Consider the following 106,280-nt stretch of genomic DNA (forward strand, 5'->3'; position numbering starts at 1 on the left):
AAGCCAGCACCGCTGCAGCAACCCGAAAGAAGACGGAGAGCGCCCAGGCCTTGACCCAGACATGAACCCATCCGCATAACTGAAGGTGGGTCACTTCTCGATGGAAAACCCGGGTCAGTTCCGGGTGGAAATCAACACTGCAAGCTTTCGCGGGAGGGCGTGAGAGTGCTCGGCATGCGCTACCACTCCGATCCTCTGGCGCGCCTGATGATGGATCCGCAGCGCAAGGCTGATGATCGAGAGTCGGTCATGAACGCCATTCAGGCAATCCGCGATCGCAGCACCGAGGCTACGGCGCTTGCGGGTCTGCTGGTCGATGGCCGGTCGCCCGAGCGGGTCAGGCAGGAAGAGGACCGCCTGTTCGTAGGGTTCAGCCTCAAGGGCGAGACCGACAGCCTGACGCAGCCCATGGCCGCCGACCGGATCGGACGAACGATCGTCGGGCCGGAAAGCACTGATCAGCCTCCGGTGCCGACGATGACCCCCCCTGCCCCGGCCGCTCCGCGCACCGTGCAGGTGGTCACCCCGCCTGCCTCCATCCCCAGCATGCCGGGGACCGCGCCTGACGCGGGCTCCTGAAAGATCACGGAGTAACCCCATGCCCAGCCCCGCTGAAACGGCGCGTATCCTCGACAAAGCTGCACAGCCTCCGCATCGAAACCGACAGGGAGGGAGCGTTCAGCTCCCACTATAACCGGACGCTCGCACGCGACGAGAACGGCGCTCTCCTGCCCGTGCCGCAGCGATTCTCCGACGGCCGCGAAACCCGCGGCATGATGGTGATCGATGGGCCCGGTGGCAGAAAGACCACCCTGGTGTCGCGCGCCCTGAAGCACCATCCCGCCGTCGGGGAGTCGGCGCCCGGCGGGCCGCACTATATCGAAGCCAGCGTGCCCAGCCCGGCCAGCCTGAAAAGCATGGGGAATGTCCTGCTGGAGCGGAGCGGCTATCCGCTGGTCCATGCCAATCACAATGCCAGGAGCACCTGGGAGACGGTTGCGAGGCGGTTCAAGGATCTCGGGATCACCACCCTGTGCATCGACGAGGCGCAGCAAAATGGCCAAGTTCGTAAAAAAAACAGCTAAGGTCTCGAATAAATCTCCATGACCTCAAGCTCTTGAAGTCGCCGCCTCCGGAGCAGTAGTCATTATTTCAGTGGTTCGACACCACGCGCGCTCCATCCCGCCGCGGCGACCCCCTCCCTTGCCCAACCGCCAACCCTTCCATACATCTGGCCCGCAAGGACGACGACGGAGGTGACGGCCATGGCGGTCGAGGCGGAAGATATCGAGGCCCTGATTCGGGAGGAGTTTCCCCAGGCCCGCATCACCATCACCGACCTCGCAGGCGACGGCCGGCACTTCGCTGCCGAAGTCATCGACGAGAGTTTCCGGGGCATGAACCGGGTGCAGCAGCAGCGCGCCGTCTACGCCGCCCTCAAGGGCAGCATGGACGGGCCGGCCGGTGCGCTCCACGCGCTCGCGCTGACGACCAAGGCCCCCGACTGAACCCCCGAACCAGGAGCCATCCATGACCGCGCAGGACCGAATCCGCGAAATCATCGACGAGAACGACGTCGTGCTCTTCATGAAGGGCACGCGCGAGATGCCGCAATGCGGCTTTTCCAGCCGGGTCGCCGGCGTGCTGAACTACATGGGCGTCGCCTATCGCGACGTCAACGTGCTGTCCGACGAGAACCTGCGCCAGGGCATCAAGGACTTTTCCGACTGGCCGACGATCCCGCAGCTCTACGTCAAGGGCGAGTTCGTGGGCGGCTGCGACATCGTGACCGAGATGGTGCTGTCGGGCGAGCTCGACCAGCTCTTCGACAAGGACGGCGTCACTTTCGACAAGGCCGCGGCCGAGAAGATCCGCGAGGCGAACGCCTGAGGCAGTCCCTGCCAGACCGAAAGGCCGCCCCGAGGGGCGGCCTTTGTCACTTGGAGCCTCGTGTCAAACGCGCCGGTGAGGGTCGTCCCAATAACCGTGGTCATCGGCTTCGTCGTCGTCCTCGTCCCAGACCTCGTCCCATTCGCTCTGCTCGCGGAGACGGGCGCCAAGGCGCGAGGCCAGCGTCAGCCCGACCGCGAAGGCGCCGATGACGGTGGCCGCGGGCATGGCGCGCGAGGACTTCGCCCGCTCGGCGAGGTCCTTGGCATCATCCACCAGATCCGGCGTCAACCCCACCTTGCGGGCCGTGTTGTCGACGGTCTGCCGGGTGAAACGCTGCACCTTCGCCTCGGTGTCGTTCACGAAGGCCTCGGCCTTGTAGCGCGCCTGATCGATCAGCGACATGGCCTTGTTTTCGGCCATGTCCACGACCTCTCGCGCCTTCACCTGCGCCTTGTCCATCGCGACCTCGGCCGCCATGGTCGCGCGCGCCTCGACCTCGCGCTTGAGCTCGTCGGTCGAGGGCACGGGATGCTTGACGTTGCTCGACATGCCCCAGAGGATGCCGGCGACGACCAGGAACAGCACGCCGATCGCCAGCGACGCCCAGAGCGGCCCCCAGCCGAAGGTCCGCGCGAGCAGGGTCCACAGCGCCGCCAGCAGGAAACCTGCCGCGATCAGCCCCAAGACCCCTGCCCCGGCCTTCAGCCCCGCCCGCCGCCCCATGTCGGAGACGGCGAGCTGCATCTTGCGGGCATAGTCGAACATCAGCGGCGCGCGAGGATGAGACCGACCAGGAAGCCCACCCCGGCGGCGATCCCGAGGGCGGCCGCAGGCTGGCGGCGGACATAGTCGGACATTTCGTCGTAATAGTCCTCGGCGTGATGCGCCATCTCGCCGGCCCGGCGCTCGCCGGCGCGGTAGAGGCGCTGCGCCTCCGATTTGGCCGTGTCGAGCGCCTCGTGCCCCTTGTCGCGCGCGGTGTTGTAGGCGTCCTGCGCCGCGTGCTTGGCGCTGTCCAAGGCCTCGCCGGCCTTGTTCTTCGCGTCCTCCGCACGCGAGGACGAGGTCGCCTCGTTCCACGCCCCCTTGGCCTCCGACGCCACGTTCCGCGTCGCCTGGCCGACGTCGCGGGCGGTGTCGCGGGCCGCGTCCTTGAGGTCGTTCTTGATGTCCGAGGCGGTCGTGCCGGGGGTGTTGGTGGTCGAGCTGGTCATGGGTTTGTCCTTTCCAGGGCAGTCATCTGCATCGGCTAAGGAACGGCGGCCGCGGCGCTCGGTTCCCGAAGCCGCAACGAAAGGCCGCCAAAGTATTTGACCGCGGCCGGTGCGCCTGTGACTGGCAAGCGGCGCGCGGTGGCGTTAGCCTCGCGGTGATGCTGGACGCCCCTGCCACGCCGACCGCAATCCCCCGCCTGCCCCGGCAGCGCGGCTTCTGGCGGCGCATCGGCGACCGGCTCGCCGCCTTCATGAGCGCTCAGCGTCCCGCCCCGCCCGAGCGTTCGGTCGCCTTCACCATCGCCGTGATCGCGCTTGGCGCGAAGCTCGCCAAGGTGGACGGCGAAGTGCAGCGCTCGGAGGTCGCGGCCTTCCGCCGCATCTTCGTCATCCCCCGCGCGGAGGAGAAGAACGCCGCGCGGGTCTTCGATCTCGCCCGCTCGACCCCGGTGGGCTTCGACGCCTGGGCCGCGCGCATCGCCGCGATGTTTCCGGCGGGCGATCCGGTCCTCGGCGACGTGCTCGAGGGCCTCTGCGTGATCGCGGTGGCCGATGGCGGCCTGCACGAGAGCGAGCGCGCCTTCCTGCACGAGGTCGGGCGCATCTTCGCCCTGCCCGCTTCCGAGGTCGCGGCCACCCTCGCGCGCCATGACCCCAGCGGCTGCGAGCCCTGCGCGATCCTGGGCGTCTCGCCCGCCACGCCCCTGCCCGAGGCCCGCGCCCGCTGGCGCGAACTGGTGCGCGAGGCCCATCCCGACCGCGCTATCGCCCGCGGCCTGCCGCCCGAGGCCGTGCGCCTCGCCGAGGCCCGCACCCGGCGGCTGAATGCGGCCTGGGACCAGTTCCGCGAGCGTTTCGCCGAAAGCGCCACGACGGAACGATCCTCGGCGGCCGGCGGTTGACCGGCAGGCCGGCGCCCTGCCCTGCCGTGAGGGAGACCCGACCATGAGCACCCGTCTTGCCCTCGCCCTCGCCACCGCGCTCCTGCCAGTCACGGCCGTGGCGCAGGCCATCCCGCCGCTCGCGCCGCCGCCCGTCTTCCCGCCGCAGTTGATCCCGCAGCCGATCAAGCCGCTCGAACCCTGGAAGCCGCTGGCCGAACGGCGCGCCGAGCCGTGGTCCCCTCCGGCCCGCGCGCGCAAAGCGCGGCCGCGTCTCCTCACCGGCTCTGAGTTCGCGGTGCGGCCCCTCGCGCCGCCCGATGCCTGGCCCGCGCCGCTGATCCCGCAGCCCATCGACCCCCGGCTGCCCGAGAATTCGCAGGCCGGGGTGAAGCCGCCGCCGGTCCCCGATCTTCATGGCAGCCGCTGGGCGGCCGAGCATTTCGCGGCCCCCTTCACCTGGCCCGCGCAGGCGGTGCCCGCGCCCGTGGCGCCTACGGTCCCAGAGATCGCCCCGTGGTCCCCGCCCGCGGCGGAGCCGCCGGCGGTGCAACCCGAATCGGGCGTCGACCTGATCGAGCGCAGTGTCGGCACGCTGCTCGAAAACCTCATGCGCGAGATGGCCCCCACCTTCGAGAGCATGGCCGAGAGCGTCGACGACCTCGCCGCGCGCTTCGGCCCGACGCTCAAGAACCTCGGCACGCTGATCGACGACATCGCCAACTATCAGGCGCCCGAGCGGCTGCCGAACGGCGACATCCTGATCCGCCGCCTCCCCGGCGCCCCGCCGCCGCCCGCCATCGACCTGATGCCCGATCCCGGACCCGAGCCGGTCCCCGAGCCGCCCCCGATCGACCCGTCGGGCCCATCCTTCGACCTCTGAGCGCATCCGCGGGGCCCGCAAGGCAGCGGGCCACGCGGTCGCAGGAACCGCTCAGGCGCGGTTCATGCGGTTCTCGATCAGTTCCTCCACGACCGAGGGATCGGCCAGCGTCGAGATGTCGCCGAGCGCGCCGAAGTCGTCCTCGGCGATCTTGCGCAGGATGCGACGCATGATCTTGCCGGAGCGGGTCTTCGGCAGGCCGGGCGCCCACTGGATCAGGTCCGGCCGGGCGATCGGGCCGATCTCGGTCCGGACCCAGGTCTCGAGCTCCTTCTTCAGCTCCTCGCTGGGCTCGATGCCGTTCATCAGCGTGACATAGGCATAGATGCCCTGCCCCTTCAGGTCGTGCGGATAGCCCACCACCGCCGCTTCCGCGACCTTGGCATGGGCCACGAGCGCGCTCTCGACCTCGGCGGTGCCCATGCGATGGCCGCTGACGTTGATGACGTCATCGACGCGGCCGGTGATCCAGTAGTAGCCGTCGCCATCCCGGCGGCAGCCGTCGCCCGAGAAGTAGTAGCCCGGATATTGCTGGAAATAGGCCTCCTGGAAGCGCTCGTGGTCGCCCCAGAGGGTGCGCATCTGTCCCGGCCAGCTGTCCGCGATGCACAGCACCCCCTCCACGCCGTTCCCCTCCAGCTCCTCGCCGGTGTTGGGGTCGAGGACCGCGGGCTTCACGCCGAAGAAGGGCAACGTCGCGGCGCCGGGCTTGGCGTCGATGGCATAGGGCAAGGGCGTGATCATGTGGCCGCCGGTTTCGGTCTGCCACCAGGTGTCCACGATCGGGCATTTGCCCTTGCCGATATGCTTGTCGTACCAGTTCCACGCCTCGGGGTTGATCGGCTCGCCGACCGTTCCCAGCACCCGCAGGCTCGTGAGGTCGTGCTTGTCCGGCCATTCCGGCCCCTGCCCGATCAGCGAGCGGATGGCGGTCGGGGCGGTGTAGAACTGCGTGACCTTGTGCTTGGCGCAGACCTCCCAGAAGCGGCCGGCGTCGGGGAAGGTCGGCACCCCCTCGAACATCACCGTGGTGCCGCCATTCGCGAGCGGCCCGTAGACGATGTAGCTGTGCCCCGTGACCCAGCCCACGTCTGCAGTGCACCAGTAGACGTCGCCCTCCTGGTAGTCGAAGACGTATTCATGCGTCATCGAGGCGAAGACGAGATAGCCGCCGGTCGTATGCACCACGCCCTTGGGCTTGCCGGTCGAGCCGGAGGTGTAGAGGATGAATAGCGGGTCCTCCGCCCCCATCGGCCGCGCCGGGCATTCCGGGCTGCACTCCTCCATCAGCTTCAGCACGTCCACGTCGCGGCCCTGGATCCAGGTCGTCTGGTCGCCGGTGTGCTTGACGACGAGGCAGCGCACCTTGTCCGAGCAATGCAGCAGCGCCGCATCCGCGTTTGACTTCAGCGCCGTCCGCCGCCCGCCCCGCGGCGCCGTGTCCGCGGTGATGACCAGCTTCGCGCCCGAGTCGTTGATGCGGTTGGCCAGCGCGTCGGGCGAGAAGCCCGCGAAGACGATCGAGTGCACCGCCCCGATGCGCGCGCAGGCCAGCATCGCATAGGCCGCCTCGGGGATCATCGGCAGGTAGATCACCACCCGGTCGCCGCGCATGACGCCCTGGCTCAGCAGGACATTGGCCATCCGGTTCACCTTCTCCGACAGTTCCCGGTAGGTGATGTGGCGGGCGGGGGTCGCGGGGTCGTCCGGCTCCCAGATGATCGCCGTCTGGTCGCCCCGCGTCTCGAGGTGGCGGTCCACGCAGTTGACGCAGGCGTTCAGCACCCCGTCCTCGAACCACTTGATCGAGACCTGGCCGAGGGTGAAGTCCGTGTTCTTGACGACCGAATAAGGCTTGACCCAGTCGAGCCGCTTGCCCTCGCGGCCCCAGAAGCCGTCGGGATCGGAGATCGACTCGTCATACAGGCGGCGATAGCTCTCGGGGGTGATCTTCGCTGCGGAATAATCGGCTGGCGCCGGAACCATCGCGATTGGCTCAATGGTCATGAGACCCCTCCCCTTGATATGGTCGTCACGGGCGAGTGACCGCCCCTCCTCTCACGCCAGATAATGGATCGGCGCAAACCAAGTAAACACTTGTTGAAGCGCGGACGCTTTCGGAGGAGTGCTGAAACCGTGCCGGGGATGATCGGGGCGAGATGACGATGGCGGGGAACGCGGATGCGCCGGGGGGTCCGGTGTTCGACGCCGATGCGGCGGCGCGGGCTGAGGTCGCCGGGCTGATCGAGGGTATGCGGCACGCGGTGCTGGGCTGCCTCGATCCGGCCACCGGGGCGCCGCACCTGTCGCGCGTGGCGCTGCAGGCCGACCGCGACAAGGTGCCGCTGGCGCTGCTCTCGGGCCTCGCCGCGCATACTCGCGCGCTGATGGCCGATCCACGCGCCGGACTGCTGATCGCGCCGGGCGCCGGAAAGGGCAACCCGATGGCGCAGCCGCGGCTGTCGCTGCAGGTCCGGGCCGAGCCGGCCGAAGCCGATCCCGCGCGGCGCGACCGCTGGCTCGCGGCCTGGCCGAAGGCGAAGCTCTATGTCGACCTGCCCGATTTCCGCTTCTGGCGCCTCGTGCCGGTCAGCGGCCTCTACAATGCCGGGTTCGGACGGGCGGTCCGGTTCGGGCCCGACGACCTGCCGCCGCACAGATGAAAGCCCCGGCCTGAGGGTTTCAGGCCGGGGTCCGGGGGCTCAGGGGGGTGTGACGCCTCGCTATTTCGGATCGTCCATCCGCAACCGGAGCGACACCTCGCCCTTGACCGGCCGCGTCCAGTTCAGCTGCACGCTCTTCTGGTCCGCCCCCTGCCGCAACCGCACCCAGGGCAGTTCCCCCACCCGCGCGTTCCCGCCATCCGTGATCGCCGAGACCGGCACCACCGCATCGACGTTGCGCGTGAACCCGTTCAGCGGCAGCCGCCCCTGGGTGGGCACCTCCCAGACGGCCGCCGCGCTCGCCTGATTATGGCGCAGCTGCAGCGGGTTGGCCACGAAGGTCGAGATGCCGTTGAAGGTGTTCCCCGAGAACTCGATGTTGCGCATGTAGCCGTAATCGAGATCGGCGAAGGTGGTGTCCACGCGCTCGACCCGCTCCATGCGGAAGCTGGCGTCCTTGAAGACGTTGCCGGTCACGGTCAGCCCCTGGACGTAATGCCCGGCACCATAGGGCTTGATGACGATCCACGAGAAATACGCCACCGTATGCGAGGCGAGGAAGGTATTGCCCGTCACCACCAGCCCACCGAACGACAGCTGCGCCCCGGTGAAGGCGGGCCGCGGCTCGTATTCGTTGGTCCACTCGATTCCGGCGTTGTCGATGTAGTTGGCCGTGACCGTCACCTGCACGTTGAGGTTCGCGATCACCAGCCCGGCAAAGCGCAGCCCGTCATTGCTGTCGTCGCCCTGGAACCAGTGGTTGCCGATGATGAGGTGCCCGCTGCCCGCGGCCACCATGAAATGCCCGAAGCGCACAAAGCGGTTGTTGCGGATCTTGGCGTCGTTGGCGTTGACGTTGATGGCGATCGTGGTGCGGGTCTGCGCCGGCGCCTGCATCTCGTTCGAGAGGAACTGGCAGCGGTCGACCAGGATGTCCTGGCAGCCGCGGCCGATCGAGGTGATCCCCCGGTCCTTGGGCCGCACGACATAGCAGTCGCGGACGTGGATCATCTCGCCCTCCGGGGCCAGCATGATCGCGCTCGCGATGCCGTCGCAGATGAAATTGATGTTGGTGAAGTTGAGCCGGTCCACCTTCTCCATGCCCGACATGTCGAAGAGGTAGCGGTCGCGGGTGAAGGTCAGCATCCGCGTGCCGGAGCCGCCGTAAAGCGGCTGGCTCAGCGTCAGCGTCCCGGCGCCGAGGTTCCTGGCACGCACATAGACCTCGCGCCCCACGCCGGGGCCGGTCACGCGGGCGCCGACCTCGACATGGGCGACGTTGACGACGCCCTTCAGCGTCCTGGGATCGGCGATGTCATAGCTCGCCTGCGAGGTGACGCTGGCGCTGGCCCAGGCCGGCCCCGGCACCACGGCGATCTCGCCATTCGCGATCACCCGCCGGTTCGAGAAGGTCGGCCGCCCCGGCACCGCCTCGTGCAGCATCAGGGGCTCGCTGAGGTCCACCCGCCGCCCGCAGAGGTCGAGCGTGCTGTGGTCGGTAAAGCCCAGCAGTGCCTGCACGGCGCGCCGGAACCCCTCGGTCTCGTCGCCGAAGGCCTCGGCATAGGCGGGGAAGTTGAACGAGCCGACCAGCGCCAGCCGCGCCGCCCGGGGCATGGTGACGGTGCCCTGAAACCGCACCGGCGCCTCGATCGTCAGGTCCGAGCCGATGCGGAAGACCCCGCCCGGCACGAGGATCTCGCGCCCCGCCGCCGCGGCATCGGCGGCCGCGAAGGCCGCGCGGTCGTCCGCCACGCCGTCGCCCACAGCGCCGTAGTCGCGCACATCGACCCAGTCCATCATCGTGCGCAGGAAGACCGAGGTCACGTCCTCGATGCGGATCGACTCGATCCTGACCGAGCCGCCATTGGCGCCGAACAGGTCAAGGCCGAAATGCCCGTAAATCGCCTCGCGGCCCCAGGCCATGTGCACGCCCGGCCGCCGCCCGGTGCCGACGATCGCGCTGACCTCGATCACCTGGCCGTAGGCCGTGAACGCCCGCGCCGGCCCGGTCTGGACCACGCCGCCCACGTTCCCGCGCGCGCCATTGCCCGCCCAGCCCGCGATGCGGACCGAGGGCAGGTTCCCCGCCACCGCCTTCAGCCGCGCGCTGATCCGCAGATAGATGCCGGGGATGACCGGCGTCTCGGCCATGAAGCGCAGCCGGGTCAGATCCTGGGTCTTGAGGATCTCGAGGCAGGAGCCGAAGTCCTGATCCGCGGGCACGATGGCGGCATTGGCGACCCCGGTCCAGGTGGCGCTGCCGGGCGTCCCGTTCTCGCGCGACCATGCGGAGAGCCCCGCGGCGAAGCCCGGCGGGTCGAGTTGCAGCCCCTCGGTGATGGCGATGTTCATGCGGGTCCCCCTCCTCACGCGACGGGGAGACTGCACCGAGGGGGTTAACGAAGCCTGAGCGGAGCGCCCGCCGCAACGCCCCGCCGCGCAACGCGAACTTTCGTACGAAAATTCGCCAGGATTGTTCGTACGAACAATCCTCTACGTGGCCGCCAGCTCGCCCGAGAGTGCCCGCCCGATCAACGCCTGCGTCTCCTCGATCCCGTAGAGCGCGATGAAGCCGCCGAAGCGCGGCCCCTGCTCGGCCCCGAGGAGCACCTGGTAGAGCGCCGCGAACCAGTCCTTCATCGGCTCGAACCCGTGGTCGCGCCCGACCGCATAGACCATCTCCTGCAGCCGCTCGCCATCCGCAGGGCCGTCCCAGGCCGCCAGCCGCCCGGCGAGGTCCTCGAGCGCCGCCCGCTCCTTCTCCGAGGCGGCGCGATGGACCCGCGTCGGCGCCACGAAATCCTCGAAATACCGCACCGCATGGCCCGCGGCGGCGTCGAGGTCGGGATGCGTCCCGGGGCTCGCCTCCGGCGCATAGCGGCGGATGAAGCCCCAGAGGGTCTCCCGGTCACGCGCGCCCGACACCGCAGCAAGGTTCAGCAGCATGGCGAAGGGCACGACGAGGTTCGATTCCGGGACATTTCCGCCGTGAATATGCCACACCGGATTGGCCAGCTGCTGCTCGACCGCCTGGCCGGGATAGGCGCGCAATTGCTGGTGGTATTCGTCCACCGCCTTCGGGATGACGTCGAAATACATCCGCTTGGCGGTCTTCGGCTTCTGGTACATGAAATAGCTGAGGCTTTCCGACGCCGCATAGGTCAGCCATTCGTCGATCGAAAGGCCGTTGCCCTTCGACTTGGATATCTTCTGCCCGTGCTGGTCGAGGAACAGCTCATAGGTGAAATGCTCGGGCGCGCGGCCGCCCAGAACCTCGCAGATGCCGTCATAGATCGGCGTGTTCGTCGAATGGTCCTTGCCATACATCTCGAAATCCACGTCGAGCGCGGCCCAGCGGGCGCCGAAATCGGGCTTCCACTGCAGCTTCACATGCCCGCCCGTGACCGGCAGCGTCCATTCGCGGCCGGTGTCGTCGTCGAAGGTGATCTCGCCCCTCGCGGGGTCCACGTTCTTGATCGGGACGTAAAGCACGCGGCCGGTTTCGGGGTGAATCGGCAGGAAGCAGGAATAGGTCTGCTGCCGCTCCTCGCGCAGGGAGGCCAGCATGATCTCCATGATCGCGTCGTAACGCTCGGCCGCCTTCAGCAGCGTTTCATCGAACTGCCCGGACCTGTAGAATTCCGTCGCGCTGATGAACTCATACTCAAACCCGAAGGTATCGAGAAACCGCCGCAGCATGGCGTTGTTGTGGTCCCCGAAGCTCTCGTATTCGCCGAACGGGTCCGGCACGCTGGTCAGCGGCAATTGCAGATGCTCGCGCAGCATTTCGGTCTGCGGCACGTTCTCGGGCACCTTCCGCATGCCGTCGAGATCGTCCGAGAAACAGAACAGCCGCGTCGGGATGTCGCTGATGATCTCGAAGGCGCGGCGGATCATGGTCGTGCGCGCCACCTCGCCGAAGGTGCCGATATGCGGCAGGCCCGAGGGGCCGTAGCCGGTCTCGAACAGCACATAGCCCTTTTCCGGGTCGCGCTTTTCGTAGCGCTTCAGCACCCGGCGCGCTTCCTCGAAGGGCCAGGCCTTGCTGGTCATGGCGGCATCGCGCAGGCTCGACATGGACGGTCCTTTCGGAAACGGGCGGGGCAAGTCCCGGCCCTTATTGAAGGGGCGCGCGTTGGTCAATAATCTGGCGCCCGGCGCTGTCCCGGCGCCCGGAGCAAACCATGACCCTCGAGCTGCCCTCCCTCTCGCCCTGCGACGCGCTCGTCGCGGCGATGGTTGCGGTCTCGGCCTCGGATGCCGGCCTGCGGACGTCGGAACTCGTGGCGATCGAACGGATCGTCGATCACGCCCCGGTGTTTGCCGATTACGACGTGGGCCGCATCCGCGCGGTGTCGCAGACGGTGCTGACCCTCTTCGAGCACGAGGACGGCCTCGACGCCCTTTTCGGCCTGATCCGGGACGCGCTGCCGCAGCCGCTCCACGACACCGCCTATGCGCTTGCCTGCGACGTGGCGGCGGCGGACACCCGCATCGGCGAGACCGAGGGCGAACTGCTGGCCGAGATGCGCCACCAGCTCGACATCGACCGCCTCCATGCCGCGGCGATCGAGCTCTCGGCGCGGGCGCGGCACCGGACCCTCTGACGTCACCCCCATTCGGCGGTCCAGCCCTCGATCAGCCGCGACTGCAAATGCTTGGCGCGCGTGACCCAGGCGGCGCTGCCTTCGGGCGACTCCCGCCCCTGGCTCGCGGCGCGGCGAGCCTCGTCGGCGCAGAGGATGGCGAAGGCAAGTTCGCGCGCCGGCGCATCGGTGCGGGCGGCAAGCCCCGCGAGATTCGAGACGAAGTTCAGCGTCCCGGTCTTGGCCAGCAGGCTGACCGGCGCGTCCAGGGTCTTTCCGGTGGCGTCCCGCAACGGCTCCTGCGGCAGCAGCGCCCGCAGGTGCCGCCCCGGCCCAGCCATGACCCCGGCCAGGGCCGCCGCGCTGATACGGCTCGCCGCCGAAAGCCCCGAGTGGTCGGCGAAGCGGAACGGCCGCCGCACCCCCTGTCCGGCCAGCCACCCCTCCATCGCCCGTGCGGAGGCTACGAGACTGCCCTCGCCGCTCGCCGCCAGCCCGACCGCCTCGGCCGTGAGGTTGGTCGAATAGTCCAGCATTCCGCGCAGGATCTCGCTCAGCGGCGGGCTCTCGGTCCGGGCGATCTCCCTGGCGGCGGGCGGCAATTCGTCCAGCACCTCGGCGGGTTCGAGCGCCAGCCCCTCGGCCCGCAGCAGCGTGCGGAACACGTCGCCGGCGTAGAGTTCGGGGTGGCGCACCGGCAGCCAGCGGCTGCCCGGCCGCCGGACCGCATCGCGGGCCACGTGCCAGCCCTCGACGGTGCCGTCCGTCTCCCAGTCGAACAGCGCCGCCGTCCTCTCGGCCGCCGCGATCGAGACGCTGCCGACCGGCGGGCTCAGCCGCGCGGCCCGCGCCTCGAGGCTGAATTGCGGCCCTCCCGGACCGCTGCGCCAGCCGAGATGCACGCGGTTGAAGTTCAGCATCATGCCCGAAAGCGCGGGGTTGTAGGACAGGTGGTCGTCCTGCTCCGGCGCGATCTCCGCCAGCCGAGGCAGCGCGCCGCCCCAGACCGCCAGCCGCGTGGCGCCGGTGGCCACGGACGCCCGCTGCGCCAGCTCCGCCAGCCGGTCGGTATCCAGCACCGGATCGCCGCCGCCCGCGAGGATCAGCCGGTCGCCATCGGTCAGAACCCGCGTCACGAAGCGGTGCCGCGGCCCCAGCCGGTCGAGCGCATAGAGCGCCGTGACCGCCTTCAGCGTGCTCGCCGGGGGCAGCGGAAGATCGGCGTTCATCCCGCCCAGCGGCAGCCCCGTCGCCGCGTCGAGGACGGCGAAGCCGACGCTTCCGCCGAGGCCTGCCTGCGCGATCAGATCGGCGGCGGCGGGCTGCGGCTGCGGCGGCTTCGGGGGCGGGCGGACGCCGTAGACGTCGCCCCGGACCGGCCGCGCGACGCCCGCCGCCATCGCCCCGAGAAGGAAGCCGCGCCGCTTCATGCCGTGACCTTCGCCGGAACGCCCTCGCGCACCGCCCGGAGAGCGCTCGACGAGGCCGGATGCATCGGCAGGTTCACAAGCGCCCAGGCCGGCGGCGCGGCCGTGGCGAGGCGATGCGACTCGGACTCCGGCAGCCGGTACCGCGCCAGCACCCGCGCCGCGACCGAGGTCCGCGCCGCCAGCCGCGAGCCGGGCCGCGCCAGAACGCCGATCGGCACGCGCGCCGCGATCTCGCGCCACCGCTGCCACCGCGCGAACTGCACCATGTTGTCGCTGCCCATCAGCCAGACGAATCGCACCCCGGGATAGCGCGCCTGAAGCGCCGCGATCGTGTCGGCCGTGAGCCGGGTGCCAAGCCGCGCCTCGATATCCGTCACGACGATCCGCGGGTCGCGGACCAGCGCCCGCGCCGCCGCCACGCGCGCGGCCAGCGGCGCCGGCCCATGCGGCTTCAGCGGGTTGCCGGGCGAAACCAGCCACCACACCCGGTCCAGACCGAATCGGGCCAGCGCCTGCCGGCTCACATGCAGATGCCCGCCATGCGGCGGGTCGAAGGAGCCGCCGAAGAGGCCGACGCGCTGTCCCGGCAGCGCGAGGGGGTGGAGGGAAACCATGCGCCCCGTCTAGGTGCCCGGGCGCGCGGCCTGCAAGAGCGATCACGGGAAGCTCAACGGCGCCGAGACCTCGCCCTCGCGCGGTCCCAGCGGCCCGCCGAGGCAGCAGCGGCCGCGCCCGCTGCGCTTGGCGGCATAGAGCGCGGCGTCCGCCTCGGCCGCCAGCATCCCGAGGTCGGGCGGCGCGGCAGAGGTCGCGACCGCGATGCCGATGCTGGCCGAGACCGAGAGCCTCGTCCCGCCGATCGCCACCGGCTCCTCGATCCGGGCGATGATCCGCCGGGCCAGCCGCTCTAGCGGCTGCGGCGCCGCGAGGCCCCGCAGCAGCAGCACGAACTCGTCGCCGCCGGGCCGCGCCACGGTGTCGCCGGCCCGCGTCTCCTCGGTCAGGATGCGCGCGACATGGGCAAGCAGCGCATCGCCCGCGGCATGGCCGTGATGGTCGTTCACCGCCTTGAAGCCGTCGAGGTCGAGATGCAGCACCGCGAAGCCCGCGCCCCCCTCGCCCCGCCGCTCGAGCCGCAGCGCCCCCGCCGCGCGCTGCAGCGCGAGGTCGAGGCCGCGGCGATTGGCCAGCCGCGTCAGCGGATCGGTGAGCGATTCCGTCTCGGCGGTCTGGCGCGCGTCATCGAGCGCGCTGTTGTGCCGTGCCAGCGCCGCGACCGCGGTCCGCGTCGCCTCGTAGAGAAAGAGGAGCTCCATCGCCAGCTCGCTCGGTGCGAAGTCGGCATCGGTCAGGTCGAATTGCCGCACCGCCTGCGGCAGGCCGATGCCGAAGCCGAGATTGAGGATCAGCCGCCCCCCGGCGCCCGCGACCGCATGGCCGCGCAGCAGCGCCTGCGGCGCCGGCTTCTGGCGCAGGAACAGACGCCGCCCCTCCCCCGCGGCGGCCCGCAGCCCCTCCATCGCGCCGCCCGCATGATGCGGCCGCTCGATCACGAAGGCCTCCTCGAGGTGCCGCGCCGGACCGATCAGCTTGCGCAGCGTCGGCCCGGCGGACAGCAGATGCCCCTCCTCGTCGAGGACGAGGTGCATCGGCAGGAGCCGCGCGAGGTCGGCGCAGCGCAGCGCGCCGGCCGTCACGCAACCGCCCCCCGCAGGGCCGGTCCCGCCGCGAGATCGAAGTCCCGCGCGGCCGAGAAGGCCTCGTCCGAGACGTCCACCGCGATCGCCGCGCCCTCGTCGACGATCAGCGCGAGGGCGCCGTAATCATCCGACATCGCGCGCAGGAGCCCGGCGAGCACGCTCTGCCATTCCACCGCGCCGCGGCTGACGCCCACGCGGAAGCGCCCCCGCCCGCTCACCGTGACGCTGAATCGCGGCATCTCGAGGTCGGGCAGCACCAGATGCGCCCTGCCCTGCAACTCCTCGAGCGAGAGGACGAACTCGCCGAAATCCGCGCCCGAGAACCGCAGCAGACGCCGCGCCGGCTCCATCCGCGCGAGCCAGGCGCCGAGGTCCTCCAGCATCTCCTCGGCAGGCTTGCCGAGGGTTGCCGCCGACGCCGCGATCAGTTGCAGGGTCAGGCGGTCGGGATAATGCCGGAACGGCGCGAACCCTTCCGGGCAGTCGATCCGCGCCGCCACCTGCGCCCAGGCGGCCTCGCCGTAGCTGTCGCAGACAAATTCCTGGATGGTGTGGTTCACGAGGCCGTGCATCGCTGTCCCGTCCCTGCCGACGGGACCCTGCTAGCACTCGGGGGTTAAAAAAACCTTCAAGCCGCTCAGAGACCGGCCTCGAGCCGGGCGCGGGCGTGCATGATGGCCTCCGGCGCCAGCCCCTCGGCCGCGGCGAAATCGAGCAGGCGGCGGTCGTCGGCGAGCAGGAAATCGAGGACGAAGCCGCCGAATTCCGGCTGCCCGGCCATGCGCCGCAGGCTTGCGGGGTCGGCCCCGCTCGCCTCCAGCAGCGCCGCGGTGAGGTCCGGGCGGCCGGCGATGAATGCGAGCCCGCGCGCGCCCAGCTCGGCCACCTCCGCCGCTGCCGGCGAATTTTCGCTCATCCCGTTCCTGCCTCCGCCCGGAAATCCTTTGTTAACGTCTTGGCGCGATTATGGCGGCGAAGGCAACCGCGGGTAGGAAGATGAGCGGCACCATCCTGATCGCCGACGCCGTGGCCACGAGCCGGATCACGCTGAAGGCGCGGCTGGCCTCGGCCTGCCACGACACCGCGCTCGCCCGCGATGTCGAGGAAGCGGCGCGGGTCGTCGCCGGGGGCGGCGTCGACGTGGTCGTGGCCTCCGATTCGCTGCCGGGCGGCGGCATCGCGGGGCTGCGGGACCGGGTCGCGGTGCCGATCCTCGCAATCTGCGCGCCCGAGGGGCGGCTCGCGGCGATTCGCGATGGCGCCAGCGCGGTGCTGGAGCGGCCGCTGGATGAGTTCATGGTGCTCGCCCGTCTGCGGAGCCTGCGGACCGGCGCCGCCGACTGGCCGGTTGAGGCGACGGCCGCGCGGGCGCCGGGCCTCGCCGAGGCGCCGGCCGCATGGGAACCGGCGGCGGTCAGCCCGGCCCGCCTGGCCCTGGTGCCGCCCGATCCCGCCACCGGCATGGCCTGGAAACGCGCCCTCGCCCGCCATGGCGGCTTCACCGCCGAGACCCTGACGGCCGAGCAGGCCCTCGCCGCGGCGGCGGCGGGGCGGGCGGCCGACCTCTACCTCATCGCCGCCGATCTCGCGCAGCCGGGCGACGGGCTGCGGCTGCTCTCGGAGCTTCGCGCGCGTCCCGGCTCGGGCGCCGCGGGCTTCGTGATCGCGCTCGGGCCGGGGCAGCAATCGCTGGCGCCGGTGGCGCTCGACCTCGGGGCCGGGGATGTGCTGCCGATGGCCCTGGGCGAGCGCATGGCCGAAGAGGCCGTGCTGCGCCTCGCCGGGCTCCTGAACGGCAAGCGCGCCGCCGACCGCCGCCGCGACGCGGCCGAGCGCGAGCGGCGGCTCGCGCGGACCGATCCGCTGACCGGGCTGGCGAACCGCCGCGATGCGATGCCGCGGCTCGATGCGCTCTGCGCCGATGCCGGCACGGGCCGCGCGGTGATGCTGGTCGATCTCGACCGCTTCAAGGCGGTCAATGACGGCTTCGGCCATGCCGCGGGCGACGCGGTGCTGGTCGAGGTCGCGCGGCGGCTGCAGGCGACCTGCCCGGCGGATGCCCTCACCGCCCGCCTCGGGGGTGAGGAGTTCCTCGTCGCCGCGCACCTTCCCGGCCCCGCCGCCGCGGCAGCCCTCGCCGAGGCGCTGCGCGGCGCCATCGCCGCTTCGCCGGTCGCGCTGCCCGCGCGCGTTGGCGGCGGCGCCATTCGCGTCACCGGCTCCGTCGGCCTCGCCTTCGCCGCCCGCGGCGGCGCGCCGACGACCGCCGAGGCGATGCTGCACGGGGCCGACTGCGCGCTCCTCGACGCCAAGGCCGCCGGCCGCAACCGGGTGCGCTGCGGCAGACACGACTGCGCGGCGTGATCCATGCGGCGAGGGAACGCAGTTGGCCGGCACCCAGGGTAGTCTTTCGGGACAGAAATCCCTATCTGGAGGGCAAGCGAACCGAAGCAGGTGCCGATCATGTCCGAGACCATCACCACGGCCTTCCCGTCGCCACTGCCCAGCCACGCCCTCGCGGGCGAGCGGCCGACCGGCCAGGCCATGCGCCGCGGCGCCGCCAGCCGCTGCCCCGCCTGCGGCGAGGGCCGCCTCTTCAGCCGCTTCCTCAAGGTCGCCGACCACTGCCCCTCCTGCAACGAGGCGCTGCATCATCATCGCGCCGACGACGGCCCGGCCTATGTCACGATCGTGATCGTGTCGCACCTGCTGTCGCCGATCCTGATGATCGTGTTCCTCGCATGGCGGCCGTCCACGGCCTCGATGGTGGTGGGCTTCCTCGGCGCCGCCGTGGTCATGTCGCTGCTGCTGCTGCCGCCGATCAAGGGCGCCTTCGTCGGGCTGCAATGGGCGCGGCGGATGCATGGCTTCGGCCGGGGCGAGGCATCGACCGAATGAGCGCCGCCGCCGCCGCGCCCGAGGTGCCGATCCGAGACGCTGCGACCGTGATCCTGCTGCGGCGCGACCGGGGCGAGGCGCCGAGCGTGCTGATGGGGATGCGCGGCGCGGCGGCGGCCTTCATGGCCTCGAAATACGTCTTTCCCGGCGGCGCGGTCGATGACGGCGACGATGCCGCCGACGACGGCATGGCCGACCCGCGCCTGATGCTGGAGGCGCGCGACGGCTCGCGCGTCACGCCGGCGGGCCTTCTCGGCTGCGCCCGCCGCGAGCTGGAGGAGGAGACCGGCCTGCGCCTGCTGCCCGACGCGGCGGTCCAGTTCGTCTTCCGCGCCATCACCCCGCCCGGCCGCCCGCGCCGCTTCGACGCGCGCTTCTTCGTCGTGGATGCGGCCGATGTCACGGGCGACCCGGACGACTTCTCGGCCGCCGAGGATGAGCTGTCGCATCTCCACTGGGTGCCCCTGACCGAAGCGCGGCGGCTCGATCTGCCCTTCATCACCGAGGTGGTGCTGGCCGAGGTGGCGGCGCTGGCCGAGGCCGCGGGCGACGGTCCGCTGCCGCGTCCGGCGACGGTGCCGTTCTTCGACAACCGCACGGACGAGCCGCGCTTCTGCCAGATCGGCGCCGAGGCGCCGTCAGTCAGTCCCCGGCCATGATGCGGTCGAGCCGCGCCTGCTCCTCCTTCGAGAGCGGCGGCGCCGGTTCAGCCTCGGGCATCCGGCGGCGGCTGCGGATATAGGCGAAGGCAAGGCCGAGGCCCGCCAGCCCCATCGCCGGCGCGGCAAGATAGAGGATCAGGTTGCTGCCGGTCGCCCGCGGCTCGAACAGCACGAACTCGCCATAGCGCGCAGTCACGGCGTCGATCACCTCGGCATTGCTGTCGCCCTCGACCAGCCGCTCGCGCACATAGAGGCGCAGGTCGCGGCTGATCCCGGCATTGCTGTCGTCGATGGTCTCGCCCTGGCAGATCGGGCAGCGCAGCACCCTGGAAATCTCGCGCGCCCGCGCCTCGAGGGCCGGGTCGGCGAGGATCTCGTCCGGCTGGACCGCGAGGACCGGCCCCGCCGCGATCAGCGCGAGGACCAGCAGGGCCCGGCGCAGCAGCCCCCTCATTCCGCCGCCACCGGCTTCGGCCGCCGCGTGGCGGGGGCCCGCGCCGCACCCGCCGCGACCCGGATGCGCCGGTCGCTGAGCGACAGCAGCCCGCCCAGCGCCATCAGCGCCGCGCCGGCCCAGATCCAGTTGACGAACGGCTTGATGTAGCTGCGCACCGCCCAGCCGCCGCCCGCCTGCGCGTCGCCGATCACCAGATACACGTCGCGGAAGATGCCGTTATGCATCGCGGCCTCGGTCGTGGGCATCGCCTGGACCGGATAGACCCGCTTTTCGGGGCGCAGCGTGCCAACCTCGCGGCCGCCCTGCGTGACCCGCATCGTGGCGGTGGTCGAGATGTAGTTCGGCCCCGGCACCTCATCGACGGCCTCGAGCGTGATCTCGTAGCGGCCGACCGGGAAGGTCTGGCCGACCTGCGCCACGCGGATGTCCTCGGTCTGCCAGGCCGTCAGCAGCGCGATGCCAATAAACGTGACGCCGAGGCCGCCATGCGCGACCGCCTTGCCCCAGTCGGCGCGCGGCAGGCGCATCAGGCGCGCGACGCCGCCCTTGTTGGCGCGGAACCACAACTCGACCACGGCCCCGGCGATCAGCCAGGAGCCAAGGCCCGCGCCGATCACCGCAAGCCCGCTGCGCCCGGTCGAGACGGCGAAGACCAGCACCATGACCGCGCCCGCGAAAGTCGCCGCCGGCATCATCACCCGCACCGCCCGGCCGATCTGGCCGCGCTTCCAAGGCAGGATCGCGCCGATGGGCAGCGCGAGGGCGAGGACCACCATGAAGGGCGTGAAGGCCTGTTCGAAGAAGGGCGGGCCGACAGAGAGGGTGCGGCCCCAGGTCTCGGCCAGCAGCGGCCAGATGGTGCCGATGAAGACCACGAAGGCGGCGACGGCCAGCAGCACGTTGTTGAGCAGCAGCGCGCTTTCCCGCGAGACGGTGCTGAACACGCCGCGCGCGGTCATGGCGCCGGCGCGGGCGGCAAACAGCGTCAAGGCGCCGCCGACGAAGACGCCGAGGATCACGAGGATGAACACCCCCCGCGTCGGGTCGGAGGCGAAGCTGTGGACCGAGGTCAGCACGCCCGAGCGCACGATGAAGGTGCCGATCAGCGAGAAGGCGAAGGCGAGGATCGCGAGCAGGATGGTCCAGCTCTTCAGCACCTCGCGCTTTTCGACCACGATCGCCGAATGCAGCAGCGCCGCGGCCAGCAGCCAGGGCATGAAGCTGGCGTTCTCGACCGGGTCCCAGAACCAGAAGCCGCCCCAGCCGAGCTCGTAATAGGCCCACCACGAGCCGAGCGCGATGCCGATGGTCAGGAACACCCAGGCGGCCAGCGTCCAGGGCCGCACCCAGCGCGCCCAGGCGGCGTCCACCCGGCCCTCGATCAGCGCCGCGACGGCGAAGCTGAAGGTCATGCTGAGGCCGACATAGCCGAGGTAGAGGAACGGCGGGTGCAGCGCCAGGCCGGGGTCCTGAAGCAGCGGGTTCAGGTCGCGGCCGTCGAAGGGCGGGCTCTCCATCCGCAGGAAGGGGTTCGAGGTGAAGAGGATGAAGGCGAGGAAGGTGGCCCCGATGGCGCCCTGCACCGCGAGGGCGCGGGCGCGTAGCGTCGGCGGCATGTTGTGGTCGAAGCTCGCCGCCGCCGCGCCAAAGAGCGCCAGGATCAGCACCCAGAGCAGCATCGAGCCCTCGTGGTTGCCCCAGACGCCGCTGATCTTGTAGATCATCGGCTTCAGCGTGTGACTGTTCTCGTAGACCAGCCGGACCGAGAAATCCGAGGTCACGAAGGCCACGGTCAGCGCCGCGAAGGCGATCCCGACCAGCCCGAACTGCGCCAGCGCCGCGGGCCGCGCGCTCTCCATCGCCGCGGCATGGCCGCGATGCGCGCCCACGAGCGGCACGACCGTCTGCCAGAGCGCGACGGCGAAGGCGAGGACGAGGGCGAAATGGCCGAGTTCGGCGATCATGGGCAGGCCTCCGGTCGCGCGTGGTGGCGCAGAGACTAACGCCTCGGGCCGCCCGGTGCCAGCACTGCCGGGGCGTTTCGCATGCACGAGTGCGGGACCGCGGCCATGCGCCGCGGGCCCCGCGAGCGGTGTCAGCGCCGCTCGGACGCCCATTCGGCGAGGGCGGGGTTGTCGTCGAAGATGCCCGTGGGAACCGCCGGCAGCCGCGCCTCGACCGAGGTCGCAACCGCCCCCGCCTCGTCCGCCGTGACCGAGGTCTGCCGCACCGTGGCTTGCGGCCAGACGCGGTGGCGGAAGTAATGCGCCTCCCGCGCGCCGAAATAGAAGCTGACGATCGCGCCCATCAGCCACCACAGCGGCTCGGGGACCAGCGCCAGCCCCTCCATCCGCATGCTGAAGCCGCCGGGATCAGCCATCGCATAGCCGAAGAGGCTGAGCGTGCCGACCGTCAACATCGGCCGCGGCAGGCGGTTCAGCCCGTTGACGAAGCCGTCGAACCACCCCGCGCGCGGCATTTGGAACTCGGCCCCGTGCTCGGCCATGGCGCGCGCATAGGCCTCCTCGTCGAGTTCCATGCGCCGGGTGGCGTTCTCGCGGAACACCTCGGCCACCGAGGTCGCGGCGTTGCCCACGGCCGTGGCGGTCGGCCCGAGGCCGAGCAGGCGGTCGATCATGCCCATCGCGCGGTCCTCGCCTTGTGCTGCGCCTCGGTGAGATGGAAGCGCGGATGCATGAAGGCCTCGGCCCGGGTGATCCAGCCGCCCTTGCCGCCGTCCTTGCGGCGGGCGAACTTGCGGCTGGCGGGGCGCGCGTCGCCGAGGGCGTAATAGTAGTTGCGCCGCGCGATGCCGTAGGCGTCCGCCAGATGCCGGGGCGCGGCGAGGGCCGCCTCGCGCGCCGCGCGGATCGTCTGCTGGCCAACGATACCGTCGTCCTGTGCCGCAAACCCCATGCGCGTCAGCAACCGCTGCAGGATCTTCACCGCATTCGCGCCCGCGTTCACATACATGTCGAAGACCGAGGGCTGCACCGCCAGCGGCAGTTCGGCGATGCGCGGCTGGCGGAAGTAGTGCTCGACGAAGATGCGCTGCGCATCCGAGCGCGTCAGCGCCTTCACGTCGGCCAGGTCCACCCGCCCGTCGCCGGTCTTGTCGAGGCCGAGCCGCTTCAGCGTCGCCAGCGTCACCCCGTATTTCGTCGGCCCGCCCGGATCGTCGCGGTCGTTGACGTATCCGCCCTCGCGCGCCACGATCTCGGCGGCGATCTCCTCCACCGTCGGCATGTCCATCCCCCTCCAATTGCGAGGGGAGAGGCTGCGCCTTGATGGTTAACGAGGGCTTGAGGGGCCGTGCGTTGCGTCAGCTGCTTGGCAGCGCCGCCGGGTTCACATGCACGCCCTGGGCCTCGAGCGTGTCGATGACCTCCTTGGGCATGTAGTTCTCGTCATGCTTGGCGAGGATCTCGCTGGCCACGAACACCCCGTCCTGCAGCGTGCCGGTGCCGATCATCCCCTGCCCCTCGGCGAAGAGGTCGGGCAGGATGCCCTCGAAATGGACCGGGATGGTGGCGGCGGTGTCGGTGACGGCGAAGGTGACGGTGGTGCCTTCGCCGCGGCGGATGCTGCCCTCCTCGACAAGACCGCCGAGCTTGAAGACCTCGCCCGCATCCGGCGGCTCGGCGGCGACCTGGGCGGGCGAGCGGTAGAAGTTGATCCCGTCGCGGAAGCCGTAGCCGATCAGCCCGGTCGCGATGACGAGCGCCACGGCAGCGGCGCTCAGGACCTGGATGCGGCGCTTCTTCTTCAGTGATCTCATCGCTCTGCTGCCCTTTCTTCAGGCTGCCTCGAAGGCCGTGGCCTGGCGCAGGAATTGGGTCGCCTTGCCCGAGACGCGGGCCGGATCGCCGGTGGTCAGGAACCGGCTTTGCGTCCCCGCGCCGCGGAACTCGGGCCTGCGGGTGAGGTAGTCCTCGAGGCTCGCCGCGACAAGCGCGGGCTGCGACAGGACCCGGACGCCGGGGCCGAGGGCCGATTGGAACGCGGCCTCCATCAGCGGGAAATGCGTGCAGCCGAGGACCGCGGCCTCCGGGTGCGGCATCCGGCGCAGCAGCGCCTCGACATGGCTGCGGACAAGGGCTTCGGCCAGGATCTCGTCGCCCTGCTCGATCGCGTCCACGACGCCGCCGCAGGGCTGGCCCTCGACATCGACGCCGACGGCGCGGAAGGCGAGCTCCCGCTGGAAGGCGCGGCTGGCGACGGTGGCGGGCGTGGCGAAGAGCGCGACGTGCTTCACCGCGACCTCGACCGGCGGCGAATTGTCGCCCCACTGGCGTTCCGTCAACGCCTCGATAAGCGGCACGAACACGCCGAGGACGCGCTTGTCATGCGGCACCCAGGTCTCCTGCATGCGCTTCAGCGCCACCGCCGAGGCGGTGTTGCAGGCCAGCACGACGAGGTCGCAGCCCTCTCCCCAGAGCCGCTCGACCGCGGCGCAGGTGAGGGCGAAGATGTCGTCGGCGGTGCGGGTGCCGTAGGGCGCATGGGCGTTGTCGCCGAGATAGACGAGCGGCAGGTGCGGCATCCGCTGACGGATCGCACCGAGAACGGTGAGGCCGCCGAGGCCCGAGTCGAAGATGCCGACGGCCATGCGCGCACGTCCCTCCGTGGTGGTGTGGGTGGGTTTAGGGCGGTGAGGGCGGAAAGGGAATGATTTTGGTCATGCGGCGGGTGCGTGGTTTCCACGCACCGTCACCGTCGCAACGTGGTGCGTTCATGGAACGCACCCTACGCGGCCCGCCTCTCGGGCTCCCTGCCTCCTGCCCGGAACTCCGCCAGCAACGCCTGCCGCCGGACCTCAGCCTTCTGCGCCGCCGCCTCGCGGATGAAGCCGTAGCCGCGCACCTCCATCGGCAGCGCCGCCAGTTCGCGCGCGGTCTCCATCGTCGCGGGGTTGAGCCCGCCAAGCACCTCGCGCATGTCGGCCTCGAAGCTGCGGATCGCGGCGCGTTCGGCGCGGCGGTCGGCGGACCAGCCGAAGGGGTCGAGCGGCGTGCCGCGCAGACCCTTCATCGCCGCAAGCACCCGGAAGCCGCGCAGCATCCAGGGGCCGAACTCGCGCTTCTTCGGCCGCCCGTCCCCGTCGCGCCCCGGCAGGACCGGCGGGGCGAGGTGGAAGCCGAGGCGGATGTCGCCCTCGAACTGCTCCTCGACCCGCCGCAAGGTGTCGAGATGCAGCCGCGCGACCTCGTATTCGTCCTTGTATGCCAATAGCTTGTAGTAGCTTGCTGCGACGGTTTCGCGCAGCTCCGGCGGCGCCGTGTCGACCAGCTTGCGGAAGCGGCGGGCGAGGCGCGCGTTCTGGTAGCCGACCAGCCGTTGCTCGCGATAGGCGATCGGGTCGGCGGGCTCGGCCGCCGCCTCCGGCCCGGCATGGACGATGGCCGCGGCCTCGCCCGGATGCAGCACCGCCCAGCGGCCGAGCTGGAAGGCGCGGCTGTTCTCGGCCACTTTGGCCCCGTTCATCTCGATCGCCTTGAGGATCGCGGGCTCGGAGAGCGGGATCAGCCCCCGCTGCCAGGCAGCGCCGCAGACCATCATGTTGGAATAGATCGAATCGCCCAGCAGCTTCAGCGCCAGTTCGGTCGCGTCGAAGAAGTCCACGCGGTCGCGCAGCCGCCGCTCGAGCGAGAGCTTCAGCCCCGCGGCGGGCAGGCGGAAGTCGCGGTTGCGGGTGAACTCGCCGGTGACGATCTCGTGGTCGTTGACGACCGCGCCGGTGCGGCCCTCGGTCATCATCCCCAAGGTCCTGGCCCCGGCGGTGACCACCAGATCGCCGCCGATCACCGCATCCGCCTCGCCCACGGCCACGCGGATGGCGCTGATGTCCTCCGGTCGGTCGGCCAGCCGCAGGTGGATCTGGACCGCGCCACCCTTCTGGGCGAGGCCCGCCATCTCCATCATCCCCGCGCCCTTGCCGTCGATATGCGCCGCCTGCGCCAGCACCGCGCCGATGGTCACGACCCCGGTGCCGCCGACGCCGGTGATGACGATGTTGTGGGTGCCTTCGATGGCAGGCAGCACCGGCTGCGGCATCTCGGGCAGGTCGAGCGCCTGCGCCTCGGGCTTGCGGGGCCTGCCGCCATAGACGCTGACGAAGCTGGGGCAGAAGCCCTTCACGCAGGAGTAGTCCTTGTTGCAGCTCGACTGGTCGATCTCGCGCTTGCGCCCGAGCGCCGTGTCGAGCGGCACCACCGAGACGCAGTTCGACTGCACCGAGCAGTCGCCGCAGGCCTCGCAGACCTCGGGGTTGATGAAGATGCGCCGGTCGGGGTCGGGGAAGGCGCCCTTCTTGCGGCGGCGGCGCTTTTCGGCCGCGCAGGTCTGGATGTAGAGGATCGCGCTGACGCCAGGCGCTTCGGTCAGGTCGCGCTGCACCCCCATCAGGTTCTCGCGCGGCTCGATCCTGAGGCCGGGGAAGTCGGCGGCGGGCGCGTCCTCCTTCTCGTCATGGACGACCACAACCGGGTCCACACCCATCGCCACCAGTTCGCGCGCGATGCGGGGTGCGCTGAGGCCGCCCTCGTTCGGCTGGCCGCCGGTCATCGCGACGGCGTCGTTGAAGAGCACCTTGTAGGTGATGTTCGTCCCCGCTGCGAGCGCGGCGCGGATAGCGAGGATCCCCGAATGGTTGTAGGTTCCGTCGCCAAGGTTCTGGAAAACATGCTTGCGGGTTCTGAACGGCGCCTCGCCGATCCAGTTCGCGCCCTCGCCGCCCATCTGCGTCACGCCGTTGGTGTCGCGGTCCATCCAGATCGCCATGTAGTGGCAGCCGATCCCGGCATAGGCGCGGCTGCCCTCGGGCAGGCGGGTCGAGGTGTTGTGCGGGCAACCCGAGCAGAACCAGGGGGTTCGCCGGGCAAGTTCGGGTGCGTTGTCGGCCCGGCGCGCCTCGCGGATGCGGTCGAGGCCGGCGTGTATGCGGTCGGTCCCGCGGCCTTCCTCGACCAGGATGTCGCCCAGCCGCTCGGCGATCAGCACCGGGTCGAGCGCGTAGCGGGTCGGGAACAGCTCCACCTTGCGGCCATGCTCCCAGGTGTCGCCCTTGTGCCAGCCATAGACGCGGCGGCCGCGGCGGTCGTCGAAGATCGCCTCCTTGACCTGCACCTCGATCAGCTTGCGCTTCTCCTCGACCACCACGATCAGGTCCAGCCCCTCGGCCCATTCGTGGAAGCTGGTCATGTCCAGCGGGAAGGTCTGCGCGATCTTGTAGGTGGTGACGCCCAGCCGCTCGGCCTCGGCCCCGTCGATCCCGAGCAGCGACAGCGCGTGGACCACGTCGAGCCAGTTCTTGCCCGCGGCGCAGATGCCGATCCTGGCGCCGGGCTTGCCCCAGACGCGGCGGTCGATGCGGTTCGCGCGGGCGAAGGCCTCGGCGGCGAAGCGCTTGTAGTCGATCATGCGCGCTTCCTGCACGACCGGCGTGTCGCCCAGGCGGATGGTCAGCCCGCCCTCGGGCATGAGGAAATCCTCCGGCGTGACGAAGCTCAGCCGGTGCGGGTCTCCGTTGACCACGGCGGTCGCCTCGACAGTGTCCTTCATCGTCTTGAGGCCACACCAGAGGCCGGAATATCGCGACAAGGCAAAGCCGTAGAGGCCGAGATCGAGAATCTCCTGCACCCCGGCCGGCGACAAAACCGGCATGTAGGCATCGACCATGGCGAAGTCGGACTGGTGCAGCAGGGTCGAGCTTTCGGCCGTGTGGTCGTCGCCCATCGCCATGAGGACGCCGCCGTGCTTCGAGGTGCCCGCGAGGTTCGCGTGGCGCATCACGTCGCCCGAGCGGTCCACGCCCGGCCCCTTGCCGTACCAGAGTGCAAAGACCCCGTCGTATTTCCCCTCGCCGCGCATCTCGGCCTGCTGGCTGCCCCAGACGGCGGTGGCGGCGAGATCCTCGTTCAGCCCCGGCTGGAAGGTGACGTTCATCGCCTCAAGCTCGCGCTTGTGACGCATCATCTGCAGGTCGACATTGCCCAGCGGACTGCCGCGATAGCCGCTGACATAGCCGGCGGTGTTCAACCCCGCGGCGCGGTCGCGGTCGGCCTGCATCAGCATCAGACGCACGAGGGCCTGGGTGCCGTTCAGAAGCACCGTCTGCTTCGCGAGGTCAAAGCGGTCGGCAAGCGAGAACTCGGCGTGTTTGCTCATGGCGCCCTCCCCGGCGTCTGCCTCCTTCCAATATAGGTCAGACAGCCTGACGCACAAAGGGAAACTTGCCGCTTCCCCGAAGCTTCCGCCGCGTGTAACGACCTGCAAGGAGTGCAGAGCCGATTTGCAAGGAATGCAAAGCCGTGGACTGGGACAAGCTGCGAATCTTTCACGCGGTCGCTGAGGCCGGTTCGCTGACCCATGCCGGCGACGTGTTGCAGCTGTCGCAGTCGGCCGTGAGCCGCCAGATTCGCGGCCTCGAGGAGATGCTCGCCACCACCCTTTTCCACCGCCACGCCCGCGGGCTGATCCTGACCGAGCAGGGCGAGCTGCTGTTCGAGGCCACGAAGCTGATGTCGACCAAGCTCGACAAGACGGCCGCGCGCATCCGCGACAGCGAGGAGCATGTCTTCGGCGAGCTGCGCGTCACCACCGCCACCGGCTTCGGCACCATGTGGCTGGTGCCGCGCCTGCCCCGCCTCTTTGCGCGCTATCCCGATCTGAAGATCGACCTCCTGCTGGAGGAGCGGGTGCTGGATCTGCCCATGCGCGAGGCCGACGTTGCCATCCGCATGAAGGAGCCGTCGCAGTCCGACCTGATCCGGCGGCGGCTGCTGAACATCCGCATGCGGCTTTATGCCACGCCCGGCTACCTCGCCGATGCGGGCGCGCCGCGGAAGCTTGAGGATCTGGCCGCGCACCGGCTGATCTTCCAGCACCCGACCACGCCCCAGGTCTCGGCCGGGGCGCGGCTGGCGCAGACGCTGCTGGCCCAGAACCCGCGCTCGACGCTGATGGTGAACAATTATTTCGGCGTGCTGCAGGGGGTGCTGTCGAATGTCGGCATCGGCTTGCTGCCCGACTACCTGACGCATGATTTTCCAGCCACCCTCGTGCGGGTGCTCGACGAGATCGAGTCGGTCGAAGTGCCGGTGTTCCTCGCCTATCCCGAGGAGCTGCGCGGCTCGCGCCGGGTCTCCGCCTTCCGCGACTTCGTTCTCGAGGAAATCCAGGCCTACCGCCGCCTGGAACAGCAGCTGCCTGCCGAGGGCGTCGCCGCCGAGGCCGAGGGGTATTCGGGTCACGCATAGCGGGTATTCTGCAACTGCAGCGCGCCCGGACTTGCGGCCGCCGCCGCCTAAACCTATCTGGCTCCGTGAAGGCGTTGCCCTCGGGCACTCCTTCAACCTCCCTGTTGGACTCAGGCCGGGCCTCGTGCCCGGCTTTTTTTTTTCGCCGTCGTGGGGTTCCGCGATAGGGCGGCGACAACCCGCCTTCCTGTCGCTCGGCCCCTTCGGCTATACGCCCCGCAATCGCCGCGCCCGGAGGGATGACGCCATGCAGGAACCGCAGATCACGCCCGAACTGGTGGCCGCGCATGGGCTGAAGCCCGACGAATACGAGCGCATCCTCGCGATCATCGGCCGCGAGCCGAGCTTCACCGAACTCGGCATCTTCTCGGCCATGTGGAACGAGCACTGCTCCTACAAGTCGTCGAAGCGGTGGCTCCGCACCCTGCCGACCACCGGGCCGCAGGTGATCTGCGGGCCGGGCGAGAACGCGGGCGTGGTGGATATCGGCGACGGGCTGGCCTGCGTCTTCAAGATGGAGAGCCACAACCACCCCTCCTACATCGAGCCGCATCAGGGCGCGGCGACCGGGGTCGGCGGCATCCTGCGCGACGTGTTCACCATGGGCGCGCGGCCGATGGCGGCGATGAATGCGCTGAGCTTCGGGCGGCCCGCGCATCCCAAGACCGCCCATCTGGTGCGCGGCGTGGTCGAGGGGATCGGCGCCTACGGCAACGCCTTCGGCGTGCCAACCATCGGCGGCGAGGTCCGCTTTCACGAGAGCTACGACGGCAACTGCCTCGTCAACGCCTTCGCCGCGGGCATCGCGCGGGCCGACCGCATCTTCTACTCGGCCGCCTCGGGCGTCGGCATGCCGGTCGTCTATCTCGGCGCCAAGACCGGCCGCGACGGCGTCGGCGGCGCGACGATGGCCTCCGCGGAGTTCGACGACAGCATCGAGGAGAAGCGCCCGACCGTGCAGGTGGGCGACCCCTTCACCGAGAAGCGGCTGCTGGAAGCCTGCCTCGAACTGATGGAGACCGACGCGGTCATCTCGATCCAGGACATGGGCGCGGCGGGGCTGACCTGCTCGGCGGTCGAGATGGGCGACAAGGGGGGGCTGGGCATCCGCCTGGATCTCGACCGCGTGCCGGTGCGCGAGCGCGCCATGACGGCCTACGAGATGATGCTGAGCGAGAGCCAGGAGCGGATGCTCATGGTGCTGCGGCCCGAGAAGGAGGCCGAGGCGCGGGCGATCTTCGAGAAATGGGACCTCGACTTCGCCATCGTCGGCCAGACCATCGCTGAGGACCGCTTCCTCATCCTGCACGGCAACGCGGTGAAGGCCGACCTGCCGCTGTCCAAGCTGTCTTCCTCGGCCCCGGAATACGACCGGCCCTGGGTCGAGAGCGGTTCCCCCGCGCCCCTGCCCGCCCTGCCCCCGATCCGCCCCGTCGAGGCGCTGCGGGCGTTGATCGGCAACCCGAACCACGCCCGCAAGCAATGGGTCTGGGAGCAATACGACAGCCAGGTCGGTGGCGACACGGTGCGGCGGCCGGGCCTCGGCGCCGGGATCGTGCGGGTCCACGGGACGGCCAAGGCGCTCGCCTTCACCTCGGACGTGACGCCGCGCTATGTCCGGGCGAACTCGGTCGAGGGCGGTCGGCAGGCGGTCGCGGAGGCGTGGCGCAACCTCGTGGCAGTCGGCGCGCGGCCGCTCGCCGCCACCGACAACCTCAACTTCGGCAACCCGGAAAAGCCCGAGATCATGGGCCAGCTCGTCGGCGCGATCCGCGGCATCGGCGAGGCCTGCCGCGCGCTCGACATGCCGATCGTCTCGGGCAATGTCAGCCTCTACAACGAGACCGACGGCCGCGCGATCCTGCCCACGCCGACCATCGGTGCTGTCGGGCTGCTGGAGAGCCTCGACGAGATCATTGGCGGGCTGCCGGAGGAGGGCCATGTCGCCCTGCTGATCGGCCACCCCGGCAGCCATCTCGGGCAGTCCGCCCTCGCGGCCGAAGCCTTCGCGGTCGAGGCTGGCGACGCGCCGCCCGTGGACCTCGAAGCCGAGCGGCGGCATGGCGCGTTCCTCCTCTCCCACCGCAACCTGATCCGCGCGGCGACCGACCTCTCCGACGGCGGCCTCGCTCTCGCCGCCTTCGAGATGGCCGAGGCCGCGGGCATCGGCATCCGCCTCGACAGCGAGGACATCGCGGAACTCTTCGGCGAGGACCAGGCCCGCTACCTTGTCGCCTGCGACCCGGCTGAGGCCGAGGCGCTGATGCGGGCGGGCGAGGACGCAGGCGTGCCCGTGGCGCAGGTCGGCCTCTTCGGTGGCCTCACGGTGCAGATGGGCGAGGACGCGGCGGACCTCGCCGATCTGTCGGACCTCTATCGCAGCGCGTTTGCAGCCAGGGTCTTCAGCGGCTCGGGCGAGGCGGAACTCGGCATCGAGCACTGACATCCATCAAGCCGTGGCAACCGATCCCGCCTGACGCCGTTCTCCCCGGCAAGCCGGAGGAGGTTTCATGCGCGCGATCACCTTTCAGGGCACCGGCAAGGTGCAGGTGGACAATGTCGACGACCCGACCATCGAGGAGCCGGGCGATATCGTCCTGAAGGTCAGCTCCACCGCCATCTGCGGCTCGGACCTGCACCTCTACGACGGCTTCATCCCCGAGATGCGCAAGGGCGACATCCTCGGGCACGAATTCATGGGCGAGATCGTCGCGGTGGGAAGCGGTGTGACCGGCTTCCGCCAGGGCGACCGGGTCCTCGTGCCGTTCAACATCGCCTGCGGTCAGTGCGACTTCTGCCGCCTGGACGCCTTCGCGCTCTGCGACACCACCAACCGCGACAAGGAGAAGGTCGAGGCCATGTATGGCCAGTCGCCGGGCGGCATGTTCGGCTATTCGCATCTCTTCGGGGGCTATGCCGGCGGTCAGGCGGAATATGTCCGTGTGCCCCATGCCGATGTCGGGCTGGTGAAGGTGCCCGAGGGCGTGCCCGACGAGAGGGTGCTGTTCCTGACCGACATCTTCCCCACCGGCTACCAGGCTGCCGAGCAGATCGGCGTTGGCCCCGGCGACACCGTCGCCGTCTGGGGCTGCGGACCGGTCGGGCAGTTCGCGATCCTGTCGGCCTTCCTGCTCGGGGCCGAGCGCGTCTTCGCCCTGGACTTCGAGCCTGAGCGGCTCGCCAAGGCGCGTGAGGCCGGCGCCGAGACCATCGACCAGTCCAGCGAGGACAGCTTCGACCGCCTTTCGGAACTCACCGGGGGCAAGCTGCCCAACCGCTGCATCGATGCGGTCGGCATGGAGGCGCATGGCGCCTCGACCATCGGCGCGATCTACGACCGGGCAAAGACCGCGCTGATGCAGGAGACCGACCGCCCGAACGCGCTGCGCGACGCGATCATGTGCTGCCGCAAGGGCGGATCGGTGTCGATTCCGGGTGTCTACGCGGGTGTCGTCGACAAGTTCCCGATCGGCGCGGCCTTCGGCAAGGGTCTGACCCTGCGCGGCGGCCAGACCCACACCCGCGCCTACATGGAGCGGCTTCTCGCCCATATCGAGGCCGGCAGGATCGACCCCAGCTTCATCATCACCCATCGCGGCACGCTGGAGGACGGCCCCGGCTTCTACCGCACCTTCCGCGACAAGAAGGACGACTGCATCAAATGCGTCATGACGCCCTGACTTCTTCTGTCTGAAAATATCCGCGGGGTCCGGGGCGGCAGCCCCGGTACCTACCGCTCCGCCGACGCGGGCAGGATGACGGTGAACCGGCTGCCCTTCCCACGCTCGCTCTCGATCTTCAGCCGCCCGCGGTGGCGGTTGACGATATGCTTGACGATCGCCAGCCCGAGCCCCGTCCCCCCCTGCGCGCGCGAGCGGTGGGTGTCCACGCGGTAGAAGCGCTCGGTCAGCCGGGGCAGATGCAGCGGGTCGATGCCGGGGCCCGAATCGGCCACCTCCACCGCCCAACCGGGGCCGCGCAGGACCGGCTCATGGGCGACCGGGCGCAGGGTGACGCGGACCTCGCCGCCGCCGTATTTCACCGCGTTCTCGATCAGGTTGTGGAGGACCTGCACCAGCTGGTCGCCGTCTCCCGGCACCATGACCGGCGCCTCGGCCCCGAAGCTCGTCAGCTGCACATCCTTCGCCGCCGCGGTCGGCCCGAGCGTGGCGACGGTGCTGCGGATCAGCCCCGCCAGATCGACGCTGGCCGAGGGGCGGCGCCGCTCCTCGCCCTCGACCCGGCTGAGCGAGAGCAGGTCCGACACGAGGCGGTTCATGCGCCGGGTCTCGCGCTCCATGATGTCGAGAAAGCGCGCCTGCGCCGCCTGATCGTTCTTCGCCGGGCCGCGCAGGGTCTCGATGAAGCCCATGAGCGCGGTCAGGGGGGTGCGCAGCTCGTGGCTGACATTGGCCACGAAGTCGCGGCGCATCTGCTCGGCCTGCTCGATCGCGGTCAGGTCCTGCAGCGCGATCACTGCCCCCCGCCCTCGGTCGAGGTCGAGGGGTGAGACCGCGATCTCGCAGGCATGGTCCTGCCCGTCGGACGAGATGATGGCACGCAGGGTCCTCGGGCCCGTGCCCGCCCCGGCCAGCACCTGATCGAGCGCGTGGTTCACGAGCGGGTGGCGGATCACGGTCACGAAGGGCCGCCCCTCCAGCCGCTCGCCCAGCAGCGCCTCGGCCGCCGGGCTGGCGCCGATCACGCGCCCCTCGCGGTCCGCCGCCAGCACCGCGACCGGCATGGCGCGCATCAGGCGGGCTGTGGCGCGATGGTCCAAGCGGGTCAGCCCGCGGCGGCCTTGAGGCCCGCGCGGAAGCGGGCGGCGTTGCGGCGGTAGCGGCGCGCGCCCTCGCGCAGCTCCGCCTGCGCCGCAGCGTCGAGGATGCGGATCACCTTGCCGGGGCTGCCCATCACGAGCGCGCCGGGCGGGATCTCCTTGCCCTCCGGGATCAGCGCGCCGGCGCCGATCAGCGCGCCGGCGCCGATCACCGCGCGGTTCAGCACGATCGCGCCCATGCCGATCAGCGCGCCGTCATGGATGGTGCAGCCGTGCAGGATCGCGCGGTGGCCGACCGTCACCTCGCGGCCGATGGACAGCGGGCAGCCGGGGTCGGTGTGGCAGGCGCAGAGGTCCTGCATGTTCGACCCCTCGCCCAGCCGGATCTCCTCGTTGTCGCCGCGCAGGACGGCGCCGAACCAGACGCTCGCGCCCGCCTCCAGCACGACGCGGCCCATGAGCTGCGCGTCGGGTGCCGCCCAGGCGTCGGCGGCGAGTTGCGGGGTCACCCCGTCGAGGGTCCAGATCATGCGTCCTCCTCCTCCATCAGCCGTTTCACGAAGCCGCCGAGGCCGGTCTGGCGGTTGCGCCGCAGCCGCTCGGCGGTGACGATGGCGCGCAGCCGCTGCTCGGTCGCGTCGAGGTCGTCGTTGACGAGGACGTAGTCGTATTCGGCCCAGTGGCTGATCTCGTCGCGCGAATGGCGCATCCGCATGTCGACCACCTCGGCCGCGTCCTGCCCGCGGGCGACGAGGCGGCGGCGCAGCTCGCCCAGCGCGGGCGGCAGCAGGAAGATCGACACCGCCTGCTGGCCCAGCGGCGAGTTGCGGATCTGCTGGCCGCCCTGCCAGTCCACGTCGAAGAGCGTGTCGCGCCCCTCGCGGATCGCGGCCTCGATCGGACCGCGGGGCGAGCCGTAGAGGTTGCCGAAGACCTCGGCGTGTTCCAGCATCTCGCCCGCCTCGATCATGGCGGCGAAGTCCTTGCGGGTGCGGAAGTAGTATTCGCGGCCGTCGACCTCGCCCGGACGCGGCGCGCGGGTGGTTGCGGAGACGGAGAAGGCGAGGTTCCGGTCCCACTCCATCAGCCGCCGCGCCAGCGTGGATTTTCCGGCCCCCGAGGGCGATGACAGGATGATGAGAAGCCCGGTGCGCTGCATGCGCCGCAATCCCTCGCGTCAGCCCGGACGGCGCGGCCCGGCCGGGGCTTCCATGCCCGCATGGCCCCCGGGGGTCAAGGTCGCGCTCCGCCGGAGAGCAGCCGTGAAAATGCTAAGAAACCCTTAACAACACGGCCCCTTGCAAGACCCGCGTCAGCGGCGGCAGTTTCATGCAAAGACCCTGACGACGGGTGGGAGATGCAGGACGACGACGGGATGAACTGCCCTCCCCGGCCGGCGGGTGCCGCGCCGCCGCGCGGGGCCGAACTGGTGCGGCTCTCGGAGGCGGGTCCGCTCCATGCCGGGCGGACGCTGGGCGAGCTGCGCGCCTACTGGGACGGGTTGCGCCGCGGCCGCGCGGTGCCCGAGCGTGGCGATATCGAGCCGCGCGGGCTGCGCGGCGCCATCGCCCATGCCTTCATCCTCGAGCGCATCGCCCCCGGCGCGGCCCGCTTCCGCCTCGCCGGGCGGCACCTGATCGACCTGATGGGGATGGAGGTGCGGGGGATGCCGTTCTGCGCGCTGTTCAACCCGGCCTCGCGCGGGCATCTGTCGGACGTGCTGGAGACGGTCTTCGCCGCGCCGCAGATCGCGGAGCTCACGATGCTCTCGCCCCTGGCCTACGGCCGCCCGGCGCTGCCAGCGCGGATGCTGGTGCTGCCGCTGAGTTCCGACCTGGGCGACGTCACCCGCGCCCTGGGCGCGATCGTGGCCGAGGGCGGCATCGGCCGCCCGCCGCGTCGGTTCGATCTGGTCTCCGAGGCGCTGACCCCGGTGATCGAGGGCGCGCGGACGCTGCTGCCGACCCCCTCCCGCCCCGGCTTTGCCGAGCCGCCGGAGGTCTGGCGTCCGCCCGCGGTGCCCTTTCCGTCGCCGCGGCGGGGTGCCGCGAAGCCTGACCCGCCGGAGCCCGCGCCCACCGGAAGCAGCGGGGCGGCGGCGCGGCGGGCGGGGTTCCGGGTCATACCTGGCGGGCGCTGACGCCCGCGGGTTTCACACTGCGGCGCGGGCCGTGGCCGGCGCGGCCCGGCGGCGGGCGCGCAGTTCCTCGGCCACCAGGAAGGCCAGTTCCAGCGACTGGCTGGCGTTCAGGCGCGGGTCGCAGGCGGTGTGGTAGCGGGAGGACAGGTCCTCGTCCGTGACCGCCCGGACGCCGCCGGTGCATTCGGTCACGTCCTGCCCGGTCATCTCGAAATGCACCCCGCCGGGGATCGAGCCCTCGGCCGCGTGGACGGCGAAGAACTCGCGCACCTCGCGCAGCACCGAATCGAAGGGCCGGGTCTTGTAGCCCGAGGCGCTCTTGATGGTGTTGCCGTGCATCGGGTCGCAGGTCCAGACGACCTCGGCCCCCTCCTCCGCCACCACGCGGATCAGCCGCGGCAGGTGGTCGCCCACATTGCCCGCGCCGAAACGCGCGATCAGCGTCAGCCGCCCCGGCTCGTTGCCGGGGTTCAACTTCGCCAGCAGCCGCTTGAAGTCGTCGGTGGTCAGCGTCGGCCCGCATTTCAGGCCGATCGGGTTCTGCACGCCGCGGCAGAACTCGACATGCGCGCCGTCCGGCTGCCGGGTGCGGTCGCCGATCCAGATCATGTGCCCCGAGCCGGCCACCGGCAGTCCGGTGGTCGAGTCGATCCGGGCCAGCGCCTCCTCGTATTCCAGCAGGAGCGCCTCGTGGCTGGTGTAGAACTCCACCGTGCCAAGCTGATGCGAAGTCTCGGCGGTCATGCCGGCGGCCTGCATGAAGGCCATCGCGTCCGAGAGGCGGTCGGCGATGCCGCGGTAGCGCTCGGCCTCCGGCCCCTCGGCGAAGCCCGCGATCCAGCTGGAGACGCGGTGGATATCGGCATAGCCGCCGGTCGAGAAGGCGCGCAGCAGGTTCAGCGACGCCGCCGCCTGCGTGTAGGCCTGCAGCATCCGCGCCGGGTCTGGGATGCGGGCCTCGGGGGTGAAGTCGAAGCCGTTGATGATGTCGCCGCGGTAGCTGGGCAGCTCCTGGCCGCCGACCACCTCGGTCGGGGCCGAGCGAGGCTTGGCGAACTGCCCCGCCATGCGCCCGAGCTTGACCACCGGCAGCTGCGCGCCCCAGGTCAGGACCACGGCCATCTGCAGCAGCACCTTGAAGGTGTCGCGGATGTTGTCGGCCGAGAACTCGGCGAAGCTCTCCGCGCAGTCGCCGCCTTGCAGGAGGAACGCCTGCCCCGCGCCGACCCGGGCAAGCTCGGCCTTCAGGCGGCGGACCTCGCCCGCGAAGACCAGCGGCGGATAGCGGCCAAGCTGCGCCTCGACGGCGGCGACGGCGGCCGGGTCGGGATAGTCGGGCATCTGCACGCGCGGGCAGGCACGCCAGCCGGCCTTGTCCCAGGCCGGGCGGGCGGGGGTCGGGGCGGTGCGGGCATCCTGGGCCATGACGGCTCCTCCATCGGGTGCGAGTGCCGTTACATAGGCCCGGCCGCGCGCAAGGGAAAGCCTTGCGGCCCCCCGCGTTCCCTGATGATCTGCCGCGCGACATTCCGACCGGAGCCCCGACATGCCCGCCGCCCCGCCGCCGAGACCGCCGGCCCCATCGGGAGACGCGAAGGCGCGGCGTTTCTGCTTCCTGCTGCTGCCCCGCTTCACCATGATGAGCTTCGCAGGCGCGATCGAGCCGTTGCGGCTGGCCAATTACGCCGCCGGGCGCAGCCTCTACGAATGGCGGCTGCTGGGCGAGGGTTACACCGGCGAGGGGGCGGCCTCGGCCACCTGCTCGAACGGCGCGCGGATCGCGCTCGACGGCGGCCTCGAGGAACTGCGCGCGGGCGACACCATCCTCGTCTGCGGCGGCCTCGACATCACCCGCGCCGCCAGCCGCCCGGTGCTGAACTGGCTGCGGCGCGAAGGGCGGCGCGGGGTCGCGGTCGGCGGCCTCTGCACCGGGGCCTGGGTGGTGGCGGCGGCCGGGCTGCTCGACGGGCGGAAGGCGACGATCCACTGGGAGAACCATGACGGTTTCGCGGAGGCGTTCCCCGAGGTGGACCTCGTGCGCGCGATCTTCGTGCAGGAAGGCAGCCGGCTGACGGCGGCGGGCGGGACGTCGTCCATCGACCTGATGCTGGGGATCATCGCCGCCGAGCATGGCGACGCGCTTGCCGCGACGGTGGCCGACCAGCTGATCTACACCAACATCCGCACCGGCCGCGACAGCCAGAGGCTCTCGATCCCGGCGCGGATCGGCGTGCGGCACCCGCGCCTCGCGCAGGTGATCGCGCGGATGGAGGAAACGGTGGAGGAGCCGGTCAGCCCCGCCGACCTCGCCGAGGAAACGGGCATGTCCACCCGCCAGCTCGAGCGGCTGTTCCGCCGCTATCTCGGCCGCAGCCCGAAGAAATACTACATGGAGACGCGGCTTGCCCGCGCGCGCAACCTGCTGATGCAGACGCCTATGAGCGTGATCGAGGTGGCCCTCGCCTGCGGGTTCTCGAGCCCATCGCATTTCTCGAAATGCTACCGGGCGCAATATGGCGCGACGCCCTATCGCGAGCGCGGGACGGGCGGTCAGGCGGAGGATGCGACGCGCTGAAGGCGGGTCACTCGGCGGGGGCTGTCTCAGCCTCGGCCGGGGTCGCGCCCTCGCCCGCAGGCTCGTCCGCGGGAGCCGCCCCGGCTCCGGCCGGGGGCGGGGGCGACGGAGCCGCCGGGTTGGCGGTCTCGTCTCCGGGCGACGTGACCCCTTCCCCCTCCCAGCCGGCCGCCGTTGCGGACGGGGCAATGCCGATCGTCTCGGGCGACACCGCCGCGATCTCGGGCTGCGCCGACAGGTCCGCCACGATCGCCCGCGCCTCCTCCAGATGACGGAGGATCACGGGGAGCGTCTCGGAAGCGAAGCCCTGCAACCCGGCCTCCTGACCGTCAGCGATCTCCCACACCATCAGGGTCGCGGCCTTCTGGTGATCCACGACCTGTCCGCGCATGTAGGCGATGTCGAAGGCCGCGCCCTCGAGCCCCTCGAGCGTCCCCCGGATCGCCTTGTGCTCGGCGTTCAGCGCCTCGGGCAGCGGGATGTCAGCCGCCTCGGCAAGCCCGGCCAGGCGCTCGTTGGCCGCCGTGTGGTCCTCGATCATGCGCGCGGCGAAGGCTGTCACCGCCTCGGCCTGGGCCCGCCCCTCGGCCAGTTCGCTCAGGGCCACCTCCGCCATGCCGCCCTCGGCCGCGAGTTGTGCAAAGAGGATGTCATTGGGGTTCGTCTGCCCCGGCTCCGGCATCCCCTGCGCGTCGAAGCGCGTGTCGGGGGCCATGAAGCCGGGATTGCCCATCTGGGCGAGGCCGGGCGCGGGTGCGGCGGCGAGGGCAAGGGCGAGGGCAGCGGCGCGCATCGGCGGCCTCCGGGTCAGAGGGTGAGCATGTAGGCGACGAGGGCGTCCTTCTCGTCCTGCGTCAGCTGCGTGTGCAGGACGAGGTTGAAGAACTCCACCGTGTCCGCCAGCGTCATCAGCCGCCCGTCATGCAGGTAGGGCGGCGTGTCCTTGATGCCGCGCAGCGTGAAGGTCTTGACCGGACCGTCCGGCAGCAGGACGAAGTCGTTGACCACCTCGCCCGGCGCGTAGAACCGCTCGAGCTTCAGGTCGTGCATCTGCTGGTCCATGAAGGCCGTCTGCGGGATGTGGCACACCGCGCACTGGCCCTTGCCGTTGAACACCTGCTCCCCCAGCAGCTCCTGCTCGGTGGCGAGGTCCGCGTCGAGCCGGCCGAGCGGGTCCAGCTTCGGCGCCGGCGGAAAGTCGATGATGTTCTGCATCTGCGCCATGAAGGCGACCTTGTGCGAGCGGTCGGGGACGTGCTCGCCCTTGCGCGCCGCGCTCACGTGGTCGCCGTTGAAATAGGCGGTGTGCTGCTCGAATTCGGTGAAATCCTCGATCGAGCGCAGCGACCGCTTCGAGCCGTGGATCTGCTGGTTGAACATGCCGCGCAGTGCCGGGCTGTCGAGCCGGAAGCGCGCCGCCTGCGGCCGCACATCGGGGGTGTGATGGAAGCCCGCATTGGTGCTGAAGTTCGAGTGGCAGTCGAGGCAGGCGATGCCGCGATGCTGCTCGGCCGTCTTGCGGTCCTCGGTCTGGTTGAACTCCTCCTGCGGGAAGGGCGTGAGCAGGATGCGCAGGCCCTCCATCTGCACCGGCGTCAGCAACCCGTTCATGATCTCGTAGTGATTGGCCAGCGTCAGCAGCTGCCCGCGCGAGACATCGCCCAGATGCGGCTGCGTGGTCAGGAAGATCGGCGGCGGAAACTCGGGCAGCAGATGTGCAGGCAGGTCGAAGTCGACGTCGAAGCGGGTGAGATCGCGCCCCTCCTGCCGGTCGATCTCGTCGATGACGAACTGGGGGAAGACCTGTCCGCTGTTGGCCTGCTTGACATGCGGCAGCGGCTTGAAGCCGTCGGGCAGCAGGTCGGCGTCGCGGATCTCCGCGGGAGTCATGGCTGCTAGGCTGTCCCAGGTCTGGCCCTCGGGCAGGCGGACGCGGACGCCGTCCTGCACCGCGCGAAGGCCGCCGGTCATCATCACGCCGTCCATCGGCCGGTCGGCGAGGTCGTAGCGCGCCTCCAGCATGTCGAGCTGGCGCTGCATCACCGCGGGCTTCTGCGCCGCGTCCAGCTCCATCACCCGCGAGAAGGGCATGGTCGGAAGCTGGCGGAAGTTCGTGGTGGGCGGCAGCGGGTCCGAGGCGAGCGGCGTTGCGGTGGCGAGGGCCAAGGCAGAGCTGAGCGCTGCGGTCACGACGCGGGACATGGGCGGCCTCCGGCGGTGATGGCCGCTTGGGGCGCGGCGTCCGGGGGGCAACGATCACGCCGCCGCGAGGTTCCGTGAGCAGCGGTATTTGTTGCGCCCGTCAGGCAGGCTGACCCGGCGACACGAACCCCGCGTGGCGCTTTCTTTTTTCGCGCGGCCTCTCTAGTTTGCCGCCCAGGACAACGGTCCAACTCAGGGAGTGAGACATGAAGAAACTGCTGCTGGCGACCGCCGCCACCGCGCTCGTCGCCGGTGCCGCGGGCGCCGAGGAGATCAAGGTCGGCATCTCGATGGGCTATACCGGCCCGCTGGAGTCGATGGCGCCTGACATCGAGAACGGCGCCGTCCTCGCCATGGACGAGGTGAATGCCTCGGGCCTGCTGCTCGACGGCTCGACGCTGGTTCCGGTGCCCGCCGACAACACCTGCGCCGACGCCTCAGCCTCGGTCGCCGCAGTCGAGCGGCTGGCCTCCGAAGGCGTCAAGGGCATCGTGGGCGGCATGTGCTCGGGCGAGACGATCGCCAGCCTCGAGGCCGTCGGCGTCCCGCAGGGCATCGTGATGATCTCGCCCTCGGCCACCTCGCCCGCGCTCTCCACCATCGACGACCGCGGCTTCTTCTTCCGCACCTCGCCGTCGGACGCCCGCCAGGGCGAGGTGATGGCGGATATCATCCTCGAGCGCGGCATCGACAACGTCGCCGTGACCTACACCAACAACGACTACGGCAAGGGTCTGGCCGAGAGCTTCCAGCAGGCCTTCGAGGAGAAGGGCGGCACCGTCACCATCTCGGCCGCGCATGAGGACGGCAAGGGCGACTATTCGGCCGAGGTCGCGGCGCTCGACGCCGCCGGGGGCGATGCGCTCGTCGTGGCGGGCTATGTCGATCAGGGCGGCTCGGGCGTGGTGCGGGCGGCCCTCGACAGCGGCGCCTTCGACACCTTCGTCTTCCCGGACGGCATGGTCGGCCAGCCGCTCGTGGACCGTTTCGGCACCGAGCTCGAGACCAGCTTCGGCCAGAACCCCTCCTCGGAGGGCGAGGGTCGCGACACCTTCCTGAAACTGGCCTCGGATGCGGACTTCGAGGGCAGCTCGGCCTTCGCCGCCGAGGCCTATGACGCGGCCTCGCTGATCGCGCTCGCCATGCAGGCGGCCGGGACGTCGGATCCGAAGGTCTACAAGGACAAGGTGATGGACGTCGCCAACGCGCCGGGCGAGAAGATCCTGCCCGGCCAGCTGGCGCGCGGGCTGGAGCTGCTGGCCGCGGGCGAGGACATCGACTTCGACGGCGCCACCGGGGTCGAGCTGGTCGAGCCGGGCGAAAGCGCCGGAATCTACCGCGAGGTGGACTTCAAGGGCGGCACGCTGAACGCGGTGAAGTTCCACTGACGGCCGCATGACCACGGCCGGACCGGCGCCATCCGCGGCGCCGGTCCGCGCCCCATAAGAACCGCCCGCAGAAGAGGCGGTGACAAGGACAGGGAAGGCATGATCCGGGTCGAGGACCTGCACAAGCATTTCGGCGGCTTCCGCGCCGTGGACGGCGCCAGCCTGGCGATCGAGACCGGGTCGATCACCGGGCTGATCGGCCCCAACGGCGCCGGAAAATCCACCCTTTTCAACGTGATTGCCGGGGTTCTTGAACCGACTTCCGGCCGCGTCACGATGGACGGCGAGGACATCACCGGCCTGCCCCCGCACGAGCTTTTCCACAGGGGGCTGCTGCGGACGTTCCAGTTGGCGCATGAGTTCGCCTCGATGACGGTGCGCGAGAACCTGATGATGGTGCCCGGCAACCAGACCGGCGAGAGCCTCTGGGGCGCCTGGCTCAAGCGCGGCCAGATCCGCGAGGAGGAAGCGGCGATCCGCAAGCGCGCCGACGAGGTGCTGGATTTCCTGACGATCCGCCACCTGACGCATGAGAAGGCGGGGAACCTCAGCGGCGGGCAGAAGAAGCTGCTGGAACTGGGCCGGACGATGATGGTGGACGCCAAGGTGGTGTTCCTCGACGAGGTCGGCGCGGGGGTGAACCGCACGCTGCTCGGTACCATCGGCGACGCGATCACGCGCCTGAACCGCGAGCGCGGCTACACCTTCTGCGTGATCGAGCACGACATGGACTTCATCGGCCGCCTCTGTGATCCGGTCGTGGTCATGGCCGAGGGCCGGGTGCTGGCCGAGGGTTCGGCCGACCAGATCATGCAGAACGAGGCGGTGATCGAGGCCTATCTGGGCCGGGGGCTGAAGAACAAGGTCAAGGCCGAGGCGGCCAAGGAGAACGCCTTGGCCGAGAGCCACGGCGCGCAGCCGGGCTTTGGCGACGAAGCGGCGGCGGGGGGACCCCTGTGAGCGCCCCCTATCTCGCCGCGACCGGCATGACTGGTGGCTACGGCAAGGCCGACATCCTGCATGACTGCACCCTCACGGTGGAGCGCGGCCAGATCGCGGTGATCGTCGGCCCGAACGGCGCCGGCAAGTCCACCGCGATGAAGGCGGTGTTCGGGATGCTGCCGCTGCGCGAGGGGCGCGTGACCCTCGACGGGGAGGACATCGGCGCCCTCTCGCCGCAGGAGCGGGTGCGGCGCGGCATGGGTTTCGTGCCGCAGACCCACAACGTCTTTCCGTCGATGACGGTCGCCGAGAATCTGGAGATGGGGGCCTTCATCCGCGACGACGATGACGGCATCGCCCGGACGATGGATCAGGTCCTGACCCTGTTCCCGGTCCTCGCCGACAAGCGCCGCCAGCCGGCGGGCGAGCTTTCCGGCGGGCAGCGCCAGCAGGTCGCGGTCGGTCGCGCGCTGATGACCAAGCCGCAATTGCTGATGCTGGACGAGCCGACCGCAGGCGTCTCGCCGATCGTCATGGACGAGCTTTTCGACCGCATCATCGAGATCGCTCGCAGCGGCATCTCGATCCTGATGGTCGAGCAGAACGCGCGGCAGGCCCTCGAGATCGCCGATATCGGCTATGTCCTCGTGCAGGGCGCCAACCGCTACACCGGCACCGGGGCCGAGCTTCTGGCCGATTCCGAGGTGCGGCGCACCTTCCTGGGGGGCTGACGGTGCCCCCTGCCCCGCTGAAAGGCCCCGCATGGACCTGCTGAACGCCCTCGTCGCGGTGCTGAACTTCGTCGTAATCCCGGCCACCGCCTATGGCGCGCAGCTGGCGCTCGGCGCGCTCGGGGTGACGCTGATCTACGGCATCCTGCGCTTCTCCAACTTCGCGCATGGCGACACCATGGCCTTCGGCACGGCCATGGTGATCCTGCTGACCTGGGGGCTGCAGGGCCTCGGGATCGCGCTGACGCCGCTGCCGACCGCGCTGCTGGCGCTGCCGGTGGCAATCGCCCTGACGGCGCTGCTGATGCTGGGGACCGACCGCGTGGTCTACCGCTTTTACCGCCGCAAGCGCGCCGCGCCGATCATCTTCGTGATGGCCTCGGTCGGCGTCATGTTCATCATGAACGGCCTCACCCGCCTCGTGATCGGCGTGGACGAGATCCGCTTCGACGACGGCGCCCGCTTCATCATCGGCGTGGCCGATTTCCGTCGCTGGACCGGCCTCGAGGAGGGGCTGGCCCTGCGTGGCACGCAGGTCATCACCGTGGCGGCCGCGGCGCTCACGGTGGCCTGGCTGTTCTGGTTCCTGAACCGCACCCGCTCGGGCAAGGCGATGCGGGCCTATTCCGACAACGAGGATCTGGCGCTCCTCTCCGGCATCGACCCCGAGCGCGTGGTGCGCCAGACCTGGATCATCGCCGCCGCGCTCGCGACGCTTGCGGGCACCCTCTACGGCCTCGACAAGTCATTCCGCGCCTTCACTTATTTCCAGATCCTGCTGCCGATCTTCGCCGCCGCCATCGTGGGCGGCCTCGGCAACCCCCTGGGCGCCATCGCCGGGGGCTTCATCGTCGCCTTCTCCGAGGTCGCCGTCACCTATCCCTGGCGCAAGATCGCCGCCTATCTCGGCTGGGAGTCGGACGGGCTGATGCAGCTGCTCTCGACCGAATACAAGTTCGCCGTCAGCTTCGTGATCCTGATCGTGGTGCTGCTGTTCCGCCCGACCGGGCTGTTCCGCGGCAAGAGCGTCTGAGGGAGGCCGCCCATGTCCACCGCCACCCGCCAGGCCGAGCGCGCGAGCCCGTGGCGCGCGCCGCTCCTCTTCGCCGCGGTCGCCGTCCTCGTGATCCTCGAGGGCACCACGCGCAACGCGCTGTTCTCCGGCTCGTGGAACACGGCGCTCGGCATCCTGAACCTCGGGCTGATCTCGGCCGTGACCGCGCTCGGGGTCAACATGATGTGGGGCTATGCCGGTCTCTTCAACGCCGGCATCGTGGGCTTCATGGCGCTCGGCGCGCTTGCGCCGGTGCTGATCTCGACCGCGCCGGTGCCGGGGGCGTGGGATGCGGGCGGGACGCGGCTCCTTTTCGCGCTCGCGCTCGGGCTGGGGACGCTCGCGCTTGCCGCCTGGGTCTGGCCGCGCACGGGGGCATGGCGGGGCGTGGCCGTGGGCGCGATCCTGATCGCCGGCTTCGTCCTCTTCCGCTGGGCCTTCGACCCGGCAGTGACGGCGATCGAGGCCAACAACGCCGCGAGCTACGGCAACATCGGCGGCCTCGGCTGGCCGGTGCTGCTCAGCTGGCCGGTGGGCGCCGCCCTCGCCGCCGCCGCCGCCTGGGCGGTCGGCAAGGTCGCCCTCGGCCTGCGCTCGGACTACCTCGCCATTGCCACCCTCGGCATCGGCGAGATCATCGTTGCCGTCGTGAAGAACGAGGACTGGATCGCACGGGGCGTGAAGAACATGTCGGGCATCCCGCGCCCGGTGCCCTACGAACTCGACCTCCAGAACCACCCGGAATTCCCGGAACTCGCCAATCGCCTCGGCATGAGCGTGGCCGAGGCGTCGGGGGTCTGGGTGAAGATCGGCTATGCGAGCCTCTTCACGGCGGTTCTTCTGGCGGTGATCCTGCTGGCGCAGCTGGCGCTGAACTCGCCCTGGGGCCGCATGATGCGCGCCATCCGCGACAACGAGGTCGCGGCGGGCGCCATGGGCAAGAACGTGACCGCGCGGCACCTGCAGGTCTTCGTGATCGGCTGCGCGGTCGTCGGCCTCTCGGGGGCGATGCTGGTGACCTATGACGGCATCCTGAACCCGACCGCCTTCGCGCCGCTGCGCTATACGTTCCTGATCTGGGTGATGGTGATCGTCGGCGGCTCGGGCAACAACTGGGGCGCGGTGCTGGGGGCGCTGCTGATCTGGTTCCTGTGGATCAAGGTCGAGGTGTGGGGCCCGGCGCTGATGGGCGTACTGACGGCGCCGCTGCCTCCGGGAGACCTGCGCAACCACCTGCTGGGGTCAGCGCCGCATATGCGGTTCATCGTGATGGGGCTGATCCTGCTGCTGGTCCTGCGATTCGCGCCGCGGGGGTTGGTGCCGGAGCGGTGAGGCGGTGCGGAGCAACGCGGCTTTCGAGCGCGTGACGGGAGGGCGGCATGCGTGCATGATCGTCCCATCCCGCACCGGAGGACCGTCATGGATTCCCCCTGCCTCTTTCCCACCTTTCGTTACCGCGACCCCGAGGCCGCCATCCGCTGGCTGACCGGCACCCTCGGCTTCACCGAGCACGAGGTGCACCGCCACGAGGGCGCAATCGTCCATGCCGAACTGGCTCTCGGCACCTCGATCCTGATGCTGGGACAGGCGCGGGATGACGATTACGGTCGCATGGTCGGCGATCGGGGGGGGGGGCGCACGGACGCCCTCTATGTCGCCGTGCCCGACCCGGATGCGCTCTTCGCGCGGGTGAGCGCCTCGGGCGCCAAGATCGTGCAGGAACTCCACGACACCAGCTACGGCAGCCGCGAATTCGCGTGCCGCGACCCCGAGGGTAACCTCTGGAGCTTCGGCAGCTACTGGCCTAGGGTCCGCGCCTGACGCCTCAGCAGCGCGCGGCCGTCACCACCGACCACCACACCCGACCGTCCGGCCCCTGCCGCGCCCCGATCCCTGCATTCTCGAACGCCTGGCTGCCGATGTTGTCCCAGTTCGGCGCCTCGCCCCGCCACTGTGCCGTCAGCGCGGCCGGGCTCGCGCCCGAGGCAGCGACGGTCTGCGCCGCGCGGCAGGGGCCGTAATCCACCGCCCGCACCCGGTCGAGGACCGAGTTCCCGTTCGAGCCGACGACGCTGAGCCGCCCGGTCCGCTGCATGTCGCAGGCATGGGCCTGCGCCGCCGTCGCAAGGCGCGGGTCCTCCGTCACCGGCGTGCGCCCGGCCGCGATCCGATGCGCGTTGATCGCATCCAGCATGCTCGCCGCAACCGCCGGATCGGCCGGGGCACAGGTCGTGGCCAGCGTCTCCACCGAGGGGTCGGGCAGCGGCCTCATGTCGAGGCCGGGGGCCGCCGTGTCCTTGATGAATGCGCCGGGGGCGCAGGCGGCGAGGGACGCGGTCATGAGGAGCGCGGCGGCGATGCGGGCGGACATGGAGGTTCCCTTCGGCAAGTCGCTGATGGTGCGGGCTTTTGCGGACTGTCCGGCCATCTTCCCGGCGAACGCGCAGTGCTTGCGCGGGGTTCCGCCGGCTCCCCCCTGCCCCACGCCGCCGCTTGCCCGCCGCCCGCCGCCGCCGTAAAGGCCAAGCATGACCACGCCTCCCATCGCCGCCGCGCATCAGCGCCTGCTCATCGTCGATTTCGGCTCGCAGGTGACGCAGCTCATCGCACGCCGGCTGCGCGAGCTGAACGTCTACTGCGAGATCCACCCCTTCAACGCGGTGGACGAGGCCTTCCTCGACGGTTTCGCGCCGCAGGCGGTGATCCTTTCGGGCGGGCCTGCTTCCGTGACCGCCCCGGACAGCCCCCGCGCGCCGCAAAGACTGTTCGAGATGGGCGTGCCGGTCCTCGGCATCTGCTACGGCCAGCAGGCGATGATGGTCCAGCTCGGCGGTGCAGTCGAGGCCGGGCACCATGCCGAGTTCGGCCGCGCCTTCGTCGTTCCGGCCGAGGGCCACCGCAACGACGGCATCTTCGCCGGCCTCTTCGACGGTGGGCGCGAGCAGGTCTGGATGTCCCACGGCGACCGCGTGACCGCCCTCGCCCCCGGCTTCGAGGTCATCGGCACCTCGCCGAACGCCCCCTTCGCCATGATCGCCGACGAGGCGCGGCGCTTCTACGCCGTCCAGTTCCACCCCGAGGTCCACCACACCCCGAACGGCCGCCGGATGCTGGAGAACTTCGTGCGGCTCGCGGGCTTCACCGGCGACTGGACCATGGCCGCCTACAGAGACGAGGCGATCCGCCTCATCCGCGAGCAGGTGGGCGACGGCAAGGTCATCTGCGGCCTTTCGGGCGGGGTCGACTCCTCCGTCGCCGCGGTGCTGATCCACGAGGCGATCGGCGAGCGGCTGACCTGCGTCTTCGTGGACCACGGGCTGATGCGGCTGAACGAGGCCGATCAGGTCGTCTCGATGTTCCGCGACCACTACAACATCCCGTTGATCCATGCCGACGAGGGCGATCTGTTCCTCGGCGCGCTCACGGGCGTCAGCGACCCCGAGGTCAAGCGCAAGACCATCGGGCGGCTCTTCATCGACGTGTTCCAGAAGCACGCGGCCGAGGTCGGCGGGGCGGAGTTCCTGGCGCAGGGAACCCTCTACCCCGACGTGATCGAGAGCGTCAGCTTCAGCGGCGGCCCCTCGGTCACGATCAAGAGCCACCACAATGTCGGCGGGTTGCCCGAGAAGATGGGCATGAAGCTGGTCGAGCCGCTGCGCGAGCTGTTCAAGGACGAGGTCCGCGCCTTAGGGCGCGAACTCGGCCTGCCCGAGAGCTTCATCGGCCGCCACCCCTTCCCCGGCCCCGGCCTCGCCATCCGCTGCCCCGGCGAGGTGACGCCGGAGAAGCTCGACATCCTGCGCCGGGCGGACGCGGTCTTCATCGACCAGATCCACCGCCACGGCCTCTATGACGCGATCTGGCAGGCCTTCGTCGCCCTGCTGCCGGTCCGCACCGTGGGCGTGATGGGCGACTCGCGCACCTACGACTACGCCTGCGCGCTCCGCGCGGTGACGAGCGTGGACGGCATGACCGCCGACTACTACCCGTTCACGCACGAGTTCCTGGGCGAGACCGCGACGCGGATCATCAACGAGGTCCGCGGCATCAACCGCGTGACCTACGACATCACCTCGAAGCCGCCTGGCACGATCGAGTGGGAGTGAGGGCGCACTCCCGCACCTGAGGGGCCGCGGTCACGCTCGGCGATGCGCCGGGTCAGCAAGTCGGAATTGGGCTCCGGGAGTGTGACGCTGCCGCTCCCGGACATCGCGGCGCGCACCGGCTTCGCCTCGGCCTCGACACTGGCCCGCGCCTTCCGGCGGCATTATGGCGAGGCCTTGGGCGAAAGCCGCCGGGGCAGCTGACGGGAGGACCGGGGCCGGGATGGACAGCGTTGAGTGCATCGTCGCGGGCGCGGGCGTCATCGGCCTCGCGGTGGCCCGGCTGCTGGCCCGGCGCGGCATCGAGACGATCATCGTCGAGGCGGCCGACGCCATCGGCACGGAAACCAGCTCGCGCAACTCCGAGGTCATCCATGCGGGCCTCTATTATCCGCCGGGCAGCCTGAAGGCGGCGCTCTGCGTCCGCGGCCGCGGCATGCTCTATGCCTATGCGGCCGAACGCGGGATACCGCACCGGCGCTGCGGCAAGCTGATCGTGGCGACCCGGCCCGGACAGGAGGCGGTGCTGGGCGAGATCGCCGCGAGGGCGCGGACCTGCGGGGTGGACGATCTCGTGATGCTGGAGGCCGCAGAGGCGCGCGGGATGGAGCCGTCGCTGACCTGCCATGCGGCGCTGCTGTCACCCTCCACCGGGATCATCGACAGCCATGCGTTTATGCTGGCGCTGCTCGGCGAGGCCGAGGCCGGTGGCGCGCATCTGAGCCTGCGGACCGAGATCGTCTCGGGCCGCATCGAGCGCGGCACCTTCGTCCTGCAAACCCGCGACACCCTGACCGGCGACCGCCACGAGATCGCCGCCCGCCACTTCGTCAACGCGGCCGGCCTGGGCGCGCATATCCTCGCCGCGGGCCTGGACGGCTTCGCCCGCCGGTTCGTGCCGCCGCTGCATTACGCGCGGGGCAGCTATTTCTCGGTCGCGGGCAGGCCGGCCTTCTCGCGGCTGATCTATCCGGTGCCCGAGCCGGGGGGCCTCGGGGTGCACCTGACGCTCGACCTCGCCGGAGCGATGCGTTTCGGTCCCGATGTCGAGTGGATCGGCGCGAAGGACTACAGCATCGACCCCGCCCGCGCGGATCATTTCTATGGCGAGATCCGCAAATACTGGCCCGCGCTGCCCGACGGCAGCCTGATGCCCGCCTATAGCGGCATCCGGCCGAAGCTTTCGGGTCCGGGGGAGGCGGCTGCGGATTTCGTGATCCAGGGGCCGGAGACCCACGGGGTCGAGGGTCTCGTCAACCTCTTCGGGATCGAAAGCCCCGGCCTCACGGCATCCCTGGCGATCGCCGAGGAAGTGGTCCTGCGGCTCGCACCCGGCCCGTGACGGGCGCCGCCGCCGTCAGCCCTGCCGCACCTCGCGCGTGCCGAACATGTCGAGGTCGAACGGGCGGCGGTCCTCGCCGATCTCGCGTTCCACCAGGGCGTGGAGCTTGGCCCCCATCCGCGCGATCAGCGCCAAGTCGTGGTCCGGGTGATCGGGATGGGCGAGGTTTTGCAGCTCGCCCGGATCGCGCTCGAGATCGTAGAGGCCGAGATCGCTCGTGGCGAGAAGCTCCTCCAGGGTCGCCGGGTTGGCGTAGTCCTCGGGGCTGAACCAGCGGACCAGCTTGTGACGGCCATCGACCACGGCGCGGAAAAAGGTCCGCTTCGAATAGTCGGGCGCGCCGAAACGCTCGCCCGCTTCGCGCAGCTGCTCGCCCCGGTTCTGCTGCTCGTTCGAGGGCGAGCTTCCCATCGAGGTCAGCGACTTCAGCGCGCCCGAGAGCGACCAGTCGTTGTCGAGCGCGTGCAGCCCGTCCCAGCAGATCAGCGCGCCGTCGCCCGGCTGCTCGGAACTGCCGCGCGGTCCGTGACGGTCGGCGCCGTCGATGACGCCCTTGAGGCTGCGGCCCTTGAGATGCGGATAGCGCGCGCCGATCTCCGCGTCGCTGAGGCCCGCATAGGCGAGCAGCGTCGGCGCGAGGTCCAGATGCGATCCGACCGCCCCAGTCCGCGCGCCGAGGCGGCCCTCGGGCGCGCAGACGGTGAGATTGACCACCGTCGCTTCCTCGAAGGCGATCCCCGCCTTCTGGGTCATGCGGTGGGCGCCGTTCATCTCGCCGTGGTCGCCGGTCAGGATGACGACCGTGTCGGGCCAGAGATCCAGCCGGTCCACCGCCTCGACGATCCGCCCGAACTCGCGGTCGGCAAGGCGCATGCAGTTGACCAGATAGTTGCGGTGCCGGAGCCACAGGTCGGGACGGTCGTCGGGGATCCGGCCGAAATGCAGGTCCACGTAATCCTTGTAGGCGCGCACGCCCGGCCGCTGGGTGGCTGCCCGCGCCCTCGGGCCGGTGCCAGCAGGCGCCGGGAACATAGGACCACCAGCGACCCGGATCATCCAGCGGCACCGGCCCCGCTGTCGGTTGGAACACCAGCGAGCCGGGCACGAGCAGCGCGGGGTCCACTTCTGGGTAGGCGGACGGATCGGGCGGTCGTTCGGCCACGGTGACATGGCCCACTGCCGCAACGAAGCGGGAGAACTTGGCATTGGTTACCGGGTGCCGGTCGATCCTGAACGCCTGCACCTCCACGCGACGGACCGGCCGCTCCTCGGGGTAGAAATCGTCCGAACCCATCAGAAAGCTGCCGCCGGGAAGAAGCGCGTCACCTCCCCGGAGCGGTTCGGCCGATCCCACCGCCGCTTCCCCGACTGCGCCGGCCCGGTCGGCCATCCACTACCTCACACGCGCCTGTGCAGTGGCAACTTGGTGTCGTGCGGCGGGTTCCCTGCCCCGGCTGGCGCCCGGCAAGGCCGACGCGACCCCTTCTTCGCCTCGATCTGGCGATCCGGAAGATCGTCTACACCAATGCCGTGGAGAGCCTGAACCTGCTCATTGGCAAGTTAATATGATCCGGGGAGCGTTCCCCGCCGACAATGCCGCGACCAAGCTGATCTATCTGGCGATCCCGAGCTTCGATAGAGATGGCCGCAACTTGCGGAACGGTTTTCGGGCTGCACCCCGGTTCACCATGATGTTCGGCGAGCGACGCTCGACAGGCGCGTCCTGCCCCACCGGGACAGACCGCTCGGAGCGTTCAATTTGGTAGGGAACGAACGTCTTGCAGAAGAGCGCTCACCTACCGCTGTAGCCGAGGCGCGCCATCCAACAGGGGTCGACCGACCGCGCGCTCGGCGCGGCCGACCGCACCTATGTCCTCAACGCCGGCCGCGTGCGCCTTCACGGCCCCTCGGCCGAGTTGCGCCGCCATCCGTCCTTCGAGGCGGCGTATTTCGGCGTCGAGGGCTCCGTCGCATGACCGCGCTGATCCAGATCATCGTGGACAGCCTCAGCCTCGGCGGCCTCTACGCGCTGACGGCGCTCGGCATCGGCATCGTCTTCAGCGTCATGCGGCTGGCGAATTTTGCCCATGCCGAACTGATTACCTGCGCCGCCCACGCCCTCTTCGCGCTCTCCGGCCACTCGCTGGTGATCTTGGCCGCCGCCGCCGTCCTCCTGGCGATGGCCCTTGCGGTGCTGACGGAGCGGCTGGCCTTTTGCCCCCTGCGCCGGGCCGATCCGGCGACGATGCTGATCGCCTCGTTCACGGTCAGCATGCTGATCCAGAAGGCGCTCGTCTTCACCCTCGGCTCTCGCGTGAAGCCGGTCGACCCGCTGCCGATGCTGAGCCAGCGGTCACCATCCTCGGCGCGCAGGTGAGCCTGCTCAAGATCGTGACGATCCTCGTCTGCGCCGCGCTCCTGGGCGGGCTGACGCTGTTTCTCAAGCGCACCTCGCTCGGGTTGCACATGCGCGCGGCGGCCGAGGACTTCACCATGTCGCGCCTCGTGGGCGTGCGCGCGAACACCGTGATCGTGCTGGCCTTCGTGCTGAGCGGCGCGCTGGCCGCGATCGTGGCGCTGCTCTTCACCGCGCAGATGGGCTTCGTGCAGCCGCGGCTCGGCCTGCCGCTGGTGCTGCTGGCCTTCGTCGCGGCGGTCATCGGCGGCCTCGGCAGCCTGCCCGGCGCGGTGCTGGGCGGGTTCCTCGTCGGCGTCACCCTGACGCTGCTGCAGTCGCTGCTGCCGGCCGACCTGCGCCCGTTCCGCGAGGCTCGCGGTGCTGGGCGCGGTCACCGTCTCGGCGCTGACCGAAGGATTGCGCCAGGCCGAGGTTGGGCAGGTGGTGCCCGTTGGGCTCGGCGATGTGGTGCTCCCGGTACTGATGCTCGCCATCTTGATCTAGCGTCCGCAGGGGCTAACCGGCGGGCGCGAGATCACCGACCTCATCCGCCGCCGGCGCTGACAAGGGACCAATGATGCGCTTCGCCGCCATGTTCTTCGACGACCTCACCCCGACCCAGCTCGAACCCGAGCTCACGCGCGAGCATTTCGACTATCTCGCCCGCCACCGCGACCGCATTACCCTCGCCGGCGGCCTGCGCCCGCCGGAGGGGGGCCGCTTCTGCGGCACGCTCTGGGTGATCGAGGCCGAGACGCCCGAGGACGCCCGCCGGCTGATGGACGAGGACCCCTATTGCTTCGCCGGCCTGCGCCCCGACCGCCGCCTCTATTTCTGGAACGCCGCGCCGGTTCCAGCGCCAAAACCCGCTGAACAAGGACAAGAGACATGAGCCAGGACGAACAGAACGTCGTCATCCTGAACCCGAGGACGACCGACATCGACGTGCAGGGAATGCCGCAATTCTTCGGCATCTCCGGCAGCAGCGCCGGAGCGAAGGGCATCTCGATGAACCTCACCGCCTTCCCGCCGGGCGGCAAGGCCAAGGCGCACTACCACCGCGGCTTCGAGACCGCGATCTACGGCCTGACCGGGCGCATGGCCCTCTACCACGGCCCGCAGCTCGAGGAGATGAGCCTGATCGAGCCCGGCTCCTTCTGCTTCATCCCCGCAGGCATCCCGCATGTGGCCTTCAACCTGTCCGAGACCGAGCCGGCCACCGCAATCTCGGCTCGCAACGACCCGGCTGAGCAGGAGAACGTGATCCTGGTGCCGGAACTGGATGGGCTTCGCGATGCCGACGCTGCCGCGCTGAGGGCCGCGAGACCGCCTGAACCGCAACACGGAGAAAGCCGAATGTCCCAGAGCGACCTTGCCGTCGCGATCACGCCCCAGGCCTCCATCACCGAGCGCATGCGCGACGAGATCGAGCTCACGCCCGACCTGATGGCCAGCTTCACACGCAGTCCTGCGTGTGAAGCTGACCGTGCACGTGCGCCCGATCAGCCATGTCGCCGGCACCTGCCGGATGGGCGCGGATGACGGCGCGATCGTGGACAGCCTGCGGGTCAGGGGCGTCGAGGGGCTGCGGATGGCCGACGCCTCGGTGCTGCCGCGGCTCGTGAGCGGCAACACGAACGCCGTCTCGATGCTGATCGGCGAGCGCTGCGCCGATTTCATGCTGATGCATGAGGGGCCGACCTGCACGACTGCGCACGCGCGGCCTTACGACTCCCCGGTTCCGGCGCTATCCAGGGCGTGAGTTCCCCGGGCAAGGAGGTCTTGCCGAAGCCGTGGCAAGGAAGCGGAATGAGTTCGAAGTCCAATCAACCCCTCCTCAGCACTTCCGAGAGCTTCGGGCACAACCTGCGCATGAGCAATCAGCTGATCCAGCGCGATCTCAGCGCGCAGCTGGCGCGGATGGGCCTCGGCATCGGGCAGTGGTTCGCCCTGCGGGCGCTGTGGGAGGGGGATGGCCTGACCCAGACGGAGCTCGCGCAGAAGTCGGGCATCGCCGGTCCGGCTATGGTCGCCACGGTCCGCAATCTGCTCAACGCCGGTCTGGTCACGCGCCACCGGCCGAAGGGCGACCGGCGCAAGTATGTGATCGTGCTGACCGACCGGGGCCGGGCGCTGGAACGCCCCGCACTCGAGTCGGCGCTCGAGGCGAACGCCGTGGCGCTCTCGGGTGTGGACCCGCAAGATGTGGCGGCCTGCCTGCGGGTCCTGCGCGCGGCGCAGCAGAACCTGCAGGCCGCCGCCGAAGGCATCCAGCTCGCTCCCGAGGCCGAGGAAATGATCGCGCTCGCCGGAAGATAGCCTGCCGCTTGCCCGTGATCCCTGTTCCGGCAAGTTTATGCCGGCATGTGAAAGGACCAACATTGACCGAACTGCCGCGCAGGATCGTGAAGCACTCCCACCTGCCCGGCGCGTCCGAGCGCAGCCTTGGTCACAATGTTCGCATGGCCTACCTGCTGTTGCAGCGAGAGCTGGCGGGACGGGCGTCGCAGCTCGGCCTGACGCTGATGGAATGGTATACGTTGCGCGTCCTGTGGGAGGTGGATGCGATCTCGCAGGCGGAGCTTGCGGGGCGCGCGGGGATCCCCGAGTCGGCGATGGTGGGCGCCGTCCAGTCTCTCATGCGGCAGGGCCATGTCACCCGCGCCCGCGCCGAGAAGGACAAACGCAAGTTCATCGTCAGCCTGACCGAACATGGCCGGGGCCTTCAGGAGGCGGGTGTCGCCGCCTCCATCTTGGCCAACGAGGCCGCGTGCGAGGGCCTGACGGCGGCGGATGATGTCGATCACTGCCTCCATGTTCTCCAGAAAGCCTGCGACAACCTGCGGCGGTAGTCTTGGCCGCTCGGACGGCAGGAGATGTACGATTTCTTGGAAACCCTCGCACTTCTCGACAAGGAATGCGAGCGTCGTGATCCCACCCTTCACGGTCCGGCGCGGCGCGTCCTCCGGCCCGTCGCCCCGAGCGGGCTGGAGGCTGCCCTGCGGTTCACCCGGCAACGGCCGGAAATGGCGCTGTCGGTGGCCAACAGAAGTCAAAGCCGGCCAATTCACCCAGCCGAGCGACTTGCGACAGGCGATGTCGTTTGCCGCACGATCGGGTGAACCGCGCCGAAATTCGGGTGTTCTGCGGCCAAACCGGGTCAACGCCGGCCCGGTGGGTGGCCGGGGCGCGCGGTCCGACCTGTTCGGGGACGTGACGATCAACATCTTCAACATCTCGAAGCTGACCGAGAGGGTCAAGGGCACCCGCAAGCTGCGGATGCGGAGCTTCCCGAGACGCTGGGCGAAAGCTACTTCGACCACCTCGCCGGAAAGGACGACCTCGTCCTCATCATGGACGAAAGCCATCGCTATCGCGGCGATGCCGGGGCGCGCGCGCTGGACGAGCTGAAGCTCGTCCTGGGCCTCGAAGTGACCGCCACGCCTTTCGTCGAGACGGCGAAGGGGCCGGCGCCATTCAAGAACGTGGTCTACGACTACCCCCTGGGCCGCGCGATGGACGACGGCTTCGTCAAGGAGCCCGTAGTCGTCACGCGAAAGGTCTTCAAGGCATCCGACTACAGCGCCGAGCGGCTCGAAACGCTGAAGCTCGAGGACGGCCTCGCGCTTCACGAGCAGACCAAGGTGGAACTCGCCACCTACGCCGCCGAGACGGGCCGCCCGAGGGTCAAGCCCTTCATGCTGGTGATCGCGCGGGACACGACCCATGCGGGCCAGCTCAAGGATACCGTCGAGAAAATTCATGACGGCCGCTACGCCCGGCGGGTGATCCAAGTAGACTCGAGCGCGAAGGACGAAGAAGTCACGCGCCGCCTGCTGGAGGTCGAGAAGCCCGAGGAACCGACCGAGATCGTCATCCACGTCAACATGCTGAAGGAAAGGCTGGGACGTCACCAAGCTCTACATCATCGTCCCCCTGCGGGCGGCGAGCGCCCGGACCCTGGTCGAACAGTCCATCGGCCGCGGGTTGCGCCTGCCTTACGGCCAGCGGACGAGCGTGGAGGCCGTGGACCGCCTCGCAGTGCATGCAGTCTCTGCATGCCATCAAATCCCGCTCGTTTGCACGCTACCTCGATGTCCGCTGACACTGTCCGCTTATGGAGCTGAGTGCCCGACTCAATTCAGAGCATACGCCGATTCAGGCAGCCCCGCATTCGTTTTTTCGAGACGATACGCTCTATGTGCCCTCTTCATTTCTTGGGTAACCGGAAGCACGACAAGTTCGCCGTTTTTCGCGGCGATCATGCTGAAACTCCTCTCCATGGCCGCTGCAGGTACCTTGCACACATCTGGCTGAACTCGGGCGAGCTCGGATCATCCGGCAGGCGGGGTGCCGCTCTTTCGATGGTAATAATAATACTTGATCTCGCCCGTGCGCGTGTTCTTCTTGCTCGCTCGGTTGCTTCCCGGGATCCGGATCAGCGTTTCCGGCCCCCATGCGCTCGATCGCTGCAGCGATCGGATCGAAGTGAGGATCGGTATCGCTCATTCCGGCAGCGCCTGCCGGGCAGTTGTCAGGCCAGCGGTCAAGCTTAGGCCGAGACCAGCGAAGTTCGCCAACCAGCGACCTGCCGGGCAGCAGCTCTCCTGCTGAGACGCCGCGCTGGAAGCTGGCGGGGGTCAGGCCGACGCAGGCGGCCGCCTGCTCATCCGCGAGCATCAGCGGGCAGCCGGGCAGACCCTTGAGCGTTCCGATCGACCGACCCATTCCACCACGTCTGGTCAAACTGGTGACGGAATGGAGGTCGGATGGTTCAGCTTGGGGCGGAAACGAACTGCGGAGGAAAATCTCCGCTGCGATGAGCCGGCACATACCGGAGGGCAACCGACCTGCTAACCCGTGCAGATGGCGCTGCCGGACACAGCGCCGCGTCGAGCGAATCAAAGGCTTGGGTGGTACCGCCTGCCCGGCTCGAACGGGCGACCCCCAGATCCACAATCTGGTGCTCTAACCAACTGAGCTAAGGCGGCACGGATCGTGTCTCTAATCCCTCCACCGCCCCGGCGCAAGAGGCGGCGGGCGCTTGCGGGGCCGACAGGGTCGCGCTAGGCAAGGTTTCCAGCCGGAGGGGCGTCATGGGCATCAATCGCGAGAGCGACATCGCAGCCAGCCTGCAGATCGGGCCGACCGACCGCGGCATGGTGCGGATCTATGTCGAGGGCGAAGGAATCGAGCTGCCGCTCGACTTCGAGCCTGACGAGGCGGCCGAGATCGTCGAGGAACTGCTGGCCGCGATCGAGGCGGCGCGGGCTGCGGGCGGCGGCGGCGGGAAGGGCCGCAAGGGGCGACGCTAGGCACCCCCAGGATCGGTCAGCGCCTGCACGCGCCACGCGGCGCAGCGGGCGAAGTCGCGCATCAGGCGGTTGCGGCGAGCGGGGGCGAGCTTCGCGGGCTCGGGCATCCGCACCAGTTCGGCCGCGAAGGCATCGGCCACGATCAGACCGCTGTCCGGCGGCAGCAGATCGGTCGGGAAGTCGCAGTCGGTGGCCCAGAAGAATCGGTCGCACCACTCGAGGTAGCCCTGCCACTTGCGGTCCGCGGTGAAATCGGCGCGGCAGCTCTTGCACTCGACGATCCAGACCTCGCCCGAGGCGGTCAGCGCCATGACATCGACGCGCAGCCCCGGCGCGGGGACGAACTCCATCAGCGCCGCGTGGTTCATCTCGCGCATCAGCCGGGCCACGCCGCGGGCGAGCCGCTGGCCCGGCAGGGGAAGGTCGGGGAGGCCGTCGTCCATCGCCTTACCATGAACGAAGCAGCAACACCGCGCAAGGCGGCGGCGCTCTTGAAGGGCGCCCTGGCCTGCCCTATCTGTCGATGCAGGCGGGTTTCTGCTCCTCTCGTGTCCGGCCCATTTCCCAGTGGCCTATAAATCTTCCGAGGGGGCTGGCTCTGGCGGGATCCTGGTTCCGTCATCTGGCTCCCACCTGGTTCGCCAGGCTCTCGGGATTGCACGCCGGCACGGTCGCTGCGGTTCCCGCCGCTTCATCCCCCCGCAATCCGATGGCGAGCGTCATCCACACCGGCATCGTCAATGTGCCCGCCACGGTCCTTGGACGATGATCGTGGCGCAGGGCCGCCAGTCGGCGCCCAAGGCGCGGCGAGGAGTCGCGCCTAGAAGGGCCTTGTCAGTGCGAGAGGCTCAGCGGCGGGGTGCGGACCGCGCCCCGACCCGGACCGGGATCAGCTGCCGCGGCAGGTCGAACACGCGGATGCGGCGGCCGCCTTTCGGCCCGGTGGGCTTGTCGGCCAGCGACATCACGGCGATGCCGAACTGGACACCGGCGAAGACGATGGTGTTGAAGACGACCAGCATCAGCACGGCGAGCCAGCCTCCGGCCGTGTTCAGCACCAGATGCCGCAGATGCGCCACGTCGAGGATCAGCAGCAGCGCGGTGAAGAGCACCGCGAGGCAGAATCCGATGGCGACGTTCACGATGTAGAGGCGGACGAGTTCGGGCATGGGAACCTCCCTCAGCCCTTCTAGGATAGCGCGCGGACGCTGCGATACCAGCGGCAAATGCGCGCAATTTGACACGCCTTCAGCCCGGCGGCGCTTCGCGCGCCATCGCGTCGAGCACGGCGGTCACGAGCCGCGTCTCCGGCCCGTCGGCGAAGAAGGCCCCGGCCACGCGGCCGTATTCGGCCATCACCACGCGCGCCGGCGTGCGCCCCGTCGCAAGCTCCGCCCCCGCGGCGCGGAACACCGCCCGCAACACCGGGTCGATCCGGTCGAGCGGCCAGCGGTCCTTGAGGTTGCGGTCGGTCGCCTGGTCGATGCGGGCCTGATAGGTCACCGCATCGCCCACGATCCGCTCGAAGAGGGCCTCGTCGGCCTCGGGGCTCTCGCCGCCCTCTGCGTCCGGCGTGGCTATGCGCCAGTCGCGGAACTCGCGCGCGACGCGCTCGGCGCTCTGGCCCGCGGCCTCCATCTGGTAGAGGGCCTGCACCGCATAGAGCCGCGCCGCCCCGGAGAGCGCGCGGCGGCGGCGGAAGCGGGGGTTCTCGTCGAGCTCGCTCATGCCAGCGGCGCCTCGAACCGGCGGGTGAGCGCCACGAGATGCAGCGCCGCCGCGGCCGCGCCGCCGCCCTTGTTCTGGCCCTCGGGATCGGCGCGGACCTCGGCCTGCGCCATGGTCTCGACCGTCAGGATGCCGTTGCCGACCGCGTGGCCGGCGAGGCTCAGCTCCATCAGCCCGCGCGAGCTGTCGTTGCAGACGGTGTCGTAATGCGTGGTCTCGCCGCGCACGACGCAGCCGAGGGCGACGAAGCCGTCATAGCGCCCGGATCGTGCGGCCAGCCCGAGCGCGGGCGGGATCTCCAATGCCCCCGGCACCTCGACCAGATCGACCTCCGCCCCGGCCTCTGCGGCCACCGCCCGCGCTCCGGCGATCAGCTGGTCGGCGATGCGGCGGTAATAGGGCGCGCAGACGATCAGCAACCGCACCGGCGCGTCGAAGCGGGGCAGCGGCAGGGTCGAATGCTCGGGCGTGTCGGCCATCAGGGCTGCTCCTCGGGGATCGGCCGGGTCGAATGGATCGAGAGCCCGTAGGCGTCAAGCCCCACGACCCGCAGCTTGGTGGAGTTGGTGAGCAGGACCAGCTCGCTCAAGCCCAGGGCCGAGAGGATCTGCGCGCCGACCCCGTATTGCCGCAGGATCTGCGGCGAGACCTCGTCCTGCCGGGCGATGCGGGGCGCGATGTCGCGCAGCAGGACGACCACGCCGCGCCCTTCCGCGGCGATCAGCCGCATGGCCGAGGGCAGGTCGCCCGCGCTGGGACGCACGACGCCCAACACATCGTGGAGCGGATCGAGCGCGTGCATCCGCACCGGCACCGGCCCCGGCGCCGTCAGGTCGCCCTTGGTCAGCACGATATGCTCGGCCCCGTGGGTCTCGTCGGCAAAGACCCGCATCACCCAGTCGCCGCCATAGGCCGAGGTCACGCGGGACTGGAACCGCTCGGCGATCAGGTTGTCGTGGCGGCGGCGGTAGGCGATCAGGTCGCTGATGGTGCCGATCTTCAGCCCGTGCTTCTGGGCGAAGGCCACGAGGTCGGGCAGCCGCGCCATGCTGCCGTCGTCGTTCATGATCTCGCAGATCACCCCCGAGGGGTTCAGCCCCGCGAGCCGCGCCACATCCACCGCGGCCTCGGTATGCCCGGCGCGGACAAGGACGCCGCCCGAGCGTGCGCGCAGCGGGAAGACGTGGCCGGGGGTGGCGATATCGGCCGCGCCGCGGGTCGGGTCGATGGCCACGGCGACGGTGCGGGCGCGGTCATGCGCGCTGATGCCGGTGGTGACGCCCTCGCGGGCCTCGATCGAGAGGGTGAAGGCGGTCTCGTGGCGGCTCGAGTTCTTGGGGCTCATCAGCGGCAGGCCGAGCGCGTCGATCCGCTCGCCCGGCAGCGCGAGGCAGATCAGGCCGCGGCCATGCGTGGCCATGAAGTTGATCGCGTTCGGGGTGGCCATCTGCGCCGGGATGACGAGGTCGCCCTCGTTCTCGCGGTCCTCGTGGTCCACGAGGACGAACATGCGCCCGTTGCGGGCGTCCTCGATGATCTCCTCGATGGGCGAGATCGCATCCGACCAGTCGCGCTCGGTCGGGCCGGGGGTTTCATACATTGTCCATCTCCGGGCACGGGGCAGCCGTTCTGGCGGGGGAGATAGCCATTAGAACCGGTCCGCGCCAGTGGGGGCCCCGTGCCGCTTCCGCAGATGGGACAGCGTACGCCGACTTCCGCTGCGAAAGCCGCGGCGGCCGGCCTTGCCCGAGCGCGCGGCTGCGTCCCTCAGCCCGCCTCCGCCAGCCGCGCCACATACCGCGCCAGCGTGTCGATCTCGAGGTTCACCGCGTCCCCCACCTTCGCCTCGCCCCAGGTCGTCACCTCGCGCGTATGCGGGATCAGGTTCACGCCGAAGCGGCTGCCCTCGACCTCGTTCACCGTGAGCGAGGTGCCGTTCAGCGCCACCGAGCCCTTCGGCGCGATGAACCGCGCGAGCGCGTCCGGGGCGCGGAAACTTACGCGCAGGCTGTCGCCTTCGGGAGCCATGGCCTCGATCATCGCGACCCCGTCCACATGGCCGGTGACAATATGCCCGCCGAGTTCATCTCCCAGCCGCAGCGCCCGCTCGAGGTTGATCCGCTTGCCGAGCGGCCAACCCGCCGCGCCGATATTGGTCCGCGCAAGCGTCTCAGCCGAGATGTCCACCTCGAACCAGCCCGCGCCGGCCTCGCGGCCCTTGCCGACCACCGTCAGGCAGATGCCCTCGCAGGCGATCGAGGCGCCCATGGCGATGCCGTCGGGGTCGTAGCCGCAGGCGATCCGGGCGCGCAGGTCGCCCGCCATCTCCGCCGCCGTCACCCGGCCCACATCCGTCACGATCCCGGTGAACATCGCGCGCCTCGCCTCCAGCCTGCCACCGCCCGGACTTAGGCCCTGCCCCGCACCGGCGCAACGCCGCCGATTTGATGCGTTTGCCGCGTGACGCGTGGCGCGGTTTGCGGCATGACGCCGGCATGGATGCTCGACACGATACGCTGATTGCCGCCGCCGAGGCGATGCGGGCGGCGCTTCCCTCCGCCCTGGCGCCGGGCGAGCGCGTGTTCCTCATGCTGCAGGGGCCGCACGGCCCGTTCTTCGACCGTCTCGGGCGGATGCTGCGCGCCGCCGGGGCCGAAGTCTGGCGCGCCGGCTTCAATGCGGGGGATGAGTGGTTCTGGTCCGACCGCGACCGCTACATCCCCCATACCGGCACGGCCGAGGACTGGCCCGCCCATCTCGACGCGCTGATCGACCGCCTCGGCGTGACCGACCTCGTGCTCTACGGCGACGTGCGCCCCGTCCATGCCGCGGCGCGGGCCGCCGCCGAGGCGCGCGACCTCACCCTCCACGTCTTCGAGGAGGGCTACCTGCGCCCCTTCTGGATCACCTATGAGCGCGGCGGCTCCAACGGGCATTCGCGCCTGATGGAGATCGACCTGTCCGAGATGCTCCGGTCGATGCGCGGCCGCGAGGGCGAGATGACGCGCCCCCCCGCTCGTTGGGGTGACATGCGCCAGCACAAGTTCTACGGCGCTCTCTACCACGCCCTCGTGCTGACCGCGAACCGCCGCTATCGCGGCTTCCGCAGCCACCGTTCGGTCAGCGTCCTGCAGGAGTTTCGGCTGCACCTGCGCCGGGTGCTGCTGACGCCCTGGCTGATGCTCGCCCGCAGCGCGGCCGCCGCCCGCGTGCGCCACGGCGGCTTCCCCTATGTCCTCGTCCTCATGCAGCTCGAACATGACGCGAGCTTCCAGGCCCATTCCGACTACACCCGCATGGCCGAGTTCACCGACGCGGTGATGGAGGCCTTTGCCGAGGCGGCCCCGCGCCACCATCACCTCGTCTTCAAGGCCCATCCGCTCGAAGACAATCGCGGCCGCGTGCGCGCGGCGATCCTGCGCCGCGCCGCGCGCCTCGGGATCAGGGAGCGGGTCCACTATATCCACGGCGGCAAGCTCGCCCGGCTGGTGGCGCAGGCGCGCTCGGCGATCACGGTCAACTCGACCGCCGCGCAGCAGGCGCTGTGGCGCGGCGTGCCGGTCCTCGCCCTCGGCCGCGCCGTCTATGACAAGCCGGGCCTCGTCAGCCACCAGCCGTTGACCGAGTTCCTGCGCGAGCCCGAGCGCCCGGCGGCGCGCCGCTACCGCACCTATCGCGACTACCTGCTCGAGACCTCGCAGGTGCCGGGCGGCTTCTACGCCCGCCATTCGCGCGCCGCGGCCCTGCGGCTGGTGGTGGACATGATGCTGGCCCCGCTCGACCCGTATGATTCGCTCAGCGCGTCAGGCGGCACCTACCGCCAGCAGCCGGGCGGCGACGATGGCTGAGGGTGTGGCGCATGTCCCTCAGCCCGCAGAATGTTTGCCCGCCGGCGGTGGTCGGCCCGCCGCGCGCGCGCTAACCTCGCCGCCAAACTCCGCCGGTTCCCGCCGGCCTACCCCGGACAGGAGCCGCCTGTGAGCCTCGCTGCCTTCCCGACCGCGGATCGCGGCGCCCGCATGGGGCGCCTGCTGACCGTCATCCTGCTGCTGAGCACGCTGTTTCTCACCGCCTGCGGCCTCGCGCGGGTCGGCCCGAACAAGAACGAGATCTATGCCGGCGCGGTCGAGCGTGGCGGCGACGCGCATATCATCTACGTCAACAACCACGTGAACCGGACCGCGAACTACACCCCCTCCTACGGCTTCGGCTCGGACTTCCTGAGCGCCGCGCCGGTGGAGGCCGACACGATCCGCCCCGGCGACACGCTGGGCCTGCAGATCTGGGAGAACGTGGACGACGGCCTGCTGGCCTCGCTGGGCCAGAGCTCGACCACGCTGCAGCAGCTTCAGGTGGACGGCGACGGCTACATCTTCGTGCCCTATGCGGGGCGCGTGCTGGCGGCAGGCAACTCGCCCGATTCGCTGCGCCGGATCATCACCGAGCGCCTCTCCGAGCAGACACCCGACCCGCAGGTCCTCGTCACGCGCCTCGCAGGCGACGGCGCCACGGTTACCGTGGGCGGCCGCGTCACCGCGCAGGGCGTCTATCCGCTGGAGCGCCCGACCCGGAACCTCTCGGCCATGCTCGCCCGCGCGGGCGGGGTCGCGATCGACCCCGAAATCGCCGTCGTCACCGTTAAGCGCGGCAACGCCACCGGCAAGGTCTGGCTGAATGACCTCTACGCCAATTCACGCAACGACATCGCCCTGCGCGGCGGCGACGTGATCCTGGTGGACGAGGATTCGCGCAGCTTCACCGCGCTCGGCGCCCTGGGCGGCCAGACGCGGGTGCCGCTCGGCTCAGAGGAGGTGACGGCGATCGAGGCCATCGCCCTCGTCGGCGGCCTCAATGCCGCAACGGCGGACCCGACCGGGGTCTTCATCCTGCGCGACGAGCCGGAATCGGTCGCGCAGCGGGTTCTGGGCTCGACCGCGCTCCGCGGCCCGCAGCGCTTCGCCTATGTGCTGGACCTGACTCGGCCGAACGGCCTCTTCCTCGCGCGCGACTTCCTGATCCGCGACGAGGACACGGTCTACGTGACCGAAGCGCCCTTCACCCAGTTCTCGCGCGTTCTCGGCGCGATCACCGGAACCGCCGGCTCGGCCGACGCGATCACGTCGATCGGCAACTGATGCGATGAGCAAGGCAGGCCGCGGCGCCGGAAACGGGCTGCGGCCTCTGCATGTCTACAGCCTCGGCTTCTGGCGCGGGCCGCGCATCGCCCGCATCCTCAAGCTTGCTGGCTGGCGGATCACGACCGGATGGCCGGGGCGCGACGGTGCGGTCGGCATCTGGGGCGCCGCGCCGAGGGCATGGCGCGGCGAAGCGGTCGCGCGGCGTTCCGCCGCCGGCATCGTGCGGGTCGAGGACGCCTTCCTGCGCTCGGTGGTTCCGGGCCGGGCGCGCGGCCGTCTCGCCCGGCGCGGGCCGCTCGGTCTGCTGATCGACCCGGTGGGACTGCATTTCGATTCCTCCCGCCCCTCGTTGATCGAGGAGCTGGTGACCTCCGGCGCCACCGCCGGACTGGAGACGCGCGCCGCCGGGGGCATCGCCCGCCTCCGCGCCGCGGACCTGTCGAAATACAATACCCACCGCCCCGAGGCCGACGCGCCGCCGCCGGGCCATGTGCTGGTGATCGACCAGACCCGCGGCGATGCCTCGCTGATGGGCGCGGGGCGTGCGACCTTCCTCGCCATGCTCGCCGCCGCCCGCGCCGAGCATCCCGGCCGCCCGCTCGTCATCCGCAGCCATCCCGAGACCGCCGCGGGCCTGCGCCCCGGCCACCTGACCGCCGACGACCTGCGCCCCGGCGAAATCTTCTGCGACGCCCCGGTCTCCCCATGGCGGCTGGTCAAGGGCGCCGCCGCCGTTTACGCCGTCAGCTCGCAACTCGGCTACGAGGCGCTCCTCGCCGGCCACCGCCCGCGCCTCTTCGGAACGCCCTTCTACTCCGGCTGGGACCTCAGCGACGACGAAGGCCCGCCGCTCGCGAGGCGCGGCCGCGCTTCGGCCGAATCCCTCTTCGCCGCCTCCCACCTCCTCGCGCCCACCTGGTACGACCCCTGCCGCGACGCGCTGACCGATTTCGAGGGCGCGCTCGCCCAACTCGAAGCCGAGACCGCCGCCTTCCGGCAGGACCGCGACGGCCATCTCGCCTGGGGCATGCGCCTCTGGAAGCGCCCCGGCATCGCCCGCGCCTTCGGCCAAGGCGGTCACGTCCGCTTCGCCCGCCGCCCCTCGCCGGATGTCACCCTCGCCTGGGCCAACCGCGCCGACGACATCCCTCACTTCGCCTTGACCCAAATATCCCGGGGGGAGGCGGCGCCAGCCGCCGGGGGGCAGCGCCCCCCCGCAAGGCCGCTCCTGCGCGTCGAGGACGGCTTCCTGCGCTCCCGCGGCCTCGGCGCCGAACTCACGCCCGCGCTGTCGCTCGTGGCCGACGACCTCGGCATCTACTACGACCCGACGCGGCCCAGCCGCCTCGAGGCGTTGGTCGCGGCCCCCCTGCCGCCCGGCGGCGAGGCCCGCGCCGAGGCGCTGATGGCGCGGCTGCGGGCCCAGGGTCTGTCGAAATACAACCTCGGCGGCGAAGCGCCCGCCCTGCCCTGTGACCGAGGCCCGGTCATCCTCGTCCCCGGCCAGGTCGAGGACGACGCCTCGATCCGTCAGGGCGCAAGCGAGGTCAGGACCAATCTCGCCCTCCTGCGCGCCACCCGGCAGGCGAACCCCCACGCCTTCCTCGTCTGGAAGCCGCATCCCGACGTCGAGGCCGGGCTGCGCCCCGGCGCGGTCGCCCCGGAAGCCGCGGCGGATCTCGCCGACCTGACCGCGCTGCGCGCCGACCCGGCGGCGCTGCTGGCGCAGGTCGATGCGGTCTGGACGATCACCTCCACCCTCGGCTTCGAGGCCCTCATCCGCGGCGTGGCCGTCACCACCCTCGGCGCGCCCTTCTACGCCGGCTGGGGCCTGACGCGCGATCTCGGCCCGATGCCGGAACGGCGCCGCGCCCGCCCGGGCCTTAGCGCCCTCGTCCACGCCGCCCTGATCGCCTATCCGCGCTACATGGACCCCGTGAGCGGCCTGCCCTGCCCGGTCGAGGTCGCGCTCGACCGCCTCGCCGAGGCCGACGGCCCGCGCGGCGGCCCGGGGCTCAGGCTGCTCGCCAAGGCGCAGGGCGCGCTTGCCTCGCAGAGCTGGCTGTGGCGCTGACCGCCCGCGGATGCTACCCGCGACGCTGCCTGGAGGAGACCGCCGCCCATGATCGACTGGATTGCCAACCTGATCGCGCAGATCGGCCCGCTCGGCGTTGCGCTGCTGATGTTTCTGGAGAACGTCTTCCCGCCGATCCCGTCCGAACTGATCATGCCGCTCGCGGGCTTCAACGCGGCGCAGGGGACCATGTCGCTGCCGGTGGTGATCCTCGCCGGGACCGCCGGCAGCCTCGCCGGGGCGACGCTCTGGTATCTGCTCGGCCGCGCCGTGGGGGCCGAGCGCATCCGCCGCCTCGCCGCGCGGCATGGGCGCTGGCTGACCGTCTCGCCGGGCGACGTGGACCGCGCGAGCGCCTGGTTCGACCGCCACGGCGGCAAGGCGGTGTTCTTCGGCCGCCTCGTGCCGGCGGTCCGCACGCTGATCTCGATCCCCGCGGGACTCGCCGGCATGCCGCTCGGCCGGTTCCTCGGCTGGTCGGCGCTTGGCAGCCTGCTCTGGACCACCTTCCTCGCCATCGCCGGATACATGCTCGAAGGGGCCTACGCCCGGGTCGAGCGCTGGGTCGATCCGGTCTCGACCTTCGTCGTGATCGCGGTCGTGGTGATCTATGTTTGGCGCGTGATCACCTGGAAGCCGCACCGCTGAGGCGCCGCCGGCCCTCGACCAGCCAGCCGCCGAGCGCGAGGCCCGCGATCAGCGCGAGCCAGCCCCAGTCGGGCAGCAGCGGCTCGAGGTTGCGGCCGCTGACGGTCTCGGCGCCGCGTGGGGTGATGGCGATCCACGGGCCGGTGACGCTCTGCCCCGCAGCCGGTCGGCCGGGGCGGACGCTTCGCAGATCGGGGACCCCTTCGCTTAGATGCAGCACCGCCCCCCGCGTGGCCTCGGCCAGCGGCGCGAGCGCGGCCCCATCCGCCACGGTCTCCTCGAACTCGCGCGGGGCAGCGGGGCCGACCGCGATCAGCCGCGTCCGCTCCCCCTGCGTCAGGCGGTAGAGGCCCGGCCCCGGCGCGGTCCAGCTGGCGGTGAAATGCCCCGGTCCCGCCGGGCGCATCTCCAGCTCGACGCGCCCGCCGTCCGGCCCTGTGATCCCGAGCGGCCCGACCTCCCCGGCCAGCGTCTGCCGGATGACGGTCAGCGCGAGACCGGGGCCGACAGTGGCGCGGAGGGCCTCCTCCTCCAGATCCGGCTCGGACATGGACCAGTGCGCGATCCGGCGCAGCAGTTCGAGCTGCGGGCCGCCACCCTCGAAGCCGCGCGCCCAGAGCCAGACCTGGTCGGAGCCGAGCACCGCCACCCGGCCCTCCTCCTCGCGCGAGAGGACCAGCAGCGGCGCGCCGTCCCCGGCCTCCATCACCACCTGCGCGCCGGGCTCCGGCTCCAGCTCCACCCGGCGCAGCCAGCGGCCCCATTCCGGCGTCTCGACGCCGGCGCCGGGCAGGCCCGCGGTGATGGGGTGACGCCGCCCGGCCTCGGTCAGCGCGGGCGTGAAGGGCTCGGACACGATCCGGCCCGTGGGCCGCGCGGGGATCACGTCGCCGAGCGCCGTCAGCGTCAGCCCCTCGACCGTGGCCATCTCCGGCCCGCCCGCGATCAGGATCGCTCCGCCGTCCTCGACATAGCGGCGGATGTTGTCGAAATATTCGGGCGGCAGGATACCGCGCTCGCGGTAGCGGTCGAAGATGATGAGGTCGAAATCGCCGATTCGCTCCATGAAGAGCTCGCGCGTCGGAAAGGCGATCAGCGCCATCTCGTCCACCGGCACGCCGTCCATCTTGTCGGGCGGGCGCAGGATGGTGAAGTGGATCAGCTCCACCGCTGCGTCCGATTTCAACAGGTTGCGCCAGGTTCTTTCGCCCGCATGGGGCTCGCCCGAGACCAGCAGCACGCGCAGACGGTCGCGGACGCCGGTGATGGTCAGCGCCGCTGCGTCGTTGCGGTCGGTCAGCTGCGGCGCGCCCGCCTCTGGCGGGTCGAGCGCGAGGGCGAGGACGTTCGCGCCGCCATGCTCGACCGTCACCGGCAGGTCCAGCGGCACGCCGGGCGGCAGCGCCACCACCTGCTCCTCGCCCGAGTCGCGCGTGATCCTGAGGGCGGCCGGGCGGCCCTCCATCTCGGGCGGGACGGCGCCCTGGTCCTCGACCCGGACCCGGACGGTCGCCGGCTCGCCGATCAGCGCGTATGCCGGGGCCTCCTCGACCACCAGCCGCCGGTCCCAGTCCTGCGGCTCTCCGGTCAGCAGCACATGGACCGGCGCGGGGGCGTCCGCCGGCAGCGAGCCCGCATCGTGCAGCCGCCCGTCCGTCACCGCGATCACGCCCGCGACCCGCGCCTCCGGCTCGGCTGCGAGCGCCTCGGTGATTGCGCTGCCAAGGAGGGTGCCCTCGTCGTCATTGCCCACCGTGACGCGGCGCAGCTCGGTCCCCGGCAGGGCCTCGACGGCGCGGGCGAGGCTTTCCGTGGCGCCGTCGATCTGCGCGGTCCGGCCGGGCAGGGTCTGGCTGGCGCTGCGGTCCTCGACGAGGATCACGATGTCCGATAGCCCCTGCCGCTCGGCCCGCTCCAGCGCCGGCCCGGCAAGGGCGAGCGCCGCCACCAGCCCCGCCGCGCCGCGCCAGGCCCAGCCGCGCAGGCCGCGCGCGAGGGCGTAACCTGCCGCCAGCAGCGCCAGAAGGGCGAGCGCGCCGATCACCCACCAGGGCAGCGCCAGGTCGAAGACGAGGCGCGTCATCGGATGCCACCGAACGGCATCGCGTCGCGCCGCCCGAGCCGCTCGAGCAGTTCGGGGACGTGGATCTGGTCGGCCTTGTAGTTGCCGGTCAGCACATACATCACGATGTTGATGCCCGCGCGGAGGGCCAGTTCGCGCTGCCGCTCGCCCTCGAAACCGCGGCCAACGGTGAACAGCGGCAGGCCGTCGCGGTCGATCGCCCATGCCTCGGCCCAGGAGTTGCCGCCGATGATGACCGGCGAGACGCCGTCATTCGTGACCGGACCCGCGCCCGCGCCGGGGATCGCGGGCGGCGGCGCCTCGACCCAGACCTGCGGCCCCTGCCAGCGTCCGGGAAGGGTGTCGAGCAGGTAGAAGCTGCGGGTCAGGACGTGATCGATCGGCAGCGGCGCGAGCGGCGGGATCGCCAGCGGCGCCGCGAGGGCGCGCAGCGCGGGCGAGCCGTCGGGACCGCCGAGCCCCGCGATGTCGCCGTCGCGGGTGTCGAACAGGATCATGCCGCCGGTGCGGAGGAACTGCTCCAGCCGCAGATAGGCCGCGGGCGTGGGCAGCGGCTGGGCCTCGGTGACGGGCCAGTAGAGGAAGGTGAGCAGCGACAGGTCGTCGGCGTCGAGATCGACCGCCACGGGCGGGCCGGGCTCGACCGTGGTGCGCGCGGTGAGACCGGCCGAGAGGCCGATGAGGCCCGCCTCGGAGGCGCGGTCGATGGCCGGGTCGCCGGTGACGACCCAGGCAAGGGCGATCTGCGCGGCGGCGGCGGCGAGGCGCGGGTCGGGCGGGGGCGGCTGCTGCGCGGTAGCGCGGGTGACCGCGAGGGCGGCGGCCCCGGCGAGGAGGGCGCGGCGGGTGAGGCTCATGCGGTGGACTCCCGCGGCCTGCGCCCGTGCATCAGCGCCGCACTGGCGAGCGCGTCCAGCGCCAGCAGCGCCGCCGCGAGGGCGAGCAGCCAGCCGCCGAAGGCGGTGCCGGGAACCTCGGTCCCGGCCTCGACCTGCACGCCCTGCCAGTCCGCCACGGCAATCGCGCCCCCCGCGTTCAGCGCCCGCCGCCGCTCGCCCGCGGCCCAGACGCCCGCCGGGCGACCGGGCGCCGGCCCTTCATCGAGCGCCTCGCCCGACACCGGCGCGAGGTCGGCGGCCGGCGGCCCGCTGCGGCCGAAGCCGTCGAGCACCGCCTCGGCCGACCAGGGCGTATCGGCGGCAAGCTGCGGGGCGTCCGGTGCGATGCCCGCCTGTGCCATGCCGCGCGCGGATTGCACGAGGCGGTTCAGCATCTGCACGAAGAGGCCCGTGAGCGGCAGGTCCGACCAGTCGGGGCTGGCGGTGACGTGGACGAGGAGGATCTGCCCCTCGCCGACCGCCACTCGGGTCACGAGCGGGGTGCCGTCGCTGAGCGAGGCCAGCGTGCGCGCGGCGACATCCGGCCCCGGCTCGGCCATCAGCTGCGCGCGAACGGCGACCTCGGCGCGCGCGTCGAGCCCCGCGAAGGGACCATCCGCCGGGAACGGCGCGAGGCCGCGCGGGTCGCCCCAGCTGAGCGCGCCTCCCACATCGCGGCCGCCGGGACGCAGGCGCAGCGGCAGCAGCGGGTCGAGGTCGAGCGCCTCGGCCGCGGCCATCCGCGGCCCGGCGAAGCGGATCAGCGTGCCGCCCGATTCGACCCATGGGCCCAGCCGCGCGTCGTCGGGCGGGATCAGCTGGTCAGGCAGCAGGATCACATCGGGCGCGGCGGGGAGCACGTCGTCGAGACCGCCTTCCACGAGGTCCGTGGTCGGCCCGAGCGCCTCGCGCAGGTAGTGCTGCGGCGAGAGGAGCACCTGCCCTTCGGACGGGGCGCCGGAGGTCACGATCGCCACCTTGCGCCGCCGGGTGCGGTCGTCGGCCAGCCACACCGCGCCCGCGGAGGCCACGCCCTCGACCTCGAAGCGGGTGACGCGGTTGCGGAGTTCCGGCGGCAGGTCGAGGGCCCATGCGCTGCGCGTGAGACCCGCCTCGGTTTCCGCCGGGCCGGGGGTCAGGCGGGCCAGCACGCGCTCGATCCCCTGCGGGTCGGGGCCGCGGGCGAGGACCGTGCGCGACGTCGGGTCGGGGCTGGCGGTTTCGAGGGAGGGCAGCGCGCCGCCTTCGATCAGCGTCAGGCTGACGGGCGCAGCGGGCGGCGGGACGACGCGCAGCGTCCCGCGCGCGGCGAGGGCTGCGGCGAGCGCGGCGCGGCCCGGATGGTCGAGGCCGTCCGAGAGCCAGAGCGTGTCGAGCCCCTGCCCCGGCGCGGCGGCGAGGATAGTCTCGGGGTTGTCGGGATAGCGGGTTGGCCAGGATGCGGGACGAGTCGCGCCGAGGGCAGCGGTCGCCTCGGAGGGCGCGGCGAAGGGCAGGACGCCCGTGGCGCGCCCGTCGGCGATCAGCAGCGCCGCCTCGCGCGGACCGGCGGCGTCGAGTTCGGCGCGGGCGCGGGCGATGCGCTCGTCCCAGCCGGGCGCGGCGGCCCAGCCAGCGTCGAGCACGATCAGCAGCGGCCCCTGACCGCGGCCGTCCTGCGGCGCCGGGCGCCAGATCGGCCCGGCGGCGGCGATGATCGCGGCGGCGATGGCAGTGAGGCGCAGGAGCAGCAGCCACCAGGGCGTGCGGCGGGCCTCGGGGCTGCGGTCCTCGAGGCCCAGCAGCAGCGCGGTGCCGGGGAAGCGCAGCAGCCGCGGCGCGGGAGGCAGCGCGCGCAGCAGGAACCACAGCGCCGGGAGGGCTGCAAGGGCCGCGAGCGTCCAAGGGGCCGCGAAGCCGAGCGCGCCGAGGGTCAGCATGGCCGACCCGTGGGATGCGCGCGCGTCACCTCAGGCCTCGAGGGCGGCGGCGAGCCAGAGCAGCGCCTCGGCGGGCGGGCTGGCGGTCAGGTGGATGCCGAAGCGAAAGCCCGCGGCCTGCGCTACCGCGTCGAGGCGCGCGCGGCGGGCGGCGAGGCGGTCGAGATAGGCGTCGCGCAGGCCGCCCGCGTCCCGGGTATCGTGCGAGAGCCGCCCGGAGGCGGAGCGGAAGAGGACTGCGCCCGCATAGGGGAACCCCTCCTCGTCGGGGTCCAGCACCTGCAGGAGCGCGCCCGTGGCCCCTGCCCCGGCGGCGCGGGCGAGGGTGTCCTCGACCGGGGCCGGGTCGCCCATGAAGTCGGAAATCAGGATCAGCGTCTCGCCCCCGCGCACCGGCGCGGTCGGCGGGGCATCGGCGTCGGCGGCATCGGCGGGCAGCGCCGCGAGGTCGCGAGCGATCCGTTCGGCCTGCGTCCGTCCGGCGGTGGCGGGGTGGCCCAGCACGCCCACCCGCTCGCCGCCGCGCAGGAGCAGCAGGCCGAGGGCGAGGGCCAGCAGCCGCGCGCGGTCGGCCTTGGTCGGGCGGTCGGCCCTCCCGCGCCAGTCCATCCCCGCCCCGGCCGAGACCCACAGATGCGCGGCGCGGGGGCTGACCCGCTCGCGGTCGCGCACGAAGGTCAGGTCCGAGCGCGCGCTGCGGCGCCAGTCCACCGCGCGGGCGTCGTCGGTGGCGGCCGCGGGACGGTATTGCCAGAACTCCTCCCCTGGTCCGGGGCGGCGCAGCCCATGCGCGCCGGGGCGCACGGTCGCCGAGAGCCGCTCGGCCGCGAGGATCAGCGCCGGAAGCGCCCCGGCCGCCGCCTCGGCCCGGCTGCGGAGGTCCGCGGCGGGATCGGGGGCATCGCTCACGCGGCCTGTCCCAGCCGGCTGTCCACCGCCCGCGCGATCAGGGCCTCGATCGTCTCGCCGCGCGCACGGGCGGCGTAGCCGAGCGCCATGCGGTGCCGCAGCACCGGCGCCGCCATCGCCGCCACGTCGTCCAGCGTCGGCGCAAACCGGCCGTCAGCGGCGGCGCGGGCGCGCGTGACCAGCATCAGCGCCTGCGCCGCGCGCGGCCCCGGCCCCCAGGTCAGCGCGTCCCCGGCCCATGCGCTCGCATCCGCCTCCCCCGGACGCAGCGCGCGCACGAGGTCGAGGATCGCCGTCACCACGCTCTCGCCCGCGGGCATCCGGCGGATCAGGCGCTGCGCCGCAATCAGCGATGCGGGGTCCAGCACCGCATGGGGCGCCTCGTCCAGAAGGCCGGTCGTGGCGATCAGGATTTCGCGCTCGGTCGCGCGGTCGGGATAGCCGACGTCGATCTGCATCAGGAAGCGGTCGAGCTGCGCCTCGGGCAGCGGATAGGTGCCCTCCTGCTCGATCGGGTTCTGGGTCGCCAGCACATGGAACGGGCGGCCCAGCGGCCGGTGGGCGCCCGCGATGGTGACCTCGCCCTCCTGCATTGCCTGCAGCAGCGCCGACTGGGTGCGGGGGCTGGCGCGGTTGATCTCGTCGGCCATCAGGAGCTGCGTGAAGACCGGACCCTGCACGAAGCGGAAGGCGCGGCGGCCCTCGGCGTCCTGGTCCAGGACCTCGGAGCCGAGGATGTCGGCGGGCATCAGGTCGGGCGTGAACTGGATGCGCGCGGTGTCGAGGCCCAGCACCGTGCCGAGCGTGTCCACCAGCATGGTCTTGCCGAGGCCCGGCTGCCCGACGAGCAGCGCATGGCCGCCGGCGAGGATCGCGCAGAGCACCTGCTCGACCACTGCGTGCTGGCCGACGAAGCGGCGCTCGATGCTCGCGCGGGCGGCGGCGAGCTTCCGCCCGAGATCCGCGACCGCATCAACCAATTCCTCATCGCCCGGCATGACACGGCCCCCGTTCTGGTCTAGGCGCAAGCTTAGTGCGACAGGACGAGGCCCGCCAGCGATGACAGAGCCCGACAGGACCGCCGGCGACGCGCCGCGGGATCAGACCTCCGCCATCATGGCCGCGGCGCGCGAGGCCGGAGGCCGCGGCCCGGCGCCGGTGCATCTGTGGGACCCGCCCTATTGCGGCGAGCTGGACATGGAGATCCGCGCCGACGGAACGTGGTTCTATCAGGGCACACCCATCGGCCGCCCGGCGATGGTGCGCCTGTTCGCCTCGGTGCTGAAACGCGAGGACGGGCGGTTCTTCCTCGTGACGCCCGTCGAGAAGGTCGGCATCCGGGTCGAGGACGCGCCCTTCGTCGCCGTGGATGCCGAGATCGGCGCGACAGCGATCACCTTCACGACGAATCTGGGCGACCGCGTGACGGCCGGGCCGGAGGATCCGATCCGGGTCGAGACGGCGGCGGACGGCACGCCCCGCCCCTATGTCCATATCCGCCGCGGCCTCGAGGCGCTGATCGACCGCAAGACCTTCTACCGGCTGGTCGAGGCGGCGGCGCCCGGCCCGGACGGGCGGCTGCGGCTCGCGTCGCAGGGCGCCAGCTTTCCGCTGGAGGACTGATCCATCGTGGCGCGCTTTGCAGCGAATCTGACCTATCTCTTCACCGAACTCCCCATGGAGCGCCGCTTCGAGGCCGCGCGGGAGGCGGGCTTCGAGGGGGTCGAGATCCTCTTTCCCTACGACTTCGCCGTTGCCGAGATCCGTCAGGGCTGCCGCGCCGCGGGGCTGGACTTCGTGGCCCTGAACACGCCGCCGCCGAACTGGGCCGGCGGTCCGCGCGGCTTCGCCGCCGAGCCGGGGCGCGAGGCGCGCTTCCGCCACGATTTCGACCGGGCGCTGCGCTTCGCCGAGGCGCTGCAGGCGCGCCACATCCACATCATGGCCGGCAAGACCGACGATCCGCGCGCCGAGGGCGTGTTCGTGGACAATCTCCGCTGGGCCGCCGCCCGCGCGCCGCATGCGAGCCTCGTGATCGAGCCGGTGAACCCGACCGACCTGCCGGGCTACTTTTTGGCCGATTTCGATCATGCCCGCGCGGTGATCGATGCGGTGGCGGCGCCGAACCTGGGGCTGCTCTTCGACGCCTACCACGCGCACATGATCGCGCGCGACATCGAGGCGCTGTGGGCGGTGCATCATCCCTTCGTGCGACACGTCCAGATCGCCGGCGCGCCGGGGCGGCACGAGCCGCGGGGCGGCGAGATCGACTACCCGGCCTTCTTCCGCGCCGTCGACGCCTCGGGCTATCGCGGCTGGGTCAGCGCGGAATACTCGCCGCGCACGACCACCGAGGCCGGGCTGCGCTGGATCGAGGGTCAGCCCGCGCCGGGACCGTAGAGTTTCCGCGCGCGGTCCTCGAACGCGCGCACGATCCGCGACATCGCCTCGCCGAACACCACTCCGATCACCTTCTGCAGGATCGCATTCCGAAACTCGAAATCGACGTGGAAATCCACCTCCGAGCCGCCTTCGGGCAGGTCGCGGAAGGTCCAGCCGGAGTGCAGGAACTTGAACGGGCCGTCGAGGTAGCGGGTGTCGATGTCCAGCCCCTCGGGATCGAGAGTGACGCGGCTGCCGAACTTCTCGCGGAAGAGCTTGAAGCTGATGACCATGTCGGCCTCGATGACCTCGGTGCCGGGCCTCTCGCCTTCGCGGCGCGAGCGGATCCGGGCGGCGCTGTTCCACGGCAGGAAGTCGGGGTAGCGCTCGACATCGGCGACGAGGGCATACATCTCTTCGGCGGTCCAGGGGACGCGGCGGGTGTCGGCGAACTTGGGCACGGGTCGCTCCTGCTGGCGCGGGGTGCAGGCTTGACCGCGGGCGGCGCAAAGATCAAGTCACGCCCGGCGGAAGGGAGAGACGAGGCGATGAACCTGATCTGGCTGCTGCGCGCATCCCGCTGGGCGCGGAACCCGCCCTCGGCGCGGACGGTGATGCTGGTCTTCGGTGCCATCGCGATTGCGGTGGCCATCGCGGGCGCGGATCATTTCGGCGTCTGGCCAGAGTGGGCGCAGATGGAGCCGCAGGGGCGGCGCCCGCATCTGCAACTGCCGCCTGCGGCGCAGCGCTAGAGCCCCGCTTCGCCGAAGGTGTTGCACCGCGCCAGTTCGCCCGACTGAAAGCCGCGACCGAACCAGTCCTGCCGGTCGGCGGCCGAGCCGTGGGTGAAGCTGTCCGGGACCGGCGTGCGGCCGGCGCTTTCCATCAGCACGTCGTCGCCCACGGCTGCGGCGGCGGTCATCGCCTCCTCCAGATCCTCGCGGGTGATGGCAAGGGAATGCACCGCCTGCCGGCCCCAGATGCCGGCGAAGCAGTCGGCCTGAAGCTCGGTCAGGACCGACAGGTAGTTGCTGTCGCCCCGCGACGCGCGCGCCCGCAGCTGGTTCACCTGCGGCAGGATGCCGAGCAGGTTCTGGACGTGGTGCCCGACCTCATGCGCGATCACGTAGCTGTAGGCGAAGTCGCCCCCGGCGCCCATGCGGTCGCGCATCTGCGCGAAGAACGAGGTGTCGAGATAGACCCGGTGGTCGCCCGGGCAGTAGAACGGTCCCATGGCCGAGGAGCCGCTGCCGCAGGCGGACTGCACCACGCCAGCGTAGAGGACCAGCACCGGCTCGCGGTAGGCGGTGCCCGCCTGATCGGGCAGGACCTGGTTCCAGACCTCCTCGGTCGAGCCGAGGACCGCCGAGACGAATTGCCCGGCCTCGCGCTCGGCCGCCGTCAGGTCGCGTTGCCCGCCCGAGACAGGCACGTCCTCCTGCATCCCGCTGACCAGCGGTGAGATGTCCACGCCGAAGAACCAGCCGACCGCCAGGACGACCAGCGTGCCCACGAGGCCGAGGCCGCCGACGCCGCCCGCGGTCATGCCGCGCCGGTCGTCGATGTTGCTGCTGCCGCGCCGTCCGCGCCATTCCATGCGCCGTCCTCCCAGCTTTGTCACCCGGCAACGCCGGCTCTCCCGCGCGGTTCCGCTTGACGGCCGGACCCGCGCGGCGCACCTCGGGCGCGTTCCTTCAGGAGGCGACATGCCCGACCTCGACCGCCGCCAGATCATGGCCCTTGCCGGCGCCGGCTCGGCCCTGCTGCTGCTCGCAGCCTTCGGCTTCCAGTGGGCGGGCTACGCGCCCTGCGCGCTCTGCATCACCGCCCGCTGGCCGCATGTGGCGGCGATCGTGGTGGCGGTCGTCGCGTGGATCACGGGCGGCGCGCGCTTCTGGGCGCTGCTCGGCGCGGCGGCGATGGTCGCGGTGGTGGGCATCTCGGTCTATCACGCCGGGATCGAGTTCGACTGGTGGGCCGGCCCGGCCGCCTGCAGCGGCGGCGCGGCGGGGATTGGCGCGCTGTCGGTTCAGGACCTGCTGGCCCGGATAGAGGCAGCGCCGGTGATCCGCTGCGACGAGCCGGCGGTGCTGATCCTCGGCTTCAGCATGGCGGTGTGGAACGGCGTTCTCTCGGCCGTCCTCGCGGTGGTCTGGCTCATCGCATGGCGGCGCGCGTAAGCAGGGCATTTGCCACGACCTCCAGCGGATGATAGACCCCGCCGCAACAAGATGTTGAGGTTCCGCCCGTGGCCGACACCCCCGAAAATCCGCCCGAAGACGAGGATGACGGCGCGCCCGAGCGCGTGCCGATGGCGCATGACGGCCCGGTGATCGACATCGCCGAGGAGATGCGCTCGGCCTATCTCGACTACGCCATGTCGGTGATCGTCAGCCGCGCGATCCCGGACCTGCGCGACGGGCTGAAGCCCGTCCACCGGCGCATCCTGTTCGCCATGGGCGAGACCGGCAACACCTTCGACAAGCCCTACCGCAAGTCCGCCCGCCCGGTGGGCGACGTCATGGGCAAGTATCACCCGCATGGCGACGCCTCGATCTACGACGCGCTCGTGCGGATGGCGCAGGATTTCTCGATGAGCCTGCCGCTGCTCGACGGGCAAGGCAACTTCGGCTCGATGGACGGCGACCCGGCGGCGGCGATGCGCTATACCGAGGTCCGCATGGCCAAGGCGGCGAACTGGCTGCTGGCCGACATCGACAAGGACACGGTCGACTTCCAAGACAACTACGACGGCAAGGACCGCGAGCCGACCGTCCTGCCGGCGCGGTTCCCCAACATGCTGGTCAACGGCGCGGGCGGCATCGCCGTCGGCATGGCGACCAACATCCCGCCCCACAACCTCGGCGAGGTCGTGGACGCCTGCCTCGCGCTGATCGCCCAGCCCGACATCGCGACCGAGCGGCTGATGGAGATCATCCCCGGCCCGGACTTCCCGACCGGCGGCGTGATCCTCGGCCGCTCGGGCGCGCGGAAGGCCTATCTGGAGGGGCGCGGCAGCATCGTGATCCGCGCCAAGGTCCACATGGAGACCGGACGCGGCGGGCGCGAGGTCATCGTCCTCGACGAGATCCCCTATCAGGTCAACAAGGCCACGATGATCGAGCGCATCGCGGAACTGGCCAAGGAGAAGCGGATCGAGGGCATCGCCCATGTCCAGGACGAGAGCGACCGCACCGGCGTGCGGGTCGTGATCGAACTGCGCCGGGATGCCACGGCCGACGTGGTGCTGAACCAGCTGTGGCGCTTCACGCCGATGCAGACCAGCTTTGGCGCCAACATGCTGGCGCTGAACGGCGGCCGCCCCGAGCAGCTGACGCTGCGCGACTTCCTCACGCACTTTCTGAGCTTCCGCGAGGAGGTCGTCGCCCGCCGCACCGCGTTCGAGCTGAACCGTGCCCGCGAGCGCAGCCACATCCTCTGCGGCCTCGCGGTGGCGGTCTCGAACGTGGACGAGGTGGTCGCCACCATTCGCGCCTCGGCAGACCCGGCGGAGGCGCGCGCGCGACTGATGGAGCGCCGCTGGCCGGCAAAGAACATCATCGAATACCTGCGCCTGATCGACGACCCGCGCCATCCGGTGAACGAGGACGGGACCTACAACCTCTCGGAGGCGCAGGCCCGCGCGATCCTCGACCTGCGGCTGCAGCGTCTGACGGCGATGGGGGTGCAGGAGGTCACGGACGAGCTGAAGGCGCTGGCCGAGGCGATCCGCGACTACCTCGCCATCCTTGCCTCGCGCGAGCGGATCATGGGCATCATCGGTGACGAACTGCGCGAGGCGAAGGAGCTTTTCGCCGTGCCGCGCCGGACCGAGATCGGCGAATGGGCGGGCGACCTCGACGACGAGGACCTGATCGAGCGCGAGGAGATGGTCGTGACGATCACCTCCGGCGGCTACATCAAGCGCACCGCGCTGGCCGAGTTCCGCGCCCAGCGGCGCGGCGGCAAGGGCCTGTCGGGCATGTCGATGAAGGACGACGACGTGGTGACGACCCTCTTCGTCGCCAACACGCATACCGAGCTTCTGTTCTTCACCACCGACGGCATGGTCTACCGCCTCAAGACCTGGCGGCTGCCGCTGGGCGGGCGGGCGACGCGCGGCAAGGCGCTGGTCAACCTGCTGCCGATCACCTCCGGGACCGGGATCGCCGCGCTGATGCCGGTGGATGCGCCGCAGGACGAGTGGGACGCGCTGCAGATCGTCTTCGCCACCTCCGACGGGGACGTGCGGCGGAATGCGCTGAGCGATTTCACCAACGTCATGAGGAACGGCAAGATCGCCATGAAGCTGCCCGAGGGTGTGCGGCTGGTGAACGCCCGCATCGCCGATGAGGGTGACGACGTGATGCTGGTGACGGCGCTGGGCCGCGCGATCCGCTTCCCCACGACCGCCGTGCGGGTCTTCAAGGGCCGCGATTCGACCGGCGTGCGCGGCATCCGCCTTGCCAAGGGCGACGAGGTCGTCAGCATGTCGGTCATCCGCCACTTCGAGGCGACCCCGGAAGAGCGGGCGACCTACATCCGCATGCGCCGCGCGGTCGAGGGCGCGCTGGACGATGGGGCCGAGCCCGATGAGGACGAGGCCGTGGCCGAAGGCCCGATCTCGCCCGAGCGCTATGCCGAGATGTCGGCGCATGAGGATCTGATCCTGACGGTGACGGCGCGCGGGTCGGGCAAGCTGTCCAGCTCGCACGACTACCCGGTGCGCGGGCGCGGCGGTCAGGGCGTGATGGCGATGGACCGCGCGATGCGCGGCGGCCCGCTGGTCGCCTCCTTCCCGGTCGAGCGCGACGACCAGATCATGCTCGCGACCTCATCGGGGCAGTCGATCCGGGTGCCGGTGGACGGCATCAGCTTCCGCTCGCGCTCGGCCGGGGGCGTGCGGCTACTGAATGCGGCCGAGGGCGAGGAAGTGGTGTCGGTCGCGCGGGTGGCGGAGACGGGCGTGCCCGAGAACGGGGAAAACGGCGGCAACGGGGAGGTCGAGGGGGCGTGAGGCGACAGGCTTCCGAGGCCCGGCCCCGCAAGGGGAACGGGCGCTGACGGCACCATCCCGCGAGACCTGCTCCCTGCCCTCTCGGCGGTGAGGGCTGCGGGCGGGGCGCCGCGCGGACCGGCTGCGGGCGGGCTCACATCGCGCCCCATCCCGGTTCGGCAACCCGCGGGCCGCCCTCGTGAACCCTCACCGCTGCCCCGGCCCGTCCCCGTCCCCGTCGCCATCATCCCCTGCGTCCTCGAGCCCGCTCGCGCTCGCCCCGGCGATCCGCGGATCGAGCTCGTCGTCCTCCTCCCGCCTGGCGCGGGGCCGCTTCGGCCCCTGCCGCTCGGCGTCCTCGCGCGCATCGCCCGCCCCCACGACCGGGGGCACCGGCGCCGGCAGCGCCTCGGGGTTGCGCACCCAGACGTCGCGCTGGGCAAAGGGGATCTGGATGCCCTCGGCCGCGAAGCGCTCGATGATCTGGTGGCGGATCTCGCTCGAGACCGACAGGCCCTGGTTGATGTCCGACAGCACCGCGCGGATCTCGAAGTCGAGGCCATCGGCGTGGAAGCCCATGAACACCGTCGAGGGGGCGGGCTCGATCAGCACCGTGGGCTGGTCCTCGGCGATCTCCTGCAGCATGGCCGCGACGCGGCGGGTGTTGCTGCCATGCGCCACCGGCACCCGCACGATGATCCGGCCGGCGGAGGTGCCGCGGGTCCAGTTCGTCACCTCCTTGGCGATGAAGTCTTGGTTCGGCACCACCACGATCGTGCGGTCGAAGGTCTGGATCTGGGTCGAGCGCACCGACATCTTGCGCACATAGCCCTCGGCCCCCCCCACGCGGACCCAGTCGCCGACCGTGACCGGCCGCTCGATCAGCAGGATGATGCCCGAGACGAAGTTCGACACCACGTTCTGCAGGCCGAAGCCGATCCCGACCGAAAGCGCACCGGCGACGATCGCCAGCGAGCTGAGGTCGATCCCGGCGGCGAGGATTGCGATGATCGCCGCCATGACGATCCCCAGATAGCCGAGCCCCGAGACGATCGCCGACTGGCCGCCCCTGTCCATCCGGGTGCGCGGCAGGATCGAATTGCGGAAGGCGCTCTGCACCACGCGCGTGATCGCGTAGCCGACGCTGAACACGATGAAGAAGGTCAGGATCGCGCCGGGCGAGAGGCGGAAAGTGCCGATCGCGAGGCCCTGCCCTGCCCGCGTCCAGACCTCGGCCAGATCCTCCACCCGCGCGCCCCAGACGAGGGCCAGGACCGGGAAAGCCGCGAGGACCAGCCCGAACCCGATCAGCACCGGCGCAAGCGCCGTGTTCGCCCCCTCGCGCGAGCCGGTGATGAGCAGCCACAGGTCGGCGATGAACTTCTGGAGGAGCAGCACGACGCCGATCACCGCCAGCGTGATCGCCGTGGGCCACAGGATCGCGTTGGCCAGCGAGGTCCAGCCAAGCAGCGCGGCCAGCGGCGCGATCAGCGCCACGAGCCTCGAGAGGCTTGCGGCGGCGGCGAAGACGCGGTCCAGCGGCGGCATCAGCTCGGCCGTGTCCCCCGGCTCCGGCCGCCGCAGCAGATGACCGAGGCGGAGGAGCGCGAACGAGCCCACGAGGATCATCGGCAGGTGCCAGACCCCGCCCGCGGCGTCCGAGAAGATCACCGGGACGCTGGAGAAATCCGCATCCTCGTGGTCGATGCCCGCCAGCGGCAGCATCGCGCGCGACAGCAGCTGGTAGAGCGCGAAGGCGGCCGCGAGGACGATCGCCTTGCGCCGGGCCCGGTGCCGCCGCGGCGGCTTGAGTTCGAGGATCGCGGGCTCGTCGGGGTGGGGCGGCAGCAGGTTCTGTGCGATCCAGCGGCCGGCGAAGAAGCTGAAGCCCGCGACCGGCGCCGCATGCAGGAACGGCCTCCCCCAGTCGCCGACGAGGCCGCCGCGGTCGAAGGCAAGCGCCACCAGCCAGACGCCCGCGACCGGCAGCACGATCTGGCCGAGCGAGGCCAGGAAATCCACCGCCCCCGAGGCCCCCGGCGAGAGCCGGGCCGAGAGGCGGGCCGGCAGCCGGTCCACCCAGGCGCGGCCTGCGGTCAGCAGCAGCACCGCCACGGCCAGCAGCAGCAGCGACTGCGCGGCGCGCGGGCCGAACGCGGTCTCGGTGAGGGCGGCCTGCGTGTCGGTCACGAGGCCCGTCAGCAGCGCCATGCCATCGCCGAGCGCGGCCGCCCAGCTCGATGGCAGCAGCGGCGAGGGCGTCTGGCGCAGCACCGCGGTCGCCTGCAGCCCGCGCCGGGCGCGGTCGATCTGCGCCACGAGGCCGTCGGCGCGGCCATAGGCCTCTGTCGCGCGCAGCGCCGGCGCCTGCTCGACCTCGATCTCGGCGCGCAGGTCGGCGCGCCGTGCCGCAACGTCGGCGGCCTCCTCGGCGCCCTCCGCCGGGGGTGGCCCGAGCGCCGCGACCTGGTCGCGCAGCGTGGCCAGCCGCGTCGACCTGACATTCTGCGCGGCGAGAAACTGCGCTCGCCAGTCCACGACATCCGCCCGCAGCCGCTGCAGCTCGCCATCGCCGAGGTCACCCCCGTCGAGCGCCGCCTCGGCCCGTTCGGCAAAGTTCTCCCAGGCCGTGTAGTCCGGCCCCGGCGTCTGCGCCGCCGCCGCCAGTGCCGCAGCGAGGCCGAGCAGAAGCGCCAGGATCAGGGTCCTGACCTGCACGACCGGAAAGGCTGTGGCCGACATCAGCCCTCACGCATGTCCGGCACGGGGGCGGGCTCGTCCACCAGCCATTCGGGCAGCGGCAGGCCCTTCTCGCGCAGGAAGGCCGGGTTCCACAGCTTGCCCATGTAGCGGCTGCCGCTGTCGCAGAGCACGGTGACGATGGTGTGCCCCGGGCCCATCTCGCGCGCCATGCGCACCGCGCCCGCGACGTTGATCGCGGAACTACCGCCGAGGATCATCCCCTCCTCGCGCGCGAGATCCCACAGGAACGGCAGCGCCTCGGCGTCCGGGATGCGCCACGCCATGTCGGGGCGGAAGCCCTCGAGGTTGGCGGTGACGCGCCCCTGCCCGATGCCTTCGGTGATCGAGTTGCCGGGCGCCTCGAAGGCCCCGGTGGTGTAGTAGCTGTAAAGCGCCGCGCCCTCGGGATCGGCGAGGCCGATCTTCACGCCCCTCGGCTGCAACGCATCGGCCACCCCGGCGATCGTGCCGCCCGAACCGACCGCGCAGGTGAAGCCGTCGACGCGGCCGCCGGTCTGCTCCCAGATTTCGGGGCCGGTGGTCTCGGCATGGGCGGCGCGGTTCACCGGGTTGTCGAACTGGTTGGCCCAGATCGCGCCTCCCGGCTCGGAAGCGGCGAGCGCCTCGGCCAACCGGCCCGAGTAGCGCACATAGTTGTCGGGGTCGCGGTAGGGTTTCGCGGGCACCTCGACCAGACGCGCGCCCGCGAGGCGCAGCGCGTCCTTCTTCTCCTGACTCTGGGTCTCGGGGATGACGATGACGGTGCGGAAGCCCATCGAGGCGCCGATGGTGGCGAGCCCGATGCCGGTGTTGCCCGCCGTCCCCTCGACGATGGTGCCGCCGGGCCGCAGCTCGCCCTTCGCCACCGCGTCGCGGATGATCCACAGCGCCGCGCGGTCCTTGACCGAGCCGCCGGGGTTCATCCATTCGGCCTTGCCCCAGATTTCGCAGCCGGTCTCCTCGGAGGCGCGCTTGAGCCGGATCAGCGGCGTGCGGCCGACGGCGGCCGCAAGGTCGGGACTGGTCAGCATCGCGGCACCTCGCAAGGGATCGGGCCAAGGCTTACCGGCGCCCTCCCCGCGCGGCAACCCTGCCCCGCCTCACGCGGTTCCGGCGCGCCGCTGCAGCCCCGACGCCTCGAGCGCCAGCCACAGGGCGAGAAGCGTGAGCGGGGAATTGGGCAACTCCCCCGCCCGCGCCATCCGCGTCAGCGCCGCCCGCGGCAGCAAATGGGCGCGGATGTCCTCGGCCTCGGTCTCGAGCCCGCCGAGGCCCCCGGCATCGTCCGGCAGGTCGCAGAGCGCGATGAAGCTGTAGATGTATTCGTTGAACGATCCCGGCGAGGCATAGCCCGCAGGCCCCGCCACGAGGCGCGCGGGATCGAGGTTCAGCCCCGCTTCCTCTTCCGCCTCGCGGATGGCGGTCTCCGCCGGCGTCTCGCCGGGATCGATGCGGCCGGCGATCGGCTCCAGCATCCAGGGCTGCGCCTCGCCGCGGGCCGCCACGGCGGCGCGGAACTGGTCGATGACCAGCACCCGGTCGCGCGCCGGGTCCCAGGGCAGCACCGTCACCGCATCGCCCGCGACGAAGACCTCGCGCGTGAGGCGCGGCCCCATGCGGCCGTCATGGCGGCGGTGGACCAGGTCGAGTTCCTCCACCGCGAAATGCCCGGCATGAAGCATCCGCCGCTTGACGAGCCGCCAGTTGTCCGGCCGGACCGGCGGCAGCAGGCCACCGGGGTCCGACCGCCGCTCGGCCGCCCCGCGCAGCCGCGATGCGGCGGCGACAGCGATCTGGGGCAGGCGTCGCCGGAGGGCGTCGGCGGTCATGCCGGGAGGCGCGGCGAGGATCTCGCCGGCGATGGCGGCGGCGAGGTCGTGGTCGGGCGGAGTGACCGAAGCCGTCGCTTCGCCGCGCCGCGGGGAGAGGCCGAGGCCCGGCCCTGCGGGCGTCTCCACCGCCTCGAGGCCGAAGACCGCCGCATAGCGGTCGAGCCCCTCCGAGGCGGCGACCCGCCGCGCCGGAACCTCGCCCGACCCCGGCAGCAGCACCGGCCAGCCGCCGACCTCCACCCCGGCCCGGCCCCCGCCGCCGAGCCTTCCCGTCAGCGCCACCCTCTCGCCCTCGAGCCCAAGCGCCTCCGCCATGGCGTCGCCGGCCAGAACCCCGACCAGCAAAACCGCCTCCCCACCCGCCGCCATGCCGCCGCCCTCTCGCCCACCGCGCACCGCCGCCCGGCACCGCGCCGGCCTTCCGGGAAAAGCACTTGCACCGCAACCCGCAGCCCTCTACATCCGCGCCACCACCCCAAGCGCGGAGAGGTGCCGGAGTGGTCGATCGGGGCGGTCTCGAAAACCGTTGAGCCTTCACGGGTTCCGTGGGTTCGAATCCCACCCTCTCCGCCATCCATACTTTTGTGCCCAGCAGACGCTGATCTTCCTTGCATTGCTGGGGTTCGCGCTACAAGCCTTGCTACAAATCCCGCTACAAACAGGGGCAAGGCATGAAGCACGTTCAGCACGTCCGCGGGCGCTGGGTCGCCCGTATGACCGTCCCGGAGGAGCTGCGGCCGATCCTCAACATGCGGGAGCTGGTCGCGCCCCTCGGCACCGACAAGCGTCAGGCCGAGCGGCAGGCCCTCGCGGTCCTGAACCGCTTCCACGCGATCCTGGACGAAGCTCGCGAGGCGTATGAGGCGGGCCGGCCCACCCTCACGAGTGCAGCCAAGCTGCACTATCAGGCCGAGTTGGTTGCCGATGACCGTGAGCGGCTGGCACCGGGCGGCGCAAACGACTTCATGAAGGCATCCCGGCCGGTCTATGCGAACCGGCTGCGCCTCGCCCTGAGCGGCACCGACGGGCGCGAAGAGCTCGAGGCGCTGGTCGGCTATGCTGCTGACGATCTCGCCGGCAAGGGCTTCGCACCAGACGTTCCCCGGCATGTCTTGTTGCGCGCTCTCGCGGAGGTTCAGCTTGACGCCCTCGCCCGGTTCCAAGAGCGCGATGACGGCCGCGTGAAGCCCGGTGAACCGGCGAGCCCGCTGCTGACCGCCCCGGACCCTGAGCCCGCGGTAATGGCCCCCGCTGAACGCAAGGGCGGTCCCACCCTCTCCGACCTCCTTGGCGCATTCCACAACGAGCGAAGCGCTGGCGGGCGATCTCTCGCGCAGAAGACGATGGATGAGCACAAGGGGGCCGTCCGCATGTTCGAGGAGTTCCTGGGTCAGACCGTGCCGGTCCGGTCTATCACGAAGCAGAAGATCATCGCCTACAAGCAGGCCCTGCTAGAAACGCCCACCCGCTACACTCTGCGGTTCAAAGGCCTGATGCTGCCCCAGGCGATCAAGGCCAACAAGAAGCGCGAAAAGCCATTCGAGACGCTGGACCCGCAGACGATCAACATGAAGTGGCTGTCGCATCTGTCGAGCATTCTGCAATGGGGCGCAAACAATGGCTTCATCGACATAAACCCGGCGCTCGGTGTCCGTGTGGACACGGGGAGCGCGGTTCACAAGGAACCAACCCGACTTCCGTTTGACCAGGAAGAATTGCAGCGCATTTTCGGACACCCCATGTTTAACGACCCGTCGCGCTACGAAACCCGGCAATGGGCAGTTCTGATGGCGCTCTACACCGGGGCACGATCGTCTTCAGAGTTCCGAAAAATCAAGCTAGCTGATGTTCGAGAGGAGCAGGGTGTCCCTGTCTTCGATTTGCGAGAGGCCACGAAGAACAGGCGGAGCAAACGCTTGGTGCCGATCCACAAGGACTTGCTTCAAATCGGCTTGCTCGCGTATGTCGCTAAGCTGCGCAGCCAGAACGAATCCCGCCTGTTCCCAGACTGGGAGCCCGAGGACAAGGTAAACAACTGGTTTCTTCGGACGTTCCGGAAGACGGTTGGCATCATGGACGCGCGCAAGGTCTTCCATTCGTTTCGGCACAACCTGAAGACCGAGCTGGTCCGCTCGGGTTGCACTCGTGAGCTTGCAGACCTGATCGCCGGACATGAGGACCAGTCTGCCGCTGCCGTCTATATTCACGAGGCACCGATCAAGCGCATGAAGGAGGCGCTTGATCGGGTCGACTTTCGCCTCCCAATCCCGATCTTGACCACTCGCTCCACTTCAAGAACATGAGCATGCTCATTGCTCAAGGTCCTGAAATGCGGGCTGCGGCTGTGGTCTAACCAGTGCCGCGACGAGATCGCAAACCCAACGCAGCTTGGATGGCACGAGAAAAATCTCGCCACAGTGGCGACCAACTCGTCGCCGATCCCTCGTGCTTACAATGGGCGGAGGAGACCCCCTGCATTCGCTGGTGGGCCTCGCGCGCGACCGAGGAGGCTCACGACCCCTTCTTGAAGAACGTCCTGATCATCGCCCGTGCCTTGGCAGTCAACGACGGGTCAGAATTGTCGGACGCGTCACGGATCTCGGACAGCCAGGCCAGTTCATTTCTCGAAACGGGAGTCCCAAAGATCGAAATCACCGCTGCAGCACCTGCCGGACCGATCGACTGATCCAAAGACAATCGCATCAACAATGCGGGGTCCACTTCGATAGCTCGAGCGAGATCGGGAACCCGATCCAGCGGAATCTTGGAGCTACCGTTCTTCAGGAGCGAGACGAAGTTGGCGTTGTTGAAACCAGCCTCACGCGCGATTTCCGATTGTGTCTTTCTCCCCTGGAGATCTCGGATGTGCTCGCGAAGCAGGTTGGCAGCTGGCGTGTTATGGAATGGTTTGGTCATGTTGCACTCTCTGAGCTAGGTCGTATCGAGACTATGCAGACATGTGCGTATTTGGTCGGGTGGGAATTGATCTCTTGGCACAGGAACCTTAGCGTCAGGACCCATAAACCCGGTTGATCCGGAGGCGGTTGGCTGATTCAAGCTCTCCAGTTGGGCGGAGCGGGATGAGCGGGTATCTCTGATTGACGGAAGCGCCGATGGAACGTCTCCGACGGTTTTTTTTTCTAAGGTCCCGCGGCCGGGCTTGGATGACCGCCGCGTGCGCCTGCTGCGGGGTCTGCCGCCCGCCATTTGGCTGGTCGCGGACGAGGGCTATGATGTCGGCCGCTTCGGGAGGCGCTCGCCGCCCGGAAGATCATCACCTGTATTCCGGCCCGCCGAGCGCGCCGCAGCGCCGCACCACAGGATCGAGATCGCTACAGGCAGCGCGACCGCATCGAGAAGTTCGTCCGCCTCAAGACTGGCGTCGGATCGCCAACCGATATGATAGATGTGGCGACCTGTTTCTCGCCGCCACCTGCATCGCTGCAACGGTCATGTTCTGGTTGTGAGTGCTGACCCTAGATAAATCAGCAGCCTGCGTTTCCGGACTCTGTAGGACACCGCCATGGTGAGACCTGCACTCATCGCCCGCGCCGCAGCAAATTGGGGGCCGGCGACGACGGCTGATAACGCTGGCCAAAGAAGGGCTCGGACTGACCTTCTCGACGCACGACCTAGCTCAGGCCGAGCGGCGGGCGGGCCAAGTCATGACTATCAACCGTGGCGGCACGGCAGGGATTGTGCCCTCGGGGCGGACTCGATGTCGGCAACCTGGCCGCGCTCCATGACCTCACTCCAGGTGAGGCCCGCCGGGCGTCGAAGGGCCACCCTCGTCAGCGCCGCCAGCTCTCGCGCCGGCTTTACCGCGTTCGAGGCGAGAAGCTTCTTCGACTGCTCCTGCCAGGGCCCAAACCGTCATGGCAAAGCCCGCCCGGGTGAGCGGCATGGTTGCTTTGAGTTTAAAGCAATGGCCTACTCAGCTTCTGAGCGATCGCCGAGCCAGGCGAACGATCCCCAGGGAGGACGAGATGGCTAAGTTCAAAGGAAATGACGGGCACCTGAACAGTTCAACGCTAGTAAACCGTCGCGATCTGCTGCGCGCGACCGCGGCGTTCGGCGCAGCCGTCTCGGTCGGGGGCACTGCGATCGCCCAGCCCGCGATCGCCCGGACTGCGGTGACCCAGCCGGACACCGCTCCGCCCGCCGGCGGCGACATCCTGATCCGCGGGGGACACGTCCTCTCAATGGACCCGGACATCGGCGATCTGGCGGTCGGCGACGTTCACATCAGCAACGGCGCCATCGTCGCCGTGGGCGAAGGCCTCGATGCGCCCGGCGCCATCGTGATGGACGCCAGCGACATGATCGTCCTGCCCGGCTTCGTCGATACCCATTCGCATCTGTGGAATGCGTTCCTGCGCGGCTCGATCCGCGGCGACGATCCGGTGCGCGGCTATTTCCCGACCACGAACCGCGCAGCACCCCTCACTACGCCGGACGACGCCCATGCTTCGGTGCGCTTCGGCGTCCTCGAGGCGCTGCTGTCGGGAACGACCTGCATCAACAACTTCTCTCACAACACACGCTCGCTCAAACACGCCGAGGCCGAGATCGAGGCGGCTCGCAGCCTCGGCATTCGCAGCCGTTTCTCCCACGGCCCCGGCGGCCGGGACGGAACCCTCGATTTCGCCAGTGTCGAGGAGGTCATCTCGAACTGGGGCGACGCCGATCCCCTTGTCACCCTTGGCGTCAACCTCCGGCTCCCCGCGGCTGACATTCTGCAAAGCGGCGGCGATGCCGAGACCTTTGTCGCCGAGGTGCGCTTCGCGCGCGAACGGGGGCTCCCAGTCTCGCTCCACTACGGCAACTCTGCCCACGGCCTCGTGGACCTGATGGAGCGGCACGACCTCCTCGGACCGGACATCCTGATGATCCACACTCAGGGCTTCACGCTGGAGGAGCGGGAACTGATGGTCTCGCGCGACGTGCAGTTCAGCATGTCGCCCGCAATCGAGATCCCCTATTCGACGGTCCGAAACGGTTACATCCAGTTCGCCGAACTGGAGGATCTGGGCGCGAGCTTGGGCCTTTCCATCGACGCCTCTTCGGCCGTGGCTACCGCAGATTTCTTCACCGTGATGCGCGCGCTGCAATGGTCGCACAAGCAGCGCGGCGACATCGACCGCATGAGCCTCGAGCCGCGACGGATCGTCGAGATCGCAACGCTCGGCGGCGCCGCGGCGCTCGGCATGGGCGACCGGATCGGGTCGCTGACAGCGGGCAAGCGGGCCGACATCCAGCTGGTGCGCAAGACCGACATCAACATGGCGCCGGTCCTCGATCCCTATTTCTCGCTGGTCTATTCGGGCCAGCCGGCGAACGTGGACACGGTGATCGTGGACGGCCACGTGCTGGTGAGCGGCGGGCAGCCGGTGATGGTCGACACCGCCGATGTCGTCGCCACCGCATCGGAGGCCGCCCTGAGGCTCCATGATGAACTGGAGGCGATCATCGCGAAGGGATAAGGCTGCGGCGGAGCAGCCCTTTGGTCTCTCAGAGAAGTCCGCCTTTCCGCTGTCAGAACGGAGCCCCCGCCGCTAGGCCCTGCCCGCCCGGTTTCCCGGGCGGGCGTTGCGTCGGTTCGGTCTGCGATGCCTGCGCCGCACGGACGATCTCGACAGCCCACACCGTCATCGGCGCCTCCGGTTCGCGGATCCCAGCGTCCGGAGGCCGGGAAGTTCATATGGCCGGTCAGCGGGACCGGTGAGGCGGTGCAGATCTCTACGGCCCAACCCGGCTAACTTCTGGAAGGGATCGACCGGCGAAATCCGTGCTGGACACACAACGGATGCTGTCCCGCCGGGACTTGGACACCTCCGCTTGCAGCCCCCAGCGGCGCGCTGAGTGTGAGAACGAGGACCATGCCGGTCGGGCAAGCGACCTTCGTCCGTTCGTTGATCGGATTGCCCTGAGCCATGGCTGAGGATAAGCTCTGATCGTAAGGGCTGCGGTTAACCAACTTCATGATCTGGCCCTTCCGGATACCGAGGCCCTTGCCATCCATGAACCTGCGCAAGGCAGCCTTTCCTGCGGGTGTCAGCCGCCGGTTTACGAACATGGCAGGGGCAGCAGGAACCGTGGGCGGCGCTGCTCCCGTAGGCAGGGAAATAGTGACGCCGAGATCCCGGAGGAACGTGCTCTGCTCCGTCGCGCTCGCCTTCCTCCAGGCATTGCGAAGTTCATGAAGCCGGGTTCGGGGCTTACGCAAACCACATGCTACCAAGGCGTCGTTCAGCGAACCGTAGTCCCCTCGCTGCAACTCTTGGTAGGTCGCCGGGTGCTCGGTCTTGAGGCGCCGCTCGTAGTAAGCGCGATCACGCTTGGTGGTCATAGATAAATCTACCTAAACACTCGACGTAGATCAATCTACTTTGCGCCGGCGCGATAGTCTAGCGGCACCGTGGGCCGCTCAAGGTTTCCATGGCCGCTTGGTGGTGGTTGCCTCCCGGGGGGATCGCACTGGAGAAGAAAATCAGCTTCCCAGTGCGACGGTGAATGGGAGCCATTGTATAAAGCGAGTAGGGAAATCCAAACAGGACCAAGACGCAGATGCCGAAAGCCTATCCTTGCAGCAGATTTGATCATCGGCTCCCTGACCCTGATCGTCACGTCCCGCCAGCATCTCCGCCGGGTGACAGAAACGTCCACCAGCTCGCTCGCAATTGCTCCCAGCATGGACAGGGCGGAACCCCGCTTCAGCAGCCTGCTCGTGCAGTGGCCGGTTCTCCCCTCTGCTCCATCATCACCCAAGGCATCCTTCACCCAAGCATACCACAGCCCACTCCAACCAAGACCAACCCATCGGCCGGGCGCACCAGGAAGAGCAGGATCACGAAGCGCGCGGTGGTCATCACCAGCCCGAGATCTCCACTGGTGCCGCGCTGGAGGGATCTCGACAAGACGGGTCGTCTTCGGGCCGCGGTCCAAGCCTGCGGGAGGCAGCATGGCTGGGTGTTCTCGCTCAACCTGTCGATCGGTCGGGAAGGCGGCACCCTCTACAACAAGGATCCCAAGCGGAACCTTGAGAAGCGTCTCAACGCGGCCCTCAACAAGCATGGCCTCCGAGGTCTGCCGGTCGCCTTCGTCATTGAGGCCGAGCGCGTGACCGGCCGCGTGCACCTGCATGGTGTCCTCGTTCCTGGCGCCCATTCGAAAAAGGTAATCGAACGTGCTTTGGCTGAGGCTGGCGGTAAGCTGAAGGGGCAGCAACGGACCCGCCAGTGCAAGATCGAGCCTTTCAGAGACCCGGGCCCGGATGGGTGGCACCGTTACATCACCGAGGATCTGCGGTTTACCTCCAGACACGTCGACGGCGATCTCATCTACATCTCGCAGCCGCTGATCCGGCTCAGGAGCTCGTTCTACGAGGAGGTGATCCGCGGCGGCGCTGCGGCGAACACAACCAGTGGGATGCCTTAGCTCGACGGCGCCACCCTTGGGAGGATATGCAGGGGTGGCCACGCACGGGGCGCAAAAACAAGGAGCGGCCGGCCATGAACGCAGTCGAGATCGAGGAGGCCGTGTCAACCTTGGCCGAGGCGTCGTTCGATCCCGTCGAGTTCCCCTTCGCCTTCCTGCAGGCCTTCGGCAACAAGGAGACCACCCTCCGCCGCCTCCGGAAGGGCGAGTCGAACCGCTCCGACGTCGGCGGCGTGCTGCAGACGGGGAACATCCACATCAAGGTCGCGGCGCCAGGCGAGGTTCCAGCGACACTCGCCGCCCTGCGCGCCAGCCCCGCCACGACCAAGTCCAAGGCCCGCTTCATCGTCGCCAGCGATGGCGACACGCTCGAGGCCGAGGACCTCACCACCGGCGAGACCATCGCCACCGGGTTCCGCGAGTTCCCCGACCACTTCGGCGTCTTCCTGCCGCTGGCGGGCATCTCGACCGTCAGCCAGATACGCGAGAGCACATTCGACATCCGCGCGACCAGCCGGCTGAACCGCCTTTATGTCGAGCTGCTGCGCGAGAACCCGGACTGGGGCAGCGACGCGCGCCGGGTCGAGATGAACCACTTCATGGCGCGGCTGATCTTCTGCTTCTTCGCCGAGGACACCGACATCTTCCACGGCACCCGTCGCTTCACCTCGACCGTCGAGCAGATGTCGGACGCCGGCAACGCTCACCATGTGATCGGCGAGATCTTCCGGGCGATGAACACCCCCATCGCGAACCGGGCGACCAGCGGGCTGCGGCCCTGGGCGGACGCCTTCCCCTATGTCAACGGCGGCCTCTTCTCCGGCCCGCTGGAGGTGCCGCGCTTGTCGCGCATCGCGCGCAGCTACCTGCTGCATGTCGGCAGCCTCGACTGGACCAAGATCAACCCCGACATCTTCGGCTCGATGATCCAGGCCGTCGCGGACGACGAGGAGCGGGGCGCGCTGGGGATGCACTACACCAGCGTGCCGAACATCCTGAAGGTGCTGAACCCGCTGTTCCTCGACGATCTGAACGCCAAGCTGGCGGAGGCGGGCGACAACCCGCGCAGGCTGCTGAACCTGCGCAACCGCATGGCGCGCATCCGGGTGTTCGACCCGGCATGCGGCTCGGGCAACTTCCTGGTCATCGCCTACAAGGAGATGCGGGCGATCGAGGCCGAGATCAACCGCCGCCGGGGCGAGGCCGACCGCGCCACCGCGATCCCCCTGACCAACTTCCGCGGAATCGAGCTGCGCGACTTCCCGGCCGAGATCGCGCGGCTGGCGCTGATCATCGCCGAGTATCAGTGCGACGTCCTCCATCGCGGGCAGAAGGAGGCGCTGGCCGAGTTCCTGCCGCTGGACTCGCAGAACTGGATCACCTGCGGCAACGCGCTGCGGCTGGACTGGCTGTCGATCTGCCCGCCGACCGGGACGGCGGTGAAGGTAGCCTCGGACGACCTGTTCGGGACACCGCTGGACCACAGCGAGATCGACTTCGAGAACGAGGGCGGGGAGACATATATCTGCGGGAATCCGCCGTATCTGGGTTTTACTTGGCAGTCGGCCGAGCAGAAAGCTGACTTGCGATCGTTGTTTTCTGGTCGGACACGAAGCTGGAGGTCTCTCGACTACGTTTGCGGGTGGTTCATCAAAGCTGTCGATTACAGCAGAGAGTCCCCGGCTTCGACCGCTTTCGTGGCAACCAACTCCATCTGCCAAGGACAGATCGTTCCCATACTTTGGCCGCTCATATTGGAGAGCGGAAATGAAATTTCGTTTGCTTACACCTCCTTCAAATGGGCGAACCTTGCAAATTACAATGCGGGCGTGACAGTTGTCATTGTTGGCATCTCCCTTACGGCGAGACCAGTTCGGCGCTTGTTCTCGGTGGCTGGGGACGGCTCGACCCTTACTCAAGAGGTTCCGAACATCAACCCATATCTGGTGCCCTCCAAGAATGTCATCGTGGCAGGCAGATCAACCCCATTGGGACCTCAATCAGAAATGGTGTGGGGAAACAAGCCGACTGACGGGGGCCATCTATTCATGACGCACGATCCGCGCGCAGCGATCATTCTAGAGTATCCCAATGCGTCTCCGTTCATAAAGAGGTTCCTCGGGGCACAGGAGTTCATTAGGGGGCAGCAACGCTACTGCTTGTGGATAGAAGACGATAGGCGCGAGGAGGCAGAAGCCATCCCGGAGATCGCCCGACGCCTTAATGAAGTAGCCAGGGTCCGATCTGAAAGCACAGCAGTCGAGACGCGTCCAGCCGCGGCTTTTCCGCACCGATTCCGGCAAATCCAATCCACGGCCAAGACGAGTTCGATTGTGGTAGCCCGCGTCAGCTCAGAAAGTCGAGAATACCTTCCGGTCGGCCTAGAAGACTCGGAAACAATTATCGGCGACCGGAACTTTGCCCTCTACGACTCCCCGCTCTGGAACCTCGCCCTCATCGCCTCGCGCCTCCACTGGGTTTGGATCGGCACCGTCTGCGTCCGCATGAGGACGGATTTCTCCTACTCCAACACCCTCGGCTGGAACACCTTCCCCGTCCCCACGCTCACCGCGCAGAACCGGGCCGACCTGACCCGCACCGCCGAAAACATCCTCCTCGCCCGCGAGGCGCATTACCCGGCCACCATCGCCGACCTCTACGACCCCGAGCGCATGCCCGACCACCTGCGCGCCGCGCATGAGTCCAATGACGAGGTGCTGGAGCGCATCTACATCGGCCGCCGCTTCCGCAACGACACTGAGCGGCTGGAGCATCTGTTCGCGCTCTACACGAAGATGGTGGCCACCCCGTGCCCGAAGAGGAAGCAGGCATGAAGGACATCGTCCCCGCCGTCTCGATCACGCTCGATCCCGGCGCCGGTGCCGCGGTCTCGAACGAACTCGGCATGCGCCCGATGCAGGCCCGCGTCTGGCAGCGCCGGGGCGAGCAATACCTGCTGATCAAGTCGCCCCCCGCCTCGGGCAAGAGCCGGGCGCTGATGTTCGTGGCGCTGGACAAGCTGGCGAACCAGGGCCTGCGGCAGGCGATCATCGCGGTCCCGGAGCGCACCATCGGCGCCAGCTTCCAGGACGAGCCGCTGTCGCAGAACGGCTTCTGGGCCGACTGGCGGGTGGAGCCGCGCTGGAATCTCTGCGCCGCCTCCGGCACCGACGGCGGCAAGGTGGACGCGGTGCGCGCCTTCCTCGCCTCGGACGACCGGGTGCTGGTCTGCACCCACGCCACCTTCCGCTTCGCGGTTGAGCGACTCGGCGTCGAGGCCTTCGATGACCGCCTGATCGCGGTGGACGAGGTGCACCACGTCTCGGCGCATCCCGACAGCCGCCTGGGCCAGCACCTCGGCGCGCTGATCGCGCGGGACCGCACGCATATGGTCGCCATGACCGGCAGCTACTTCCGCGGCGACTCGGTCGCCGTTCTGACGCCGGAGGACGAGGCGCGGTTCGAGACCGTGACCTACACCTATTACGAGCAGCTTGCCGGCTATCGCTGGCTGAAGCGCCTCGACCTGCGCTACGCCTTCTACAGCGGCGCCTATGCCGACGCGATCTCGCGCGTGCTGGACCCCAGCCTGAAGACCATCGTGCACATTCCCAGCGTGAACGCGCGCGAGAGCACGAAGGATAAGATCAAGGAGGTCGAGCATATCCTCGAGGCCCTGGGGGAATGGCAAGGGGCGGACCCGGCGACCGGCTTCCAGCTGATCCGCACGAAGGGCGGGCGGGAGCTGCGGGTGGCGGACCTAGTGGACGACGAGCCGGTCCGGCGCGAGCGGGTGGCCGCGGCGCTGCGGGACCCGGCGCACAAGAACGACCGCGACCACGTGGACATCATCATCGCCCTCGGCATGGCCAAGGAGGGCTTCGACTGGATCTGGTGCGAGCATGCACTGACGGTCGGCTACCGCGCCAGCCTGACCGAGATCGTGCAGATCATCGGCCGCGCCACCCGCTCGTTCTCGAAGGCGGCCTCGGCGGCCAGCGCAGGGATCGCGTGGCAGAAGCCGAGGTCCTCGGTCTGGATCAGCCGCGCCGCCGGATTGGCGCGGCGGATTTCGCGCATGGCGCCGCGGGTCGCGTCGATCTGGTTGAGCAGCGCCAGCCAGCAGGCATCCTCGTCCAGCATGTGCGGATACCAGTGGCCGTAAAGGCAGCTGAACCGCGCCGTCGTCAGCGGTTCGTTAACCGGCGTCCAGTCCTCGACCCAGGGGTAGCGCTCGGCGACCGCACGGGCATGCGCGGCCAGACCCGCGGCGAAGTCGTCGGCCACGAGGCTGGTATATGCCGGGCCGCTGCCGTGATGCACGAGGCCGACGATCGGACGGAGACCCAGCCGCCGGATTTCAGCCATCCGCGTGTCGCTCCAGGCGAAGTCGACCGCGTCGGGCCGCTCCGGCGACACGCGCTCCCACAGCACCGGATAGCGCAGCGCTCGCAGGCCGAGTTCGGCAAACAGTTCGAGATCGCCGGTGCGGTCCTCGTGCCCCGTGCGCAGGGTCTGGTCGAAGAAGCGGTCGCCGACGCGATTGACGGTATACTCGCACCCACCCCAGAGTTGCAGATCGACCATGACATGAATCTCGCACAGAGGCCGCCGGGGTTGTCAGGGCGTTGCGCCTCGCCGGTCGGAGGCACGCCGCAGCGAAAGTAAATCAGCCCGCCCGCACCCGGAGGCCGCGCCAGTCTTTGGTTACTGAAGAAAAATCCTGCGGCCGCGCCCGCGGTTCCGGCGGAGCGGCGGCCTCAGCGCCAACTCTTGTTAGCCTTACATCTGCGGCACAGATCGGCATGAACCGGCCTCGGGGTTGAGGGATTACCCTCCGACCTGTCGCAGCAATCGAAAAGCCCAGCATGACTGAACACTCATCGTCCGAACGTTGGGTCTGCCTCGCCGGCGGCAATGCCCTTGGCGCCTTTCACCTCGGGGCCATCGAGGCGCTGCTCGACGCCCGTGTTCCGGTCCGGCGAGTCGCTGGTGCGTCCATCGGCGCCGTTGTTGCCGCACTGTGGCTCGGCGGTCCGCCGGACGGAGCGGCCGGGCGTCTACGGGCGTTCTGGACGCGGGCCGAAGGCACCTCCGCCTCCGGAGGACTACGCTTCTCGAGGCAGATGGCGGCGATCCGAGCCCTGCTCGGGGGGCGTCCACGGCTCTTCCTGCCGACGCTCCCGGGGCTCTGGGCCGCGCATCCGCTGGCATCCGACGACGACCATCTGCATTCGACCGCGCCGCTTCGCCGGACGCTCCTCGAACTGATCGACTTTGACCGGTTGAATGACGGCCAAACACGCCTGATCGTCAACGCACTCGATCAGCGGACAGCCGAGGACGTGGTCTTCGACACTGCCGAAACCCGCCTGACGGTCGATCACCTGCTCGCCAGCACCGCGCTGCCGCTGCTGTTCCCGCCGGTCGAGATCGAGGGGCGCCTGCTGGTCGATCCGGGGCTTTCAGCCAATCTGCCGATCGCCGCCCTGTTCCGGGACCGGCCTAGGCATGACGTCCTCTGCTGGGCGATCGACCTCTGGCCGCGGGCCGCGGATCGCGCCACCTCGCCCGACACCGTGACCCGCCGGGCACAGGATCTGCTGTTTGCCGCGCAGAGCCGACATGCACTCGAACATCTGACCGAGACTGCCTCGGCGCCGCTGCGCGAGAGGGAACTGAGTGTGGCGGTCCACCACCTCGGCTACGATGGCGGCGATTGGGAGGTCGCGGCGAAGGCCTTCGATTTCTCGCACGCGGCGATCATGCGCAGGCGTCGGGCGGGAACCGCGGTGATGTGCAAGGCGCTGTCGGATGCGCAGCCGTCGCCGCAGCCCGGGCTCTCCGTCATCCGTCATGGCTTCTGCAGCTGAACGGGAAGGAGCCGCCGTGACCAGAATCGCAGAGAGCCTGGACACCTCACCGGACTACAGCGCCGAGGTGGTCATCATCGGCGCGGGATTTGGCGGCCTCGAGGTTGCCAAAGTCCTGGGAAGGGCCGGCGTCGACACGATCCTGGTCGACCGTCACAACCATCACCTGTTCCAGCCCTTGCTCTACCAGGTTGCGACCGCGGCCCTCTCGGCCACGGATGTAGCCGAACCAGTGCGCAAGATCCTCCGGCGACAGGCGTCGGTGAAGGTTCTGTTCGGCGCGGTGACAAGCCTCCGGCCCGAAGCGCACGAGGTTCGTCTGCGCTCGGGGCAGCGGCTGCGCTACCGCTACCTCGTGCTGGCGAGCGGCGCCATCACCGGTTATTTCGGGCATGACGATTGGGCGCGATGGGCCCCCGGTCTCAAGACCATCGAGGATGCGCGTCATATCCGCTCGCAGCTTCTGCTGACCTTCGAGCGCGCCGAGCGGTCGAACGACCCGGAAGAGCGGCGGAAACTGCTCAACATCGCCATCATCGGCGGAGGACCGACGGGGGTCGAACTTGCCGGCGCGATTGCCGAACTGTCGCGCTATACGCTGGCCCGCGACTTCCGCAGCATCGACCCGCAGGCCACGCGGATCATGCTGGTCGAGGCAGGACCGCGACTGCTTGCCGGGTTCTCGGAAGAACTCTCCGCCTATACTGAGACTCGCCTCCAGCGGCTCGGCGTGGAGGTCCTCACGGGAAAAGCCGTCGACGACATTCAGCCAGGCCACGTGAGCGTCGCGGGCATCAGCACGCCTGTAGGGCTGGTGATCTGGGCGGCGGGCGTGTCGGCCTCGCCGCTGGCCGGGCAACTGGGGCGCACCGACCGAGCGGGGCGCATCGCCGTGGATGAGTGCCTCGCCGTGCAGGGACATGAAGGCGTCTATGCGCTCGGCGACGTCGCAGCCTTCAAGGACGAGGACGGGCGCACGCTGCCGGGCCTAGCGCAGGTTGCCAAGCAGCAGGGCATCCACCTGGGAAAGGGTCTCGCCGCACGGATCCGGGAGCGACAGGCATTGAGCCCGTTCCGATACGAAAACAGAGGCAACACTGCAATCGTCGGACGCCATGCAGCGGTGTTCGAACGTGACCGATTCCGGATCAAGGGCTGGCTCGCATGGCTCGCCTGGGCCATCGTCCACGTCTATCTCCTCGTTGGTTTCCAGAACCGGCTTCTCGTCTCGCTGCAATGGCTTTGGCGATATCTCACCTATGAACGCGGGGCGCGGCTGATCGTTGGAGACCGGCCGGAAGAAGTAAGGTCTGAGGATCCTGGTTCGGTCCGGAAGTAATTTCAGTGATCGCAGATCGTGGTGAGTGCAAAACGAACCCTGCACCCGGCACATCTCCACTACGTTGTGTCTCGGTGGGCGATCGATAACCATCGTCGCAAGCTGGGGCTCTGTGCAGCGTGAAGTCGGTATGGACCTGATCGTCTTTAATGTTCGCCGGTGCCAGTGTCCCGCTCAGGAACATAAGGTTCTGGTCGGTCGAGAAAAGCGTGCGTGATCGCTGGCAGTTGTTCTTCGAGCCATTTAGCCATTGCGATCTCTTCCTGCAGATTGGTGCGGCAGGCGCGCGCAGCCTCCGATTTGTCTAGCTGCTCTGCAGCAGCGATCAGGACACGATAGAAAGCAATCTCCAGGTGCGGGAGTGTCCGGAATTCCGTGGATGGTCCGCCGGCCCGTTTCCATCTGACCGCCGTCAGCCGCCGAGCGGGTTGAAGCGATCGTCGAACATGATGGCGAACTGATTGACCGCTGTCAGCCAGCCTCTGACGTTTCGCGCGGTTTTCTCGTGCTCGCGGATGGCGAGATAGATCAGCTTCTCGGCGGCCTCCTCGGACGGGAACGAGCCCAGGGTTTTGATGGCCTTGCGGATCACGCGGTTGAGGCTTTCCACGGCATTCGTGGTGTAGATCACCCGGCGGATTTCGGGGCCGAAGGCGAAGAACGGGATGACTTCCGGCCAGGCTCGCCGCCATGCCTGGGCGATCGACGGATAGCGCCCGCCCCAGGCCTCGTCGAAGGCTTCCAGGGCTTCCTCCGCGGCCTCTGCGGTCTCGGCGCCGTAGACCTCCCTCAGCCGGGCGGCGACCGCCTTGCGGTCCTTCCACGAGCAGAAGTTCAGGGAATGGCGGACCAGATGCACGATGCAGGTCTGGACCGTGGCCTCGGGGAAGGCGACGGTGATCGCCTCGGGGAAGCCCTTCAGGCCGTCCACCACCGCGATCAGGATGTCCTGGAGGCCACGATTGCGCAGTTCGGTCATCACCGACAGCCAGAACTTCGCGCCCTCGGTGTCGGCAATCCACAGGCCGAGAACCTCGCGCTGGCCGTCACCGGTGATCCCGAGGGCGATGTAGACCGCCTTGTTGCGGACCACCCGGCTGTCCTTGTCGCGGATCTTCACCCGGAGCGCATCGAAGATCACCACCGGGTAGACGGCGTCGAGCGCGCGCGATCGCCACTCCCGGACCTCGTCCATCACCGCATCGGTGACGCGGCTGACCAGGTCGGGCGACACCTCCAGGCCGTAGAGCTCCTCGAGATGGGCGCGGATGTCGCGCACGCTCATGCCCCGCGCGTAGAGCGCGATGATCTTGTCGTCCAGGCCGTCGATCCGGGTCTGGCCCTTGCGGATCAGCTGCGGCTCGAAGCTGCCGTCCCGGTCGCGCGGAACAGCGATCTCCATCGCCCCGTCCTTGCCCTTCACCATCTTGCGGCCAGAGCCGTTGCGGCGGTTCGCCTGGCCGTCGGCCGGCGTCTCGCCATGCGCGTAGCCCAGGTGTTCCGTCAGTTCGGCTCCCAGCATCCTCTGCATCAGAGCCCGCTTGAGCTCGGTCATCAGACCCGCTTCGCCCAGCAGGTCCTCGGGTCGCTCGCAGCCCTTCAGCAGCTCGTCCAATACCTCGGGAGTGATCGTCATCGTCCATGCCTCCATTTGCTTCAGCATGGACCGGCACCCTCATACACAGAAGATCGGACGCTCCCGTGAACGACGATTGCTGCCGCGAGAACCTCGCCCTGATCGCCGATACCAGCATCTCCGGCGCCCGGGTCGCGCGGGAACTGGACGCGCTGCTGCGGCTCTACGGCAAGCCCCAGACCATCGTCAGCGACAACGGAACCGAGTTCACCAGCAAGGCCATTCTCAGATGGGCCAAGGACAACGACGTCGCCTGGCATTACATCGATCCCGGCAAGCCCCAGCAGAATGGCTTCATCGAAAGCTTCAACGGCAGCCTGCGCGACGAGTGCCTCAATGAGGAGATCTTCGACAGCCTGGCCGATGCGCGCCGCAAGCTGGCGCTGTGGCGCTACGACTACAACCATGTCAGGCCGCATTCCTCCCTCGGCGGAATGGCCCCGTCACAAGCGCGCCGGGCACTTGAGCAATCCGTGAGCTCCGCGCCCGGCGCCCTTGTCCAACCCGAAACCGACCAATACCAAGTCCAAGGACTCTCGTCATGATCGAGGGACGCCGGGGGGGGGCAGGTCAGCGTCCCGCTTAGGGATGACCTGCAACAGCAGGACGAGCCCGAAGTAAACCACCGTGGCGCGAAGGGCAATCTCCCACAACGGCTTGGTGAGGCTGAACACCTCCATCATTTCAGTCGACCCTCCGTTGGTCGTTCTATCTAGCTATCGAACTGCGTGGCCTGCGTCCCTCTTCGGAAATCCCGTCCCGGACCAGTCAAATCGGGTCGGCCGCTCGGCACTGGCAAGGTGCGGATCCAGCGATCCAGCCTCTCATCCGAACATCACTTCCGCAATGCGCGTGAGGTTGAACGGCTTCTCGCAGACCGGGACATTGGGGTAGCTGGCCGAGATCGTGGAGCGGTCGTAGCCGGTGAGGAAGACGAATGGCACTGATCTGGCCCGGAGCGCGTCGGCCACGGGATAGGACAGCTCGCCACGCAGATTGACGTCGAGGATCGCCCCGTCGAGCCGCTCTGCCTCAGCGACCAGCTTCAGGGCCGCAGCCAAGGTCGGTGCCGGACCGACAACCCGGGCTCCGGCCTCTGCCAGCGAGGCGGCCTGGTCGAGAGCGATGACGAAGTCATCCTCCACCAGCAGGATGTGCCGTCCCGCAAAGATCTGCGCCGGCGGCATGGTCAGATGCTCCTGAGGCTGTCGGGCGGGTCAAGCGGCAGCTCGATGGTGCAGCGAAGCCCTCCCGGATCGAGCGCATAGGTGACCTCGGCCCCCAGCGCATAGGGCAGGGCGCGCTCGATCAACACCCGCCCATACCCTCCCTCCGGTGGAGCACTCGGCTGATCGGTCGGAGCGCCGGTCACGCCCTCTTCGCACCAGGCGATGTGCAGCCACCGCCCGGTCGGGCTGTCTCGCACCGTCCAGGTGACGCTGAGCTGGCGCCCCGTCTGGGACAGCGCCCCATATTTGCGGGCGTTGGTGGCGAGTTCGTGAAGCGCGAGGGCGAGGGTCTGGACCCGGGAGGGACGGATGCGGACAGAGGGACCCTCAAGCACCACGCGCTTGCCTTCGGCCCCAAGGGCGTCGAGTTCCAGCGTCAGGATCCTGCGCAGTGTGATCGGTTCCTGCTCGGCCCGCGACAACAGCCCCTGCACCCGCGACAATGCCTCAAGCCGGTGATCGAGAGCCTCGCGGAATGCCTCGCTCGGGCCGGTATGCGCCATGGTCTGGTTCGCGATCGAGCGCACCACGCCGATCAAGTTGCGGGTGCGGTGCTGAAGCTCGGCCACCAGCACGTCCTGCCGCATCTGGAACTGGCGCAGCTCGTTGATGTCGATGGCAGCGCCGAACCACTGAGAGAGCTGCCCTTGGTCATCGTGCCAGGGAATCTGACGGACCAGAAACCAGCGATACTGGCCATCGCTTCCGCGGAGCCGGTGCTGGTGCTCGAGCGGCCGGCCCGAGCGGAACGCCTCGGCGAAGACGCGCTCGGCGGCCTCCCGGTCTTCGGGATGGACCGCGTCGAGCCAGTCGCCCGCCTGCATCTGCTGCTCCGCAGACCATCCGAGGTATTCCTGCGCTCGGGCATTGAACGTCATCCCGTCGCCGCTGCCATCCGTCTGCCAGAGCAGCGCCGGCACCAGTTCGCTCAGCAGGCGCAGGCGTTCCTCGCCTGCGCTCAGCCTCTCCTCCGTCAGGCGCCGGGCGGTCACGTCCTGGCCGATCTTCAGAAAGCCGTTCCCCGCAATTTTGCTCAGGCTGCGCCGCGTTCCTTCGATGAAGACGCGCGAGCCATCCTTGCACAGGTGCCAGCGCACATCGGGTGCGCTCCCCTCCCGCAGGGCGGTCTCCAGCTCCCGTTCGGGCACGCCGGCGGCCCGGTCCTCGGGCGTGAACAGCATCGCCGCACTCTGCCCCAGCGCTTCCTCGGCGCTCCAGCCGAAGACGGCGGCGGCGCCGGGAAGCCAGTCGGTGATCCGGTCCTCGGCGTCCGTGACGAAGATGGCATAGTCCGTCGCCGCCTCGACGGTGAGGCGGAAGCGCTCCTCGGTCGAGCGCAGCTGCCGAAGCTTGAGCAGGCGGTCGACGATGGGTCCCAGGATGCCGGCATAGGTGCGCAGGAATGCGCTGTCGTGCTGGTCGAAGTCCCGCGGCCTGGTGTCGTCCACCTGCAGGAGCCCATACGCCCGCTGGCGGGGCAGAAAGATCGGCACGTTCACCAGCGCAACGATGCCCGCGTCCTTCATGAAGCGCGGAACGTCGAACCGCTCCTCTTGGGCGATGTCCCGGGTGATGACCGGCTCGCCTGCGTTGATTGCGAAGGTTTCCGAGGAATGCTTGTCCATGGGAAGGCGGACATGCCCGACGACACCCGCAGCCCATCCCACTCCGGCCCGCACCAGGAGGCTTTCATCGCCCGCCTCCATCTCCAGCACCTTGGCGCGCTCGGTGCCCATCGCCTTGGCCACCAACCGACAGGCTTCCTGAAGCACCTCGTCGAGATCCTCGGACTGCAGCGCGAGATCGGCAAAATCCGCAAGCACCTCCTGGCGCTCGAGCATGGTTTCCAGAAGATCGCGGTGCGGCATGTGAAGTCATCGCCTCTCAGGCCGCTTCCGGCTGCATCGGGGACAACAGTCGCACAGGCTAACGGGTTTCACAAATGTCAGAGGCTCGAGGCTTGTGGAAGCTTGCGTCGCCGGGGCCCAGCCGATAGCTCCGGCTTGGTCAGCGACCCCATTGATCTGACGGAGGAACGTCGGGCGGTTGAGTATGGCGTGCTGCTGGAAGCCCTGGCCGAAGCCTGAAGACAGGCAGTTCGGTCCTGGCGCCATAGTCGATGCTACGGAGCCGCGGGGCGCTTGCGCCAGCTGCGGCGTCCAAAGTTGGGCGGGCGGTTCCCTTGCGCTCCGGTCGATGTGTCCCTTTTTCTCGAACTGTGGCTAGCCGATCTATCTTGATTATGGATGCCACTGTGCTTCATCAACGTAGGGCCGCCCAATTCGGGGGGTTTCTCACTCGGAAGATTTCCATGTCGGTTCTGGATGAAAACCTGCAGCAGCATTTCTCGGCCATCATCGAAGGCTCGGATGACGCGATCGTGGCGAAGGATCTCAACAGCATAATCCTCAGCTGGAACCCCGCAGCCGAACGCATCTTCGGCTATGCGGCAGTGGAGGTTCTGGGAAAGTCGATCACCATTATCATCCCGGAAGACCGCCGTCATGAAGAGGTGGACTTCATCGAGCGTCTACGCCGGGGCGAGCGCATCCAGCATTTCGAGACGCTGCGAAAAAAGAAGAACGGCGAGCTGTTCCCGATTTCAGTGACCATTTCACCGATCCGGGACAGGAACGGGGAAGTCGTCGGCGCGTCGAAGATCGCCCGGGACATCACCGGCCAGCACCGTGCGGCCGAGCAGCAGCGCCTGTTACTGTCGGAAATGAAGCACCGCGTCGGCAACAGCTTCGCCATCGCCAGCGGCCTCCTCAGGGTTTGCGCGGACCAGTCTTCCAGCGTCGACGAGTTCGTGGGTCTAATGCGGGGGCGCCTCCTTGCCCTGGCGTCGGCACATTCCCTGGCAGCGCCCGCGATTGCGGAGGGGGCAAGGGCATCAGGAGAACGGCCTCTGAAAGCGCTTCTTGAAGCGATCCTGCAGCCTTTCACCGGATCGATTCCGGCGGGCGTGAAGGTCGAAGATATCATCGTAAGCCGTTCGGCAGTCACGCCGCTGGCACTCGTCTTCTACGAACTGTGCACCAACTCCGTGAAATACGGCGCGTTGTCATCAGGCGACGGTCGCCTCTCGATCACCGGCGAACGTTCGGGACACCGGCTGATAATCAACTGGACCGAGAGCTTCAAGCGGACCTCGGAACAGGCCGTTCAGGGCCAGGGTTTCGGAACCGCGATGTGTGAGGTCGCTCTGAAGGATCAGATGGGCGGCACGCTCGAGAGAACCTTCGCGCCAGACGGAATGCGCACCCGGCTCGACCTCAGCTATAGCCACGTGACGGCGGATGGATGAGGCGCTGTGAGCGCTTCTCAGCCGTGTGCCACGGCTGGAGAAAACCCGCGGAACAGCTGCGATGATCTCGCGCGCGACGCCATCCATGTTTGCACGGGGTTCCGGGCTGGTGGTCGGAATGGCACCCTCTTCAAGCTCCTGGAGAAGCCCTTTTTGCGCAGTCGGACCCGGTTGTCGATGTTGGCACCGCAGATCGGCACGCCAACACGCCGGCCCCGGAAGAGCTCGGGACAGGCCAGCAGCGCCGCAATGCCGGCGGCGCCCGCGCCCTCGGCCACCACCTTCGCCTCTTCGGCGGGGCAGGCAATCGCGTTCTCGATCTGGTGCTCGGGGACCCTCGGGACGCGGATGGCGTGCTCGGTCTATTCGAGAAATTGGGAATGGAGGTAGGTCGCGCAGCTCATGCCGCGCCCGGCAAGCAGCAGGAATGGCTGACCTCCCGCAGGTCCGCCCAGCCATGGCGCTTAAGTCGACCGACCAGCTGCAAGAAGAGGGCTCATTCGGCTACGTCGAGGTCCTAGAAGATCGCGCGGGCGCCGATGGAGGTGCCTTCTGGCGCCGCAACCTCCCCGCGAACAGGACGTCCGTATTGGAGCAAGCTCAGACGCCGAGAGGGAAGCCTTGTTCGGATCG

The 106,280-nt window shown here is 69.7% G+C and carries 100 protein-coding genes, 2 tRNA genes and 2 pseudogenes; 54 read left to right on the top strand and 50 right to left on the bottom strand.

From position 1 onward, the window contains the following. Positions 1-165: 165 nt before the first annotated feature. The 4 genes from GI374_RS12500 to grxD all read left to right on the top strand — a co-directional run bounded on the left by GI374_RS12500 (position 166) and on the right by grxD (position 1,890). Entirely contained in the window at positions 166-579 is a 414-nt protein-coding gene (locus GI374_RS12500) for a hypothetical protein (RefSeq protein WP_195759915.1), read from the top strand. A 155-nt stretch (positions 580-734) separates the two neighbouring features. Further along, a complete protein-coding gene (locus GI374_RS12505; protein WP_154337417.1) occupies positions 735-1,085 on the top strand; it encodes a TniB family NTP-binding protein in 351 nt (116 codons plus the stop codon). 180 nt (positions 1,086-1,265) lie between these two features. Beyond that, positions 1,266-1,508, top strand: a complete 243-nt coding sequence (locus GI374_RS12510; protein WP_154337418.1) for a BolA/IbaG family iron-sulfur metabolism protein — start codon at positions 1,266-1,268, stop codon at positions 1,506-1,508. A gap of 22 nt (positions 1,509-1,530) precedes the next feature. Continuing rightward, positions 1,531-1,890, top strand: coding sequence for a Grx4 family monothiol glutaredoxin (gene grxD / locus GI374_RS12515; RefSeq protein ID WP_154337419.1), 360 nt, complete (start codon positions 1,531-1,533; stop codon positions 1,888-1,890). 63 nt (positions 1,891-1,953) lie between these two features. On the opposite strand, the gene GI374_RS12520 is transcribed toward grxD, so the two are convergent. Together GI374_RS12520 and GI374_RS12525 are read right to left on the bottom strand one after the other, a co-directional pair. Next, complete coding sequence (locus GI374_RS12520; RefSeq protein ID WP_154337420.1) at positions 1,954-2,658, bottom strand: phage holin family protein; 705 nt, start codon at positions 2,656-2,658, stop codon at positions 1,954-1,956. Then, a complete protein-coding gene (locus GI374_RS12525) occupies positions 2,658-3,107 on the bottom strand; it encodes a YqjD family protein (RefSeq protein WP_154337421.1) in 450 nt (149 codons plus the stop codon). Before GI374_RS12525 ends, GI374_RS12520 begins: the two co-directional genes overlap by 1 nt. A 158-nt stretch (positions 3,108-3,265) precedes the next feature. Here GI374_RS12525 and GI374_RS12530 point away from each other — a divergent pair, with 158 nt between their 5' ends. After that, entirely contained in the window at positions 3,266-4,009 is a 744-nt protein-coding gene (locus GI374_RS12530) for a TerB family tellurite resistance protein (protein ID WP_154337422.1), read from the top strand. Between the two features lie 43 nt (positions 4,010-4,052). Then, complete coding sequence (locus GI374_RS12535; protein WP_154337423.1) at positions 4,053-4,871, top strand: hypothetical protein; 819 nt, start codon at positions 4,053-4,055, stop codon at positions 4,869-4,871. Between the two features lie 51 nt (positions 4,872-4,922). Here GI374_RS12535 and acs read toward each other — a convergent pair whose 3' ends face one another. Then, positions 4,923-6,878 carry an acetate--CoA ligase gene (acs, locus tag GI374_RS12540; RefSeq protein ID WP_154337424.1) on the bottom strand — a complete coding sequence of 652 codons (1,956 nt, stop codon included), beginning with the start codon at positions 6,876-6,878 and terminating at the stop codon, positions 4,923-4,925. A 158-nt stretch (positions 6,879-7,036) separates the two neighbouring features. On the opposite strand from acs, the gene GI374_RS12545 reads away from it, so the two are divergent. Next, complete coding sequence (locus GI374_RS12545; protein ID WP_154337425.1) at positions 7,037-7,534, top strand: HugZ family protein; 498 nt, start codon at positions 7,037-7,039, stop codon at positions 7,532-7,534. A gap of 60 nt (positions 7,535-7,594) precedes the next feature. On the opposite strand, the gene GI374_RS12550 is transcribed toward GI374_RS12545, so the two are convergent. Further along, complete coding sequence (locus GI374_RS12550; protein WP_154337426.1) at positions 7,595-9,889, bottom strand: glycosyl hydrolase family 28-related protein; 2,295 nt, start codon at positions 9,887-9,889, stop codon at positions 7,595-7,597. A 141-nt stretch (positions 9,890-10,030) separates the two neighbouring features. Beyond that, positions 10,031-11,614 (bottom strand): lysine--tRNA ligase, encoded by a 1,584-nt coding sequence (locus GI374_RS12555; RefSeq protein ID WP_154337427.1) that lies wholly within the window; start codon positions 11,612-11,614, stop codon positions 10,031-10,033. Between the two features lie 107 nt (positions 11,615-11,721). Between GI374_RS12555 and GI374_RS12560 the strand changes: the two genes are divergently transcribed. Next, a complete protein-coding gene (locus GI374_RS12560; protein ID WP_154337428.1) occupies positions 11,722-12,144 on the top strand; it encodes a tellurite resistance TerB family protein in 423 nt (140 codons plus the stop codon). Between the two features lie 2 nt (positions 12,145-12,146). Here the strand turns inward: GI374_RS12560 and GI374_RS12565 are convergent, their stop codons facing one another. The 5 genes from GI374_RS12565 to GI374_RS12585 form a co-directional block, all read right to left on the bottom strand. Further along, positions 12,147-13,553, bottom strand: coding sequence for a D-alanyl-D-alanine carboxypeptidase (locus tag GI374_RS12565; RefSeq protein WP_229583195.1), 1,407 nt, complete (start codon positions 13,551-13,553; stop codon positions 12,147-12,149). Then, the gene (locus GI374_RS12570; RefSeq protein ID WP_154337429.1) at positions 13,550-14,167 is read right to left on the bottom strand and encodes a nicotinate-nucleotide adenylyltransferase; all 618 of its coding nucleotides are present in this window, start codon (positions 14,165-14,167) and stop codon (positions 13,550-13,552) included. Before GI374_RS12570 ends, GI374_RS12565 begins: the two co-directional genes overlap by 4 nt. Before the next feature lie 42 nt (positions 14,168-14,209). Continuing rightward, entirely contained in the window at positions 14,210-15,250 is a 1,041-nt protein-coding gene (locus tag GI374_RS12575) for a diguanylate cyclase domain-containing protein (protein WP_370515326.1), read from the bottom strand. Then, entirely contained in the window at positions 15,247-15,825 is a 579-nt protein-coding gene (locus tag GI374_RS12580; protein ID WP_154337430.1) for a heme NO-binding domain-containing protein, read from the bottom strand. Before GI374_RS12580 ends, GI374_RS12575 begins: the two co-directional genes overlap by 4 nt. Positions 15,826-15,890: 65 nt before the next feature. Further along, on the bottom strand, positions 15,891-16,169 hold the full coding sequence (locus tag GI374_RS12585; protein WP_154337431.1) for a DUF3572 family protein: 279 nt from the start codon (positions 16,167-16,169) through the stop codon (positions 15,891-15,893). Positions 16,170-16,249: 80 nt separating this feature from the next. Here GI374_RS12585 and GI374_RS12590 point away from each other — a divergent pair, with 80 nt between their 5' ends. The 3 genes from GI374_RS12590 to GI374_RS12600 all read left to right on the top strand — a co-directional run bounded on the left by GI374_RS12590 (position 16,250) and on the right by GI374_RS12600 (position 18,810). Continuing rightward, the gene (locus GI374_RS12590) at positions 16,250-17,617 is read left to right on the top strand and encodes a diguanylate cyclase (RefSeq protein ID WP_154337432.1); all 1,368 of its coding nucleotides are present in this window, start codon (positions 16,250-16,252) and stop codon (positions 17,615-17,617) included. Between the two features lie 99 nt (positions 17,618-17,716). After that, positions 17,717-18,151, top strand: coding sequence for a DUF983 domain-containing protein (locus GI374_RS12595; protein ID WP_154337433.1), 435 nt, complete (start codon positions 17,717-17,719; stop codon positions 18,149-18,151). Beyond that, complete coding sequence (locus GI374_RS12600) at positions 18,148-18,810, top strand: NUDIX domain-containing protein (RefSeq protein ID WP_154337434.1); 663 nt, start codon at positions 18,148-18,150, stop codon at positions 18,808-18,810. The genes GI374_RS12595 and GI374_RS12600 overlap by 4 nt, the downstream gene beginning before the upstream one ends. Here the strand turns inward: GI374_RS12600 and GI374_RS12605 are convergent. From GI374_RS12605 to GI374_RS12635, 7 genes are all read right to left on the bottom strand, one after another. Then, positions 18,794-19,255 (bottom strand): cytochrome c-type biogenesis protein, encoded by a 462-nt coding sequence (locus GI374_RS12605; protein WP_154337497.1) that lies wholly within the window; start codon positions 19,253-19,255, stop codon positions 18,794-18,796. The two genes, GI374_RS12600 and GI374_RS12605, sit on opposite strands and share 17 nt — an antisense overlap. Positions 19,256-19,263: 8 nt before the next feature. Then, positions 19,264-21,234, bottom strand: a complete 1,971-nt coding sequence (locus tag GI374_RS12610) for a heme lyase CcmF/NrfE family subunit (RefSeq protein WP_154337435.1) — start codon at positions 21,232-21,234, stop codon at positions 19,264-19,266. Between the two features lie 131 nt (positions 21,235-21,365). Next, on the bottom strand, positions 21,366-21,914 hold the full coding sequence (locus GI374_RS12615) for a holin family protein (RefSeq protein ID WP_154337436.1): 549 nt from the start codon (positions 21,912-21,914) through the stop codon (positions 21,366-21,368). Further along, positions 21,905-22,516 carry a holin-associated N-acetylmuramidase gene (locus GI374_RS12620; protein WP_154337437.1) on the bottom strand — a complete coding sequence of 204 codons (612 nt, stop codon included), beginning with the start codon at positions 22,514-22,516 and terminating at the stop codon, positions 21,905-21,907. Before GI374_RS12620 ends, GI374_RS12615 begins: the two co-directional genes overlap by 10 nt. A 76-nt stretch (positions 22,517-22,592) precedes the next feature. After that, entirely contained in the window at positions 22,593-23,048 is a 456-nt protein-coding gene (gene ccmE / locus GI374_RS12625; protein ID WP_154337438.1) for a cytochrome c maturation protein CcmE, read from the bottom strand. Between the two features lie 18 nt (positions 23,049-23,066). Continuing rightward, positions 23,067-23,879: a glutamate racemase gene (locus GI374_RS12630; protein ID WP_154337439.1), complete on the bottom strand. Its 813-nt coding sequence runs from the start codon at positions 23,877-23,879 to the stop codon at positions 23,067-23,069. Between the two features lie 137 nt (positions 23,880-24,016). After that, a complete protein-coding gene (locus GI374_RS12635; RefSeq protein ID WP_154337440.1) occupies positions 24,017-27,436 on the bottom strand; it encodes an indolepyruvate ferredoxin oxidoreductase family protein in 3,420 nt (1,139 codons plus the stop codon). A gap of 143 nt (positions 27,437-27,579) precedes the next feature. On the opposite strand from GI374_RS12635, the gene GI374_RS12640 reads away from it, so the two are divergent. From GI374_RS12640 to GI374_RS12650, 3 genes are all read left to right on the top strand, one after another. Next, complete coding sequence (locus GI374_RS12640; protein WP_370515328.1) at positions 27,580-28,527, top strand: LysR family transcriptional regulator; 948 nt, start codon at positions 27,580-27,582, stop codon at positions 28,525-28,527. Positions 28,528-28,774: 247 nt separating this feature from the next. Further along, positions 28,775-30,970 carry a phosphoribosylformylglycinamidine synthase subunit PurL gene (purL, locus tag GI374_RS12645; protein WP_154337441.1) on the top strand — a complete coding sequence of 732 codons (2,196 nt, stop codon included), beginning with the start codon at positions 28,775-28,777 and terminating at the stop codon, positions 30,968-30,970. Positions 30,971-31,037: 67 nt separating this feature from the next. Then, positions 31,038-32,207: a zinc-dependent alcohol dehydrogenase gene (locus GI374_RS12650; protein WP_154337442.1), complete on the top strand. Its 1,170-nt coding sequence runs from the start codon at positions 31,038-31,040 to the stop codon at positions 32,205-32,207. Between the two features lie 50 nt (positions 32,208-32,257). On the opposite strand, the gene GI374_RS12655 is transcribed toward GI374_RS12650, so the two are convergent. The 3 genes from GI374_RS12655 to gmk are packed head-to-tail and all read right to left on the bottom strand — an operon-like array spanning position 32,258 to position 34,466. Then, positions 32,258-33,280 (bottom strand): ATP-binding protein, encoded by a 1,023-nt coding sequence (locus GI374_RS12655; RefSeq protein ID WP_154337443.1) that lies wholly within the window; start codon positions 33,278-33,280, stop codon positions 32,258-32,260. Positions 33,281-33,312: 32 nt separating this feature from the next. Continuing rightward, positions 33,313-33,837: a gamma carbonic anhydrase family protein gene (locus GI374_RS12660; RefSeq protein ID WP_154337444.1), complete on the bottom strand. Its 525-nt coding sequence runs from the start codon at positions 33,835-33,837 to the stop codon at positions 33,313-33,315. Then, the gene (gene gmk, locus GI374_RS12665; protein WP_154337445.1) at positions 33,834-34,466 is read right to left on the bottom strand and encodes a guanylate kinase; all 633 of its coding nucleotides are present in this window, start codon (positions 34,464-34,466) and stop codon (positions 33,834-33,836) included. The genes GI374_RS12660 and gmk overlap by 4 nt, the downstream gene beginning before the upstream one ends. A 198-nt stretch (positions 34,467-34,664) precedes the next feature. Here gmk and GI374_RS12670 point away from each other — a divergent pair, with 198 nt between their 5' ends. Then, positions 34,665-35,447 carry a PAS domain-containing protein gene (locus GI374_RS12670; RefSeq protein WP_154337446.1) on the top strand — a complete coding sequence of 261 codons (783 nt, stop codon included), beginning with the start codon at positions 34,665-34,667 and terminating at the stop codon, positions 35,445-35,447. 12 nt (positions 35,448-35,459) lie between these two features. Here GI374_RS12670 and GI374_RS12675 read toward each other — a convergent pair whose 3' ends face one another. Beyond that, positions 35,460-36,872, bottom strand: a complete 1,413-nt coding sequence (locus GI374_RS12675) for a class II 3-deoxy-7-phosphoheptulonate synthase (protein ID WP_154337447.1) — start codon at positions 36,870-36,872, stop codon at positions 35,460-35,462. A gap of 121 nt (positions 36,873-36,993) precedes the next feature. Between GI374_RS12675 and GI374_RS12680 the strand changes: the two genes are divergently transcribed. Then, positions 36,994-38,022, top strand: a complete 1,029-nt coding sequence (locus GI374_RS12680) for a GlxA family transcriptional regulator (RefSeq protein WP_154337448.1) — start codon at positions 36,994-36,996, stop codon at positions 38,020-38,022. A gap of 7 nt (positions 38,023-38,029) precedes the next feature. On the opposite strand, the gene GI374_RS12685 is transcribed toward GI374_RS12680, so the two are convergent. Continuing rightward, positions 38,030-38,815 carry a DUF4142 domain-containing protein gene (locus GI374_RS12685; RefSeq protein ID WP_154337449.1) on the bottom strand — a complete coding sequence of 262 codons (786 nt, stop codon included), beginning with the start codon at positions 38,813-38,815 and terminating at the stop codon, positions 38,030-38,032. Between the two features lie 14 nt (positions 38,816-38,829). Beyond that, positions 38,830-40,224, bottom strand: coding sequence for a cytochrome B6 (locus tag GI374_RS12690; RefSeq protein WP_154337450.1), 1,395 nt, complete (start codon positions 40,222-40,224; stop codon positions 38,830-38,832). Positions 40,225-40,430: 206 nt separating this feature from the next. On the opposite strand from GI374_RS12690, the gene GI374_RS12695 reads away from it, so the two are divergent. From GI374_RS12695 to GI374_RS12720, 6 genes are all read left to right on the top strand, one after another. Next, entirely contained in the window at positions 40,431-41,612 is a 1,182-nt protein-coding gene (locus GI374_RS12695; protein WP_154337451.1) for an ABC transporter substrate-binding protein, read from the top strand. Positions 41,613-41,711: 99 nt separating this feature from the next. Next, positions 41,712-42,572 (top strand): ABC transporter ATP-binding protein, encoded by an 861-nt coding sequence (locus GI374_RS12700; protein ID WP_154337452.1) that lies wholly within the window; start codon positions 41,712-41,714, stop codon positions 42,570-42,572. 26 nt (positions 42,573-42,598) lie between these two features. After that, positions 42,599-43,285 (top strand): ABC transporter ATP-binding protein, encoded by a 687-nt coding sequence (locus GI374_RS12705; protein ID WP_154337499.1) that lies wholly within the window; start codon positions 42,599-42,601, stop codon positions 43,283-43,285. Between the two features lie 31 nt (positions 43,286-43,316). Beyond that, entirely contained in the window at positions 43,317-44,318 is a 1,002-nt protein-coding gene (locus tag GI374_RS12710) for a branched-chain amino acid ABC transporter permease (protein WP_154337453.1), read from the top strand. A gap of 12 nt (positions 44,319-44,330) precedes the next feature. Further along, positions 44,331-45,671, top strand: coding sequence for a branched-chain amino acid ABC transporter permease (locus GI374_RS12715; protein ID WP_154337454.1), 1,341 nt, complete (start codon positions 44,331-44,333; stop codon positions 45,669-45,671). 87 nt (positions 45,672-45,758) lie between these two features. Beyond that, positions 45,759-46,160, top strand: a complete 402-nt coding sequence (locus GI374_RS12720) for a VOC family protein (protein WP_154337455.1) — start codon at positions 45,759-45,761, stop codon at positions 46,158-46,160. Between the two features lie 4 nt (positions 46,161-46,164). Here GI374_RS12720 and GI374_RS12725 read toward each other — a convergent pair whose 3' ends face one another. Further along, positions 46,165-46,710, bottom strand: a complete 546-nt coding sequence (locus GI374_RS12725; RefSeq protein ID WP_195759916.1) for a CAP domain-containing protein — start codon at positions 46,708-46,710, stop codon at positions 46,165-46,167. 157 nt (positions 46,711-46,867) lie between these two features. Between GI374_RS12725 and guaA the strand changes: the two genes are divergently transcribed. Genes guaA through GI374_RS12740 form a run of 3 tightly spaced genes read left to right on the top strand, consistent with a single transcriptional unit; the run spans position 46,868 to position 49,784 of the window. After that, positions 46,868-48,445, top strand: a complete 1,578-nt coding sequence (gene guaA, locus GI374_RS12730) for a glutamine-hydrolyzing GMP synthase (protein WP_154337457.1) — start codon at positions 46,868-46,870, stop codon at positions 48,443-48,445. A gap of 42 nt (positions 48,446-48,487) precedes the next feature. Then, entirely contained in the window at positions 48,488-48,646 is a 159-nt protein-coding gene (locus tag GI374_RS12735; protein WP_195759917.1) for a helix-turn-helix domain-containing protein, read from the top strand. A 19-nt stretch (positions 48,647-48,665) separates the two neighbouring features. Beyond that, a complete protein-coding gene (locus GI374_RS12740; protein ID WP_154337458.1) occupies positions 48,666-49,784 on the top strand; it encodes an NAD(P)/FAD-dependent oxidoreductase in 1,119 nt (372 codons plus the stop codon). 15 nt (positions 49,785-49,799) lie between these two features. Here GI374_RS12740 and GI374_RS12745 read toward each other — a convergent pair whose 3' ends face one another. Further along, on the bottom strand, positions 49,800-50,840 hold the full coding sequence (locus tag GI374_RS12745; RefSeq protein ID WP_370515331.1) for a sulfatase-like hydrolase/transferase: 1,041 nt from the start codon (positions 50,838-50,840) through the stop codon (positions 49,800-49,802). Beyond that, a pseudogene (locus GI374_RS19255) lies at positions 50,833-51,174 on the bottom strand (SUMF1/EgtB/PvdO family nonheme iron enzyme); the annotation flags it as partial. The gene GI374_RS12745 and the pseudogene GI374_RS19255, both read right to left, overlap by 8 nt. Before the next feature lie 582 nt (positions 51,175-51,756). Here GI374_RS19255 and GI374_RS19655 point away from each other — a divergent pair. The 9 genes from GI374_RS19655 (at position 51,757) to GI374_RS19270 (ending at position 56,309) form a co-directional block, all read left to right on the top strand. After that, positions 51,757-52,161, top strand: coding sequence for a hypothetical protein (locus GI374_RS19655; protein ID WP_154337459.1), 405 nt, complete (start codon positions 51,757-51,759; stop codon positions 52,159-52,161). A gap of 14 nt (positions 52,162-52,175) precedes the next feature. Next, positions 52,176-52,760 carry a branched-chain amino acid ABC transporter permease gene (locus GI374_RS19660; RefSeq protein ID WP_195759918.1) on the top strand — a complete coding sequence of 195 codons (585 nt, stop codon included), beginning with the start codon at positions 52,176-52,178 and terminating at the stop codon, positions 52,758-52,760. Then, positions 52,760-53,074, top strand: a complete 315-nt coding sequence (locus GI374_RS12760; protein WP_195759919.1) for a YciI family protein — start codon at positions 52,760-52,762, stop codon at positions 53,072-53,074. The genes GI374_RS19660 and GI374_RS12760 overlap by 1 nt, the downstream gene beginning before the upstream one ends. Continuing rightward, entirely contained in the window at positions 53,071-53,724 is a 654-nt protein-coding gene (locus GI374_RS12765; RefSeq protein WP_154337462.1) for a cupin domain-containing protein, read from the top strand. Before GI374_RS12760 ends, GI374_RS12765 begins: the two co-directional genes overlap by 4 nt. Then, positions 53,711-53,944 carry a GMC oxidoreductase gene (locus tag GI374_RS12770; protein WP_154337463.1) on the top strand — a complete coding sequence of 78 codons (234 nt, stop codon included), beginning with the start codon at positions 53,711-53,713 and terminating at the stop codon, positions 53,942-53,944. The genes GI374_RS12765 and GI374_RS12770 overlap by 14 nt, the downstream gene beginning before the upstream one ends. A gap of 47 nt (positions 53,945-53,991) precedes the next feature. Beyond that, on the top strand, positions 53,992-54,501 hold the full coding sequence (locus tag GI374_RS12775; RefSeq protein ID WP_154337464.1) for a MarR family winged helix-turn-helix transcriptional regulator: 510 nt from the start codon (positions 53,992-53,994) through the stop codon (positions 54,499-54,501). Positions 54,502-54,563: 62 nt separating this feature from the next. Then, positions 54,564-55,034 (top strand): MarR family winged helix-turn-helix transcriptional regulator, encoded by a 471-nt coding sequence (locus GI374_RS12780; protein WP_154337465.1) that lies wholly within the window; start codon positions 54,564-54,566, stop codon positions 55,032-55,034. Positions 55,035-55,058: 24 nt separating this feature from the next. Beyond that, positions 55,059-55,304: a hypothetical protein gene (locus GI374_RS19265; RefSeq protein ID WP_229583197.1), complete on the top strand. Its 246-nt coding sequence runs from the start codon at positions 55,059-55,061 to the stop codon at positions 55,302-55,304. Between the two features lie 231 nt (positions 55,305-55,535). Next, complete coding sequence (locus GI374_RS19270; protein ID WP_229583199.1) at positions 55,536-56,309, top strand: hypothetical protein; 774 nt, start codon at positions 55,536-55,538, stop codon at positions 56,307-56,309. Between the two features lie 9 nt (positions 56,310-56,318). On the opposite strand, the gene GI374_RS19665 is transcribed toward GI374_RS19270, so the two are convergent. Together GI374_RS19665 and GI374_RS12790 are read right to left on the bottom strand one after the other, a co-directional pair. After that, positions 56,319-56,447: a hypothetical protein gene (locus GI374_RS19665; protein WP_255453710.1), complete on the bottom strand. Its 129-nt coding sequence runs from the start codon at positions 56,445-56,447 to the stop codon at positions 56,319-56,321. Between the two features lie 649 nt (positions 56,448-57,096). Further along, positions 57,097-57,173 (bottom strand) — tRNA-His (locus GI374_RS12790). 105 nt (positions 57,174-57,278) lie between these two features. Here GI374_RS12790 and GI374_RS12795 point away from each other — a divergent pair. Then, a complete protein-coding gene (locus GI374_RS12795) occupies positions 57,279-57,497 on the top strand; it encodes a DUF6324 family protein (protein ID WP_154337466.1) in 219 nt (72 codons plus the stop codon). Here the strand turns inward: GI374_RS12795 and GI374_RS12800 are convergent. The 6 genes from GI374_RS12800 to GI374_RS12825 form a co-directional block, all read right to left on the bottom strand. Further along, positions 57,494-57,940, bottom strand: a complete 447-nt coding sequence (locus GI374_RS12800) for an MmcB family DNA repair protein (protein ID WP_154337467.1) — start codon at positions 57,938-57,940, stop codon at positions 57,494-57,496. The two genes, GI374_RS12795 and GI374_RS12800, sit on opposite strands and share 4 nt — an antisense overlap. 405 nt (positions 57,941-58,345) lie before the next feature. Further along, positions 58,346-58,666, bottom strand: a complete 321-nt coding sequence (locus GI374_RS12805) for a hypothetical protein (RefSeq protein WP_154337468.1) — start codon at positions 58,664-58,666, stop codon at positions 58,346-58,348. 79 nt (positions 58,667-58,745) lie between these two features. Beyond that, entirely contained in the window at positions 58,746-59,225 is a 480-nt protein-coding gene (locus GI374_RS12810; protein WP_154337469.1) for a transcription antitermination protein NusB, read from the bottom strand. After that, positions 59,222-59,704, bottom strand: coding sequence for a 6,7-dimethyl-8-ribityllumazine synthase (locus tag GI374_RS12815; RefSeq protein ID WP_154337470.1), 483 nt, complete (start codon positions 59,702-59,704; stop codon positions 59,222-59,224). The genes GI374_RS12810 and GI374_RS12815 overlap by 4 nt, the downstream gene beginning before the upstream one ends. Further along, the gene (gene ribB, locus GI374_RS12820; protein ID WP_154337471.1) at positions 59,704-60,825 is read right to left on the bottom strand and encodes a 3,4-dihydroxy-2-butanone-4-phosphate synthase; all 1,122 of its coding nucleotides are present in this window, start codon (positions 60,823-60,825) and stop codon (positions 59,704-59,706) included. The genes GI374_RS12815 and ribB overlap by 1 nt, the downstream gene beginning before the upstream one ends. Before the next feature lie 167 nt (positions 60,826-60,992). Further along, the gene (locus tag GI374_RS12825) at positions 60,993-61,598 is read right to left on the bottom strand and encodes a riboflavin synthase (protein WP_154337472.1); all 606 of its coding nucleotides are present in this window, start codon (positions 61,596-61,598) and stop codon (positions 60,993-60,995) included. Positions 61,599-61,720: 122 nt separating this feature from the next. On the opposite strand from GI374_RS12825, the gene GI374_RS12830 reads away from it, so the two are divergent. The 4 genes from GI374_RS12830 to GI374_RS12845 all read left to right on the top strand — a co-directional run bounded on the left by GI374_RS12830 (position 61,721) and on the right by GI374_RS12845 (position 67,085). Beyond that, positions 61,721-63,073: a capsule biosynthesis protein gene (locus tag GI374_RS12830; protein WP_154337473.1), complete on the top strand. Its 1,353-nt coding sequence runs from the start codon at positions 61,721-61,723 to the stop codon at positions 63,071-63,073. 171 nt (positions 63,074-63,244) lie between these two features. Next, positions 63,245-64,360 carry a polysaccharide biosynthesis/export family protein gene (locus GI374_RS12835; RefSeq protein WP_154337501.1) on the top strand — a complete coding sequence of 372 codons (1,116 nt, stop codon included), beginning with the start codon at positions 63,245-63,247 and terminating at the stop codon, positions 64,358-64,360. A 4-nt stretch (positions 64,361-64,364) separates the two neighbouring features. Further along, entirely contained in the window at positions 64,365-66,437 is a 2,073-nt protein-coding gene (locus GI374_RS12840) for a capsular polysaccharide biosynthesis protein (RefSeq protein WP_154337474.1), read from the top strand. 48 nt (positions 66,438-66,485) lie between these two features. Then, complete coding sequence (locus tag GI374_RS12845) at positions 66,486-67,085, top strand: DedA family protein (protein ID WP_154337475.1); 600 nt, start codon at positions 66,486-66,488, stop codon at positions 67,083-67,085. Here GI374_RS12845 and GI374_RS12850 read toward each other — a convergent pair. From GI374_RS12850 to GI374_RS12865, 5 genes are read right to left on the bottom strand one after another with little or no spacing between them, the layout of a single operon-like run. Then, the gene (locus tag GI374_RS12850) at positions 67,063-69,168 is read right to left on the bottom strand and encodes a hypothetical protein (RefSeq protein ID WP_154337476.1); all 2,106 of its coding nucleotides are present in this window, start codon (positions 69,166-69,168) and stop codon (positions 67,063-67,065) included. The two genes, GI374_RS12845 and GI374_RS12850, sit on opposite strands and share 23 nt — an antisense overlap. Further along, a complete protein-coding gene (locus GI374_RS19275) occupies positions 69,165-70,025 on the bottom strand; it encodes a DUF4159 domain-containing protein (protein ID WP_229583201.1) in 861 nt (286 codons plus the stop codon). Before GI374_RS19275 ends, GI374_RS12850 begins: the two co-directional genes overlap by 4 nt. After that, a complete protein-coding gene (locus tag GI374_RS12855) occupies positions 70,022-71,965 on the bottom strand; it encodes a BatA domain-containing protein (RefSeq protein ID WP_229583203.1) in 1,944 nt (647 codons plus the stop codon). The genes GI374_RS19275 and GI374_RS12855 overlap by 4 nt, the downstream gene beginning before the upstream one ends. Positions 71,966-71,995: 30 nt before the next feature. After that, on the bottom strand, positions 71,996-72,874 hold the full coding sequence (locus tag GI374_RS12860) for a DUF58 domain-containing protein (RefSeq protein ID WP_370515332.1): 879 nt from the start codon (positions 72,872-72,874) through the stop codon (positions 71,996-71,998). Next, positions 72,871-73,872, bottom strand: a complete 1,002-nt coding sequence (locus GI374_RS12865; protein ID WP_154337477.1) for a MoxR family ATPase — start codon at positions 73,870-73,872, stop codon at positions 72,871-72,873. Before GI374_RS12865 ends, GI374_RS12860 begins: the two co-directional genes overlap by 4 nt. Positions 73,873-73,933: 61 nt before the next feature. Here GI374_RS12865 and GI374_RS12870 point away from each other — a divergent pair, with 61 nt between their 5' ends. Both GI374_RS12870 and GI374_RS12875 read left to right on the top strand, forming a co-directional pair. Beyond that, positions 73,934-74,497 (top strand): DUF1285 domain-containing protein, encoded by a 564-nt coding sequence (locus GI374_RS12870; protein WP_154337478.1) that lies wholly within the window; start codon positions 73,934-73,936, stop codon positions 74,495-74,497. Between the two features lie 6 nt (positions 74,498-74,503). After that, entirely contained in the window at positions 74,504-75,274 is a 771-nt protein-coding gene (locus GI374_RS12875) for a hydroxypyruvate isomerase family protein (protein ID WP_370515333.1), read from the top strand. Here GI374_RS12875 and GI374_RS12880 read toward each other — a convergent pair. Beyond that, positions 75,253-75,717 (bottom strand): type II toxin-antitoxin system RatA family toxin, encoded by a 465-nt coding sequence (locus tag GI374_RS12880; RefSeq protein ID WP_370515334.1) that lies wholly within the window; start codon positions 75,715-75,717, stop codon positions 75,253-75,255. The genes GI374_RS12875 and GI374_RS12880 overlap by 22 nt on opposite strands. Before the next feature lie 87 nt (positions 75,718-75,804). Between GI374_RS12880 and GI374_RS12885 the strand changes: the two genes are divergently transcribed. Continuing rightward, the gene (locus GI374_RS12885) at positions 75,805-76,008 is read left to right on the top strand and encodes a hypothetical protein (RefSeq protein WP_154337479.1); all 204 of its coding nucleotides are present in this window, start codon (positions 75,805-75,807) and stop codon (positions 76,006-76,008) included. On the opposite strand, the gene GI374_RS12890 is transcribed toward GI374_RS12885, so the two are convergent. Further along, complete coding sequence (locus GI374_RS12890; protein WP_154337480.1) at positions 76,005-76,853, bottom strand: neutral zinc metallopeptidase; 849 nt, start codon at positions 76,851-76,853, stop codon at positions 76,005-76,007. The two genes, GI374_RS12885 and GI374_RS12890, sit on opposite strands and share 4 nt — an antisense overlap. A gap of 109 nt (positions 76,854-76,962) precedes the next feature. Here GI374_RS12890 and GI374_RS12895 point away from each other — a divergent pair, with 109 nt between their 5' ends. Further along, positions 76,963-77,436 (top strand): disulfide bond formation protein B, encoded by a 474-nt coding sequence (locus GI374_RS12895; RefSeq protein WP_154337481.1) that lies wholly within the window; start codon positions 76,963-76,965, stop codon positions 77,434-77,436. A gap of 68 nt (positions 77,437-77,504) precedes the next feature. Next, entirely contained in the window at positions 77,505-80,273 is a 2,769-nt protein-coding gene (gene gyrA, locus GI374_RS12900) for a DNA gyrase subunit A (RefSeq protein ID WP_370515335.1), read from the top strand. Positions 80,274-80,459: 186 nt separating this feature from the next. Here the strand turns inward: gyrA and GI374_RS12905 are convergent, their stop codons facing one another. The 3 genes from GI374_RS12905 to GI374_RS12915 form a co-directional block, all read right to left on the bottom strand. Then, positions 80,460-82,994 carry a DUF3772 domain-containing protein gene (locus GI374_RS12905; protein WP_154337482.1) on the bottom strand — a complete coding sequence of 845 codons (2,535 nt, stop codon included), beginning with the start codon at positions 82,992-82,994 and terminating at the stop codon, positions 80,460-80,462. Continuing rightward, on the bottom strand, positions 82,994-84,025 hold the full coding sequence (locus GI374_RS12910) for a cysteine synthase A (RefSeq protein WP_154337483.1): 1,032 nt from the start codon (positions 84,023-84,025) through the stop codon (positions 82,994-82,996). The genes GI374_RS12905 and GI374_RS12910 overlap by 1 nt, the downstream gene beginning before the upstream one ends. 69 nt (positions 84,026-84,094) lie before the next feature. Beyond that, entirely contained in the window at positions 84,095-85,195 is a 1,101-nt protein-coding gene (locus GI374_RS12915) for an NUDIX domain-containing protein (RefSeq protein ID WP_154337484.1), read from the bottom strand. A gap of 114 nt (positions 85,196-85,309) precedes the next feature. Between GI374_RS12915 and GI374_RS12920 the strand changes: the two genes are divergently transcribed. Next, positions 85,310-85,399 (top strand) — tRNA-Ser (locus GI374_RS12920). Positions 85,400-85,497: 98 nt separating this feature from the next. Continuing rightward, positions 85,498-87,129 carry a site-specific integrase gene (locus GI374_RS12925; protein WP_154337485.1) on the top strand — a complete coding sequence of 544 codons (1,632 nt, stop codon included), beginning with the start codon at positions 85,498-85,500 and terminating at the stop codon, positions 87,127-87,129. Between the two features lie 208 nt (positions 87,130-87,337). On the opposite strand, the gene GI374_RS12930 is transcribed toward GI374_RS12925, so the two are convergent. Beyond that, complete coding sequence (locus GI374_RS12930; RefSeq protein WP_154337486.1) at positions 87,338-87,742, bottom strand: helix-turn-helix transcriptional regulator; 405 nt, start codon at positions 87,740-87,742, stop codon at positions 87,338-87,340. 959 nt (positions 87,743-88,701) lie between these two features. Between GI374_RS12930 and GI374_RS12935 the strand changes: the two genes are divergently transcribed. After that, the gene (locus GI374_RS12935; protein WP_229583205.1) at positions 88,702-90,309 is read left to right on the top strand and encodes an amidohydrolase family protein; all 1,608 of its coding nucleotides are present in this window, start codon (positions 88,702-88,704) and stop codon (positions 90,307-90,309) included. A gap of 272 nt (positions 90,310-90,581) precedes the next feature. Here the strand turns inward: GI374_RS12935 and GI374_RS12940 are convergent, their stop codons facing one another. Next, the gene (locus GI374_RS12940) at positions 90,582-91,175 is read right to left on the bottom strand and encodes a hypothetical protein (RefSeq protein WP_154337487.1); all 594 of its coding nucleotides are present in this window, start codon (positions 91,173-91,175) and stop codon (positions 90,582-90,584) included. 620 nt (positions 91,176-91,795) lie between these two features. Between GI374_RS12940 and GI374_RS12945 the strand changes: the two genes are divergently transcribed. The 5 genes from GI374_RS12945 to GI374_RS12970 all read left to right on the top strand — a co-directional run bounded on the left by GI374_RS12945 (position 91,796) and on the right by GI374_RS12970 (position 99,475). Then, positions 91,796-92,263: a hypothetical protein gene (locus tag GI374_RS12945; RefSeq protein WP_154337488.1), complete on the top strand. Its 468-nt coding sequence runs from the start codon at positions 91,796-91,798 to the stop codon at positions 92,261-92,263. Between the two features lie 74 nt (positions 92,264-92,337). After that, complete coding sequence (locus tag GI374_RS12950; RefSeq protein ID WP_154337507.1) at positions 92,338-95,097, top strand: DNA methyltransferase; 2,760 nt, start codon at positions 92,338-92,340, stop codon at positions 95,095-95,097. After that, the gene (locus GI374_RS12955) at positions 95,094-96,428 is read left to right on the top strand and encodes a DEAD/DEAH box helicase (protein ID WP_229583207.1); all 1,335 of its coding nucleotides are present in this window, start codon (positions 95,094-95,096) and stop codon (positions 96,426-96,428) included. Before GI374_RS12950 ends, GI374_RS12955 begins: the two co-directional genes overlap by 4 nt. 703 nt (positions 96,429-97,131) lie before the next feature. Beyond that, entirely contained in the window at positions 97,132-98,136 is a 1,005-nt protein-coding gene (locus GI374_RS12965; RefSeq protein WP_154337490.1) for a patatin-like phospholipase family protein, read from the top strand. A gap of 16 nt (positions 98,137-98,152) precedes the next feature. Next, on the top strand, positions 98,153-99,475 hold the full coding sequence (locus tag GI374_RS12970; RefSeq protein ID WP_370515337.1) for an NAD(P)/FAD-dependent oxidoreductase: 1,323 nt from the start codon (positions 98,153-98,155) through the stop codon (positions 99,473-99,475). A gap of 146 nt (positions 99,476-99,621) precedes the next feature. On the opposite strand, the gene GI374_RS19840 is transcribed toward GI374_RS12970, so the two are convergent. Then, the gene (locus tag GI374_RS19840) at positions 99,622-99,954 is read right to left on the bottom strand and encodes a DUF892 family protein (protein ID WP_370515338.1); all 333 of its coding nucleotides are present in this window, start codon (positions 99,952-99,954) and stop codon (positions 99,622-99,624) included. Then, the gene (locus GI374_RS12980; RefSeq protein WP_154337509.1) at positions 99,888-101,111 is read right to left on the bottom strand and encodes an IS256 family transposase; all 1,224 of its coding nucleotides are present in this window, start codon (positions 101,109-101,111) and stop codon (positions 99,888-99,890) included. The genes GI374_RS19840 and GI374_RS12980 overlap by 67 nt, the downstream gene beginning before the upstream one ends. Before the next feature lie 65 nt (positions 101,112-101,176). Between GI374_RS12980 and GI374_RS12985 the strand changes: the two are divergent. After that, positions 101,177-101,656, top strand: a pseudogene (locus GI374_RS12985) (integrase core domain-containing protein); the annotation flags it as partial. 279 nt (positions 101,657-101,935) lie between these two features. Here the strand turns inward: GI374_RS12985 and GI374_RS12990 are convergent. After that, complete coding sequence (locus GI374_RS12990; RefSeq protein WP_154337492.1) at positions 101,936-102,298, bottom strand: response regulator; 363 nt, start codon at positions 102,296-102,298, stop codon at positions 101,936-101,938. A 2-nt stretch (positions 102,299-102,300) separates the two neighbouring features. Beyond that, entirely contained in the window at positions 102,301-104,208 is a 1,908-nt protein-coding gene (locus tag GI374_RS12995) for a PAS domain S-box protein (protein WP_154337493.1), read from the bottom strand. A 443-nt stretch (positions 104,209-104,651) separates the two neighbouring features. On the opposite strand from GI374_RS12995, the gene GI374_RS13000 reads away from it, so the two are divergent. Further along, positions 104,652-105,647: a PAS domain S-box protein gene (locus GI374_RS13000; protein WP_195759920.1), complete on the top strand. Its 996-nt coding sequence runs from the start codon at positions 104,652-104,654 to the stop codon at positions 105,645-105,647. Positions 105,648-106,280 lie beyond the last annotated feature (633 nt).

The sequence above is a fragment of the Paracoccus sp. S-4012 genome, from assembly GCF_009674885.1.
Taxonomy (GTDB): domain Bacteria; phylum Pseudomonadota; class Alphaproteobacteria; order Rhodobacterales; family Rhodobacteraceae; genus Paracoccus.

Excerpts from the sequence above, each read along its gene's own strand:
- GI374_RS12810 (WP_154337469.1), bottom strand. The coding sequence starts at position 59,225 with ATGAGCGAGCTCGACGAGAACCCCCGCTTCCGCCGCCGCCGCGCGCTC.
- GI374_RS12805 (WP_154337468.1), bottom strand. The coding sequence starts at position 58,666 with ATGCCCGAACTCGTCCGCCTCTACATCGTGAACGTCGCCATCGGATTC.
- GI374_RS12710 (WP_154337453.1), top strand. The coding sequence starts at position 43,317 with ATGGACCTGCTGAACGCCCTCGTCGCGGTGCTGAACTTCGTCGTAATC.
- GI374_RS12915 (WP_154337484.1), bottom strand. The coding sequence starts at position 85,195 with ATGGCGGCGGGTGGGGAGGCGGTTTTGCTGGTCGGGGTTCTGGCCGGC.
- GI374_RS19655 (WP_154337459.1), top strand. The coding sequence starts at position 51,757 with ATGACCGCGCTGATCCAGATCATCGTGGACAGCCTCAGCCTCGGCGGC.
- GI374_RS12585 (WP_154337431.1), bottom strand. The coding sequence starts at position 16,169 with ATGAGCGAAAATTCGCCGGCAGCGGCGGAGGTGGCCGAGCTGGGCGCG.
- GI374_RS12580 (WP_154337430.1), bottom strand. The coding sequence starts at position 15,825 with ATGCACGGCCTCGTGAACCACACCATCCAGGAATTTGTCTGCGACAGC.
- ribB (WP_154337471.1), bottom strand. The coding sequence starts at position 60,825 with ATGTATGAAACCCCCGGCCCGACCGAGCGCGACTGGTCGGATGCGATC.
- GI374_RS12840 (WP_154337474.1), top strand. The coding sequence starts at position 64,365 with ATGAGCAAGGCAGGCCGCGGCGCCGGAAACGGGCTGCGGCCTCTGCAT.
- GI374_RS12925 (WP_154337485.1), top strand. The coding sequence starts at position 85,498 with ATGAAGCACGTTCAGCACGTCCGCGGGCGCTGGGTCGCCCGTATGACC.
- GI374_RS12630 (WP_154337439.1), bottom strand. The coding sequence starts at position 23,879 with ATGGCCGTCGGCATCTTCGACTCGGGCCTCGGCGGCCTCACCGTTCTC.
- GI374_RS12550 (WP_154337426.1), bottom strand. The coding sequence starts at position 9,889 with ATGAACATCGCCATCACCGAGGGGCTGCAACTCGACCCGCCGGGCTTC.
- GI374_RS12745 (WP_370515331.1), bottom strand. The coding sequence starts at position 50,840 with ATGATCCGGGTCGCTGGTGGTCCTATGTTCCCGGCGCCTGCTGGCACC.
- GI374_RS12705 (WP_154337499.1), top strand. The coding sequence starts at position 42,599 with ATGACTGGTGGCTACGGCAAGGCCGACATCCTGCATGACTGCACCCTC.
- GI374_RS12890 (WP_154337480.1), bottom strand. The coding sequence starts at position 76,853 with ATGGAATGGCGCGGACGGCGCGGCAGCAGCAACATCGACGACCGGCGC.
- GI374_RS19275 (WP_229583201.1), bottom strand. The coding sequence starts at position 70,025 with ATGAGCCTCACCCGCCGCGCCCTCCTCGCCGGGGCCGCCGCCCTCGCG.
- GI374_RS12620 (WP_154337437.1), bottom strand. The coding sequence starts at position 22,516 with ATGCCGACGGTGGAGGAGATCGCCGCCGAGATCGTGGCGCGCGAGGGC.
- GI374_RS12600 (WP_154337434.1), top strand. The coding sequence starts at position 18,148 with ATGAGCGCCGCCGCCGCCGCGCCCGAGGTGCCGATCCGAGACGCTGCG.
- GI374_RS12850 (WP_154337476.1), bottom strand. The coding sequence starts at position 69,168 with ATGACGCGCCTCGTCTTCGACCTGGCGCTGCCCTGGTGGGTGATCGGC.
- GI374_RS12770 (WP_154337463.1), top strand. The coding sequence starts at position 53,711 with ATGGGCGCGGATGACGGCGCGATCGTGGACAGCCTGCGGGTCAGGGGC.
- GI374_RS19270 (WP_229583199.1), top strand. The coding sequence starts at position 55,536 with ATGGACGAAAGCCATCGCTATCGCGGCGATGCCGGGGCGCGCGCGCTG.
- GI374_RS12685 (WP_154337449.1), bottom strand. The coding sequence starts at position 38,815 with ATGCGCGCCGCTGCCCTCGCCCTTGCCCTCGCCGCCGCACCCGCGCCC.
- GI374_RS12815 (WP_154337470.1), bottom strand. The coding sequence starts at position 59,704 with ATGGCCGACACGCCCGAGCATTCGACCCTGCCGCTGCCCCGCTTCGAC.
- GI374_RS12825 (WP_154337472.1), bottom strand. The coding sequence starts at position 61,598 with ATGTTCACCGGGATCGTGACGGATGTGGGCCGGGTGACGGCGGCGGAG.
- GI374_RS12980 (WP_154337509.1), bottom strand. The coding sequence starts at position 101,111 with ATGACGATCACTCCCGAGGTATTGGACGAGCTGCTGAAGGGCTGCGAG.
- GI374_RS12530 (WP_154337422.1), top strand. The coding sequence starts at position 3,266 with ATGCTGGACGCCCCTGCCACGCCGACCGCAATCCCCCGCCTGCCCCGG.
- GI374_RS12995 (WP_154337493.1), bottom strand. The coding sequence starts at position 104,208 with ATGCCGCACCGCGATCTTCTGGAAACCATGCTCGAGCGCCAGGAGGTG.
- GI374_RS12535 (WP_154337423.1), top strand. The coding sequence starts at position 4,053 with ATGAGCACCCGTCTTGCCCTCGCCCTCGCCACCGCGCTCCTGCCAGTC.
- GI374_RS12525 (WP_154337421.1), bottom strand. The coding sequence starts at position 3,107 with ATGACCAGCTCGACCACCAACACCCCCGGCACGACCGCCTCGGACATC.
- GI374_RS12845 (WP_154337475.1), top strand. The coding sequence starts at position 66,486 with ATGATCGACTGGATTGCCAACCTGATCGCGCAGATCGGCCCGCTCGGC.
- GI374_RS12650 (WP_154337442.1), top strand. The coding sequence starts at position 31,038 with ATGCGCGCGATCACCTTTCAGGGCACCGGCAAGGTGCAGGTGGACAAT.
- ccmE (WP_154337438.1), bottom strand. The coding sequence starts at position 23,048 with ATGAGATCACTGAAGAAGAAGCGCCGCATCCAGGTCCTGAGCGCCGCT.
- GI374_RS12690 (WP_154337450.1), bottom strand. The coding sequence starts at position 40,224 with ATGTCCCGCGTCGTGACCGCAGCGCTCAGCTCTGCCTTGGCCCTCGCC.
- GI374_RS12660 (WP_154337444.1), bottom strand. The coding sequence starts at position 33,837 with ATGATCTGGACCCTCGACGGGGTGACCCCGCAACTCGCCGCCGACGCC.
- GI374_RS12555 (WP_154337427.1), bottom strand. The coding sequence starts at position 11,614 with ATGTCGAGCCTGCGCGATGCCGCCATGACCAGCAAGGCCTGGCCCTTC.
- GI374_RS12635 (WP_154337440.1), bottom strand. The coding sequence starts at position 27,436 with ATGAGCAAACACGCCGAGTTCTCGCTTGCCGACCGCTTTGACCTCGCG.
- GI374_RS12855 (WP_229583203.1), bottom strand. The coding sequence starts at position 71,965 with ATGCTGACCCTCGGCGCGCTCGGCTTCGCGGCCCCTTGGACGCTCGCG.
- GI374_RS13000 (WP_195759920.1), top strand. The coding sequence starts at position 104,652 with ATGTCGGTTCTGGATGAAAACCTGCAGCAGCATTTCTCGGCCATCATC.
- GI374_RS12510 (WP_154337418.1), top strand. The coding sequence starts at position 1,266 with ATGGCGGTCGAGGCGGAAGATATCGAGGCCCTGATTCGGGAGGAGTTT.
- GI374_RS12565 (WP_229583195.1), bottom strand. The coding sequence starts at position 13,553 with ATGAAGCGGCGCGGCTTCCTTCTCGGGGCGATGGCGGCGGGCGTCGCG.
- GI374_RS12545 (WP_154337425.1), top strand. The coding sequence starts at position 7,037 with ATGGCGGGGAACGCGGATGCGCCGGGGGGTCCGGTGTTCGACGCCGAT.
- GI374_RS12935 (WP_229583205.1), top strand. The coding sequence starts at position 88,702 with ATGGCAAAGCCCGCCCGGGTGAGCGGCATGGTTGCTTTGAGTTTAAAG.
- GI374_RS12865 (WP_154337477.1), bottom strand. The coding sequence starts at position 73,872 with ATGCCGGGCGATGAGGAATTGGTTGATGCGGTCGCGGATCTCGGGCGG.
- GI374_RS12965 (WP_154337490.1), top strand. The coding sequence starts at position 97,132 with ATGACTGAACACTCATCGTCCGAACGTTGGGTCTGCCTCGCCGGCGGC.
- GI374_RS19665 (WP_255453710.1), bottom strand. The coding sequence starts at position 56,447 with ATGATCGCCGCGAAAAACGGCGAACTTGTCGTGCTTCCGGTTACCCAA.
- grxD (WP_154337419.1), top strand. The coding sequence starts at position 1,531 with ATGACCGCGCAGGACCGAATCCGCGAAATCATCGACGAGAACGACGTC.
- GI374_RS19265 (WP_229583197.1), top strand. The coding sequence starts at position 55,059 with ATGTACGATTTCTTGGAAACCCTCGCACTTCTCGACAAGGAATGCGAG.
- GI374_RS12800 (WP_154337467.1), bottom strand. The coding sequence starts at position 57,940 with ATGGACGACGGCCTCCCCGACCTTCCCCTGCCGGGCCAGCGGCTCGCC.
- GI374_RS12570 (WP_154337429.1), bottom strand. The coding sequence starts at position 14,167 with ATGGTTTCCCTCCACCCCCTCGCGCTGCCGGGACAGCGCGTCGGCCTC.
- GI374_RS12885 (WP_154337479.1), top strand. The coding sequence starts at position 75,805 with ATGAACCTGATCTGGCTGCTGCGCGCATCCCGCTGGGCGCGGAACCCG.
- GI374_RS12905 (WP_154337482.1), bottom strand. The coding sequence starts at position 82,994 with ATGTCGGCCACAGCCTTTCCGGTCGTGCAGGTCAGGACCCTGATCCTG.
- GI374_RS12735 (WP_195759917.1), top strand. The coding sequence starts at position 48,488 with ATGCGCCGGGTCAGCAAGTCGGAATTGGGCTCCGGGAGTGTGACGCTG.
- GI374_RS12830 (WP_154337473.1), top strand. The coding sequence starts at position 61,721 with ATGGATGCTCGACACGATACGCTGATTGCCGCCGCCGAGGCGATGCGG.
- purL (WP_154337441.1), top strand. The coding sequence starts at position 28,775 with ATGCAGGAACCGCAGATCACGCCCGAACTGGTGGCCGCGCATGGGCTG.
- GI374_RS12870 (WP_154337478.1), top strand. The coding sequence starts at position 73,934 with ATGACAGAGCCCGACAGGACCGCCGGCGACGCGCCGCGGGATCAGACC.
- GI374_RS12895 (WP_154337481.1), top strand. The coding sequence starts at position 76,963 with ATGCCCGACCTCGACCGCCGCCAGATCATGGCCCTTGCCGGCGCCGGC.
- guaA (WP_154337457.1), top strand. The coding sequence starts at position 46,868 with ATGACCACGCCTCCCATCGCCGCCGCGCATCAGCGCCTGCTCATCGTC.
- GI374_RS12775 (WP_154337464.1), top strand. The coding sequence starts at position 53,992 with ATGAGTTCGAAGTCCAATCAACCCCTCCTCAGCACTTCCGAGAGCTTC.
- GI374_RS12680 (WP_154337448.1), top strand. The coding sequence starts at position 36,994 with ATGCCCGCCGCCCCGCCGCCGAGACCGCCGGCCCCATCGGGAGACGCG.
- GI374_RS12725 (WP_195759916.1), bottom strand. The coding sequence starts at position 46,710 with ATGTCCGCCCGCATCGCCGCCGCGCTCCTCATGACCGCGTCCCTCGCC.
- GI374_RS12940 (WP_154337487.1), bottom strand. The coding sequence starts at position 91,175 with ATGACCACCAAGCGTGATCGCGCTTACTACGAGCGGCGCCTCAAGACC.
- GI374_RS12610 (WP_154337435.1), bottom strand. The coding sequence starts at position 21,234 with ATGATCGCCGAACTCGGCCATTTCGCCCTCGTCCTCGCCTTCGCCGTC.
- GI374_RS12910 (WP_154337483.1), bottom strand. The coding sequence starts at position 84,025 with ATGCTGACCAGTCCCGACCTTGCGGCCGCCGTCGGCCGCACGCCGCTG.
- GI374_RS12700 (WP_154337452.1), top strand. The coding sequence starts at position 41,712 with ATGATCCGGGTCGAGGACCTGCACAAGCATTTCGGCGGCTTCCGCGCC.
- acs (WP_154337424.1), bottom strand. The coding sequence starts at position 6,878 with ATGACCATTGAGCCAATCGCGATGGTTCCGGCGCCAGCCGATTATTCC.
- GI374_RS12955 (WP_229583207.1), top strand. The coding sequence starts at position 95,094 with ATGAAGGACATCGTCCCCGCCGTCTCGATCACGCTCGATCCCGGCGCC.
- GI374_RS12695 (WP_154337451.1), top strand. The coding sequence starts at position 40,431 with ATGAAGAAACTGCTGCTGGCGACCGCCGCCACCGCGCTCGTCGCCGGT.
- GI374_RS12675 (WP_154337447.1), bottom strand. The coding sequence starts at position 36,872 with ATGGCCCAGGATGCCCGCACCGCCCCGACCCCCGCCCGCCCGGCCTGG.
- GI374_RS12595 (WP_154337433.1), top strand. The coding sequence starts at position 17,717 with ATGTCCGAGACCATCACCACGGCCTTCCCGTCGCCACTGCCCAGCCAC.
- GI374_RS12835 (WP_154337501.1), top strand. The coding sequence starts at position 63,245 with ATGGGGCGCCTGCTGACCGTCATCCTGCTGCTGAGCACGCTGTTTCTC.
- GI374_RS12655 (WP_154337443.1), bottom strand. The coding sequence starts at position 33,280 with ATGCGCGCCATGCCGGTCGCGGTGCTGGCGGCGGACCGCGAGGGGCGC.
- GI374_RS12520 (WP_154337420.1), bottom strand. The coding sequence starts at position 2,658 with ATGTTCGACTATGCCCGCAAGATGCAGCTCGCCGTCTCCGACATGGGG.
- gmk (WP_154337445.1), bottom strand. The coding sequence starts at position 34,466 with ATGCAGCGCACCGGGCTTCTCATCATCCTGTCATCGCCCTCGGGGGCC.
- GI374_RS12670 (WP_154337446.1), top strand. The coding sequence starts at position 34,665 with ATGCAGGACGACGACGGGATGAACTGCCCTCCCCGGCCGGCGGGTGCC.
- GI374_RS12720 (WP_154337455.1), top strand. The coding sequence starts at position 45,759 with ATGGATTCCCCCTGCCTCTTTCCCACCTTTCGTTACCGCGACCCCGAG.
- GI374_RS12950 (WP_154337507.1), top strand. The coding sequence starts at position 92,338 with ATGAACGCAGTCGAGATCGAGGAGGCCGTGTCAACCTTGGCCGAGGCG.
- GI374_RS12795 (WP_154337466.1), top strand. The coding sequence starts at position 57,279 with ATGGGCATCAATCGCGAGAGCGACATCGCAGCCAGCCTGCAGATCGGG.
- GI374_RS12740 (WP_154337458.1), top strand. The coding sequence starts at position 48,666 with ATGGACAGCGTTGAGTGCATCGTCGCGGGCGCGGGCGTCATCGGCCTC.
- GI374_RS12765 (WP_154337462.1), top strand. The coding sequence starts at position 53,071 with ATGAGCCAGGACGAACAGAACGTCGTCATCCTGAACCCGAGGACGACC.
- GI374_RS12930 (WP_154337486.1), bottom strand. The coding sequence starts at position 87,742 with ATGACCAAACCATTCCATAACACGCCAGCTGCCAACCTGCTTCGCGAG.
- GI374_RS12590 (WP_154337432.1), top strand. The coding sequence starts at position 16,250 with ATGAGCGGCACCATCCTGATCGCCGACGCCGTGGCCACGAGCCGGATC.
- GI374_RS12990 (WP_154337492.1), bottom strand. The coding sequence starts at position 102,298 with ATGCCGCCGGCGCAGATCTTTGCGGGACGGCACATCCTGCTGGTGGAG.
- GI374_RS12715 (WP_154337454.1), top strand. The coding sequence starts at position 44,331 with ATGTCCACCGCCACCCGCCAGGCCGAGCGCGCGAGCCCGTGGCGCGCG.
- GI374_RS12560 (WP_154337428.1), top strand. The coding sequence starts at position 11,722 with ATGACCCTCGAGCTGCCCTCCCTCTCGCCCTGCGACGCGCTCGTCGCG.
- GI374_RS12760 (WP_195759919.1), top strand. The coding sequence starts at position 52,760 with ATGCGCTTCGCCGCCATGTTCTTCGACGACCTCACCCCGACCCAGCTC.
- GI374_RS12615 (WP_154337436.1), bottom strand. The coding sequence starts at position 21,914 with ATGGGCATGATCGACCGCCTGCTCGGCCTCGGGCCGACCGCCACGGCC.